This window comes from Cohnella sp. GCM10020058 (assembly GCF_042683485.1).
Taxonomy (GTDB): Bacteria; Bacillota; Bacilli; order Paenibacillales; family Paenibacillaceae; genus Cohnella.
Map to the genome: position 1 here is coordinate 461,372 of NZ_JBHUJV010000001.1, position 115,343 is coordinate 576,714.

69 protein-coding genes and 2 pseudogenes (2 of these 71 running past the window's edge) are annotated in these 115,343 nt (G+C 52.8%); 65 read left to right on the plus strand and 6 right to left on the minus strand.

Features of this window, described 5'->3' with window-relative positions; genetic code table 11:
* The 5 genes and pseudogenes from ACFSR7_RS01925 to ACFSR7_RS01945 form a co-directional block, all read left to right on the plus strand.
* Positions 1-249: pseudogene (locus ACFSR7_RS01925) on the plus strand (LLM class flavin-dependent oxidoreductase) (its annotated part extends 795 nt beyond the left edge of the window); the annotation flags it as partial.
* Between the two features lie 75 nt (positions 250-324).
* A complete protein-coding gene (locus ACFSR7_RS01930; protein ID WP_378158685.1) occupies positions 325-1,533 on the plus strand; it encodes a phenylacetate--CoA ligase family protein in 1,209 nt (402 codons plus the stop codon).
* A 48-nt stretch (positions 1,534-1,581) separates the two neighbouring features.
* Positions 1,582-3,030 (plus strand): class I adenylate-forming enzyme family protein, encoded by a 1,449-nt coding sequence (locus tag ACFSR7_RS01935; RefSeq protein WP_378158686.1) that lies wholly within the window; start codon positions 1,582-1,584, stop codon positions 3,028-3,030.
* A 167-nt stretch (positions 3,031-3,197) separates the two neighbouring features.
* On the plus strand, positions 3,198-4,871 hold the full coding sequence (locus ACFSR7_RS01940) for an ABC transporter ATP-binding protein (protein WP_378158687.1): 1,674 nt from the start codon (positions 3,198-3,200) through the stop codon (positions 4,869-4,871).
* Positions 4,871-6,625 carry an ABC transporter ATP-binding protein gene (locus ACFSR7_RS01945; protein ID WP_378158688.1) on the plus strand — a complete coding sequence of 585 codons (1,755 nt, stop codon included), beginning with the start codon at positions 4,871-4,873 and terminating at the stop codon, positions 6,623-6,625. The genes ACFSR7_RS01940 and ACFSR7_RS01945 overlap by 1 nt, the downstream gene beginning before the upstream one ends.
* Before the next feature lie 196 nt (positions 6,626-6,821).
* Here the strand turns inward: ACFSR7_RS01945 and ACFSR7_RS01950 are convergent, their stop codons facing one another.
* A complete protein-coding gene (locus ACFSR7_RS01950; protein ID WP_378158689.1) occupies positions 6,822-7,094 on the minus strand; it encodes a hypothetical protein in 273 nt (90 codons plus the stop codon).
* A gap of 2,855 nt (positions 7,095-9,949) precedes the next feature.
* On the opposite strand from ACFSR7_RS01950, the gene ACFSR7_RS01955 reads away from it, so the two are divergent.
* The gene (locus ACFSR7_RS01955; RefSeq protein WP_378158690.1) at positions 9,950-10,834 is read left to right on the plus strand and encodes a transposase; all 885 of its coding nucleotides are present in this window, start codon (positions 9,950-9,952) and stop codon (positions 10,832-10,834) included.
* A gap of 131 nt (positions 10,835-10,965) precedes the next feature.
* Positions 10,966-11,412, plus strand: a complete 447-nt coding sequence (locus tag ACFSR7_RS01960; protein WP_378158691.1) for a hypothetical protein — start codon at positions 10,966-10,968, stop codon at positions 11,410-11,412.
* A 308-nt stretch (positions 11,413-11,720) separates the two neighbouring features.
* Here the strand turns inward: ACFSR7_RS01960 and ACFSR7_RS01965 are convergent, their stop codons facing one another.
* Positions 11,721-12,818, minus strand: coding sequence for a hypothetical protein (locus ACFSR7_RS01965; RefSeq protein ID WP_378158692.1), 1,098 nt, complete (start codon positions 12,816-12,818; stop codon positions 11,721-11,723).
* A gap of 768 nt (positions 12,819-13,586) precedes the next feature.
* Between ACFSR7_RS01965 and ACFSR7_RS01970 the strand changes: the two genes are divergently transcribed.
* The 17 genes and pseudogenes from ACFSR7_RS01970 (at position 13,587) to ACFSR7_RS02050 (ending at position 32,822) form a co-directional block, all read left to right on the plus strand.
* Positions 13,587-14,366 (plus strand): transposase, encoded by a 780-nt coding sequence (locus ACFSR7_RS01970; protein ID WP_378158693.1) that lies wholly within the window; start codon positions 13,587-13,589, stop codon positions 14,364-14,366.
* Positions 14,363-14,944, plus strand: coding sequence for a hypothetical protein (locus tag ACFSR7_RS01975; protein ID WP_378158695.1), 582 nt, complete (start codon positions 14,363-14,365; stop codon positions 14,942-14,944). Before ACFSR7_RS01970 ends, ACFSR7_RS01975 begins: the two co-directional genes overlap by 4 nt.
* 3 nt (positions 14,945-14,947) lie before the next feature.
* Positions 14,948-15,487: pseudogene (locus ACFSR7_RS01980) on the plus strand (IS630 family transposase); the annotation flags it as partial.
* A gap of 74 nt (positions 15,488-15,561) precedes the next feature.
* Positions 15,562-16,344, plus strand: a complete 783-nt coding sequence (locus ACFSR7_RS01985; RefSeq protein WP_378158697.1) for a hypothetical protein — start codon at positions 15,562-15,564, stop codon at positions 16,342-16,344.
* 37 nt (positions 16,345-16,381) lie between these two features.
* Positions 16,382-17,707 (plus strand): hypothetical protein, encoded by a 1,326-nt coding sequence (locus ACFSR7_RS01990; protein ID WP_378158699.1) that lies wholly within the window; start codon positions 16,382-16,384, stop codon positions 17,705-17,707.
* Positions 17,708-18,270: 563 nt separating this feature from the next.
* Entirely contained in the window at positions 18,271-18,414 is a 144-nt protein-coding gene (locus ACFSR7_RS01995) for a hypothetical protein (protein ID WP_378158701.1), read from the plus strand.
* Between the two features lie 668 nt (positions 18,415-19,082).
* Positions 19,083-19,307, plus strand: a complete 225-nt coding sequence (gene tatA / locus ACFSR7_RS02000; RefSeq protein ID WP_378158703.1) for a twin-arginine translocase TatA/TatE family subunit — start codon at positions 19,083-19,085, stop codon at positions 19,305-19,307.
* Between the two features lie 102 nt (positions 19,308-19,409).
* Positions 19,410-20,186 carry a twin-arginine translocase subunit TatC gene (gene tatC / locus ACFSR7_RS02005; protein ID WP_378158705.1) on the plus strand — a complete coding sequence of 259 codons (777 nt, stop codon included), beginning with the start codon at positions 19,410-19,412 and terminating at the stop codon, positions 20,184-20,186.
* Positions 20,187-20,281: 95 nt separating this feature from the next.
* Positions 20,282-21,439, plus strand: coding sequence for an alpha/beta hydrolase family protein (locus ACFSR7_RS02010; RefSeq protein WP_378158707.1), 1,158 nt, complete (start codon positions 20,282-20,284; stop codon positions 21,437-21,439).
* A gap of 425 nt (positions 21,440-21,864) precedes the next feature.
* Positions 21,865-22,872, plus strand: a complete 1,008-nt coding sequence (locus tag ACFSR7_RS02015; protein WP_378158708.1) for a zinc-dependent alcohol dehydrogenase — start codon at positions 21,865-21,867, stop codon at positions 22,870-22,872.
* Entirely contained in the window at positions 22,869-23,861 is a 993-nt protein-coding gene (locus tag ACFSR7_RS02020; protein ID WP_378158710.1) for an alcohol dehydrogenase catalytic domain-containing protein, read from the plus strand. Before ACFSR7_RS02015 ends, ACFSR7_RS02020 begins: the two co-directional genes overlap by 4 nt.
* A complete protein-coding gene (locus tag ACFSR7_RS02025; RefSeq protein ID WP_378158711.1) occupies positions 23,849-26,296 on the plus strand; it encodes an alpha-L-rhamnosidase-related protein in 2,448 nt (815 codons plus the stop codon). The genes ACFSR7_RS02020 and ACFSR7_RS02025 overlap by 13 nt, the downstream gene beginning before the upstream one ends.
* A 28-nt stretch (positions 26,297-26,324) precedes the next feature.
* Complete coding sequence (locus ACFSR7_RS02030) at positions 26,325-28,310, plus strand: hypothetical protein (protein ID WP_378158712.1); 1,986 nt, start codon at positions 26,325-26,327, stop codon at positions 28,308-28,310.
* A gap of 32 nt (positions 28,311-28,342) precedes the next feature.
* Complete coding sequence (locus tag ACFSR7_RS02035; RefSeq protein WP_378158713.1) at positions 28,343-29,809, plus strand: extracellular solute-binding protein; 1,467 nt, start codon at positions 28,343-28,345, stop codon at positions 29,807-29,809.
* Positions 29,810-29,882: 73 nt separating this feature from the next.
* Entirely contained in the window at positions 29,883-30,791 is a 909-nt protein-coding gene (locus tag ACFSR7_RS02040) for a carbohydrate ABC transporter permease (RefSeq protein ID WP_378158714.1), read from the plus strand.
* A 13-nt stretch (positions 30,792-30,804) separates the two neighbouring features.
* Positions 30,805-31,635 (plus strand): carbohydrate ABC transporter permease, encoded by an 831-nt coding sequence (locus ACFSR7_RS02045; protein WP_378158715.1) that lies wholly within the window; start codon positions 30,805-30,807, stop codon positions 31,633-31,635.
* 23 nt (positions 31,636-31,658) lie between these two features.
* Positions 31,659-32,822 (plus strand): Gfo/Idh/MocA family protein, encoded by a 1,164-nt coding sequence (locus ACFSR7_RS02050; RefSeq protein WP_378158716.1) that lies wholly within the window; start codon positions 31,659-31,661, stop codon positions 32,820-32,822.
* 22 nt (positions 32,823-32,844) lie between these two features.
* Here the strand turns inward: ACFSR7_RS02050 and ACFSR7_RS02055 are convergent, their stop codons facing one another.
* Positions 32,845-33,744 (minus strand): AraC family transcriptional regulator, encoded by a 900-nt coding sequence (locus ACFSR7_RS02055; protein ID WP_378158717.1) that lies wholly within the window; start codon positions 33,742-33,744, stop codon positions 32,845-32,847.
* A 120-nt stretch (positions 33,745-33,864) separates the two neighbouring features.
* On the opposite strand from ACFSR7_RS02055, the gene ACFSR7_RS02060 reads away from it, so the two are divergent.
* From ACFSR7_RS02060 to ACFSR7_RS02130, 15 genes are all read left to right on the plus strand, one after another.
* Positions 33,865-34,593, plus strand: coding sequence for an SGNH/GDSL hydrolase family protein (locus tag ACFSR7_RS02060; RefSeq protein ID WP_378158718.1), 729 nt, complete (start codon positions 33,865-33,867; stop codon positions 34,591-34,593).
* Between the two features lie 698 nt (positions 34,594-35,291).
* Entirely contained in the window at positions 35,292-37,124 is a 1,833-nt protein-coding gene (locus ACFSR7_RS02065) for a cache domain-containing sensor histidine kinase (protein ID WP_378158719.1), read from the plus strand.
* Positions 37,125-37,126: 2 nt separating this feature from the next.
* The gene (locus tag ACFSR7_RS02070; RefSeq protein WP_378158720.1) at positions 37,127-38,767 is read left to right on the plus strand and encodes a response regulator; all 1,641 of its coding nucleotides are present in this window, start codon (positions 37,127-37,129) and stop codon (positions 38,765-38,767) included.
* Between the two features lie 93 nt (positions 38,768-38,860).
* Positions 38,861-40,213 carry an ABC transporter substrate-binding protein gene (locus ACFSR7_RS02075; RefSeq protein ID WP_378158721.1) on the plus strand — a complete coding sequence of 451 codons (1,353 nt, stop codon included), beginning with the start codon at positions 38,861-38,863 and terminating at the stop codon, positions 40,211-40,213.
* Between the two features lie 94 nt (positions 40,214-40,307).
* Positions 40,308-41,177, plus strand: a complete 870-nt coding sequence (locus tag ACFSR7_RS02080; RefSeq protein ID WP_378158722.1) for a carbohydrate ABC transporter permease — start codon at positions 40,308-40,310, stop codon at positions 41,175-41,177.
* 1 nt (position 41,178) lies between these two features.
* Entirely contained in the window at positions 41,179-42,021 is an 843-nt protein-coding gene (locus tag ACFSR7_RS02085; protein WP_378158724.1) for a carbohydrate ABC transporter permease, read from the plus strand.
* A 20-nt stretch (positions 42,022-42,041) separates the two neighbouring features.
* Positions 42,042-42,923, plus strand: a complete 882-nt coding sequence (locus ACFSR7_RS02090) for a family 43 glycosylhydrolase (protein WP_378158725.1) — start codon at positions 42,042-42,044, stop codon at positions 42,921-42,923.
* A 19-nt stretch (positions 42,924-42,942) separates the two neighbouring features.
* A complete protein-coding gene (locus ACFSR7_RS02095) occupies positions 42,943-45,024 on the plus strand; it encodes an MGH1-like glycoside hydrolase domain-containing protein (protein ID WP_378158726.1) in 2,082 nt (693 codons plus the stop codon).
* Positions 45,014-45,967, plus strand: coding sequence for a zinc-dependent alcohol dehydrogenase (locus tag ACFSR7_RS02100; RefSeq protein WP_378158727.1), 954 nt, complete (start codon positions 45,014-45,016; stop codon positions 45,965-45,967). Before ACFSR7_RS02095 ends, ACFSR7_RS02100 begins: the two co-directional genes overlap by 11 nt.
* Before the next feature lie 62 nt (positions 45,968-46,029).
* A complete protein-coding gene (locus ACFSR7_RS02105; protein WP_378158728.1) occupies positions 46,030-48,918 on the plus strand; it encodes a carbohydrate-binding protein in 2,889 nt (962 codons plus the stop codon).
* A 371-nt stretch (positions 48,919-49,289) separates the two neighbouring features.
* Complete coding sequence (locus tag ACFSR7_RS02110; protein ID WP_378158729.1) at positions 49,290-50,669, plus strand: ABC transporter substrate-binding protein; 1,380 nt, start codon at positions 49,290-49,292, stop codon at positions 50,667-50,669.
* A 131-nt stretch (positions 50,670-50,800) separates the two neighbouring features.
* Positions 50,801-51,739 (plus strand): carbohydrate ABC transporter permease, encoded by a 939-nt coding sequence (locus tag ACFSR7_RS02115; protein WP_378158730.1) that lies wholly within the window; start codon positions 50,801-50,803, stop codon positions 51,737-51,739.
* Positions 51,740-52,570, plus strand: coding sequence for a carbohydrate ABC transporter permease (locus ACFSR7_RS02120; protein ID WP_378158731.1), 831 nt, complete (start codon positions 51,740-51,742; stop codon positions 52,568-52,570).
* Between the two features lie 136 nt (positions 52,571-52,706).
* Positions 52,707-54,488, plus strand: a complete 1,782-nt coding sequence (locus ACFSR7_RS02125; RefSeq protein ID WP_378158732.1) for a cache domain-containing sensor histidine kinase — start codon at positions 52,707-52,709, stop codon at positions 54,486-54,488.
* Complete coding sequence (locus tag ACFSR7_RS02130; RefSeq protein WP_378158733.1) at positions 54,460-56,055, plus strand: response regulator transcription factor; 1,596 nt, start codon at positions 54,460-54,462, stop codon at positions 56,053-56,055. The genes ACFSR7_RS02125 and ACFSR7_RS02130 overlap by 29 nt, the downstream gene beginning before the upstream one ends.
* 16 nt (positions 56,056-56,071) lie before the next feature.
* Here ACFSR7_RS02130 and ACFSR7_RS02135 read toward each other — a convergent pair whose 3' ends face one another.
* Positions 56,072-56,929, minus strand: coding sequence for a helix-turn-helix domain-containing protein (locus ACFSR7_RS02135; protein ID WP_378158734.1), 858 nt, complete (start codon positions 56,927-56,929; stop codon positions 56,072-56,074).
* Positions 56,930-57,079: 150 nt separating this feature from the next.
* Here ACFSR7_RS02135 and ACFSR7_RS02140 point away from each other — a divergent pair, with 150 nt between their 5' ends.
* The 10 genes from ACFSR7_RS02140 (at position 57,080) to ACFSR7_RS02185 (ending at position 81,020) form a co-directional block, all read left to right on the plus strand.
* Positions 57,080-58,966, plus strand: coding sequence for a beta-L-arabinofuranosidase domain-containing protein (locus ACFSR7_RS02140; protein WP_378158735.1), 1,887 nt, complete (start codon positions 57,080-57,082; stop codon positions 58,964-58,966).
* Between the two features lie 177 nt (positions 58,967-59,143).
* A complete protein-coding gene (locus tag ACFSR7_RS02145; RefSeq protein ID WP_378158737.1) occupies positions 59,144-60,301 on the plus strand; it encodes a glycoside hydrolase family 88 protein in 1,158 nt (385 codons plus the stop codon).
* A 270-nt stretch (positions 60,302-60,571) separates the two neighbouring features.
* A complete protein-coding gene (locus ACFSR7_RS02150) occupies positions 60,572-67,402 on the plus strand; it encodes a CBM96 family carbohydrate-binding protein (RefSeq protein WP_378158738.1) in 6,831 nt (2,276 codons plus the stop codon).
* A gap of 214 nt (positions 67,403-67,616) precedes the next feature.
* Positions 67,617-68,315 (plus strand): hypothetical protein, encoded by a 699-nt coding sequence (locus ACFSR7_RS02155; protein ID WP_378158740.1) that lies wholly within the window; start codon positions 67,617-67,619, stop codon positions 68,313-68,315.
* 289 nt (positions 68,316-68,604) lie between these two features.
* Positions 68,605-71,721 carry a heparinase II/III domain-containing protein gene (locus tag ACFSR7_RS02160; protein ID WP_378158741.1) on the plus strand — a complete coding sequence of 1,039 codons (3,117 nt, stop codon included), beginning with the start codon at positions 68,605-68,607 and terminating at the stop codon, positions 71,719-71,721.
* Positions 71,722-71,912: 191 nt separating this feature from the next.
* Positions 71,913-73,682 (plus strand): cache domain-containing sensor histidine kinase, encoded by a 1,770-nt coding sequence (locus ACFSR7_RS02165; protein ID WP_378158743.1) that lies wholly within the window; start codon positions 71,913-71,915, stop codon positions 73,680-73,682.
* A complete protein-coding gene (locus tag ACFSR7_RS02170; RefSeq protein ID WP_378158744.1) occupies positions 73,679-75,274 on the plus strand; it encodes a response regulator in 1,596 nt (531 codons plus the stop codon). The genes ACFSR7_RS02165 and ACFSR7_RS02170 overlap by 4 nt, the downstream gene beginning before the upstream one ends.
* A gap of 48 nt (positions 75,275-75,322) precedes the next feature.
* The gene (locus ACFSR7_RS02175) at positions 75,323-76,618 is read left to right on the plus strand and encodes an ABC transporter substrate-binding protein (protein ID WP_378158745.1); all 1,296 of its coding nucleotides are present in this window, start codon (positions 75,323-75,325) and stop codon (positions 76,616-76,618) included.
* A 137-nt stretch (positions 76,619-76,755) separates the two neighbouring features.
* Positions 76,756-78,351 carry an extracellular solute-binding protein gene (locus ACFSR7_RS02180; protein WP_378158746.1) on the plus strand — a complete coding sequence of 532 codons (1,596 nt, stop codon included), beginning with the start codon at positions 76,756-76,758 and terminating at the stop codon, positions 78,349-78,351.
* Positions 78,352-78,767: 416 nt separating this feature from the next.
* Positions 78,768-81,020, plus strand: a complete 2,253-nt coding sequence (locus ACFSR7_RS02185) for a carbohydrate-binding protein (RefSeq protein ID WP_378158748.1) — start codon at positions 78,768-78,770, stop codon at positions 81,018-81,020.
* Between the two features lie 147 nt (positions 81,021-81,167).
* Here the strand turns inward: ACFSR7_RS02185 and ACFSR7_RS02190 are convergent, their stop codons facing one another.
* Positions 81,168-81,548, minus strand: coding sequence for a hypothetical protein (locus tag ACFSR7_RS02190; protein WP_378158749.1), 381 nt, complete (start codon positions 81,546-81,548; stop codon positions 81,168-81,170).
* Positions 81,545-82,525: a glycoside hydrolase family 28 protein gene (locus tag ACFSR7_RS02195; RefSeq protein ID WP_378158750.1), complete on the minus strand. Its 981-nt coding sequence runs from the start codon at positions 82,523-82,525 to the stop codon at positions 81,545-81,547. Before ACFSR7_RS02195 ends, ACFSR7_RS02190 begins: the two co-directional genes overlap by 4 nt.
* A 423-nt stretch (positions 82,526-82,948) precedes the next feature.
* On the opposite strand from ACFSR7_RS02195, the gene ACFSR7_RS02200 reads away from it, so the two are divergent.
* The 16 genes from ACFSR7_RS02200 to ACFSR7_RS02275 form a co-directional block, all read left to right on the plus strand.
* Entirely contained in the window at positions 82,949-83,959 is a 1,011-nt protein-coding gene (locus tag ACFSR7_RS02200; RefSeq protein ID WP_378158751.1) for an ABC transporter permease, read from the plus strand.
* 24 nt (positions 83,960-83,983) lie between these two features.
* Positions 83,984-84,865: a carbohydrate ABC transporter permease gene (locus ACFSR7_RS02205; RefSeq protein WP_378158752.1), complete on the plus strand. Its 882-nt coding sequence runs from the start codon at positions 83,984-83,986 to the stop codon at positions 84,863-84,865.
* Between the two features lie 71 nt (positions 84,866-84,936).
* Positions 84,937-86,595 carry an ABC transporter substrate-binding protein gene (locus tag ACFSR7_RS02210; protein WP_378158754.1) on the plus strand — a complete coding sequence of 553 codons (1,659 nt, stop codon included), beginning with the start codon at positions 84,937-84,939 and terminating at the stop codon, positions 86,593-86,595.
* A gap of 129 nt (positions 86,596-86,724) precedes the next feature.
* Complete coding sequence (locus tag ACFSR7_RS02215; RefSeq protein ID WP_378158755.1) at positions 86,725-87,783, plus strand: dienelactone hydrolase family protein; 1,059 nt, start codon at positions 86,725-86,727, stop codon at positions 87,781-87,783.
* Between the two features lie 19 nt (positions 87,784-87,802).
* Positions 87,803-91,309, plus strand: a complete 3,507-nt coding sequence (locus ACFSR7_RS02220) for a hypothetical protein (protein WP_378158756.1) — start codon at positions 87,803-87,805, stop codon at positions 91,307-91,309.
* A 293-nt stretch (positions 91,310-91,602) separates the two neighbouring features.
* Positions 91,603-95,397 carry a putative Ig domain-containing protein gene (locus ACFSR7_RS02225; protein ID WP_378158757.1) on the plus strand — a complete coding sequence of 1,265 codons (3,795 nt, stop codon included), beginning with the start codon at positions 91,603-91,605 and terminating at the stop codon, positions 95,395-95,397.
* A gap of 115 nt (positions 95,398-95,512) precedes the next feature.
* Complete coding sequence (locus tag ACFSR7_RS02230) at positions 95,513-96,466, plus strand: hypothetical protein (RefSeq protein ID WP_378158759.1); 954 nt, start codon at positions 95,513-95,515, stop codon at positions 96,464-96,466.
* 218 nt (positions 96,467-96,684) lie between these two features.
* A complete protein-coding gene (locus ACFSR7_RS02235) occupies positions 96,685-97,677 on the plus strand; it encodes an ABC transporter permease (RefSeq protein ID WP_378158760.1) in 993 nt (330 codons plus the stop codon).
* 29 nt (positions 97,678-97,706) lie between these two features.
* Positions 97,707-98,588 carry a carbohydrate ABC transporter permease gene (locus ACFSR7_RS02240; protein ID WP_378158761.1) on the plus strand — a complete coding sequence of 294 codons (882 nt, stop codon included), beginning with the start codon at positions 97,707-97,709 and terminating at the stop codon, positions 98,586-98,588.
* A 93-nt stretch (positions 98,589-98,681) separates the two neighbouring features.
* Positions 98,682-100,280 (plus strand): type 2 periplasmic-binding domain-containing protein, encoded by a 1,599-nt coding sequence (locus ACFSR7_RS02245; protein ID WP_378158762.1) that lies wholly within the window; start codon positions 98,682-98,684, stop codon positions 100,278-100,280.
* 142 nt (positions 100,281-100,422) lie between these two features.
* Positions 100,423-102,204, plus strand: a complete 1,782-nt coding sequence (locus tag ACFSR7_RS02250) for a sensor histidine kinase (RefSeq protein ID WP_378158763.1) — start codon at positions 100,423-100,425, stop codon at positions 102,202-102,204.
* Positions 102,197-102,961 (plus strand): response regulator transcription factor, encoded by a 765-nt coding sequence (locus ACFSR7_RS02255; RefSeq protein WP_378158765.1) that lies wholly within the window; start codon positions 102,197-102,199, stop codon positions 102,959-102,961. The genes ACFSR7_RS02250 and ACFSR7_RS02255 overlap by 8 nt, the downstream gene beginning before the upstream one ends.
* A 30-nt stretch (positions 102,962-102,991) precedes the next feature.
* The gene (locus tag ACFSR7_RS02260) at positions 102,992-105,259 is read left to right on the plus strand and encodes a glycosyl hydrolase family 95 catalytic domain-containing protein (protein ID WP_378158766.1); all 2,268 of its coding nucleotides are present in this window, start codon (positions 102,992-102,994) and stop codon (positions 105,257-105,259) included.
* A gap of 442 nt (positions 105,260-105,701) precedes the next feature.
* Positions 105,702-111,497 (plus strand): endo-1,4-beta-xylanase, encoded by a 5,796-nt coding sequence (locus ACFSR7_RS02265; protein WP_378158768.1) that lies wholly within the window; start codon positions 105,702-105,704, stop codon positions 111,495-111,497.
* 303 nt (positions 111,498-111,800) lie between these two features.
* Complete coding sequence (locus ACFSR7_RS02270; protein WP_378158769.1) at positions 111,801-112,970, plus strand: MFS transporter; 1,170 nt, start codon at positions 111,801-111,803, stop codon at positions 112,968-112,970.
* A 380-nt stretch (positions 112,971-113,350) separates the two neighbouring features.
* Positions 113,351-115,343, plus strand: the start of a protein-coding gene (locus ACFSR7_RS02275) for a glycosyl hydrolase 53 family protein (protein WP_378158773.1). The gene runs 2,240 nt beyond the window's last position; the window shows 1,993 of its 4,233 coding nt (coding positions 1-1,993); it begins with the start codon at positions 113,351-113,353; its stop codon lies off the right edge, out of view.

Sequence of the window (115,343 nt, forward strand, 5' to 3'; positions counted from 1 at the left end):
TCAATAAGTCAAAAACGAATGCGTTCTTTACATCAGGGTCGTTTTGATAAGTTGGAGGTTTCTCCTAACTTATGGGCTGGTATGGGGTTAGTTAGAGGAGGCTCAGGAACAGCATTAGTAGGAAGTCATATTGAAGTGGCTAATCGAATAATTGAATATAGTCAATTAGGGATTAATGAATTTATTTTTTCGGGTTATCCACATTTGGAGGAAGCGTTACATTTTGGAGAAGGAGTAATGCCTATTTTGCGTAAGATGGAGTTGGTACTTTAATTCCCGTACCAGAACAGTTTAAATACTGAGTAATTGGAGGGTCTGTCTTTTATGCGTGATCCTATAATAAATCTAGAAAAAGTTAGTATTTTTCAAAAAAAAAAGTTAAGAGATTTAATTCATTTTTTGGATAGTAATAACAAATACTTTCATGATTTATTTGTTAGAGAGGCGTTAGATTTGAACTCTGGAATTGAGTGTTTTTTTTCCAGAATCCCTCTAACGGACAAAAATGACATTAAAAAAAATTATGATAATTACATATCAAAAATTTCTGAAGAAACAACCTCGGAACTGACCTCAGGCACTACAGGGACACCATTAAAATGTATTAAAACGTTATCTGAAAGAGTTTTGTCTGGAACTTACATCTGGAAGGAAAGATTAAAATGGGATCCTTATGTTAACAAGGATAACTTTTTAGAACTTCTAAAAGAGGGTTTTAGAAAAATTGGTGATTTTGCGAACTTTGAGAAATCAAATCTTGTATTTTGTGTTAATAAATTACTAGACTATTCTCCAAGATGGATTAATGGAACCATAACTGTGATTGAAAGGATGGCTAAAATAATTGAAGCAGGTTTAGTAGATTATAAACCTGGATCAATTAAATTTATAGAACTAATGGGTGAGGCAGTTGATGAGGATAAGAGAATTTATATTGAACGAGTTTTCGGCTGCAAAACCATAAATCATTATGGTACAAGAGAATCTTGGGCCATTGCGTATGAATGTTCAGAAAAAAATATGCATGTATTTAATAATTTGTTTCTAATCGAAATAGTAAATCAGGGAATAATATCTGATTATCCGGATATAGGGGAAATAGTTGTAACCAGTTTATATAATAAATCTATGCCTTTAATCAGATATAAAGTTGGCGATTTCGGCAAGATAACAGAGAAATATTGTAAGTGTGGAAATAAATCATCAATAATTAATTTGGCTGGTGGACGTGTTAATAGTTTTTTAAAAGGAAATAACGATATACTAGGTGATCTGTTCTTTAAAAGAATAGTTTTTAAAGCCACAAAGAAAGACCAACAAGTAATTGATCGATATCTAGTAGAACAAACAGATATAAATAACTTTAATTTATATATTAAAAAGGGACCTAAATACAAAAACGAAACATATGATGAAATTGTCAAGTTAACATGCGAAATCTTGGGTGATAAAACAAAGCTGACTTTGTTTATAGTTGAGGATTTTCCCTCTATGACTTCAGGTAAAACAACATCCTTTGTTCGATTATGCTAATCTCATTTATTATCTTTTGAAATTAATATTATAAATGTGGTGACTTAAATGCCAGAATTTATTGAAGAAATATTAATTGATTGTGTACGAAGTATCCCGGATGAAATCGCTTTTAGTACCACAAGTGCAAAATGGAGTTACAGCAATGTGCTAGTTAATAGTTTAAAGATTGCTAATTTGCTTAAGAAATTAAAGGTCTCTAAAGAAGAAAAAATTGGTATATATTTTGATAATAATGAAGAGTTTATATTTTCAATGTTTGGTATTCTTCTTATAGGAGGCATAGTAGTACCAATACCTTTCCATTCAAAAGCACAAGAAATTAGTGCCTTAATAAAAAACTGTGACATTAAAGTTTGTCTTTGTAAAAACAAACCTGCTGAAGTTAATGGGTATTGGATTAATACTTCTACAATTGATTTCTATAATACGGATATAAATCTAGTTTTAAAAGACAAAGATTATACAGCCAAAAGTTCTGATGCTGCATTTTTTTTATCCACTTCTGGAAGTACTGGCACTCCCAAGGTAATCATGTTATCACATCAGAATATTATATCTAATACTATAGCACATTCAATTCAAGTTGCTTTTAAGAGAAACGACTTATTCCTAATTACCATGCCATTACACTTTAGTTCTACAATTACTACACAAATACTTTCATGTATATATTTAAAAGTACCTTTCTTATTAGTGAGTGTGCCAATGTTACCTAAAGTATTTTTTAATATTGCTGAGAGTTTTAATGTCAGTTGTTTGGCTGCCGTACCAACTTTTTTATCGGTTCTTGTTCGAGATAATCTCAATTCGGTTTTTTTTAACAAAGTCCATACTTTAATCATAAGTGGCTCCGCTATTCAGAACAATATGATGGAGAAAATCAAATTGCTATTCCCGAATGTTGATGTTCTTCATACATATGGTCTTACCGAAGCTTCTCCTCGTGTAACCATAATGAAACGAGGAGAAGAAAAGATATCATGTGGATTTCCAGTCCCAGGAGTTGATGTTGAAATAGTAGATAAGAGTGGCTCAACATTAATTAACAATTCAATCGGAGAAATAAAAGTAAAGGGAAAAAATATAATGCTAGGGTATTACAAAAACGAATATCTTACAAATACTAATATTGTAAACGGTTGGCTATTGACTGGTGATCTAGGGTATTTTGATTCGGATGGAAGATTGTTTGTTGTGGGTAGAATTAAAAACTTAATTTTGACAGGCGGTATAAACGTTTATCCCGAGGAGGTTGAAGAGTTCTTTTATGGAATTAATGGAATTGAAGAAGCCTTAGTGCTAGGAGAACCCGATGAAATAATGGGTGAAATAATTACTGCTCACTTAGTAATCAACGACCAAATAACTTTAAATGAAATTAAAAATATTACATTTAGAGCTTTATCAAATTATAAAAACCCGCGAAAATGGTATCTTCATGATAGCTTGCCAAAAACTCTAACGGGAAAAATAAAACGAAATCAATTTAATTAATGGATCCAAGAGAATGTATTTAATCAAATTTACGCTTTTAAGCCGTCAAATTGAAATAGAGGGGGCAAACAATTATTAAAGGAAAAAGCTTTATAAAGCACCCTAGATGGAGAGGAAACTATAAAGCATATTTGTGGGTCCTATTTTATTTAAAGCCCTATTCTAAGTTGGTAGCGGGTTTTATTATTCTAAGCTTATTCGTAATCGGAGTTGAATTATCGATTACAAAGTTTATACAACACTTAATTGATGTATTACTACCAAAAGGAACAGTTAATTCATTTAGTATATTACTAAGTATTATGTCTAGTTTAATCGCGTTGATGGTTGCCGCTACACTCTTAAGAAATAAATTGCAACGAATTGTTCAAGAAAAGGCTGCCCGAGATATGCAACTCTCTTTATTTACTCATATGAGAAAATTGGGATTTTCTTATTATGATCAACACCCAGTGGGAGAAACCTTATCTTTGTTTAATTCAGAATTAACAGCTGTGCAGCAAATTTACCAAAAGTATTTTCCAGGAATGATTGTTACAGGAGTGGCGTTTATAATTTCAGTAGCATTAATGATTTCTATTCATGTTACTTTGAGTTTGGCAGTAATTCCTTGTCTATTATCCTATTACATAATAGGTCCTTTTTTTGAAAAAAGAGCAGCTCAGTTGAGAAAAACAGTTCAGGGGTTTCGTACTTCATTTCAGAAAAAAATATATGATTCAATTTCTGCATTGTTAGAAATAAGAGTATACGGAAGTAGTGACTGGGATTCGTCACAAACTCTCGCGAGGCAAAGGCAAATGCATAATAGCGTCAATAAACTGCATTTAATGAGTTATAGTAGGGGAATGATTCGAAGAGTTATCGTTCAATTAGGAGCCGTAATAGTTTTTGCCTATGGCTCATTTTTATTACGTCATGATGAAATAAGTACAGGTGCAATGGTCGCCTTTATGTTTTTCTACTTTCGAATGATTCAAGACATGACAAGTTTTGTTACTTTAACTTCTGAACAACAAGTTCTTATGAATCAAGCTGAAAGACTGTTTGAATTTATGAGTGAGCGACCAACTATAAAGGATAATAAGTCGCCAATCAATGTTAATATTAAAGGAGAATTATTGTTTCAAAAAGTTTCGTTTCATTATCCAAGTCAATCAAGTTTGATTTCTAATTTTAATTTAGAAATATGTGCCGGTGAGAAAATCGCATTTGTCGGAGCAAGTGGGTGCGGGAAATCTACTTTGTTAAAACTTGTTGGGCGCTTTTATGATCCATTAGAGGGAGAAATTAAATTAGATGGGATTCCCCTCAATGAATTATCGCTCAATACCATTCGAGAAGCGATGGGATTTGTATTTCAGGAGACATATTTGTTTGGTGGAACCATTCGTGACAATATTCGTTTTGGTTCTCCGAATGCCACTGATGAAGAGATTGAAGCTGCAGCGATTGCTGCCTTTGCTCATCAATTTATTTTAGATTTGCCACAACAATATGATACCATTGTGGGCGAACGTGGAATGCGGCTATCAGGTGGACAGCGGCAACGCTTGTCAATTGCTAGAATGTTTATTAAAAATCCTCGAATAGTATTACTAGATGAAGCAACTTCTGCTTTAGACAACAAGAGTGAGTTTGAAGTTCATCTTGCGTTAAATCGACTTTTTGAAGGACGAACTACTTTAGCCGTTGCACATAGGTTAACATCGATTGAAAAATTTGATAGAATCGTGGTTTTAGATCGACAAGGTATTTTAGAACAGGGTACCTTTGATCAACTTCTAAAAAATCAGGGCCCCTTCTACCAACTCGTTCATGGCAGGAGGGAAATCTTTTAATGAGTAATTTCCGTTGGATTATAGCTAATGCTAAAAAAGTTAAAATACACTTGATCTTTTTTTTCTTTTTATTAATTGTGGAAATGGCAACTAAAATAGGAGTAGTAGGGATTCAAAAGTTCATAGTAGATGATTTATTTGTAAAAGGAAAATATCATTTGTTACTTCCATTGTTATCAGGACTTATGCTAATAGCTATTATTTCCAATTTGTATCAACTTTTTGCTGCCTTGATGCGCAATCAAGCAGCATTTACACTTCAACAAATAATGCTGAAGGATATTCTTAAGTTATTGCATCGTATGTCTGTTAAACAATTTCGTAAACATAGAACGGGCAAATATGTAACTAATTTAACTTCGGATCTGGATCAAACTACGATGTTGATTGCTAATACGCTGCCTCTTGGAATAATGCAAATATGTGAAGCTATAATCTTATCGATAATCATAGGTTCTGCGAGTCCAGTTTTATTAGTATCGGTTATGGGGGTGAGTTTAGTTTATTTAGCAATTGGAAAGTTTCTTGCTCCTAAACTAAAAAGTTTAAACAACCAAGTGGCTAATAGCAATACTGCGTTGCTAATCACAGTCGAAGAAGGTATTTCGTCCTCTAGAGAGGTAATAGCTTTCAACCGTCAGGATTGGGAGAATAAACGAATACGTAAATATATGAGTGAGCATTTTAATAACATTATGGAACAATTAAAAATAACCAATAAACAAGCATTCTATTCACTGATAATGCTTTGGAGTATTCAATTGTTTGTTTTAGGTTATGGTGGATATCTAGTATTTCAAAAAGATCTATCGATTGGTTGGTTGGTTATTATATTTCAGTTCTCTTCCCAACTTATGAACTCTTACGAGAAAGTATATAGTTTTTTTGTTGGGTTTGTTGGTAATATGGCATTTGTTGAGCGCGTGCGGGAAGTAACGGAAGAGGAAAAAACTAATTGTGTTGAATTAATAAGTAAGCCAATTAGAAGCCTTTCTTTTCATAAAGTTACATTTCGATACGATTCTAATGAAGATCCAGTAATAAGAGATATGGATCTAAACATTCCCGTAGGAAAAAAGGTTGCTTTAGTAGGAATGAGCGGAAGTGGCAAATCTACAATAGCGCAATTATTAATAAGATTTTACGAACCGGATTCTGGATTTATTGCAGTAAATAATAAACCCCTTTCACAAGTTTCCATAGACCAATGGTCTAAACAAGTCACTTTTGTCTCTCAAGACTCTTTTTTATTTCCAGATTCCATTCGGAATAATTTATTATTGGGACGTGAGATAAGTGAAACTCATATGATTGAAATTTGCAAAAGGTTAGAAATTCACGAGTTTATTGAATCTTTATCCCTCGGATACGATACTGATGTAGGTGAACGGGGAGTTCAATTATCCGGTGGACAAAGACAACTTATAGCATTAGCTCGTGCATTGTTAGTTGAAACTGAAATTATGATTCTAGATGAGTCTACCTCTTCTCTTGATCTTGAGACTGAAAGGCATATTTTTAATGAGTTAGATAAACTGAGAAAAGGAAAGACAACAATCGTAATTGCGCATAGACTATCTACAATAAAAAATGCAGATATTGTGTATGTAATCAGTGATGGTCGCATAATTGAATGTGGAGATCATAATGAGTTGATTACGAAAGATGGAGTTTATTCTCAGCTCGTTAAAAGGTTTGGCAATTCTATTCCTACTGCAGATTTTCATAAGATAGAAATGCTTGAGCCGTTATGACTGACTCAAATCCGATAAAATGAGCTTAAGAAAATGCATTTAGAATGCAATGAAAGTGCTTTACTGGTAGAAGTCGAAAAGGATATGTATAGGAGGAAGGTTGAATTTAGAATGATAGTAGAATACCAAATATCGTCTGTGGAAAATTCACCACTTACTGCCGACATACTCTCCGGAAGGATAAAGTCGAAATGGGTTAAGAACGGGGAATAGTTCCTGATGCAGGTCGGTCATAGGGTATAAAGGGGCGAGCAATGCCCAGGTCACAATCGAGCTGGGACAGGACCGCAAAACGAAACGAAGCGATACAGATCCCGACGCCGATTTGAAAACGAAGATGTTGGCCATTTTCAATTAGCGCTACAAGACCGTTGGCTGCCTCCGCCTGCAAGATGAGCTGCTGCGCTAACATGGTCTTGTCATCAAACACAAGAAGGTGCTGCGTCTCATGCAGGTGATGGGCATTCATGCCTTAATCGTACATCGTACGAGCAAGCAGGCAGCCGTGGAGGACGGGCGTATCGTCGAACGCACTAGAATTTTAGCGCCGAAAAGCCCAACCAGAAGTGGGTTACGGACGTGACTCAGTAATGCGTGGGTGAGGAACGCATTTATTTGTCGGCCAATATGGATCTGTGCAACAAGGGGATTGCGACAATCCACTCGTTTTAGAGACCTTCCCGCAAGGCATTCGACATACATAAGGACGTGACCAGCTTGATCGTTTACAGCGATCAAGGAAGCCAGTACACGTCCCATGCCTACCATGACAAGCGCAAAGAAAACTGACCTCGATACAGTTAGAGCGCTTCGGTTTTCAAATGAGAAAAGAAGCTCTCCATGGCGGCATTGTCATAACAATTGCCCTGGCGCGACATGCTGATTTGGGAGCCAAACCTTTGGTAGCATGTCCATTCTAAAGGGTGCCCATCTTGTTATTAAATTAAGCCTTATTACTCTCAATGCAAGCATTTAGATTGTGGCCGCCAGCAAATTGACGGCCTCTTATAACCTTTATCTTCTGCTAGAGGATTACGTTTCGTCTTATAAGACCTCTAAACGATATAGGCTTCTCGAAGAACCTGGTTTGGACACGGACGCTTGGGGAATTAGCATTCACGAATTGATTAAACGAAATAGCCCACAATTATCGCCAGGCCTTATTCGATCCCTCCATATCCTATGGGATCACAAAAAAGTGTTGAAATATGTATTTCATTTTTTGACAAACACCGATGACCCTCCATTGGGATTTGTTGAAATGGACAACGAATACAGCAAAATAGAAAATGAGGCACTCTTACTCAGAAATATGGGAATCAAGTTTAAACTTACAAAGAAGGATGAAATTTCATACAGAATGATTGATAAGATAGATCAGATTAAGCGAATCGAAATAGACTTAATAAAAATGCTTCTGGGAAAGCTTAGTTCGAAATAGTGATTGGCCTTTTTTAATGGTTCTTGCATCAACCTACATGGAGCGTCTATGAACAGTTAGAATGCAAAAGTGTTTTATACGAGTCCGCGCGGTGCGGCAATTCCTATTGTTGCTCCGGGTACAAGTGTAAGTCATGGGGCATCATACGACAGCGACACGATGTTATATAAAGGTCGTAAACACAAAGTCGAGCTGCCAGGAACAGCTATCCCCATCCTTTTGGCGGTTATGACCCAATAACCATAATTTTTTTTAATGAGAATGCTGCAAAAATCACAGAAAAAGGTACACAACGGGCTCGTAATTAACTTTGATTATACTGGTTTATAGAACCTGACGGAAATTGGCCTCGAGGCAAGTGCTTACCGATTCGGTCCGGTAAGAAGACGCATATGTCCCCACTTTGGGTCGCTGCCTGTCCTTTAGCGTGTGACCCCCATCATGACAAAATAAAGCATCTTAAGCAGCGCTTCGTTGCTCGGAAAGATGCTTTCCCTTTGGTGATCATGCGAGCTGGCGATGGAAGCTCTCGATTATGTTGGTCGTGTAGATGAGTTAAGCAACTCTTGCAGATATTTGATACGGTGGCGCGAGTTGATTTCAGTTGCTACGCTACGGGCGGATAATGAGTGGATAATTAGCATCACCAGCTTCCTCAAAGCAGTCGAGCTCCAGCAGTGCCATTTCCTCCGTCGAACTTATTCAAAGGCCAGAAATGCTAAATAATTTAATGTTTTTGTTTTTATTCGATATTAATGCATCCTTCAATATGGTATCTACACAAAAAGGAATTGCACCTCGCATTAGACAACCACATTCAAATCAACTTTCTACACAAAACAGGCGACAACTTTTAATGGGTTTTTGGCAGCACATCGAGCATATTCATGATTTGCATCTGGACTATCGAAAGCTAGAACGATTTCGTTAAAAGAAGCTCTCGCATACTCATATTTCCCTTTAAAAAAATCAGCCACCATAAACTCGCGCTTACTAGCATCGAAACCATAAATGAAAATGTCATGCGAGAAATGATATTGCTTATAGTTGCCGTAAGCCTTTATGTAGTAAGTATCGATACTTATATAAATATAATTTCCATCGTTCAAAAAATCCATGAAAGTTCTACAGATGTCATGGTGAATCAATTTTACATATTTTTTCTCAATCTGCTGTGTTTCAAAAAAAGGATAGTGCTTCCGAAACAGAGGATAATAAAATTGAATATAAAGCTCAGGGTTGTCCTATCCGACGAGTTGAATATGACTTTGAAGGAACCATGGCCAGTATTTTTCGTGATACTGTCCCAGAACAGAATTAATATTGGCGATTGCAGGAAGAGAAGTGATAATGGGATACTTTACTGGAAGGTACTTCAAATAATGACGCCTCCTTAATAAATATATACTAGTATGAACCACCGGTAATTTCCATGACGTAATTTTACAAATTATACTTCTAACTAACAGAACTATTACTACCGCATAAAAAGAAGGAGCCGCATTTTCAGCGGTCAGGAGACGCTGGAGCCGAACGATTATTTCAAAGTGCAAGATCGGTACCTTGACTACGTTAAACCGTTCTACGAGCAAATAAGCATACAGGAGCAGGCACTCTTGTACAAACAGGTGACGGACTGATCATCGGCACGCAGAGCGAGAATGAGCATAACCACTAGCTTCATTAAGCCCGCGCTCGTCGGACTGGCTGGTCCATGGATCACCGGCTGTTTTTAAGTTCTACGACTGCCCGTTCCCCTAACGTGAGCAATAAGTGTCTTCCAGGCGGGTAAAAGAAGGTATGGAGGGGGGTATTTCCATGCCTTCAACTAAAAACCGAATTGTGCCCGAGAAGAAAGTTTACTTCCGTGGTGAACAGCAGGAATGTCCTTATTGTGGGACCCGGCTAAAGCGACATCATACTGCGTCCCAATCCACAATGTCTCTCCGGACAATTATTATCGCTCTGCCGAAGCAGATGCGCTCGCCATGAAGCATACCTCATACGGCTTCGACGTTCTGGCGTTGGTAGGCGAGCTGCGTTTCAAGCAGCATCTGACCTTAGCCGAGCTGCATACGGAGCTAAACCGCCGAGGCGTTGTTACCAGCGAGCGGAATTGCATGCGCCTGTACGAACGGTACTTGACTTTGCTTCGCGCATCAGTCGACGAGCACCTGCGAGAGAAGCTAGCCCAGGTTACGCAAGAGCACGGCGGACTTTTGCTTTCATTAGACGGCGTACAACCCGAGAAGGGCAATGAAACCCTGTATGTCGTCCGCGAGGGATTCAGCGGCACAATCGTCGCGGCAAAGAATTTAAAAAGCGGTAGCGCCCAAGAGCTCAAGAAATGGCTAGAACCCGTCCGAGCCTTGGGGTTACCAGTCATTGGTCTCCTCAGCGACGGACAGCATTCGATTCGCATGGCGCTGTCGGATCTGTGGCCGGATGTGCCCTACCAGCTCTGCCAATATCATTTCTTAAAGGATATTGCCAAGCCGGTCGTGGACCGGGATCGCAAGCTCAAAACCGATTTGAAAAAGAATTTGCGTGGTATCCGCAAGTTGGAAAAACATTATCAAGCCAAGCGAAGCGAGGAAGCCGAGATCGCTCGCGGTTACTTGGCGGCGGTTCGTTCCGTCCTGTTAGAGGATGGAAATCCCCCGCTGGATTTGCCCGGCGTTCGCATTTACGAAGAAGCGCAAGCCATTGAGGCGTCGCTTAATCGCTGCGCCAAAAAAGGGGGGCCCAAATCTCCGAGCGGCTCTTGACCCTCTTCGGAAAACTCCATTCGTTTCGTCCACTTTATGAGTCGGTCAAGCGCTGGCAAAAACCGCTGCAGGATGCGGCGCAAATTCTCGAGCCGGCAGAAGGCTAGACAACGGAGACGGTACAACTGCGTATGAAAGCTTTGGTTCATGAAATGGATCGCGCCTTCACGCATCCGGATGACAGTCCGCTGACGACAGCCTTTCGCAGTTATACGAAGGGTTTTTGGGAAGGCCTTTTCGCTTGTTACGATACGCCCTACTTGCCGCGCACGAACAACGACCAGGAACGTTACTTCCGCCAAACCAAGGCTCGTTACCGCCGAATAACCGGATTGCGTAACTGGAACGCCTACATCTGGCGCAGCGGCGAGTTTGTCGTGTTGGTCGACGATGCCTTGCAACAAAGCAATCTTCTCCAGCGGCTTCAACGGGTGGATTATGCTTCTTACCGACAAGTAAGAGAGCAGTTGGAGTCACGTTTGCTTGAAGGTACTCACCAACGCCGTTTTCGCCGAAACCCTAATCAATACTTGAAACAACTAGAAGAACGCGTTTGTTTGTTGAACGGGCAGTCGTAGTTTTTTTTTGCTCGAAAATTATTTAAACAAAGACGATCCTCAATCTTCCTTCACCAAGGGACAAGCTCTTTTTGAATTCATCTCTCTGTTTTTAAATTGAATTGCTGAGAGCTACATAAGGTATTTTACAGACTCGCATGCAACGGCTACAAAAAGTGCTGCGGCTGAATCCCCATTAAGCAATGTACCAAGCGTAATGGGGATTCGGGCCGGACTTTTTTGAACTGATCGGCACTGGAAGTTTAAAAAGATTGTCGCCAATTGCGCAAATAGCCCCTTTTTTAGTTTGATTAGGTAACATATGGGGATCATTTAATACTTTTTAATGTAGAGAGAAAATATTCATTGAAGTTAACCTCATTATAATATATATTCCTGAGCAACTCATTTACATTTAATCTAACAAATTTATTTAGTTTTCTGTATTCAATATATCTAAATATGTTATTTTTATATATTTCCCAAAGTTTTTTTAAATTGAAGAGTTGGGAATGTAACGATGAGAATGCACTAGAATTTAATGCGGAAGTTTCATATATGTGTTGTAGTAGTGAAATGTTTCTTAACTGAAAATCCATAGGAAACATTGCCCATCCATAATGGTTATTTAATTCAATATTATCAATTCTACTAAACATGTGTTCAGCATCATTGCTAAAATCTAAAATACATTGAATTCCACATTGTTTATGCATTCCCATTTTAGTAAAGCCGCTATCCTGAATTTTGTATGTAGTTGTTAATAAGCTTTCAATATTATTAATAATCTGATCTATCTTTATAGTAATTTCTAATTTTTTTTCAATTGCCTCTTGAATAACTTGAATACCAAAGCAACGCCTTGGAGTCTGGTGAGAGAAAGATTCAAGAAAAGCTTTTTCTATTTGATCAAAATTAATTGAATAATACTCATATACTCTATGGTTTTTACAATCCTCTATTAAGTAATACTCTCTTCTTTTAATGTCAAACCCATAAATAAAAGTAGGATGCACAAAATTTTTTCTTTCATATTCAACCCCAGGAAAGTGAATCCTATCAAGATCGATAAAAATATAGTAACCATCGTTAATTAACTTTTGAATTTCATGATGGAAATTAATATTTTTATCAAAAGAAAAATTAGTCGTCTTTATTAAGTTAGAAAGATCCAGTTTATCAGTTTTTGTTTCAAGCCTAAACCAACCTTCATCAAATAACCAATCTTCTTTATCAGATGGCATTTCTGGATAGATTACTTTTTCATTAATCTTTAATAACTCATACGTTGTTCCGATGGAATAGATCATTTTTTCATAAGAGGGATTAAATGCAGTTAGAATACCCATAATATTTGAGTAAATACAGTTGATCCATGCCTTATTAAAGGGTTGAGCTATTAATATACAACTATTCATCTGATTCACCTTTAATTTATGACTTTTTTAAAGCAACTCTTTTAATCATCAATCTTATTCTTAAGATTCTCAATTTAATCCTGCTATGAAAACCAAAGGTCGCAATAATAAGCACAAAGGACAAAAATGAGCTATGATCTAAAAAAGTGATCAGCGACGAGCTCAGTTTTTAACGCGTTTGGTCCATCAAGTGTTACAGCCGTCAAGCACGCATGCCGAAAGCACTCGACTGGATGGGGATATTATAGAGGAAGCATTCATAGCGACAATTCACGAATCGGCTATCGATGATCAGTGAGAAGTAGTTCAACCGACGATGAAAATTGGAAACTGTTTGATGAACCGAGGTCCTGAATTGATCGTTTTGGAAGCATAAGTTTGCCGAGTGTATATGGAAACCATATAGTGCAGAATAATGAGTATAGTGATACTTTTTGCTGTGTCAGTAAATTGAAGATAATAAAGAACTACGGCTGCCCATTCCCTTAACGAAAGCAAGGTGGCCGCAATAAAGGGTAAAAGAAGGTATGGAAGGAGGAATTTCCATGCCATCGACTAAAAACCGAATTGTGCCTGAGAAGAAAGTTTATTTCAAAAGCGAACTTGAGGAATGCCCCTACTGCGGAACCCGGTTAAAACGGCATCATACAGCCTGGAACAAAAATATCAATACGCTTCAAGGCATTATCGAAGTATGGAATATGGCATACCTGTCCCAATCCAGAATGCCTGTACCCGGACAATTATTATCGCTCAACCGACGCAGATTCACTTGCTATGAAGTACACGTCCTACGGCTTCGACGTTCTGGCTTTGATAGGCGAACTGCGTTTCAAGCAACATCTGACCTTGGCCGAGCTTCACACGGAGTTGAAACGCCGAGGCGTTGTCACCAGCGAGCGGAATTGCATGCGCCTGTACGAACGGTACTTGACTTTGCTTCGCGCATCAGTCGACGAGCACCTGCGAGAGAAGCTAGCCCAGGTTACGCAAGAGCACGGCGGACTTTTGCTTTCATTAGACGGCGTACAACCCGAGAAGGGCAATGAAACCCTGTATGTCGTCCGCGAGGGATTCAGCGGCACAATCGTCGCGGCAAAGAATTTAAAAAGCGGCAGCGCCGAAGAACTCAAGCAATGGTTAGAACCTATTCGAGCCTTAGGATTACCCGTTATTGGCCTCCTCAGCGACGGACAGCGTTCGATTCGTCTGGCGCTGTCGGATCTGTGGCCGGATGCGCCCTACCAGCTCTGCCAGTATCATTTCTTAAAGGATATTGCCAAGCCGGTCGTGGACCGGGACCGCAAGCTCAAAACCGGTTTGAAGAAGAATTTACGCGGCATCCGCAAGTTGGAAAAGCATTATCAAGCCAAGCGAAGCGAGGAAGCCGAGATCGCTCGCGGCTACTCGGCAGCAGTGCGTTCCGTCTTGTTAGAAGATGGAAATCCCCCGCTGGATTTGCCCGGCGTTCGCATTTACGAAGAAGCGCAAGCTATCGAGGCGTCGCTTAATCGCTGCGCCAAAAAAGGGGGGCCGGAATCTCCGAGCAGCTCTTGACTCTCTTCGGAAAACTCCATTCGTTTCGTCCACTTTATGAGTCGGTCAAGCGCTGGCAAAAACCGCTGCAGGATGCGGCGCAAATTCTCGAGCCGGCAAAAGGCCTGACAGCGGAGACGGTGCAACTGCGCATCAAAGCTTTGCTTCAAGAAATGGATCGCGCCTTCACGCGTCCGGATGACAGCCCGTTAACGACAACCTTTCACAGTTATACAAAGGGTTTTTGGAAAGGTCTTTTCGCTTGTTACGATACGCCTTACTTGCCGCGCACGAACAACGACCAGGAACGTTATTTCCGCCAAACCAAGGCTCGTCACCGCCGGATAACCGGATTGCGTAATTGGAACGCCTACATCTGGCGCAGCGGCGATTTTGTCGTGTTGGTCGACGATGCCCTGCAACAAAGCAATCTTCTCCAGCGGCTTCAACGGGTGGATTATGCTTCTTACCGACAAGTAAGAGAGCAGTGGGAGTCGCGTTTGCTTGAAGGTACTCACCAACGCCGTTTTCGTCGAAACCCTAATCATTACCTGAAACAACTAGAAGAACGTGTTTGTTTGTTGAATGGGCAGTCGTAGAAAAAAAAGCTTGTAGACGGACAAATCGACCATTTGCTGTTTGAAGACGAGTCGATGATCCGAGCATATCAATCCTTGCAGTAGTATAACTGGTTTCCCAAAGGCCATCAACGCAAAGTTCCGACCTATGGCCGGCACGAAGGCGCCAAGTTGTTTGGCTCACTCAACTATGAGACGGGAGAGATCGTGTACCAGGACGGCGAGCGTTACGATGCACCGGCATTTATCCAGTTCCTCAAAACCATTCTTAAACGATATCCAACCGGCAAGATTATCATGGTGCTGGATAACGGAAAGATCCATCATGCGGCTCAAGTACAGCTTTTTTTGGAGAAACATAAACGTCTTGCATTCGTCTTTCTGCCCAAGTATTCACCAGAACTAAATCTGGTCGAAGGGCTTTGGAAGTGGCTCAAGAGTGATGTCGTGCACAACGTATTCTACAAAAAGTTCTACCACATCCGGATCAACGTTGCCGCCTTCATGAAACGTGCAAATGCCAATCTCGAGGAAGTCATTGATCGTCTCTGTGTTCGCCTGTAGATCATTAGTTCAGTCTATATAGTAGACGAGATGAAGGAGATTTTTACGAATTCCAGCTCTGGGCATCGCTTTCCTTGGAACTTTTAGGAAAGGCTGTGCTAGCGTATAAGCATCCATCATTGATAGTGGATCCCAATGAACCGACGGGATTTTTGGTTGCTATTAATGAGTCCCAAAGCACGGATTTTAAGATAATTACTGCAAAAACAGTATTTGAAAGTCTTCAGAACTTAGTAAATGTTCCGCGTTTTGATGCCGATACAAAGAAATTTTGCATGACACTCGCAAATCTTCGAAATGAGGAATTGCATTCAGGTGCGCTTCCTTTCGTTGGAACAATAATGGATCACTGGTTACCGAAGTTTTGGGATGTATGCAAAATAGTTCTGGTTTTCCAAAATAAAACATTAAGAGAGTTGCTTGGACCAAGAGAGGCGGAAGCTGCAGAGAAGATTATTCAGGCTCGGTCAGTTAGTTTGAAAGAGTTAATTGAAGCTCGGATTCTAAGACATCGCACTGAAGTGAGACGTAAATACGAAGGCCAAATTCCTAGTGAAGTATTGAAAGTGAAACCTTTACTTACAGATGATGATCAGGAAACCATTAATTTCCCTTCATGCGGAGGAGAAGCTATTATTTACGGAGAAGTATTAGATGAAGGATCCGAATATCGTGATGAAGAAGAGCCCTGGATAGTATTTCAAGATCATTTGTACGAAATTACATCTTTAAAATGTAGGATTTGCGATTTGAAACTAAATAATTTGGACGAAGTAATTGCCGCCGGCTTACATCAAACGTTTGAAAAAACGGTAACAATTGAGCCAGATTATGAACCTGATTATGGAAATGACTAGGGATCCATTTCATTTACATCGAGTGAGGTTATTATATATGATTACTGATTTTGTTGTTGAGGATTATTTAGAGAGAATATACCATGAAAAAACCAAAATTTACTTCCAAGAAGTTTATAGCTCTTATAGGCATGGGAATTTTCGTTCAGCTATTGTGATGCTTTATTCAGTTGTAATATGTGATTTGGTTTATAAGTTGCAGGAACTTCATGACATTTATCAGGATGCAGTTGCAGAAAAAATTATTACTGAAATAGAGGCCAAGCAAGAAGATAAGGAAAGCAGAATAAAATCGACTTGGGAAGAGTATTTAATCGACCAAATAGAGGCTAAAACGTTGATGTTTAGTACTTCTGAAATGACGAATATTAGACAACTTAGAAGTCACAGGCATTTGTCTGCTCACCCGGTCATGAATAATTATTATGAACTATTATCTCCTAGTCCTGAAACAACCCTTTCTCACATACGAAATATGCTAGAGGGAGTATTAACTAAAAATCCTGTTATCTCAAAAAAATTATTCCCTACGATATTATCAGACCTTCAGGCTAAAAAAAGTTATCTAACTTTGGATAGCGATCTTTCGAACTACCTAAATAGCCGATATTATAAGAACTTTAATAATTCTCTTTTTGATCATATTGCAAAAAATCTTTGGGATATCACATTTAGATGTACATCCCATGAGTGCGAAGTCAATCGAGATATTAATTTTCGAGCATTAAAGGTTTTGATTCAAGGGAATCCCATTCAGTTTTCCGAATTACTAAAAAAGGAAACAGTATTTCTCAGTCGCTTTAATACTGACCGCGCTGTACTATTAAAGTTGATTGATCTTATCTGTGAATTTGATTTTATTTATAATGATTTAGAGTCGCATGCTCAAACTGTAATTAACCTCTCAGTCCAGAAAGATGTATCGCTAACCATTAAAGCTTACTTTTTATGTCCGTCATTAGACGAACACTTTAATATGCTATCTAGAAAATTCCATGGATACCCTGGACAATACTTTAATCAGCCTTATACATTGAGTCATGTTTTTCAACATGCAGAGATGGCCTACCTTTATCATTTGGCTAAACGCAAAGGGAAAATAGATCAGTTCCTTTATTTCTCAATTGATCATTTTGCTCATAGCATGGATTTCCACTCATCCATTTATCTGTTTGACAATGTAATAAGGGTATATCTGCATGAGTTCTCTATTGGACATATTGAAAAGTTGATTAGTGCCATTGATTACAATCCTCAGATTTATAGCTCCTATGAATGTGGGCATCAATGCAAAATAATAAAGGAATACGCGGACAAGAATGGACTCAAAATTAATTATTCAAAATATCCTAACTTTAAGTAAGAAGGTTGAACGAAGAGGTATTCCTCTTATTCAAAATAACGCAAATAGCCTACTTTTGGATTTTTGGGGACGAATTGGGGACGAACTTCGTCCCCAAGGATCAAATTCAAACCCAGAGAACCAACAGCAATATCCAAAAGCCAAGCTGCATAAGGCTTTATCGGACCCAATCCCATTCAATCAGACACACTTACTATCGCTGGCAGCGATGAGGTCAGGGGTTCGATCCCCCTTGGCTCCACCAAATGCAACTTACAGACACGCCGAATAAGGCGTGTTTTTTTGCATTTGGTGGAGCCCCGGAGGGGGCGAACCCCGGGGGGCGTTCCACGCGCAGGAAGCCGAAGGCGGACGAGCATGGCATCGATATCTACCGCTGCGCTCTACATCGGCGAATCTGCTTCGTCAGCAAAGGTTAATGAGGATATCGTTATCCCCCTTGGCTCCACCAAATGCAAACTTCAGACACGCCGAATAAGGCGTGTTTTTTGCATTTGGTGGAGCCCCTGAGGGGGCGAACCCCGGGGGGCGTTCCACGCGCAGGGAGCCGAAGGCGGACGAGCATGGCATCGATATCTACCGCTGCGCTCTACATCGGCGAATCTGCTTCGTCAGCAAAGGTTAATGAGGATATCGTTATCCCCTTGGCTCCACCAAATGCAAACTTCAGACACGCCAAAAAAGGCGTGTTTTTTGCATTTAGTTGAGCCCCGTAGGGGGGCGAACCCCGGGGCGTTCCGCGCGCAGGAGCCGGAGGCGGAAAATAGTTGGGGGTCCCCGCAAAGTAATCGGAATAAGCTACGGAGCATTGCTTCACTTTGCGGGGAAGGAAAGCGGCATCGTCCCTTAGTTGTGAACTCCTCATCGATTATTTACATTTGCGGATGGAGTGGGTTCGTTATAATTCGCGTCTTATCCCGAGATTTGAGACAAGATTTTCTACACTGTATTTACTTGGCATTGTCAAGATCGTGCAAATGAAGAAGACGAATCGATGGCACGGCAAGAAAAATAAGCCTTCGAAATTGGTGATAAAAGTCCAAGACCTGCAAAGACGCCAATTCGTTAATGCAGTACGATACAACTAAGCAAAAAAGCAATAAAGCATAAAGGGAAAGGATGATGTTTACGATAGGATCGCCTCTTCGAGTGCACCGTGTCGAAAGGCGCCTATGCGCAGTGGGCTTCCGTGAAAGGGCTGTTGAAGGTGACTGACAATTTTCTCTACGTTGGATTCCAAATTGTTACAATGTTGCTTTTCGAGTGGTTTTTTCGGAACAGATGAGTTGAATTGTAAGCGCTTAAACTCGTTTTCGATCCCGAATTAATCTGTAAGACAATAAATAAATCACTTAATGAGAACGGAGGGCATTCGATGGGCGGTATTGGTGCATCCGGTATAATATTGCTTGTGTTGATCGCGTTGCTGTTATTCGGACCGAACAAGCTTCCTGAACTTGGCAAAGCATTCGGTCGCACGTTGCGAGAATTCAAGAAGGGCGCTAACGATTTGATGAACGATCCGAAACCTGCAAGCCGTGTCGACATTTACCCGGAACAGCCGGAGCTGCTGAAAACGGAAGGGCGAATGCCGGAATAAAGCGAATCTGTAACGAACAAATTTCATGGGGCCGGCTTCTCGATGCGAAACAACTTTTCGCTTTAGGGGCGGCCTCATTGTCGCGGGGGCGAAAAGTGATATATGGCCGAAAACCAAAGCGCACAACGCAGTGACGAATGGATGCCACTCACGGATCATCTCGGCGAATTGCGCAAACGGATTATTTTTTGCTTGATCGTATTCGTTACCGGCCTTATCGGGGGCTTGTTTGTTTCTCAGCCTGTATTCGACTATTTGGTGGAAGCGGCACCAGTGAAGAACTTGAATCTGCACGCGTTTTCACCATGGGATGCCATCGGGCTTTATATGAAATTTGCTTTTTTAATCTCATTGGTCGTCGCGATTCCATTCGCAATGTTCCAGCTGTGGTTATTCGTGAAACCAGCGTTAGGGGAAGAAGAGCAGAAGGCAACGCTCGTATTCGTTCCATGGGCGCTGGTGATGTGCCTCGTCGGCTTGGCTTTCTCTTATTTTGTCGTTTTTCCGATGGCATTTTTGTTCACGGAGAAGGTCACTATTAATTTAGGACTTGAGCAGACATACGGGGTGTCGCAATATTTTTCGTTCTTGATCAACATATTGCTACCGATCTCTCTGCTGTTCGAACTTCCGCTCGTCATTTTGTTCCTAAGCCGTATCGGTATTCTGAGTCCTTCGCTGCTTGTAAGAATAAGGAAAATTGCCTGGCTTATTTTGATCGCGATCGGCGTAATGGTTACTCCACCGGACGTTGTATCGGATTTACTTGTCGCAGTACCGCTCGTGCTTTTATACGAAATCAGCGTATTCTTATCCAAGCTTGCCTTTGGAAGAAGACAACGGACATTGGAGCGCGAAGAGGCGTTGTGTGAAGCGTAATCCGCATGGCTAAAGGGAATAGTACTCAATGAAAGGCAACTTCTGGGGACCATCTTACTTGAGTGATCATATCGAACACGTAAGGAGCGTCATGGATGAAGAAAATCCGATATACCGGACCATGGGATGTTGAACGTTTAATGCTCCCGCTGGCAGTCACATGGGGTGAGACGGTGGAGCACTCCGAGGTTATAGTGAGTCAGCTTTGTTATAACAACGAGCTTTACGAAGGGAAATCGACAAAAGTTTTCGCTTATTATGCTGTTCCTAAACGTGTAATAGATAGCCTCGTTCCGGGAGTCGTTCTTGTACACGGAGGAGGAGGAAGAGCATACTCTGAGTGGGCGGTGCAATGGGCTGAGCGCGGTTATGCGGCGATAGCAATGGATCTAACCGGCAGAGGCGCCGACAGATCAAGAATGTCCGAAGGCGGCCCTGATATGACCGACGACGCAATGTTCCACGATATTTCCAAAGCCGAAGGAAAATTACAAGACATGTGGAACTACCATGCCGTAGCGGCAGCCATTAGAGCCGTCAGTTTTTTGGCGACTCAGTCGTATATCGATCCTGCCAGCATCGGTATAATGGGGATTTCATGGGGAGGTTACGTAACGGAAATCGTCACGGGAATCGAGTCGAGGTTAGCTTTTGCCATCGTTGTCTACGCTGCAGGATATTACGAGGAAGGCTCTTGCTGGCAGGAAATCTTGTGGGGAATGGATGCGGAACATCGGCAAAGGTGGAATACCGCTTTCGACGTAAATCAATACATAGGGCAATCGGATCTCCCGATGCTTTGGGCAACTGGCACGAATGACAGGGCTTTTTATTTGAATTCTTGGGAGAAGACGTATGGGCAAGCAAAAGGAGCGCGAACGCTTAGGCTTCTCCCTAATTGGGAGCATGATTATAACACGCCGTGGTCAACACAAGAGTTTTTCATCTATGCGGATTCGTTTACGAAGGATGAAATCCCGCTTTTACGGGTGACTTCGTCCGGCCAATCAGGCACTGTGGCTTGGGCGTATTACGAAGAGAAGCGCACGGTTCAGAACGTGAATCTTCTTTATACGACCGATTCAGGATCGTATGACTCAAGAAATTGGCAGCTTAAGCTCGCAGCGCGTGACGATCGCGAAAAGAAATTGCTTTGTACGATACCTGTTAATGCGACTGCGTACTGTTTTTTGATTGAAGACTCGAACGGACTAAAGATCAGTTCTGATCTCGTTATTATTAAACCGATTTAGGGGCCGTTTTTAAAGCAAGTGGAGAAAGGTTTTGAACTTCAATGTAATGTTGAAGTTCAAGGCTTTTTTGTCAATTAGCGTAAAAGAACTATAAGGATGATAGGCAGGGGGAATGAACAGATTGAAGCTGATGGAAGTGTTTACTATCAGGTGTGGAATCTTTTTTAAGAAGTTGTTGGACCGTCAGCGAGCAAAGCATCCTGACGGTTTTTCATATGGGACAATTAGTCGTTCAGTCGATGGCGTCCGGTCGAAAGTCAGTTTTGTGCAAACGATGTGTCGCAAACGCCGTCCGGATGCCCGAAGAAAGCCCCTGCCATACGCGGCATAAACAATAAACTCTGCAAAGACGTGGCCGTGTTTTCACAGTAGGATAAGACTAATCGAAAGGCTATTCATCGAAATGGAAGTAGGGAGGAAGAGCAATGAAAGCGTTGCAAATCGTCGGTGCCGGGCAATTCCGAATTGTGGATGAAGAAATGCCCGATCTTCAGGATCATCAGGTGCTGGTAGAAATCCAAATGGTGTCGACTTGCCCGCGCTGGGACATGAACATGATGGCTGGGCGAGATATGTTCAATTATGACGAGGCTCCGAAATATCCGCTGCCGATCGGTTTTCCGGGGCATGAGATGGCGGGCGTTGTCAAAGCCGTGGGGCCTGGCGTATATCGCTTCGCCGTTGGAGATCGCGTCGCGGCTCTAGAGCATATCGTCCCCAAAGGAGCCTATGCACAGTTCGCCGCTTACCGCGAAGAAGAGCTTATCAAGCTTCCCGATAGCATAACGCTTAAGCAGGCGGTGTCGTTCGAGCTGTTGAAATGCGTGGTCATCGGGTTAATGCAGCTCGGCGATCTCAGAGGAAAGTCGCTGCTGGTGTCGGGTCTCGGACCTGCCGGCATTCTGGCCGTACAGGTGGCTCGCCTGTGGGGAGCTTCCCGGGTCGTCGGTATCGATCTAAGCGAGAGCAGGATTCAATACGTTCGAAATCTGGGCATTGGTACGGTCATGCACGCGAACGAATTGCAGGATCTGCGATTTGAGCTCGGGTATGACTGCGTAGGCGCGGCCTCTTCGATTCAAAATGTACTCTCTCATGTGAACGAGCATGTCGTCATCTTCGGGGTGCTGCGCGGAGACATTACTTATCATGAAAACTTGTGGGCGCGAGGTACCAAGCTGGAATCGTATAAATACAGGCCCGTAGGTCCGCGGGATCATCAACTTCTAATCGATCTTGTCGTGAACAAGGGGCTAAACACCGAATGCCTCCAAACCCATCATGCGTCATTCGCGGATTATGGCCAAGCCGTTGAGCTGTTGAACCGGCAGGAAGCGATAAAAGTGTTCTTCTGTCCGCAGACCGACTTTCTATCGGCTGGCGATCATCCAGGACAATCCGCCGCGGCTGCCGCCAAGGAAGATTTAGCATGAAGGGCAAGGGCGTAGTCTTTACCGGCAGATTAAAGGTCTCTTATCAGGATGTGGACATTCCCGAACCGCTAGCCGATGAAGTCGTTATCGATGTCGAACATTCCTGGATCAGTATCGGCACGGAATCGTCCTTTCTCCGGTGCGACCGAATCGCGGGTGAGACTCCCTACAGGGAAGGCGACCCTGAGCCTTTTCCCCAGATTAACGGCTATCAAAAGGTTGGTATCATCGTCGCTGCAGGCGCTCAGGTGCAGGAATTCAAAGCGGGCGATCGGGTATTCGCGACCATGGGCCGCGTGAACGGCATGGCATTTCCGAGCGGCGGCCATGTCTCTCCGGCGGTTACCCACGTCAGCCAGGTATGGAAGCTTCCCCAAAACGTCAATGCGGAAGCGTACTCCGGGATGGTATTGGCTCAAGTCGGATATAACTGCGGATCGAGACCGGACATTGGTGCCGGAGATTGCGCAGTCGTGATCGGGGACGGACTTGTCGGGCAATGGGCAGCCCATACGCTGCTTCATAGAGGCGCGCGGGTGACGGTGCTTGGCAGGCACGATGAACGGTTGAACCTGCTGCCGGATCAGGTTGCCAAGGTCAATACGCGCAGAACGCGAGCCGCCGACGCGCTTCATGAGGACAGCGGAGCAATTGCCGTCGTTGTAGATACGGTTGGCTCACTGGATTCGGTTAAGGAACTTCAACCGCTGATGAAGCATAACAGTCACCTTGTATCTGCCGGCTTCCTGGGCAATGAAGGGATGATTGATATCCAATTGCTGCGTGCCCAAGAGATTACGCTGCATAGTCCTTCCGGCTGGGACCGGGAACGAATGGATGCCACGCTGCAGGGCATTACGGAAGGCTGGCTTCCGACAGAGCCGCTTATTACGCACCGGTACCCGGTGGAACGTGCCGAAGAAGCCTGGGCGCTTATTCTCGATCAGAGACAATTCTATCTTGGCGTAGTGCTGAATTGGAAGTCGTAACTACGCCGCCGCACAGGAAAAGGGCTGGAACCATCCGAGTTGCGAGGAGGAAGCATAGGTTGAGCAAGAAGGCGAATCATGAGCATTTTCGTTCAGCCAGACCCATTTGGCCGAAGGATAGAGAGCTGGACAGAAATCTGACCGCCGGGTTCAGGGGCGTGGCAGCCAAACGCAAGAACGACAGATTAACGCTCCACATTGCCGCATCGACCCTGTATCGCTGCTATTTGAACGGCCGGTTCGTGGGGCATGGTCCCGCCCGCGGACCACATGGACATTACCGGGTCGATGTATGGGACCTGAGCGAACATGCGAACGAGGGCGACAACATCGTGGCGATAGAAGTCGCGGGCTACAATATCAACAGCTATTATGTACTCGATCAGCCTTCTTTTGTGCAAGCGGAAGTTCGGGCGGGCACGGAGGTCCTTCTCGCTACGACGGCCGAGAGCGGATTTGAGGCGGCTCTGTTAAAGGAACGCATACAAAAGGTGCAGCGATTCAGCTTCCAGAGAACTTTTGTCGAGGCATACGCGCTCCGATCTGGTTTCGATCGCTGGCGCTCGGACATGAGCGCGCCATTCGATAGCGTCGTCTGCGCGGAGACAAACGAAAAGCTGCTTCTTCCAAGGGATGTGCCCTTGGCTGCGTTCACCGTGCGCCATCCGATTGCGCTATACGCAAGAGGTGAAGTTGCCCGCCGCAAATCGCAAGGCGTATATTGGCGCGACCGATCTCTCACAGATATAGGACCTCTCCTCGGAGGTTATGAAATGGAACAACTGGCCTTCATTCTATCGGATGAGTTGACCGACCTGCCGGCTCATAGCCTTCGTGTCATTCGGCAGCCGCTTTCGCAAGGCAGCTCGCTGAAGCTCAATCCCAACGAGTTCGGGATTGTGGATATGGGGATTAACAGGACCGGGTTCATCGGCGGTACTGTTCGATGCCGCACTCGTACATTGCTGTACATTACGTTCGACGAGGTGCTGCGAGAGGACGACGTTGATTTTTTGCGGTTCGGTTGCGTTAATGCCCTGCGGTATGAGCTTGAGCCGGGAACCTACAGGCTGGAATCGTTCGAGCCGTATACGCTGCGTTATATGAAGTGGATCGCAGCCGAAGGGGCGTGCGAGGTATCCGAGGTTTACATGAGGGAGTACGCCAACGCTGCTGCCGGCAAAGCGCAGTTTGAATCCGACGACGAACGGCTCAATAGGATCTTCGAAGCAGGAAGGGAAACTTTCCGCCAGAACGTTGTCGATCTGTTCATGGATTGCCCTTCAAGGGAACGTGCCGGATGGCTCTGCGACAGCTACTTCATGGGACGGGCGGCGTTCAGCCTGACAGGTCAGACGAAGGTGGAGCGAGCCTTCTTCGAGAATTACCTCTTGCCCGATCGCTTTCCGCATTTACCTGAAGGCATGCTCCCGATGTGCTACCCCGCGGACCATTATGATGGCAATTTTATTCCGAACTGGTCGCTATGGTTCGTTATCCAACTGGAGGCGTATCTGGAACGGAGCGGAGACCGGCAGTTGATCGAAGCGATGCGGGCGAGAATCCTTGAATTATTCGATTACTTCGAACGGTTCAAGAACGAAGTCGGACTGCTGGAGCGTCTTGAAGGCTGGGTATTCCTGGAGTGGTCCAAGGCGAACGAATTCGTACAGGACGTCAATTATCCTAGCAATATGCTTTATGCCGCTTCGCTTGCCGCCGCTGGACGACTCTATCATTTGCCGCATCTCCTGCAAGAGGCCGAGCGGGTGAATCAGGCTATTCGTGAGCAGTCCTTCAACGGAAGCTTTTTCATAGACCATGCAGTAAGAGAGGATGGCCGTTTAGTCCAAACTCAAAATAAGAGCGAGATTTGTCAGTATTATGCGTTCTATTTCGGCACAGCCGATCCCGAGAGAGATCCCGAGCTGTGGCATACGCTGCTCACCCGGTTTGGGCCATCCAGGAAGCAGAAGAATGCCTATCCGGATGTTCACGAAGCGAATGCCTTTATCGGGAATTACTTACGCCTCGAATTGCTGGCCCGCTACGGATACGTACAGCAGTCGCTGGATGAATCTGCGGATTACCTGCTGTATATGGCGGAACGAACCGGGACGCTCTGGGAGAATGACGGGGATTACGCCAGCTGCAATCACGGATTCGCTTCGCATGTCGTACACAGCCTGATACGCGATGTGCTAGGCGTCTATCAAATTGATCCGATCGCCAGAAGCATTACGCTGAGATTGAGCGATCTGGAGATTTCATGCTGTAAGGGGGTGCTGCCGTTAGGTGGCGGAGCGATCCGCGTAGCGTGGACCAAGGCAAGCGGGCGTGTGGAATTTCGTATTGACGCTCCTCCGGGCTACAAGGTAAAAGTCGAGAATCGGACCGGTTTATCGCTGCATAGCAGGATGGATGAGACAAGCTGAATCTATACATCCAAGGAGGAATGATTAAATGTCGAATAACGACCGGCCTTCTGTTGATGAATTGAATAAAACTGCGGAGCCGCTCAGCAGGTTAGACAAAGCGCTCATGTCACCCATCAGCCGCAGGAAAATGATGACGGTGCTGGGATTGACCGGGCTCTCTTTGATGACAGGCGCCAAGCTTTCTTACGCTAACTCGACAACGCTTACAACGAACATGAAGCTCAAGAAGACAGACCCGCTGGACGTCACCGATGTCAACGCTAACTTCGACCTCATCGATCAGGAATTTAGCCGCCGTGCCGTTACGCCGGATTTCTACAAGGTCGATACCGACCCCGACGACACATTGGCTGTTCAAGCCGCATTCGACTCCGGTCTTACGGTCCTCTTTACCCGGAACTACTATGTCAAGTCGGTAGAGATGAAAGGCGATACACAGACGATTAACTTTAACGGGCATTGGCTGATCGGAGTCGCGGGAAGCGGAGACTCCGCGGCAGACAAGGATGCGATACTGAAAATTACAGGCATCTACCTGGAGCTGTACGATATCAAAATCAATGGACAATTCAACCGCAATTACCGTGCAGCGATTCATTGGTATTCGCGTCCCAATTTCCCCCAAGCCGGCTTTATTAATATTTACGGCATGTACATCAGAGATATCCTCGTAGGCATTCAGTACGGGGCATGGCTGGATGATCCGAGTCCCCACGATGCGCCGCAGAGCGAGAATTACTTGTACGGCTTTCGCTGCCGGAGCCTGCAGAACTGCATCATCAGCAATCAGCCGAACGGATTCCTCAAAATATCCGGAAGCACGATCGATTGTCATCAGAGGGAATGGGTATTTCAAGCGGGCAACCCGTTCAGCATTCCGGATTCAACCCTCATTACTTGCAAGATCGGCCAGATCTCCGTTGAAGACAGCGAACTGTTGAAAGTTGAATACTTGGAGGGATGCGGGCTTCTGGGCCGCAACCTCGTCGTATCGAACTGCGTCATGGAAATGCCCTGCACATGGGTAAAAGCCGAGGGAGACGTGACGCTGGATGTCGTTCATGGCGGATTTATGGGCGGCAACTCCGGATTGCCCATGTTCCAGGTTGTGCCGGGATCGACGGGCTCTCTAAGAATTCAGAATGTTCGGATGTCTCGCAGCGTCGGAGTAGGAGACTACTTGACGAATTACATCATATCCGGATTGGGGAACGCTCCGAACTACCATGTCAGCATAGCGCGCTGCGATTTAGGCGAATGGGCGCCTTACTACATTGCGTTATCAAAGGAAAGAAGCCGCGTATTCGTTCAGGATACCCACTTCACCTATACGGCGGGAGGCTCCATGCAGAGCCAAACGATCCACGACAAAAAAGATTATGTCAATTTGATTGCCTCTGTCGATACGACCGGCGAGAATATGGCGACAAGCGCCAACACGGCGAATAAATCCGGCTGGGTATGGACGAATGTGTATGGCGCGGGTGCCGTCTATTTCCGTAAAACCACCTCTAATATTCCGTCGGGCTATGCGAGCGCCATTGAGGTCGTTGCGACAGGCGAATCGTTTATTACTTCTCAGCCGTTCACGGTAACCCCGAATGCGCTGGCCGTATTCCGGATGAAGGCCAAAAGGATAGGCGGCGGCGGTCATGCCGGGATTAAGCTTCTCTGGTTCAAGGCTAACGGCACGGCTTCGGCTACGACGGAAACCTATTTATTCGGGACTGTGGACATCGACGTCAACTGGACGGATTTAATGGGGACGGCGGCCATCCCGGGCGATGCCGCTTACGCCAAAATCAAGTTGACCGCCGAGGTCGGCTCCCTCTTCGCAACCGGTATGGAGTTCAGCACGGCGGTCGACAGCAATTATCATAACTCTTTCATTAATGAGTTGAATCGGTCGCTGGACGTGGCTGGCGAGGGCTTTATTCTGAAGGCGCCGAACGGCACGCGCTATAAAGTCACGGTAAATAATAGCGGAACGCTTGCGGCAGCCCCTTATTAACCATTTCAACAGAAAAACGGGAGGGTCTAACGATGAACAAAAGAACGGCTGGTATTTCGTTGTTACTGTGTACGGCACTCATGGCTGCAGGATGCTCCAATACCGCCAATACGAAGGAAACGCAGCATGCGAGCAACGTTTCCGGCTCACAGGCTCCGGCAGCGAGCGGGCAGGCATCCGAGGAAGCGGCCAACTATGAGAACGGACTCCCAAAAAACGAAAAAGTGACGTTAAAGGTCGGCTTGCTCGAATCCGGCTATGGAAGAGAGTGGTTCGACCTTGCCGTCAAGCGCTTCACGGAAAAATATCCGAACGTGCAATTCGATATTACGGCTTCGCCGAAAATCGGCGACCTCATCTCGACCAAGGCTTCGGCCGGCAACGATAACGATATGTTCGATTTTTTCTACGGAGCCACCTGGACGGAATATGTAAACGCCAACAAGCTGGAGCCCGTAACGGATATTTTCGAGATGTCGCCTGACGACGCGCCGGGCCGGAAGCTGAACGATTTAATTGTCCCGGGCTTCAACGATCCCGAGAAGTATTATAAAGACAATGCATGGGTGTTCCCGATCGCAAACTACGTCGGCGGCATGTTCTTCGATCAGAAGCTGTTCGACGAGAACGGCTGGAACAAGAACCCCAAGACCTATGACGAGTTTATCCAGCTTTGCGAAGCGATCAAGAGCAAGGGCATCGACCCGATCGTATATGCGGGCTTATACAATTACGCGCAGTTCGCCTTTGATACGAAGATATTCGAGATTGCCGATGAGCAAGGCAATAAACAATTTCGCAACGATTTCGAGTATTATAACGGTCCGCAGTATACGTCGCCTGAGAGCATCGAAGTGTACAAGCGGCTGCACGATATGGGGAAGAAGGGGTATATCAGCAAGAAAAGCGTAGGCATGAATCATACGCAGTCGCAAATGCTCGTCCTTCAGCATAAAGCGGCGATGGTGCCTTCAGGCGACTGGATCGAGAACGAGATGAAGGAAACCGCTCCCGATGGCTTCCAATGGGGCTATATGGCGGTTCCTTTCACTAACAATCCGAACGGCCCCATCTATGTGACGAACGGATTGAGCTATTCCTTTGAGATATGGGCAGCCAAGCCTGACTTGAACAAGAAATGGGCAAAACAGTTCCTCCTCTCGCTCATGTCGAATGAGATCCAGCAGGTACTGGTCGAGAAGGGCGGCGCGCTTCCTCTCCGCAAGGATTACCTGGATGTCCAGACGCGGGCGGATCATATGAAGCCGCTGCAGAAATCGATCGCCACGTACCTGAAGGATAACCCGGTCGTACTCGAACTTAAGAATCGCAAGATCGAGCTCACGGATCCCGACAATATGGCGTCGCTCAAGGTCATCGTGGACAACATGGCGCTCGTGTTGACGGGACAGGAAGATCCGGAACCGATCCTGGAGGATGCGGAGAAGCTGCTGCAGAACGCCATTGCCAAAGACAAAAAGGCCCAGAACAAAGAGTAAGCGGATTATTAGCGGTCGAGAGGCAGTCATCCGGACTGCCTTTCAATCGTGAAATTCGGGGGAGATAACGACTATGCATATTTTAAAAAACGCACGGATTCAAAAAGCGATTTTTCTCTTCATTGTCGTAGCTCCGGCGTTTGCGGCCTATGTTCTATTCACGCTTTATCCGAATGCCCTCTCCATCTACTATTCCTTCTTGGAATGGGACGGCATAGGCGCCAAGATATTCGTGGGATGGGACAATTATATCCGGCTGTTTCATGATCCTTTCATCTTGCGGGCCTTAGGGCACAATCTGATTTTGCTCGTTACGGTCATTCCTATTACGCTTGTCATCTCGTTGGTATTGGCCGATCTGCTCATCAACCGGGCATTTGCGGAAAATTCGTTCTACAAGGTACTCTATTTTTTTCCGAACGTTTTGTCTCTGGTCGTCATCGCACTCGTCTGGTCATTTATTTATGACGGCACCTTCGGCTTGCTGAACGGAATTCTTCGCGTGCTCGGCCTGGGGGGAGAGCATAATTGGCTTGGCAGCAAAGGAACGGCGTTGCTCTCCATGATTCCGCTATACGTGTGGTGTTATGCAGGGTTCTACGTCGTCATATTTATGAACGCCATGCGAGGCATCCCGAAGTCTCTGTATGAATCCGCCACTTTGGACGGTATCACGCATATGCAGCGTTTTTCGAAGATTACACTTCCTCTGTTATCCGGCGTCATTCGCGTCGGGGTCATTTTCCTGATGCTGTCCGTGATCAAAGGCTTTGAATATATGTTTATTATGACGCAAGGCGGTCCGGGCGGCGCGACGGATGTCATCTCCCTGTATATGTTCAACTTTGCCTTCGGCAGCCTGAATCTCGGCCAGCATATATACGGTTATGCATCCACGATCGGTATGATGATCTTTGTGTTGCTCGTCGGTTTAAAGCTGATATTAGACAAATTCTTCGCCAAAGACAGCATCGAATACTGAAAGGAGTTGTTCCATGAGAACCGGGATTTCTTCATGGTTATGGCGCATGGTGCTGTTCCTCTGGGCGCTTACCATCCTGCTGCCGCTGTTCTGGATATTCTACCAGTCTCTCAAAACGAATCAAGCGTTTTTCGCCGATATATGGGCCTTCCCCGAGCATCTGGAATGGAGCAATTACGAGAAGGCTTGGACAAGTCTGGGCATCGGTCAATCGGTGGTCAACACGCTATACTATGTCGGCCTGAGCCTGCTGATCAGTTTGTTTGTTTCCACGGTGAATGCCTACGCCTTTACGCGGATTGAGTGGAGGCTGCGATCTTTGCTGTGGAGCATCATCATGCTTTCTTTGTTCCTGCCGGGCATCAACATCCTCGTATCCCAGTACACGTTGATGCGCGCACTGAATCTGACTGACAGCCTGAACGGACTCGTCCTGCTTGCGAGTCTGCCGGTCGGCGCCTTCGAACTGCTCTTGCTCGGGAGCTTCATGCGCAGCTTGCCGAAGGAACTGGACGAAAGCGCATTTATTGACGGAGCCACGTTATTTCAGGTTTTTCGCAAAATCATCCTGCCTCTATCTATGCCAGGCATCGTCACGATCGGCATCTTCAAGTTCGTGGGCCTGTACAACGATTTCCTGGGTCCCTTTATTCTTATCAGCGATCCGGCCAAGTACCCGATTAGCGTGAACATGTATAATGCCAATGCCATGATGGAATACAGGGCGGATTGGGTGACGCTGCTCGCAGGTCTTGTCATCACGATCATACCTACCGTTATCGTTTACGTGTTGTTTCAGAGAAGGATCATAGAAGGCGCCACCATGGGTGGGGTCAAAGGTTAAATGGAGAATCGGGAGGGAAACGCATGATCAAAGTAGGGGTTATCGGGTACGGTCATCAAGTGAAAAGACTGCTGGGCATGATGCAGGAGATGGATCGCAGTTGCCGAATTACAGCGATCGCCGACGTTCGCCATCATGAAATCCGGGAGCGGATGAAGGCGGACGGTGGCGACCCTTCGGCGATTTCATTTTACGGGGACGCGGATGACATGCTGAACAACGAGGAGCTGGACGGCGTATTCGTCGGAACGCGCTGCTCCCTTCATACCCCCATGGCCTTAAAAGTGTTGCCCAGACAGATTCCGCTTTATTTGGAGAAACCGGTTGCGACAACGATGGAAGACCTGGTAAAGCTGCGGGATGCGGATGCCTTATACGGCAGCAAGACGGTCGTGTCGTTCCCGCTGCGGGTTACGCATCATGTGCAGCTGGTCAAGGAAATTATCGATTCAGGAAAAATCGGAACAGTGGAGCATGTACAGGCCGTTAATAACGTGAATTACGGCAATATATATTATCATGGTTGGTTCCGCGACGAGACAGAGACGCAAGGTCTGTTCGTACAAAAAGCGACGCATGATTTCGATTATATTAATCATATTCTGGGGCTGAAGCCCGTGACTGTATGCGCGATGACGTCGAAACAAATCTTCAAGGGGAACAAGCGGGCAGGGTTGCAATGCAAGGACTGCGAAGAGACGAGCACGTGTCCGGAAAGCCCGGAAAATCTTCGGAAACTTGCATTCGAGGAACCGTTGGGCCCTTATTGTTGCTTCGCGGAGGATACCGGCAACGAGGATTCGGGCAGTGCATTAGTCGCTTATGAATCGGGCATGCACGTATCCTATTCGCAAAACTTTTTTGTCAGAAAAAAAGCGGCCGCAAGAGGCGCACGGTTTCTCGGGTACAAAGGGACGGTCGAATTCGATTGGGCGACGAACCGCATCCAAGTATTTATGCACCGCACGCCTCGAGTCGAATCGTACGAGATCGATGACGCAGCCACGGCAGTCGGCCATGCAGGGGGCGACTCTACGCTGCTCGACAATTTTATCTCGCTCATGCAGGGGAAGACGCAAACATCCGTGTCTACGCTGAAGGATGGCTTGAACAGCACGTTATTGTGCCTGAAAGCCAAGGAGTCCGCGGAGACCGGCACCTTCCGCGATGTCAGGTGGCCAGACTGAAATTCGGCCGATGGGGGAGTGGTTAGTCCGAGACCGAAGTCGTCTTCTTATGCTCGCTCCTCCAATGAGCGGGGCTTTTGCCGTATTTCTGCTTGAACAGGCGGCTGAAATAATGGATGGACTGGAAACCCGTGGCGTGCGCGATATCCTGAACGCTCATCATGCTTTCCAGCAAGTACTTCTCGGCAGCGCTCATTCGAAGGTTATTGAGAAATTGCAAGGGGGAAACGCCTTTGGAGGCTTTGAAGGTGCGGATCATGTAGGAGGGATTCAAATGGGCATATTCGCACAGCTTCTCCAAGGTGAAATTCTCCCAGTAGCTCGATTCCATCCAACGGACAAGAACCTCGATGGTTTCCATCGTTGAAGCAATCCGATTGTCCGGCAGTTGACTCGACTTTCCGTAACGCTTCATATCCGGCTTGGACACAGAACGAATAATAGCCAGGATGGCTTGAATGTCGGAATAGCTGATTTGCCGTGCCAGATCGGGTTGCTTGCGCATCCACTCCGCCGTCAGGACCTGGTGAAGCGCGTGAATACGTTCATAGACCAATCGAACGGCAGGCAAGCTTCCGTCCGGCTCAGCCTGAAGGCGGTTCCATGCCTCGCAGTTAGCAGGGAGAGGGAAGGCTTCGTTAGCGTCGTCTTGCAGTTCCCAGTAGGCATAACGATACTTCAGGGAAAGGAATTGCAAATGGTGGGAGGTATTCAAAGGGATCAGCAGGACGGAGGGACCCGTCATCCGATAGGTTACGTTGTTAATCGCAATTTTTAGGGTTCCTTCGATAATATAGAGTAATTCATGATGCTGAGGGTGAAGACCGCCGATTCTAGACTCCAATGGGAAGAGAGAAAGGTTCTCATGTAGAGGCTGAGACGTGTCAAGAGAATTATCGTAACCGAAGGCGCGAATCTGCATGCGATCCTCTCCCTTGCGTCAAGATGATGGGCTGATCTGGCAGGCTCATTTTAACATGTGAAAAGGATTATCGTAAACGGATACATGCGAACAAAATCAGGAGAGGCAAGGAGCAATGACGTGGACGATAACAAATTCGAACGCTTGCGGAACCGATTGAAGGAGAAGGCGGACCAGCCTAAGGCACGTGCCGTAACTTTCGTTGCCTTGGGTGATAGCGTCACCCAAGGGTGTATGGGTTATGGTGTCGTCGAATACGAATCCGTCTTCCATCAAGCGCTGAAAAGAAGAATGGAGCGAAGATTTCCGGGCACGGTGGTAAACGCGATCAATTCGGGGGTTGAGGGAGACAGCGCTGACGAATCGCGTCGAAGATGGGATCGAGATGTGTTCCTGTATCAACCCGATCTGGTCACGATCGGGTTTGGTCTAAATGACGCGCATGCCGGCCCTGCCGGCTTGGAACGGTTCATACGCGCGATTCGCGACCTCGTTGTGCGCTTGCAAACGGAGACGGATGCCGATCTCTTGCTATTCATCCCCGGCATGATGATGAAGCGGGATAACGAGCGCATTCATCAAGCGCATCGGGCTGCCGTTCCAGGATTCCTCCAGGTAGAGGAAGCCGGTTATCTCACCTTGTACATTGATGCGCTAAGAAAACTTGTTCTGGAAATGGATCTGCCTTGTGTGGATTCTTATCGTATCTGGGAGCAGATGGAGAATGACGGGGTCGATATCCACACGCGCCTGGCTAATGGTATCAATCATCCAGATCCGGCTTTCCACGAAGAGCTGGCCTTACATTTTGAGACTATTATTTTTAGAGCAGCAGATCACATGCAATGAAGCGGAGTTTTGTGGCTACCAGTCCAACCAATTGATCAAAAGTTCCGATCGATTTCAACCTACTCATTTGGCTCTGGGGACGAATTGGGGACGACCTCCGTCCCCAAGCATCAAATTCAAACCCAAACGAGCCTAAAGCAAAATCTAAAAACCAAGCTGCATAAGGCTTTATTGTGTCTCAGCCCTACTCAATCAGACACACATTCTATCGCTGGCAGCGATGAGGTCAGGGGTTCGATCCCCCTTGGCTCCACCAAATGCAACTTACAGACACGCCGATGAGGCGTGTTTTTTGCATTTGGCGGAGCCTCGGAGGGGGCGAACCCCGGGGGCGTTCCACGCGCAGGGAGCCGGAGGCGGACGAGCATGGCATCGTTATCTACCGCAGCGCTCTGCTTCGGCGAATGGGCTTCGTCAGCAAGTTAATCAGGATATCGTTATCCCCCTTGGCTCCACCAAATGCAACTTACAGACACGCCGATGAGGCGTGTTTTTTGCATTGGGCGGAAGCTCCGCAGGAGCGAACCCTTAGATTGTGGTTGCTGACGTAAATTTAAAGTGCTATTTTGAAATGAAAGCGAAGCCGACTCTTCCAAGAGCGTTTGGGCTCGTACAGGAGCTGCTGACGCTTGGCTGATACCGGTTTATGTTCACTTTTGAAAGCGGTTTCCAATCTCGTCTCCTGGAGGAGTTCAGCCGTGCATAAGAAAAAAGGGGTTATCCGATGGTTTAGCTCCAGTCTGAGGCGCAAAATGATCGTTTACTTTCTAGCGGTAACGTTGGTTCCATTACTCATCTCAACGTGGATTACCTATGGCAAATTCAGTTCCGAAATCAAAAAAACCTATATAAAAAATAACCAGGCATTAATTAACCAGCTGTCCGAACAATCTGAAGAATATTTGCTGGGATGGGAGAAATCCGCGTTATCCTTCATCAATTCGTACGAAATATTCGCGGAATTCGAGACGGGCGAAGAACGTTATGCGAAAAACGACGAACGTATGCACCAGCTGTCGTTGTTTCTTTATCAGGATAACGACATAGACTCGATTATGTTTTACCGGCCGATCTCCTCGGAGGCTTATTATGTCGACGAGTCTATGCTTTTGACCGTGTATGATGGCAAAGAAATCGAGAAGATGCCATCGTACGGGAGAAAAACGGGAACTTTTCGGATGGGATGGATCCAGCCGACGCACCTGTCAGATGAATATCCGGAATCGATGCATATTAACAACAATCACGCGGTCATCACCGTTCACTGGAATTTCTCGCGCAATTTGTTATCCCGAATTTATGGGGTGTTGGACGTCAACTATAAGACGGACAAGCTGGATCGGCTGCTAGGCAAGGCGATGACGAATGACCAAGAAGGTGTTATGCTGCTCGATCAGAAGGGTGAACGCTTCTATGCTACGCCTGATTATGAATTGTTCGATGACACTGAAATCTGGCAAAAGCAGCTGGAAGGGAGAGGCGGGTCCGGTTCTTTTCTTTATCGAGCGGAGGACGGCAGGTCATGGCTTGTTGTATTCGCTATATCCGGAAAGATGGGCAATCGGCTGATCAAAGCCATCCCGGCCGATGTGTTAACCGCTCAAGCGAAGGAAACGAGGAACTTTAACGTACTCTGGTTGTCGGCTGTTGCTCTGGCTGTTACGCTCGTCTCGTTCATGATGTCGATGCGAATTACGGGACCGCTCTCCAGATTGGAGAAATCGATGAAGCTCGCCGGTGAAGGAGACTTCACTTCCTATTCGCAAATCGTTACGGACGACGAGGTCGGACGGATGTCGCTGAGCTTCAATAAAATGATCAAACGGATCGACTCGCTCGTCAACGAGAAGTACAGAATCGAGCTCGAGCATCGGATGTCGCAGCTCAAAGCACTGCAAGCTCAGATCAATCCGCATTTTCTGTATAATACACTGCAATCCTTTGGCAGCGTGGCGTTAGAAGCGGGTTTAAAAGACCTATACCGGATGACGGTTGCATTGTCCAATATGATGCGGTACAGCATCCGGGCGGAAACGGAGCCGATCATGCTTGAAGATGAACTGCGCCACGCGGAGAAGTACCTCGACATTCAGAAATTCCGGTACGAGGATCGCCTGGAGTTCGAGATTCAAATCGACGCCGGCGTCGAACAGCTGCCGATTCCCAAGTTGACGCTGCAGCCGCTGGTAGAAAACGCGATATTGCATGGCATCGAAAGTAAAAAAGGGGTCGGTCGCATCGTCGTGAGAGCGATAAAGGAGCCGTCTCACATTCGGATTTCCATAGCCGATAACGGTACAGGAATTTCGGAAGAACGGTTGCGGCAAATTCTTGACGGGCTTCACTCGGGTGAAATGCAGCATGCCGAACGAGGAGTCGGACTCAACAACGTCTATCAGCGAATCTCAATGATGTACGGCGACAGTTTCGATATCGAGATCCATAGCATTTCCGGACAAGGAACCGAGGTTGTTTTATTGTTTTCGCTGCCCAAATATCACAATACGGAAGACGGACAACAGGAGGAATAGCGATGTGGAACGCAATTATCGCCGACGATGAGCGCAAAGCAAGGAACGTCGTGCGAAACTTGGGAAATTGGCACGAGCTCGGCATTCGCATCGTCGCAGAGGCGACGGACGGCGACGAGCTGCTGGAGCTGGCGCAGGAATGGAACCCCGATTTAGTTATATCCGATATGAGAATGCCGGGGATCCAAGGCGCGGAGCTCATTCGTGCCCTGAGAAGAACGCTGCCCGAAGCTCAGATTGCCATCGTCAGCGGTTTCGAAGATTTCGAATACCTACGGGAAGCTCTTCAATCGCACGCCGTCGATTATATGCTTAAGCCGCTGGAGGAAGAATCGTTTCACCTCGCTCTTGCAAAAGCCGTGAGGGAGCTCGCTTCGCTCAGGGATCAACGGTTACGCGAAATATCGATTCAGGTGATGGCCAATGAAAGCAGAACGCGGGCTCGTGAGCAAACGTTCTACAAATGGTTATCCGCGAGTCCCTTAAAAACGGATGAAACAAAATTGCTGCATGATTGGCTGGCAGCCACGGATGGGAACGTACCGCTTTATCGTATCATGGTGATATCTTTCCTCCGATACTCCCGGCTGCTTGCCAGATACAACGGCGACGCCAGCCTGATGAAATATGCAATCGCCAACATGCTGGAGGAGATCGGAAGTCCGGGCAGGACCCGGGCATTCGGAAGCCCGTTCGGCGAAAACGAATTCATCCTCGTGTTTCCCGACGCGCCCAGCTTGGATAAGATTGACTCTTTTTGGGCGGAGTCGAACGAGCAATTGCAACGATTGTTGGGAGCCGAAGCTTGGGCAGGCGTTAGCGGCATCTGCCGGTCAATCGACGAAGCGGCCTCTTCCTTGGCCGAAGGGCGCGCTGCAATGATGCAGCAAACTCTATCGGAAGCGAAAAGCAGAGCGCAGGAGTGGCAGCAAGCAAGCCAACTCCAGGTTGTCCATGCGTTCGCATTCAATCCTCACTTGCCCAACAGGCTGAGAGCTGCGATCGAGATCGGAAACGGTGCCGATTTGGCACGCATTATCGATGGCGCTTGGCTCGAAGCAAAAATGAAAGACGACCTGACGCTTTTAGCTGTGCGCCAATTTGCAAGAATGCTGATCAGGGAATTGCAGACTGTGGCGGATAAAACGGCGGACTTGCCGGCGATGCAAACGGAATGGCTATCCCTCGTTCAGACCTGCGAAAGAGAGTACGATCCGGCTGATATGATGCCAGCCTTCAAATTGTTCTGCGAACATATCCAGGAATTGCAGCTCATGCGTCCGGCGTTTCGCGACAAAAACGCGCTCTTCGGAATTAAGAAGTTCGTGGAAGAAAACTACATGATTAAACTCTCTTTGGCCGATTTGGCCAACCGGTTTTTCATGAGCGAAGAGCACATATCGAGAATGTTCAAGGAAGAATTTGAAGTCAATTTGTTCGATTATATCGCAGGCTTGAAAATTGATAAGGCCAAGGCGCTGCTCGTAAAAGAACGAGTCAAGGTTCAGGAAATCGTAGAGATGCTGAACTTTACCGACGCGAGTCATTTTACGAAAGTATTCAAGAAATATACGGGCACAACGCCGAAAGCATTTCGGAATGGACGATATGGCGCATTGGACGACGAACGATCGAATCAATAAAATACCAGTTTCCCTCAAGCGTCTACCTATTTCCTCTTATCGATTCTTGGTAAATTTGACTTGCAAGCGAACTGACATATGGGGGTAGATGTTTTGAAAAACAAATGGTCGATCACGGCGTCAAGCGTATTATTGATCGGGCTGCTGGCGGGCTGCGGAACTTCGAACGATTCGAATAACGCAGCCACCGCTTCGGCAAACGCAACAGCTTCTGCAAATTCCTCTTCCAATTCAGCTTCGTCAGCGCCCGTGACATTAAATTTCATGGCATGGGGCAGTCCGGACGGAATTAACCAATATGCAGAAAGTGTGTTTAACGCTTTTCCGGAATTGAAAGACAAGGTGACGATTAATCCGCAAATCGCAGGAAAAGGCGACACCGACGTCGCGCAAAAAATCCGCTTGTCGCTTGCATCGGGAGAGGCGCTTCCGGACATCGTCGAGTTGAATCGCACCTTGCTGTCCGAGTTCGCCGGAGCCGGCGTTCTCGAAGATCTGACTCCTGTGTTCGAGCCAGTCGAGAATAATCTAACGGATGGCGCAAAAGCGCTCGTCACCTACGATGGCAAGTACTACGCGTTCCCGTACGAAGTCAAATCGAAATTATGGTTCTATCGTAAAGATTTGTTTGAGCAAGCGGGCATCGATCCTACGCAAATTACAACAGAGGATCAGTACTTGGATGCCGCGATCAAATTCCATCAAAAGTTTCCGGATAGCTACATGACGAACTTGTCGAATCAGCCTCCGGGCTATTGGCTCGGCATGCTGCTAAGCGGCAATGGAGCCAGGATCACGGACGATCAAGGCAATTATGTAGTGGCAACCGATCCGGGAATCCGCAAAGCGTTCGAATCGACGGACAGGCTGCTGAAGTCAGGTGCGATGGCGAATATCAACGACTGGACGCCCGACTGGGAGAAAGGCTTCGCGGACGGTAAAATCGCATCGAGTTTAATCGGGAATTGGTTTAAATTCTTCCTTCCCGACTACGCCAAAGATCAGGACGGCAAATGGGGCGTTACGCAATTCCCTGTTATTGCGGATGCACAGGGAGGAAGCGAATCGGGCGGTTCGGTCTACGTCATTCCGGCCAATGCCCCTCACAAGGCGGAAGCGATCGAGTTTCTCACGAAAGCCATCCTGACGAAGGAAGGAAACCTGGAATTATACAAAACCAAATTGACGCCGGTCCTGAAGGATGCCCTGGAAGATCCCGCTGCCAAAGAAGCGGTGCCTTTCTTCGGCACCGATCTGATGCAAGCCGAGTCGAAAGCGCTGGAAACCTTGAAGGTATTCCCGTTCGATCCTTCGGCTGATATGGAATTCAAAATATTGAATCAATACTTGAACAAATATTTGATGGGCTCGGCGAGTCTGGACGATGCGCTAAAGCAAGCCGAGGCCGATATGAAGACGCAAATCGGCAATCCGCTTAACATGTAATCTTCATCGGGCAACGAATCTCCCCAGCATCGCGCGTTCGGTGCGGGGGAGATTCGATTCGCCGCTTGCGACCTAACGGGAGGTGAACGACCGATTGTCTGAACGCACGCTCAAGCTGCGAGATGCAGCAGTCCCTTATATATATATTTTGCCGTTTCTCGTCTCCTTCGCCGCCTTCTTCGTCTATCCGTCCTTCTATTCTTTGAAGCTGAGCTTTTATCGGTACAAAGGCTACGGGACGGCGCAATGGGTCGGCTGGGATAACTACAGCAATGCGCTGCATTACTCGACCTTCTGGCAGAGTATCGGGAACACGCTGTTCTATCTGGTCGGCCATATCTTTCCGGTTATGATCCTCTCTTTTATACTGGCAGTCTTCCTGCACGGCAAAGCGGTTCGCAGAAAATCCGTCTACAAGCCGTTGATTTTCTTGCCTCAAGTAGTCACGGCCGTAGCCGGCGCGCTTGTGTTTCAAATCTTCTTCTCCACGCAATCCGGCGTCATTAACAATTGGCTCGGTACCGAGATTCCTTTTCTGCAGAACCCCGCGCTCATCAAATGGCCGGTCATTGCATTTCTCGTCTGGAGAGGGATCGGCTGGTATTTGGTCATTTACTTGGCGGGACTGACGACGATTAATGAAGAGGTGAACGAAGCGGCTCTTATCGACGGCGCTTCGGCCATGCAGCGGCTTCTGCGAATCACGATTCCGTTAATGAAGCCCATCTTCCTGTTCGCGTTCATGATCGACGCCATCGCTTCGCTCAAGATATACACGGAACCTAATCTCATGCTTAATACCGCCGGGAATATGCCCACGGCTGCGATGCCTGTGGTTAACTTGCTCGTCAATAACATCAATAGCGGCAGCTTTGGTATGGCGTCTGCGATCGGATGGCTCCTGTTCCTGCTCACTTTAATCGTCAGCGCCGTCCAGTATGCAGCGCTCAGGGGGAGGGATTAGCGTGAGTGCCGGCAGAGGAAAGCTGTCCGCCATGCTCGTGCATTTCGTTTTATTGCTTGTCGTTCTGGCCTCCTTGCTCCCCTTCTTCGTCATGGTTTTCGGATCGCTGAAGCATACCTCGGAGCTGGCGAGCAATCCGGGAGGCTTTCCGGCGCACCCCACCTTGCGCAATTACAGCGATCTGTTCTCCTATAACGGCGGAGCGATGATCCGGGCATTTTTTAACGCGGTTTTCGTTTCCGGAGCGCATACGGTGCTCACTTTGTGCGTATCGGTCATTGCCGCATTCGCATTCGCGAAGTATTCGTTTATCGGCCGCAATACGATTTTTGTGCTTTTGATGGCGACCATGATGGTTCCCCTCGAAATTACAATTCCTCCCCAATACATTATTTTCAGCAAAATCCATTGGTTGGACACCTATTGGGTGCAAATCGTTCCGGGGATCGCGAACGTGTTCGCCATGTTTATGCTCGTGCAATTTCTGCAGAGCATTTCCAATACGTTAATTGAAGCGGGACGGATCGACGGAGCGGGTCATAATGCTGTGTTCGCACGGATTATTTTGCCGATGCTGACCCCTGCGATCAGTTCTCTGGGCATTCTGGTGTTCATCGGCAAGTGGAACGATTACTTGTGGCCAAGCATTATGCTCAAGAGCGCCCACATGTTTCCGATTCTCATTCTGCTGCCCACGCTCAGCATCGGGGGCAATCAGTTCATTATACCTTGGGGACTCGTGCTGGCGGGCTGTGTAGTCGTTACTTTGCCGATTATCATTCTCTTCTTGTTGTTTCAAGAAAAGTTTATGTCCTCCATGACGGTCGGAGCGATCAAAGAGTAAAAAGAGGAGCGTTAAACACGATGACATGGACGAAATATGCAAACAACCCGGTGCTGGGAGGCGATTATGGAACATGCTTTGATCTGAGCATGATCCACGAGGACGGCAAGTTTAAGATGTGGTTTTCTTGGCGGCCCAAGAAAAGCATCGGTTATACAGAGAGCTTGGATGGCTTCAACTGGAGCGAGCCCGTCGTCGTGCTTGCCGACAATCCCGAGAGCGGCTGGGAAGACGATCTGAACCGGGTATCGGTCGTGCGGAAGGGCGATCTGTACCATATGTGGTACACGGGCCAAACGAACGAGCCCGAAGCTTCGCGAATCGGCTACGTCCAAAGCCAAGACGGCATCCATTGGACGCGAGTGCGGGAGCAGCCGGTGCTGGTGTCCGAAGAACCGTGGGAAAAGGTAGCCGTCATGGTGCCGCAGGTGATTTGGGACGAACAACTGAATCTTTACCGGATGTGGTATTCCGCAGGAGAGCAATACGAGCCGAATGCGATCGGCTATGCGACGAGCGAGGACGGAATCGCGTGGGTGAAGGAATCGTCCAACCCGATATTCACGAAGGATCTCTCGAACGAATGGGAGCGGCATAAGGTAGCCGGCGCACAGGTGTTCAAGCATGGACGATGGCACTATATGTTCTACATCGGCTTCGAGGACGAGCATACGGCAAGAATCGGGATCGCGCGTTCGACGGATGGCATCTCGAATTGGGAGAAGTATCCGGCGAATCCGATTGTGGAGCCGACGCCTGGCGAATGGGACGGGGAGGCTGTCTACAAGCCGTTCGTGCTGAAGCGCGGCGATAAGTGGTTCCTGTGGTACAACGGCCGAAACGGGGCGCTTGAACAGATCGGCGTCGCGATCTTCGAGGGGGAACATTTTTGGAATGATTAGTCGCCCGGAGACGAAAAAATTGTCGAGTTTAGAGATACTGGATATCGTCGACGATTTGTTAAAGACCGGCCATAAGCCGATGTCTCTCGAACAAGAGCTGGTCACGAGCGGCTCGGTCGGCGACCGCGTATTCGCGAACTTCGCCAGAAAACCGGGCATTTGCGGCAAGTTTCATTTTGTTCATATGACGAACATTCCGGACCTGCTGGAGCTGCGCTTCGAAGAAGTCAGCTTTATGCCTCGGCTGAGATCGGAGTATACATGGTATCCCTCCCATTTATATGTCAAACATTACTACGCGGGATTCGTGCTGGAAGAGCGGAAATTCATTACGCAGGACGATCGGATCGTCAATGAATGTACCGTCACACCGAACTCGGAACGTCTCCAAATAACGGTCAAGGCGTTTTCATCCGTCCTGCAGGATCGGTTCGGTATGCAGTGGGATTACCACGGCACGCCGGTTGCGATTCAAACGTCATCGGATAAACCCGAGGTGTTCGAGGCAGGCATTCGGCGCGTCATCGAACGCGAGGTTCCTTTGAATTTCTGCGTAGCTGTGCAATTTCGCGTCGAAGGCGAAGCTTGCGAGGAGAAGATGGTGACCTTGCAAGAGCATCGGGAGCAGTTCAGCCAATTCTTTGAACATATTCCGATACTAAGCTGCTCGGATCCGGAATTGGAAAAGGTGTATTACTACCGCTGGTTTCTGCTAAGGCATAACTTGACTTATCCTCGGCTAGGCAATCTTCCGTATCATGTCCTGTTCGAAGGCCGGTACGGCATCATCGATGACCGAAGCGATTGGTCGGACGGGACGAATGGCGCCTATACGTGGGAATTTTCGCGCGCGATCGGTGCCTCTGTTCCGCTTCACCTCATGGACCTGAAGTGGGGCGGCCGTCTTGACCTGCTGAAAGAAGACATTCAGACGTTCCTGGATCAGATTGGGCTGGAAGGGAAACGGGACTGGACGCAAGCCGGCATGATGCCAGGTTGGATCCGTACATTCGATATGGGCTTGAATCATTATTACTTCCACATCCTTCCTCATGTCGTCTGGCAAATCTACGAAATCTACAAAGATCCGGAATGGCTGGCATCCGTTGCGCCTCCCTTATGGAACGACCTTGCGGCTTGGGAGACCTATGATATTCACGGCGTCGGACTGCCTGTCCTTTTTGAAGAAGGCTCTACCGCGATGGAGCTCGGACCTGCCTCGCACTTCGGCTGCGGCAGCATCGGCTATGAGAAGTCGATTCGAAATGTCCGCACGGAGCTCGCCGCTTTCTATGCGCTGAACTATCGGGCGTTTCAGAAAATCTATACCATACTCGGGGACGCGGAAAAGGCGAAGCTGTGCAAGGAGAAGAGCGCGCAAATCGTCGATTCGATTCAATCCTATATGTGGCATGCAGAGGAAGGCTACTATCTGGAGAACACGGAAGAGCTGACGCCCATTCGCGGAATTAAGCAAGCGGGAGGCATCTTTCCGCTCTTGGTGGCCGATCCGCCCGATGCAGATGCATTCCTCGGACATATCAACGATCCGAATGCATTTAATCTCCCCTACGGGATTCCCAGCGTATCCAAGAACTCGTGGGGCTATTACCCGAACAATACCTACGAGGAAAAGCGGCCGCACATGTGCATGTGGAACGGTCCGACATGGCCGTTCTCGACGACCTTCGCCCTGCATGCCATCGGAAGATATGCGCAGCGCAGCGGAGACGCCGCTTATGCCGAAGCATTTACTCGCGAGCTCGGCAAATATCAAAAGCAGCATTTTCTTTACGGCGACCCCCGGAATCTGTGCTTGGTGGAGCATTACAATCCGGAGACGGGCATGCCGCTTAGCGGCGAGGATCATTATAACCACTCGGGATTTATTCATTTTGTCATTGAGATGCTCGGCGGCTTCTCGATCGGCGAGGATGGGCGAATTCGCTTTGCTCCGATCCCTTCGGAATTGGCATGGCTGCATATATCGGGGATCCCCTTCGAAGGAAAGACGTACACCGTCGAGATCGATTCGAGCGCGGAGCTATGCCGCTACTTCGCGGAGCCTATAGAAAAGGAGGAAACAGCCAGTGAAATCTAGAGCCGTGTATTTCCGGGGCAACAGGCAGCTCGAATTAAGAGAGATCGAGGTGCCCGATCCGAACGAGGATGAAATTCAGGTAAAAACGCTCGTGAACGGCATTTGCATGATGGAGGTTTGGCAATACAATCTCAAAGAACCTTACTGGAAAGAGGGCATACTGGCAGGTCATGAAGGGGTCGGTCTGGTAACGAAGGCGGGGCGCAAGGTAAACGGATTGAAGGAAGGGGACTATGTTTGGACCGGAAATAGCTCTTGGAGCGAGCGCCTCAATTTAAAAGAAGGGCACGCCGTTAAGTTGAACTGCACACCCGAGAATGCGGAGAATTACGTCATTGAGCCTCTGTCTTGTGCGGTAACTGCCGCTGCCTATCTGAATGTGTATCCAGGAGACCGCGTCATTTTGTTTGGAGCTGGTTATATGGGACTCTTGCTGACTCAGCTGTTGGCGCGCTCCCCGCTGTCGGAGCTGATTGTTGTCGACTTGAAGAAGGAGAACCTAGAGCTCGCTGCGTCGTTCGGAGCGACAGAAACGATACAAATGGGGGAACCGGGAGCCGAGGAGAGGCTGGCACAATTAGAAGCGCATCCATTCGATATTACAATCGAGGGCTCCGGCGCGGAGCAGGCATTGGCATCTTGCACGAAGTTAGCCCGTGCCGGCGGGAAAGTGGGGATCTACGCATGGCATCATCAGCACCGAACGGTCGATACGAGCGCTTGGCATACGAAAGGGCTTCAAATTCTCAATGTAGCTCCAGGTATAACGAGCAACGATATGCCATACCGACAATTTTATGCCGCTGAGAAATTAATCAGGGCAGGCGTTGTCCGCCAGGATGTTTTATTTACGCATCGCTATTCTTTGGATGACGTTGAACGAGCGATGAACGAGTCTACGTTGCGCGGGCAGGGATTCATCAAGTCGATGCTTGTTTTTTAGGTGAATGAATGCCTGATTATGAAAGGGTTCTCAAAATCGAATGATAATGGAGGAATCCGGAAATGATCGCGAACGGAAAGCGCAGCAAAGCCATGATTCTAATGTTGACATTGGTATTGTCGCTTATTGGATTTTTTCAACCGAAAGGAAACGAGGCCTCCGCCGCCGTTATTACTTATGAAGCCGAATGGAGCGGAAACACGCTCGGCGGCTCGGCGGCAGTCGCATCGTGCGGAGGCTGTTCAGGAGCACAGAAGGTCGGAAATCTGGGCAACAATAGCGGAACGCTGCAGTTCAACTCCGTCAATGGAGGTACCGGCGGCAGTCAAACCTTGACGATTCACTATACGGCAGGCGATAACACGCGGTCGGCCACCGTGAATGTCAACGGCACGGACGTATCGACGATCAGCTTGGCTCCGACAGGCGGCTGGAACACGGTCGGCACCTATGCGATGACGATTAACCTGAATGCGGGTTCGTCGAATACGATCAAGTTTTATCGGAACGGCGCTTACGCCCCGGACATCGATAAAATTTCCTTGGGGGTCCCGGATACGGGGACGCTGGAAGCAGAAGCAAGCGGAAACACATTGGGCGGAAGCGCAGTTATAAGTGCCTGCCCGACTTGCTCCGGGTCCCAGAAGGTTGGATATCTGGGCAACGGAAGCGGTACGCTTCGTTTTAATGGCGTGGGCGGCGGCGCCGGCGGCGAAGCTAACTTAAAAATATTTTACATCGCGGGCGACACAACCAGAGCGGCAACGATCAGCGTGAACGGAACGGATGTGACTACGCTGAGCTTCCCGTCGACGGGCGGCTGGAGTACGGTAGGCACGTATACGCTTACCATTCCAATCAACGCGGGCAATACCAATACGATTCTATTTTATCGCAATGGCGCATACGCGCCGGATATCGATAAAATCGAGGTTACTCCGATCCCGCCTCCAGGAACGGATACGACTTATACGTATAACCAGACTACGATTGTTAATAACAACAACACAACAACCATTACGAACGGCGCGAACAAGATTGTCTATTCGAAGCTAAGCGGCATGTTCGATTATTATTCCAATTCCGTTAAAATCGCTTCTAACCTGTACAGCGAGTTCAAAAACGCGTCTACGACCTACGTCAGTTCGTCTTATACGAGCCATACTTTTTCGCCGGCCGACGTGACGACCGTGACGAACGGCTTCGGCAACGGGACAAAAATCGTTTTCTCCAATACTCAAAGCGGCAACCCGACGTTGAAACAAACATTCACCATTTACGACGGCAAGCCCTATTTCTTCGTCGATTTGAACGCATCGAGCGGAAGCGGATTGAGCTCCAATTACATGGCTCCTATCAAGAGCGATGCTGCTGCGATCACCATTAACGCGAGTGCGAACAAAAGGGCCTTAATTGTACCGTACGATAACGACAAATGGGTTCGTTACAACGCGCAACCCGTCAACTCGACGGGTACCGGCTATGAGGTCATGGCGATCTACGACAACGACAGCCGCAACGGACTCATTGTCGGCTCGTCGGCTCACGACACATGGAAAACCGGCATTTCTTATACGGGTTCCGGCAATAGCGTCACGCAGCTAAATATGTTCGGCGGCGTGGCCAACTCGAGTACGCGGGACATCGAAGCACACGGTGCCGTCAGCGGCACTTCCATCAATGCGCCGCAAGCCTTCGTCGGGTATTATGCCGATTGGCGTGACGGGATGGAGGACTACGGCCGCGCCAATGCAACGATCAGCGGTACGATGTCCTGGAGCGGCGGCGTTCCATTCGGCTGGAATAGTTGGGGGTCGGTGCAGGCCAATCTCTCTTATACGAATGCGGTCGCCCATTCCAACTGGATCAAGAACAACCTCCAAAACCATAACTTCAATGACAATAATACGGTCTACATCAACTTAGACTCGTTCTGGACGAATATGACGGATCAGCAGCTGACCGACTTCGTGAATACCGTGCATGCAAACGGACAAAAGGCCGGTATCTACTGGGGACCGTTTGTTTACTGGCAAAACGATATGTCCCAGGTGGTTGAAGGCTCGAGCTATACGTACGGCGATATCGTGCTGAAGAAGTCCGACGGCACGACTTGGGGCAATTCGCTGGACGGTGCTTATCCGGTCGATCCGACACATCCGGGTACGAAACAAAGGATCGACTATTATATCGACAAGTTCAAAGCGAAAGGCTTCGATTTTGTTAAATTGGACTTCCTCACGCATGGGGCATTGGAAGGCAAGCATTACGATACGAACGTCAAAACGGGTACCCAGGCGTATAACCAAGGGATGGCTTATGTGCGCGACCGGGTGAACGGGACCATGTTCATCTCACTGTCAATCGCACCGTTATTCCCGAGCCAATACGGTCATTCGCGCCGTATTTCAACAGACGCTTTCTCATCGTTAAGCGACTCTGAGTATGTATTGCAAAGTGAAACCTATGGCTGGTGGCAAAATGGAACGATCTATAAGTTCACCGATCCGGATCACATGAAGCTATCGGGCAATCTGGAAGAGGCGCGTACCCGTGTGAATTCCGGCGTTATTGGAGGAACCGTATTTCTGAATGGCAACGACCTGACCGATCCGGCCCAACAGGCGATGGCATCAGCGTTGCTCACGAACAACGCAGTCAACGGCGTCGCTCGTCTGGGCAAAGCGTTCCGAGCGACGGAAGGCAATACAGGCACTTCTGCCGCGGATACATTCGTACTGAATAATAACGGGACGTACTATCTGGCGGTGTTTAATTACAGCGGCACAAGCAGCAAATCGATGACCGTCAACCTTTCGCGCGCCGGACTAAGCGGTACTGCGGCCTATACAGTAACGAACCTATGGGACGGAACAACTTCATCGGCAACAGGAAATCTAAGTGTGACCTTAGCGGCGAATCAATCGAAGTTGTTTAAGCTGCAGAGTTAGCGTCTATGTACGAATGAGCAGCTTCTTAAGGAGAATAACGGGGTCGCCGCACAGGACGCCGGCTTCTAAATTGTACTGACCTTATTTCGTTGATATCTAACCTGGGCCCGCATATATTGCGGGTCCTTTTTAATTTCAGGGACGCTTCGTATCCCTCTTCGCCCTTCGTTATTGCATGGTTGCGGCGCCTCCCGTTGAAAAAAACGCGCCTCGACCTTAAAAAGGGCGCATATCCGTCTTTAAAAACTTCATTGGTCGAGCGTCCGGGGAATGTTACGATATTTTCAAGGAAACGCTTTATCCGACGATGATGCGCACATCCCGGGCCGTTCCGAATCGGATTGCAATAGAAAAGGGAGGCTTCATTCCAAATGGCCAACTCGGCAAAAAAACGTATCGTTCAAGCGGCGGCGCCGGCCCTGGCGCTCACGCTCGCGCTCTCGGCTTGCGGCGGCAACGGCAATAATGGCAATAACGGCGGCTCGTCCGCATCCGCCTCGGCGCCGACGTCCTCAGCCGCTTCGGCAGGCTCGTCCGCATCCGCGCCTGCAAAGGACGTCAGCTTCACGATCGGCTATGCGACCGGCGATCCGGCGACCAAGAAGGCCGTCGCCGATACGATCGAAGCGTTCATGAAGGCGAACCCGAACATCAAGATTAAAGATATCAGCGAAGGTACGACCTCCTCGTACCTGGACTGGCTGAAGACGAAGGACGCGGTCGACGAATTCCCGGATCTCGTGGAAATGCGGGATACGGAGATCTTCGCGAAGTCCGGCAAGATCGTCGAACTGCCAGCGGACCTGTTGGATCTGTTCTCCAGCGTGCCGGAGGTGAACGGCAAGAAGTATAACGCGCCGATCACGCTGAATGCGCCAATGGGCATCATTTACAGCAAAAAAGCGTATGCCGACGCCGGCATCACTGAGCTGCCGAAGACATACGACGAGTTCCTCGCCGCACAGGAGAAGCTGAAGGCGACCGGCATCACCCCGATCGTCGTTGGCGGCAAGGATATTTTCCACATGGGCTTCTGGCTCAATAAATTTTTGATCGACGATGTGTACGTGAACGATCCGGACTGGAACAGCAAGCGCACGGCGAAGCAGGCCAGCTTCACGGACGCCGGCCCCGTACAGGCCATGACCGACTACAAGGAGCTTTTCACCAAGTACGTAGACAAGGGCTGGCTCTCCACCGCCGACAATCAGACCGCGTCGATTCTCGTCTCCGGCAAGGCGGCCCAGCTGTATTCCGGACCCTGGATGTTCACGCAGATTCACGACGCGGATCCGAACTTCGACTTCGGCTTCTACGCGCTGCCGGACCGTAAAGGCAACGTCAATGTCATCGGTCTTCCTTCGCCGGCCGGTTGGAGCTTGTCTGCAGAAGCGGCCAAGGACGCTGACAAGACCGAAGCGATGAAGACCTTCATCAAATTCTTCTTCTCCAAGGAGCAGTACGCCAAGTATCTGCAATCGGCCAACGGCATACCGTCGACCAAGGAGGAAGTCCAATACGAGTCGCTGCCGCAGATGCAGGACGTGCTCAAGCTGGTGGCGGATCCGAACGTCAAGAAGTCGCTCGCGATCAACAACTGGTGGGGCGAGAACCAGATTCCGCCGCAATTCCGCAACTGGTATTACAAGCTGATGCAAGACCTGGTGCTCAAGAATGGCGACGTCAAGGAATACATGAAAAAGGCCGACGAAGAATACGACACCGAAGTCAAAGCAAACGCCCAGCAGTAAAATAACGCGGCAGAACGGCGGCAGGCAGCGGCGATCGCGCCGCCGGACGGCCGTCTTCCGCAGGAACCGGAGCAGCCTTCGCGTGACGCGCAGGCTCTCCTTTTACCGGCACGACTTGGAGGTATCCGAGCATGGACCATACAACCAGCTATCCGTCGGGCAGCAAGGCCCGCGCTGCGAACGCAGTCAAAAAGAAAAGAAAATGGGCGAGCCACACGCTGATCTTCCTGATCCCGTCGCTCGTGCTGTACACCGTGTTCGTCATCGCGCCAACGCTCAGCAGCGCCTATCTCAGCTTCACGTCCTGGGACGGCGTCAGCGATCATATCCGCTTTATCGGCTTCGACAATTTCACGGAGATTTGGAACAGTGAGCGTGTGCGCAACGCGCTGAAGAACACGCTCATCCTGACGCTTGTCCTGGTCGTACTGGAGAATGCGGTCGCCATCGCGCTCGCGATCCTCGTCGATCAGGTCCGCTGGGCCCGCAACCTGTTCCGAAGCGTGTTCTATTTTCCCGTTCTGCTCAGCGGCATCGTCATGGGGTTCGTCTGGACGATTATCCTGAACTACAACTTCGGCGTTCTGAACCAGCTGCTCGACGCGATCGGACTGGGGGCGATGAAGGCGGACTGGCTCGGCAGCCCCAAGTTTGCGCTGGTGTCGATCATCCTGTCCACCGTGTGGAAGCAGGCGGGGTATTACATGATTATTTACCTGGCAGGGTTGCAGGGCATTCCGCAAGAGATGAACGAGGCGGCGGCCATCGACGGAGCGAACCGCTGGCAGCAGTTCCGCAGCATCACCTTTCCTATGCTGGCGGGATCGCTCACGGTCTGCTCCGTGCTCTCGATGATCTCCTCGCTCAAGATTTTCGACCAGATTGCGGTTATGACGGATGGCGGACCGGGCTTTGCGACCGAGACGCTCACCTATATCGTCTACAAGGTCGGCTTCGGCGAGCTGCGCCAGGGCTTCGGCACGGCAATGGCGATGGTGCTCTTCCTGATCATCCTTGTCATCACGGTCGTCCAGGTCCGGCTCCTTCGCAAAAGGGAGGTGCAGCTCTAAATGGAAAAGCGCAGAAAGACAGCGGACGTCGTGCTGTTCGTCGTGGCGCTGTTGCTCGCCATCGTGTTCTTCTTCCCGATTTTTTTCAACCTGATGTCGGCATTCAAGAGCAACTCGGAGATTTTGCGCGATGCGATCGCCTTCCCGAAGGGTCTGTACCTGGACAGCTTCAGGTATCTGCTGACGGAGACGGAATTCCCGCGGGCAATCGTGAACAGCCTGATCCTGACGGCCGTCTCGATTCTGTTCATGGTGCTCGTCATCCCGATGGCCGGCTATGCGATCGAGCGCTCGAACGCCAAGTGGACGAACTATGTGTTCGTTTACTACCTGGCGGGCATGATGATTCCGTTCCAGGCCTATATGATCCCGCTTTTCAAGGAGCTCAAGATGTTCGGCATGTACGGCAGTCTCGTCGGACCGATCGTCATCTATATCTCAGGCTCGGTCGGCTTCGGTGCATTGCTCTATACGAGCTTCCTGAAGGGAATCCCGCGCGAGATCGAAGAGTCCGCGGCGATCGACGGCAGCTCCAAGTACGGCATCTTCTTCCGGATCGTGTTCCCGCTGCTGGGTCCCTGTACGGCCAGCATGGTCGTACTGAACGGACTGAGCGTATGGAACGACTTCCTCATGCCGATGCTCGTGCTGCCTTCCGGCAAGCCGAAGACGATGATCGTCGAGATCTTCTACTACGTCGGCGAATTCTCGTCGCGATGGGACATGATCTTCGCCGGCACGGCGATGTCGATCGTACCGATCCTGATCGTGTTCCTGCTGCTGCAAAAGTACTTCGTCAAAGGGATCGCGACAGGCGCGGTCAAAGGATAAGCCGCCCCATCGCGCGGCGAATCGGCTCGATCGGGGGACACGCGGAGATTGCCGCGTGTCCGCCCGATTTTTCGTTTTGTGTTCCGCGCCTTTGCTTGTATGATAGAAATGGCCTGAAGAGAAGGGAGAGGTTCTCATGCGGAGATGGTCGCACAGCCTGTTCGTCAGGTTCTCGGCTGCGTTCCTGTTCGTAGGGCTGCTGCCGATGATCGCGCTCAGCATCTTCTCGCTGAAGACCTTCACGTCTCACGTCGAGCAAAATACGGTGAACAATCTGGAGCAGATGAGCTACTACATGGGCTCCAACCTGGACAGCATCTATGCCAAATACAACGAAGTATCCAAATTGATGTACGTCGGCATGACGGACGGGTCCAATCTCGGTCTGGATCACAGCGTCAGCGTCAGCGTAAACGAGCAGGAGCGCATCAATCAGATGTCGATCGACGACTTCCTGTCGACCGTGCTCTACAGCGATACTTATATACGCAACGCATTTTTCGTCCGCGCGTCGGACGGCAAGCTGTATCGCCAGACGCGCGACAACAAGGCTTTTTTGCCCGATCGTCTCAACCTCGGGGAATGGCTGGCGCCGCTAGAGGCCAATCCGCGCAAACTCGTATTGTACCCTACGCACGAAGAGATCTATTATGCGGACGCGGGACGGCGGGTCATCACCGTCGGGCGCAATCTGATCGACACGTCCGGGACGGACCTCAGCGTGCCGAAGGTGGTCGGCACCTTGTTTTTCGATGTGGATGCCGCCGTCATGAGCGATCTTTTCCGTGAATTGAACCTCGGGCCGAAGGACGAGCTTGATGTGCTGGACGGCGAGGGCTACGTCTACTACAGCAACCGCCGCGATGCCGGCGAACGGCTTAAGGACGGTTTCGCGCCCAAAGAGGGCATGCTTATGTTCAGCCAGGACATCCCTTTCTTGAACGGAAAAGTCGTCATTCGCCTCTCGAAGCGTGACCTGTACGAACGCCTCACCTCGACGCGTGCTGCGGTGCTGACTGCGATCGGCATCTGCGCAGCCGTCCTGATCGGCATGGGCATCTGGTTCTCGCGCCGGCTGTCGGATCCGATCCGCAGCGTCATCAGGCAGATGATCAAGGTCGAGTCGGGCAATCTTGACATCGCGCCGCTCCAGGGCGGACTCGACGAGGTCGGACGGCTGTCGCACGGCTTAAATCGGATGGTGGACCGTCTCCGAACGTTTATCGACGAGGCCTACGTGGCCGAGATCAAGCAGAAGCAGACCGAGCTGAACGCGCTGAAGAGCCAGATCCGACCGCACTATCTGTACAACACGCTGGAGGTCATTCGCATGAACGCGGTGGCAAGCGACGCAGCGGAGGTGGGCGACATGATCCGCTCGCTGTCCCGGCAACTGCAATACGTCATCGACTACGGCGAGGATTCGGTGTCGATCCGCCGCGAGCTCGACCACCTGCGCAATTACTTCGATATTATCAAGATCCGGTACGAGAGCCGGATCGAGCTTAGCTGCGACATTGCGCCGGATGTCGATCTGGAATGGCCGATCCCGAAGCTGTCGCTGCAGCCGATCGTCGAGAATGCGGTCCAGCACGGCCTGCTGCCCAACGGCGGCAAAGGCACGGTCCGAGTGACGATCGAGGCTGAGGAGGATAGGCTTGTCGTCATCGTCTATGACGACGGCGTCGGGATCGAGCCGTCCGTGCTTGCCGATCTGTTGGCCAGGCTGAACGAGCCGGAGCCGGCCTCGCGCAGCATCGGCTTGAAAAACGTACAGGACCGGATTAGGGCGATGTACGGCGCGAACTACGGTATCTCGATCAGCAGCCGGCCCGGCATCGGGACGTCGGTTCAGATGATTTTCCCCATGGGCGAAGGAGGCGAAGGACGTGCCGATACGGATACTGATCGCGGATGACGAGCCGATCATACTGAAGGGGCTTCGCAAGCTGCTCCCGTGGGAGGCGCTCGGCATGGAGATCGTCGGACAGGCGGGAGACGGCGCCGAGCTGGAGGCGCTGATCGCTTCGCTAGCTCCGGACATCGTCGTCAGCGACATCAGCATGCCGCACCGAACGGGCATCGATATCCTGCGTTGGATCGCGGAGCGGGGCTTGCCCGTAAAAACGATTTTCATCAGCGCTTACCAGGAGTTCGCCTATGCGAAGGAGGCGCTCTCGCTCGGAGCCGTGGATTATCTGATCAAGCCCATCGAGAAAGAGAAGCTCGAAGCGGCGCTGGCAAAGGCGACGGCGCTGATCCGGGAGGCGGGCGAGGATACCCGGCGCAAGGACAAGCTGAAGCAGCTGGAGGAAAAGCGCAGAGCCGAGGAGCTGCAGGAGGGCTTGAGCCGGCTGGCGGAGGGCGGCTTGTCGCCGCGCTCCGACACTTACCGCGGGCTGGTCGAAGCGTTCCGCGCACCGTTCTTCACCGCGCTGGCCGTATCGATCGAGCGCCTTGGCGGGAGCGCCGGACGTTGGACCGAGCAGGAGCGCAAGCTGGTCGAGTTCGCCGTGGACAATATGCTTGCGGAGCTCATCGTCGATCCGGGCGTCGGGCAGTTTTTCGGCAAGGACGGCTGCCGTACGGTCGTCATCGCGCATAGCGAGGCTGCGAAGCCCTTCGAGATCGCGCAGGATATCAAGACCAAGATCAATGCGTACTTGAAGCTGGACGTATCGGTCGGGATCGGGCCGCCCGTGCGGGAGCTGTCGCGCGTCGCGGACAGCTGCGCCAAGGCCGGCCAGGCGCTGCGGATGAAGTACTTCGAAGGACTGAATAAAGTGCTGCCCTTCGCGGAGGGCGCGTCCGCGGCAGCGGACGAGAGCGAGCTGTACCGGCTGCGGACGGAGATCGTCCAGGCGCTCATCGGCCGCAGCCGCAAGGAGGCGCTGGACGCGCTCGAGAGACTGTTGTCCCTGATCCGCGCGGCTGCCGCGGGCAGCAAGACGCTCGCGGTATCCACGGCTTTTTCCTCGATGCTCGCCGTCGTGCAGGAGATCCGCAAGTCCGGCGTGGCGGCGGGAGACGGAGGGTTCGACATCCAGGGGCTCCAGGCACGACTCGGAGACTGCGAGACGTTCGCCGCGATGGCGCAGGTCGTGCGGGACATGGTCGAAGAGCTGTCCGAACGAATCGATAACCGGACGGGCAACCGGGACAAGATGCTGCTTGCCCGGATCAAGCAATATATCGAGGAGCATTATGCCGACGAGCTCTCGCTCGAATCGGTGGCTGCGATCGCCTATATGAATCCGTACTATTTCAGCACCTTTTTCAAGAAGCAGATGCACGAGAACTTCAAGCCGTATGTGACCGATGTCCGGATGCGGCACGCGGCGCGCCTGCTCGAGCATACGGACTTGATGATGTACGAGGTCGCGGAGAAGGTCGGCTACAACAACGCCCGCCACTTCAGCGACGTATTCAAAAAGACGTACGGCAAGATCCCCAACGAATATCGGCAGGAGCGGAGAAACGTCTGAGAGGCGCTTCGAAGCGTCAATAGAACCGCTTCCGGTATGCCGACGGAGACGAACCGAGCGTTTTTTTGAACACTCTGCTAAAGTAGTAAGGATTCGGGAAGCCGAGCCGCTCGCTGATCTCCGATACGTTCAGTCGGCCCTCGCGCATGAGCTCGACCGCCTTGTTCATGCGCAGCTTGGTATGGGCTTCGATGATGCTTTGTCCTGTTTCCTTGCGGAATGCGGCCGACATATAGCTGTAATTCAGATTGACCCGTTTGCCGAGCGCATCGGCATCGAACGGCCGGTCGGCATGCTCGATCAAGCAGGGGATGATCCGTTGCGAGACGGAGGCAGCGCGCGGCAGAACCGCGTTGTCCGATGCCGGTTCGGCAAGCTCGAGGAACAACGCGTATACATCGAGGCTAAGACGCGTCATGGCGTAGGCGCGCGGCTCGGCGAAGCGCCGAATCAGATCGTCCAGCCTGCTGCCCAGCGTAATGCGCGGGGCCGGAATGCCGAGCTTGGGCAGCGCCATGCGGTACGCGTAATGATCCGGAAAATAGGCGTCGAGGCCGGACATCGGCGCATGCTCTCGATAACGCGGCGCCTCCGAATCGGGCGCGCTGAAATGAATCCAATACCATCCCGTCCCGGGCGTACTGAACGGAACGCCCCAATGATGAAGCCCGCCCCGCAAGAAAAGGTATTCGCCTTCCCTCACGATATATTCGATTCCTTCTTCTATCACCTTCATACTGCCCTCGACGACGAAGAAAAAGACGTCAAAGTCCAGGGTTCGGTCGTGATGCTCGTAAATCCCTTCAACCCTGTTGAAGCCGACGTCCCGCACGAGCGGGAAGCGGTCCGCCGTCATATATACTGACCCGTTCATGTGCGTGGCCTCCTTTCCTGACCGTTGGCTCGCTTCTTTCATTATATACCTAAAAAAAAGATAGGTATTGATAAAAAGTCGACATTTCAGTGCATTGATACTGCGATTTACAATAGATTCGAGAATCCAAAAAATCGGAGAGTGATGGGAATGAATCCAAGTCGTTTGCCTCTATCCGCCGTCCGTGCGCGGCTGCTGCCGGGTCCGCTGGCCAAGCGCAGTTCGCTCAACACCGACTATGTGATGAGCTTGAGCAACGACAACCTGCTGCGCAGCTTCTATCTGGAAGCGGGCCTATGGAGCTACAGCGGCAACGGCGGCACGACGACGGCGTCCGCGACGAGCATGGACGGTCCCGAGCAGTGGCACTGGGGCTGGGAAGCGCCGACCTGCGAGCTGCGCGGCCATATCATGGGCCACTGGCTATCCGCGGCAGCGCGGATCTACGCGCAGACCGGCGATCGGCTCGTCAAGGCCAAAGCCGATACGATCGTGGACGAGCTGGCGCGTTGCCAGGACCAGAACGGCGGCGGCTGGCTCGCGGCTTTCCCCGAAAAATTCATGCATCGGGCTTCGCAGGGCAAATGGGTGTGGGCGCCCCATTATACGATCCACAAGCTGCTGATGGGCTTGTACGAGATGCACGTCCTGGCCGGCAATGAGCGCGCCCTTGCGGTCATGATTGGGATCGCCGCCTGGTTCCACCGGTGGTCGGCCGCCTTCAGCCGGGAGGAGATGGACGATCTGCTGGATCTGGAGACCGGCGGCATGCTCGAGGTTTGGAGCGATCTCTACGGCATCACCGGCGATCCGGCGCATCTGGCGCTCATCCGGCGTTACGACCGGCGCCGATTGTTCGATGCGCTGATCGAGGGCCGGGACGTCCTGACGAACAGGCATGCGAATACGCAAATTCCCGAGATTCTAGGGGCGGCGCGGGCATGGGAGGTAACCGGGGACGAACGGTATCGCATGGCGGTTCATGCGTTCTGGGAGCTCGCCGTGGTCCGACGCGGCTACGTATGCACCGGCGCCGGCGACAATGCGGAGCTGTGGATGCCGCCGGAAGGGATGGCTGCCCGGCTCGGCGTCGGTCAAGAGCATTGCAGCGCGTACAATATGATGCGTCTTGCTCACTGCCTGCTGCGCTGGACCGGCGATCCGAAGTACGCCGATTACTGGGAGCGGCGGTTTTATAACGGGGTGTTGGCCCAGCAGCACGGCAGAACCGGCATGATCGCTTACTTTCTCGGCGTCGCGGCGGGCAGCCGCAAGACGTGGGGCACGCCGACGCAGCATTTCTGGTGCTGTCACGGCACGCTCATGCAAGCCAACGCGTCGTACGAGCAGCAGATCTATATGACGCACAGCGACGGGATCGCGGTTTGTCAATGGCTGCCGTCCGAGACCAGCTTCAAGCTGGAGGATACGACTATCGGGCTTGAGCTGACCCAGGACGGCCAGTTCGGCGCCTATCCGCTGAACGAATGGTCGGTCGAAGGCATGAAGGCGATTACGGACGTGCATGTGCCTCCGATTCCGGCGTCTCGTCCGCAGCGCTTCGTCTACGAGCTGAAGATCGGCATCGAGACGCCCGGGACTTTCGCCATCAAGCTGAGGCTTCCGTGGTGGCTCGCCGCCGCGCCGCGCATCGCGGTGAACGGCGCAGCGGAGTCCGCGCCGTTCGCGCCCTCGACTTTTGTGGAGATCCGAAGGCAGTGGTCGGACGGCGATACGATCCGCATCGAGCTGCCGACCGCCTTGAAGGCGGAGCCGCTGCCGGGAGATACGGGCATGTATGCCTTCATGGACGGACCTGTCGCCCTTGCGGGGCTGGTCGGCGAGGAGAGCAGGCTGTCCGGCGATCCGCTTGACCTTGCTTCGCTGCTGAAGCCGGATGACGAGCGGCATCATGGATGGTGGAACGTCGGGCGTTACCGGACAGTCGGACAAGACAGACGCATTCGCTTCATCCCTTTATACGAGGTGACCGACGAGCTTTATACCGTCTACTTTCCCGTCGCAGCTCCGACATGACCCGAGAATTTCGCAGGGGCCGATGCGCGAAGAACGGCCAAACATGTGAAAAAAGTGACCTTAGATCTAAAGAAAACAGCATAAGTGACGTCTATCGGCCATGTTAGACTTAGAGTCATTAAGGTCGATCCGGACGGGCGACGATTAATATACCGTAGATAAGGCAGGCGAGAGGCGATGCTGCTGCAGGACAACGATCAACAATGGCTCGAAGAGGTCGTCGGAAAAATCCGTACGAAGCTGGCATGGGTGAGCGAAAAGTCAAAGCGCAAGATTCCGTACACGACCGTGAACGGTACGCACGACAACCGGATCGCGGACAATCCGACAGGAACGGAGACCGATGGCATCTATTGGTGGACGAACGGCTTCTGGGGCGGCATGATGTGGCTGATGTACCATGAGACCGGCGAGGAAAAATACAAGGAAATCGCTAACTTCTCCGAGGATCAGCTGGACGAATGCTTCAGCGGCTACTACGGGCTGCATCACGACGTCGGCTTCATGTGGCTGCCGACGAGCGTCGCCAACTACAAGGTGACGGGCAATTCCGCGTCCCGGAAGCGCGCTTTGCACGCAGCCAACTTGCTGGCCGGGCGCTTCAATCTGGCCGGCGGCTTCATCCGCGCCTGGAACGACCTGGCGGACGCGGACACGCGGGGATGGGCGATCGTCGATTGCATGTTCAACATCCCGCTCCTGTACTGGGCTTCGGAGGAGACCGGCGACCCGCGCTTCAAGCAGATCGCGATGAAGCACGCGGATACGGCCATGACGGCGTTCGTTCGTCCGGACGGCTCCGTCAACCATATCGTCGAGTTCGATCCGGAGAACGGAGGCGTCGTGAGAACCTACGGCGGACAAGGTTATGAGGAAGGTTCCTCCTGGACGCGCGGGCAAACGTGGGCGCTTTACGGCTTTATGATGAGCTACATCCACACCGGCAAAATAGAGTATCTGCAAACGGCGCAACGGATCGCGCACTATTTTATCGCAAATATCCCCGAGAGCGGAATTATCCCGATCGACTTCCGCCAGCCCAAAGAGCCCGCTTACGAAGACTCGACCGCGGCCGCCATCGCCGCCTGCGGCCTGATCGAGATTGCGAAGGCGGTCGGCAAGCACGAGAAGGACATGTATCTGCGCGCGGCGGTCAAGCTGCTCCGCACGCTCGACGAAGCCCGCAGCGACTGGAGCGAGGAGAGCGACTGCATTCTGATCAACGGATCGCCCGCCTACCACAACGACAATCGCCATACCGCGATTATCTATGGCGACTATTACTTCATGGAGGCCGCGTTCAAGCTCAAGGGCAACGATTTGTATTTGTGGTAAACGCTCCGAATGCGGGCCGAAATCAATATCAGTTACGTATGGAGTGGGCAATGGCATCATTGCTTCACTCCATTTTTTTGTCGGCATGGGATCTCATCGCGCATGGATCGCCTTCGAGGGTCGTGCTTCCGCTAACGAATCTTAAAAGAGCTACAGTAATCTATTAAAAAAGGTACATACCCAAGGGGGGACGACTTCCTTACAATAAATTAGAAAGCGTTACCAATTTTCAAGATTCATCGTTTCAAGAGCCAAAGGAGGAGAATGATTTTGATAAAAAGATTGCCGATCTTATTGATCCTGGTGATGACGGTCTCACTGTTGGCGAACGCAGGAGCTTCTTTTGCGGCATCCGCTTCCACGACGACGTCCACGGTTCTGGCCGCAGCCGACGTTTATGTTCACTACGGGAGCCCGAGTGCTGAGGCGGAGAACCACGCAGCGGATAAGAATTTGCTCGTTGGCAACGGACGCAGCACGTATCTGCAATTCGATGTAAGCGGTATTTCGCAGCCGATCGTGCAGGCGCAGTTAAAGCTCTACGAGAACGATCATAACGCCAATACGATCTCTGTAGTTGAAGTGACCTACGACAACTGGGACGATTCGATCACCTACAAGACGGCTCCCTCCGCGGACGGCGGCGAAATCACTCGGTTCAAATCGTCGGCAACCGCAAACGTCTTTGTTAAGGCCGACCTGACGCCGGCGGTCCAGAATGCCGCTTCGGGAGACGGGATTTTATCCTTGAACCTGGGCAAGGTGGATGCGGTGAGTTCCACTTATCCGAGCGACTTCGCCTCTTCCCGGTATTCAGACTCGGCGAGGTGGCCGGTGCTGGAAATCGTCACCCAGAATCCGCTCTCGGACGCGGATCGGGTTCAGTTGGATCTGGCCGGCCTGGATGCGCTGGACAACACAACGGTATCCGAGGACTTGAGCTTGCCGTCAGCGGGAGCGGAAGGTTCCGCGATCGCCTGGGAAACGGACAATCCGGATGTCATCGCCAGCGACGGGAAGGTCACCAGACCGCCGGCGGACGGAGAGGATGCCACGGTTCATCTGACCGCCACGGCTAGATACGGCTCCGCATCGGATACGAAAACGGTCAACGTCACGGTCCTGAAGGAGCCCGTGGTGTCCGAGACGATGCACGAATCGTTAGGCGCTATCATTGCGCTGGCGCAGCAAACGGCTGACGGAGCGGCCGTCGGCAGCGAGCCCGGCCAGTATTCGCAGGCGAATCTGGATGCTTTTCAGCAGCAGATTGCCGCCGCTCAAGCTGCGGACCAGCAAAGCAGCGGGAATTTTACGGCGGCGGTAAACAATCTGATCGATGCCGGCAGCGTCTTTCTGAGGAGCGCCGCGATCTCGAACCTGGTGGTCAATGAGAAGAAAAATCTGCTCGAATATTCCGCGTATCGCCGCGATTTGACAGTGCTCGTATGGCAAGCGCGGGCGCAGCTGCTCGTAGAGCCTGCGTTCTATACGAAAGCCGACAAAGCGGCGCTGCAGGATCAGATCGATCATGCGCAGGCGGTATTGAACGGAACCTACGACGTGCCGTTCGTTCGCAACCGGTCGTTCTACACCCCGCGTCCGGATGAAAACATACAAACCGCGATCAGCTATACGACGCAAATCACGGGCTACGATTCCATGACGAACGGGCTGCAGCCGACGCTGGATTGGTACAGGAAGCAGCATATCCTGTTCGACGCATACAAGGAAGTAGATCTAGCCCCGACGGACGACACCTATATCAACAGCGGCAGCGCCGGAAGCTCGTTCGGCAGCGCGGGATCGATCATTTTGAGCGGCAACGAGAGCGCGGGCCGGATCGGTTATTTCAAGTTCGATCTAAGCGGCGTCTTGGGCGATATCCTGTCCGCGGATCTGGTCGTTTCGAACAAAAAGACGGACAACAACAAGGTATATACTTATTTGCAGGACAACGATTCATGGAATGAGGGCACGCTGACCTGGAACGGCGCGCCGCACGACGGCGGCGCTCTCGCGCACGGTCCGCTGCTCGGCACCTTTTACTTGGGCAGCAAGAACGGTTCGGCTTCGGTATCGCTGACTCCGGCGGTTCTATCCGAGCAAGCGAAGGACAAGAAGATTAGTCTGACGCTCGTTCAGGATGCCGGCTCCAATTTCCCGGGCGAGTTCTTTTCGAAGGAAGCGGCGGATTCGGCCAGACAGCCTTATCTGAAGCTGGTAACGAACGTGCCTGTGGCAAGCAAGCTTGAGGCCAAGTATAGCGATATTCTGAATTTGGCGCAGACCTTCCTGAACGGGACGACGGTCGGCGATGGCGTCGGCCAATACCCGCAAGCGGCCAAGGAGAAGCTGCAGTCGGCACTGGACCAGGCATCGTCCGTTCATGAGAGCGGGAATCCGACGGACATCGGCCGCGTACTGGTCGAGGTGTTCGATGCGATGAGCGAGATGAAGGCGTCGCAAATTTTGCGCAGCCAGGTCGAGCCGGATTCGAACCTTTACTTCACAGCAGCCGAACTTCAGGAATTTGCGAACAAAGTAAAGAATAGCCCACAGTTGACAGAGCAGTACGATCAGGTGAAGGCGATGGCCGACCAGACCACGCTCGATCAGATCAAGACGATGTCCGAGACGCTGCTGACCGACCAACTGGACTACGACAAGATCAATTCCTTGTACAAAGCATGGTCCACGATCAAGAACGTCAACTTTACGGCGCCTGCCAATACCGCTTCGGCTACGCTCAAGTTCGTGCTGCCTTCGGCGAACAACGAAGCCGATGGTCCGCTCGGCCATGTCTGGATCGACGGTGTCGGGATGGTGCCATCGTCGGTTGCCGGCACGGTAGACGTGCAAAATCCGGGCTTTGAATCCGGCACAGACGCGCCGGTTCACTGGAATTTGACCGCCGAGCAAGGTTCCCCGACGATGAGGATGGAGACGCGGCCGAACTTCGTGCAGGAGGGCGGACAGTCGGTCTATCTGGAAAATCCGACAGCGGGCGACCAGGCCGCGCTTGTGTACGACGGAACGTTCCCCCTTACGGCCGGAAGCAGCTACAACATGACGTATTCGGTCAAGCAGGACGGCATGCTGAAGGCAGGCGTGCAGGTGATCGTCACGTACAAGGATGCCAGCGGCAATGACTTCGGCCAATTCGTGTCGAGCGCCAATCAGCAGTCGTTCCCCGGCTTCAATTACGAACTGGGCATGCAGACGGACTCCATCGTTTATGCAGTGACCGGCGACAAGACGTATGCGGAAAAATCGAAATACGAAATGTTGTTCCAATTGAACGACTTCCTGCAAGGGGTCGAAAATTGGCTCGTACTGAATGCACGGCCGTATGGCAGCGATGCATACGGCGCCGTTCAAGGCGGGCGAGTGGCGAGTTCGTTGGCTGCGGCCTACACGATGATCAAGGACGCGGGCGTATTCAGCCCGGAGGAATATGCCGATCTGCTCGCCAAAGTAGAGTACCTGCTCACCGACCTGTGGAACCTGCGCGATGAAGGAGAACGGTCGTTAGAGGAAGTCAACGCCGGCTCCGGCAACTGGCAGACGGACATGGCGGCGGGTTCCGCGGCGCTCGCCATGGTATTCTCGGACCTGCCGCATGCGCGCATGTGGATGAACAACGGCATCCGGGTACTGGAAGCGCAACTGCAGTTCGGCGTGAATCCCGACGGTTCCTATCCCGAGTCGCTGCGTTATATGACGGCGTTCCAGGCCCGGTTGTCCGAATTCGCCAAGGCGCTCCGGAACTTGACGGGCGAGGACTGGTTCCAGTCCTCGAACCTGGCGAAGATCTATCAGTACAACCTGGACGTGCAGACGCCGCCCTACGCTTATTTCGACAATCGGATCAGCACGCCGAGCTTCGGAGACCACAATATGACCGATACCGGCAACTTCGCCTATTTCGGCCTCTACTACAACGAAGTGGCGCAGACGAATCCGCAGCTGGCCGCGCAGATGTACGAAGCCTGGGTGAAATCGGGGTACGAGACGTCGCAGTATTGGGGAGAAGGCGTGGCGCTGGAGCACTTCTTCGCCCCCGGCAAATTCGACAATCCGAATAACGTGCGGACGAATTTGCAATCCAATAAAACTTATTTGGGAGCGGGTCTCGTTCAATTCCGGAACAACTTCGGACGCCCGAACGAAAGCTATCTCTCGTATCTGGCGAATTCGACCGCGCTCGGTCACGGGCATTACGACCAGGGCTCGTTCATCCTTTACGCGAACCGCGTCCCGCTCGTCATGGACCCGGGCATCGACAGCTATTTTGCCAACAGCAAAAATTGGTACGTCGGTTCTTCGGCGCACAGCACGGTGCAATTCAAGAATGGCAGCACCTACGCAAATACGCCGACCACAAGCGCGTTGACGGATTTTTATGCGTCGAGGCCGCTGGATTTCGTTCAATCCCGCATTGCGAATGCCGGCGGCTCGGGCACCCAAACCCGCAGCCTTGCTTATGTCAAGAACGGCATCGACGCTTATGTCATCTGGGACCGCATTCAAGGCGCGAGCGGCGGTACGGTCTTTAATCTGCCGGTCGCGGCCATGGGAACAACGATAGACGGGAATAAGGCGGAATCGACCGGATTTTATGATATGGATTTGGAGACGACCTTTCTCCAGCCGCAAAATCCGGACATTCAAACCGAGTGGGGCGTCAGCACCGACCTGTCCCCGACGGTCGACGGTGCCCATCAATTGAACTATATCCGCGCAAAAGCGGGTGCGAACGAGAACTACTTAACCGTTCTGTACCCGAAGGGGAAAGATCAGGACGGCTTGACGACGGAAGCGCTGGAGTCGGATAACGGCTCGGTGGGGCTGTACAAGGCGCATACGTCCGACGGCAAATGGTTCGTGATCGCGGCGAACAACAGCGATCAGAACCAGTTGGTGACGATACCGGTCGGCGAGTCGCTGGTGGATCTGCGCTCCGGCGCCGAGCTGGAAGCGAACGGAGGCGTCGTGCAGGCCAATCTGAACGGCGGCACGCTGTACGTGTGGAAGCCGGCGTCGCTGGCGGACGGCTCGCCGACATCCATCGAAGTGACCGGTCCGCAGCAGGTGGTCAAACCGAATAGCGGCAGCGTTAGATACAATTTCTCGGCCGAAGCGATCGATCAGTACGATGACGCGGTTGCCGGTCAAACGATTCAATGGTCGTTGGATAACGACGTACAGGGAGCGTCCATCGATCAAGACAAAGGGATTCTGACGCTCGATTCGTCCTACCTAGGCTCAAATTCGCTTGCCATTACTGCCAAGAGCGGGGACCTGACGCAGACGTATACGGTTGCCGTGCAGGGTTCCGACGCCGGTGCAACCCAGATTTTGCGCAGCATTGTCGCGCCTTCGCCGATCGCGGGCGTCGCCAGCGGGACGGAGAAGACGGCAAGCGCCCTCGGATTGCCGTCCAGGGTGACGCTTGAGACGGATAAAGGCAACGTGGAAGCGGAGGTTGTCTGGGACGTAGAAGCCGCGGATTACGACGCCGGCGTGCACACCAGGCAGACGTTTACGGTAAGCGGTACCTTAAAGCTGCCGGAGGGCGTAACGAACCCGGACAACGTTTCGCTTGCGGCGACCGTTCAAGTCACGGTCGACGAGGCCGTAATTCCGGTCGAATCGGTTAGCCTTAGCCCGATCGCCCTGAACCTCGTCGCCGGTGCGACCGGACAGTTGACGGCTACTGTCGCTCCGACGGATGCAGCGGATCGGTCGATAAGCTGGACTTCCAGCGACAATGTCGTTGCCACAGTAGACAATGACGGAAAGGTCACGGCCGTATCGGCAGGAACGGCAACGATTACGGCGACAGCCGCGGACGGCAAGCATTCCGCAGAAGCGACGGTTTATGTGTCGGGCTACGTGCCTCCGACCGTCCCTTCGGTACCGTCCATCCCGCAGGAGCCAAGTCACAGCGTTGCCAACAACGCGATAACGGTTAAAGCCAAACCTGACGCCGACGGAAAGGCATCCGTACAGGTGCTCGCTTCCGATGTGTTGCAGGCGCTTGAAAATGCCGCCGCAGGCCAGCCTGTCGTGATCGCAGCGCAAGTCGGCGAAGGCGCGAGATCGGTTCAGTTGGACATTCCGGTAGCAGCCATCGTCGAAGCCGGCAAGAAAGCCGTTCAAATCTTAAAGGTGGATACCGGCTTCGCGACCGTCAATCTAACCTCGAAGCTGTTGGAAAAAGAGGGTGCCACCCAAATAAAGCTGAGCATAGCCCGGATCGATCGCGACGAGTTGCCGGCGGATGCCCTTGCGCAGCTGGGAAGCGGAGCGAGCGTGTACGATTTTCAACTGAATGTGAACGGCAGCGAGATTCATACGTTCACCGGCAACGAAGTGACGGTGGAGATGCCTTATTCGCTTCGGCCGGGAGAGAATCCGAATCAAGTCGTACTATTCTATCTCTCGGATGACGGCAAGCTTGAAGTCGTCAAGAACGGCAAGTACGATTCCGCGACAGGCAAAGTAACGTTCGCTCCCAAGCACTTCAGCAAGTATGCGGCAGCTTACGCCGACATCTCGTTCAACGATCTGGGCGGTCTGCTGTGGGCGCAGAACGCCATCTATGGACTCGCGGCCAAGGGTGTCGTTCAAGGCATGGGCAACGGCCGATTCGATCCGAACCGCAGCGTAACCCGAGCCGAGTTCATTGCGATGCTGATGAATGCGCTGGATCTGAACGACACTGAGGTCGCAGCTTCCGGAAGTTCGTTCAACGACGTCGCGGAAGGCGCCTGGTACGCGGACGCAGTGACGGCGGCCCGGAAGCTCGGCATCGTCAACGGCAGGTCGGACACGGAATTTGGCGTATCGGACCCGATCACCCGTCAAGATATGGCGGTTATGGTTGACCGTACATTGGCCGCTATTGGCCAAGCGGAGACTGCAGCCTCAGTCTCGACCGCATTCGTCGATCAGGATGCGATCAGCGGCTATGCACGCGAAGCCGTTGAAGCGATCCGAAGCGCGGGCATCATCCAAGGAATGGACGGCAATCGGTTCGAGCCGTTCTCGCACACGACCCGTGCCCAAGCCGCCACAGTCATTAACAGACTGCTCTGACCTGACGAACAATCGACAAGGGGCCGTCCCGCAAGTCGTATCAGACGACTTGCGGGACGGCAAACCGGAAAATATTGCACTTTGTACGGGCCAAGATCGGACTCTCGAATGGAAGGGAGGTGAGATCAAGCAACCGTCGAAGACAACACGGTCAGTCGAAGGTTCCAGCTATGTTTCTGAATGCGATTACAAAAAAGAAATGGAGGCTAGAGAAATGATTCGACTCCTGAGAAGCAGGCTTGCGCGCAAAGCGACGGTCTGCGCGGTACTGATCGCCGCGCTGACGGCCGGCCTTGTCGCGTACGCGGACAGCGCGTGGGTATCCGTGGGCGGCGTACCGACCTATGTCACGTATAACAGCTACGGACTGAAGGCTAGAGCGCAGACGTCGACGACGAACGCGGATGCCAACATTACATTGACGGATTCCGGTTCCCTCACCACGTATCAGCCCGGGTACATCTCGGGCAAGTGGCTGTTGTTCGTCCGGGACTCCTATGTGATCCTGCAGGGAAAGGGCTATTACAAAATCCGGTGGGAGCCCGAATATTGGGTCGCGCCCAATCAGCAACTGATGCTCCCCACGTTCACCGTGACCTCGGGCACCAATCTGTTCGTCGCGCAGGGCGGGAGGATCGGCGTGAACAACAGCTGGTTCAGATACGCCGAGACGAACCCGGTCGTTCAGTACAATTATGTCGACGGACTGCACTATCTGGACAGCTCGGGCAACAAGCGGGACATGGAATGGCAGGATAAATACTATTACCTAGATGGGACTGTCAAGATTGTATGCAATGAGCGGCGGAACGGCACCGGCGCGTATAACATCGCGATTACGCCGGTATTGTATTCGGATATCACCGCGATACGCAGCCAGTCGAGCGGTTATCTGGACGTGAAGGACTTCTGAGCGTCGCTACGTCTTCGACGCGGGCCGAATCCGCCACGATGATCCTGCGTATGCTCAAGAAGATCGATTTTATTTCCGAATAGGGGGTAGGCGGACAGCCCGCGTGATTGCAATCCTTCCAATCTCATCTGCTCGATGCGCTGTCCCGGCTTTGTCCGGGGCGTTTTTTTACTTTTCTACGCCCGGCGTGTTCTTAAAAAAGCGCGGTTCCGGCTATAAAAACCTCATTCAAGCCATGTCCGACCGGTGATAAGGTTAGGGCAGATTCCCGAATGAAGGGTGAGAGGAAATGGAAAAATCGCACAGCCGGGAAAAGTTGGAGAAGCTCGTCGAACGCGCGCAGGAAATGCTGCGAACGCGATCCGCTTATTTTACGGAGGGGTCCAAGCTGGCCATCGGCGACCTGGTCGGTGAAGCGGAGCGCGCGCTGGAGGGAAATGTCGATCGGGCCTTTTCGCGCAGCCGCTCCTTTTACCGGCCAAGGGAAAAAGAAGAAATGATGTTCGCCGCACATCGCTATACGATGGCGCCGACCTACCGGAAGGAAGGCGTATTCGATTATTACGGGCTTGAGCCCGGACTGGCTTGGTTTGAGCAGCAGGATATGGGACGGCTCGCCGAGGAAGAGCTCCGCGCCAGAGCGGGCCTTGCGATCCAAAAGGCGAACGAGCTCTTGGACGGCGCGACCTTCGGGCAAGACGTCGGCTGCTACGACGCTTCGGCCGGCAGCACGCTGATAAGTGCCCTGGAAGATCTTGAGACGGCGCTGCGCGAAAAAGAAGCCGCCGATTGGAAGGACACGGCGTCGCGAGCCGTCGTTGTTTGCTTCGACCGGATTCGCGATTTTCGTTTTTCCCGGGTTTTCCGTACCGATCTCGATCCGAAGTCGAGCTTGTACTTCGCGCGCGAACAGCTTGAGGGGATCAAGCAAGCGGTACAAACCCGGCCGCTCGTTCGGGCGCAGTACGAGCGGATCGTCGGGCTCTCCGAGCGATTCAGTCCGGCATATATCGACAAGGCTATGGCGCAACTGACCAAGGAAACGTTCGATTACGACGAATTGAACGCCGATTTTTATTTGTGGAGTACGACGGACAAGATCGTGAACTTCACGGCGTCCGCGCGCGCCGTCACGGCGTCCATCGCGTTTATTCTGCCGGCGGAAGAAAACGAGCGGGACGGATTAGGCCACGTATGGATCGACGACCTGCACGTATTGTCGGCGACCGGAGGCAGCCTGGACATCGTGAACGGGGGATTCGACGAGGGCGGGCAAGCGCCCGACCGCTGGAACGCCGTTTCGATCCAAGGCAATCCCGTCCTGCGATGGGAGGACCGCTACCCGTTTTGCGGGGGAGGAGACCGGGCGCATGGCGGCACGGCGAATCCATCTTCTCAGGTCGCGTTCCATTACGCCGAAGACGCCGGCCGACGTTCGCTGTATATTTGCAATCCGACGTCTCAAGACGAAGGCTCGTGGCAGTATGAGGGAAGGTTCGCGGTACGGCCGGAGGAAGGCTATACGCTGACGTTCGCCGCCAAGATCGACGGGAAACTGAAGCGCGGCTTGCGAACCGTCATCACCTATTACGATTCGGACGAGCAGATTGCCGGCATCTACGAATATGACTTTAACCGCAAATCTTCGCTGCCGGCGGGATGGTTTCAACTGTCCATGCAGTGCAACGCCATCCGGCACGCGATGACGGGGGAGCGGATATACGCGCTGAAGGCCAAGCAGGAAATGCTGTTTACGCTTCACGATTTTTGCCAGGGAGCCGAGCATTGGCTCGCGACCAACCTGCGTCCGGAGGGAAGCGACAGCTACGGCGCCGTCCAGGGCGGCAGACTGCTGTGCAGCGCGGCGGTCAGCTATTCCTTGATCAAGGAAGCCGGCGTATTCGATCAAGCAGAAAAAGAGAAATTGTATGCTATGGTCGATTATTTGCTTCGTTATATGATCGACCTGCGCGACCGGACCGAGCTGACGCCGCAGGAGGCGCAGCATGCGAGCAGCAACTGGCAGACCGATATGTGCGCCGGCACGGTCTTTATGATGCTCGCGCTGGACGATTTTCCGAATCGCAAGCCTTGGCTCTACAACGCGCTCGCCGTATTGAAGGCGCAGCTTGAGCTGAACGTCAATCCGGACCGCTCGTGGCCCGAATCCATCCGATATCACCACGCGGCGCTGGAGCGCTTCGCTGGCATCGCCAAGGTGCTCCGCAACGTGACCGGCGACGACTGGTTCCGCACGACGCCGCTCGCCCGCATGTTCGGCTTCAGCATCGAGATGCAGACCCCGGGGTACGCGTACTTCGGCGACCGCATCGGCACGCCGCCGTTCGGCGACCATGCGCTGGGCGGCGGCGGCGAGTTCGGCAGCTTCGCCGCCTATTTCTCGGATGTCGCGAACGTGGATCGGCAGCTGGCCGACAGGATGTTCCGCACCTGGGAGAAAGCGGGGAAGCCCTTCAAGAAGCTGTGGGGAGAGGGCGTCGTGCTGGAAAATATCATGAGCGCTTGCGACGATTATGAACCGGCGGCGCCCCTGAACCTGACATCCACCCGCGCTTTTCCGAATGCCGGCATTTATGTCTTTCGCAACCGCTACGGCACGCCGGAGGAGAGCTATTTCGCCATCATGTCGAGCCCGGAGCCGATTGCGCACGGGCACCTGGACCAGGGCTCGTTCGTTCTGTATAAAAATAAAGTGCCGCTCGTCATGGACAGCGGAATCGAAGGATACTTCGACAGCAGCACGCGTTGGCATATCAGCGCCTACGCTCATGCCTGCGTGCAGTTCGCGACGGGACGGACCGATATCGTGAAGGACGGCGAAGGGGCCATCAACTTGTCGGCGGGCACCTACAGTCTGGAGCGGGGATGGGTGGACGTCCCCCGGACGAGCAAGGTCGTCGAATGCGAGCTTGGCCCCGATACGGACTCGATCGCGATCGAGATCCGCAATCCGGAGGGGAAGGGGCGGCATCTCCGGCATGTCGTTTACTGGAAGGAACCGGACCTGTACCTCATCGAGGATACGGTTAAGGACTTCGAAGGAGACATGCTGTTCAGTCTGCCCGTCGCCTCTACGGGTTCAGTCGTGCGCGGCCAGCGCGTCTATTCGCCGGGCGCTTACGGCATGGATCTGGAGACGGTATTCGTCAGCCGGGTGAAGCGGATCGGGCTGGAAAAAGGGCGGTCGACCCCGTTCTTCGATAGCGGCAATTCGGATTATTCCACGATGGAGTATATACGGGCCGTCGCGAATGCGAACGATGGATTCCTTACCTTGCTCTATCCGAAGGAACGCGGGCAAGCAGCTGTGGAAGTAGAAGAGACAGTCGACGGAGCGCTTCGAATCGCCGCCGGGAACTGGCAGACGGTATGGAAGCGCCGATGAAGCCGCCTATCTGCTTGTATCGCCGCCTCGGCCTTGAAGCGATCCTCTTAAAAAACATGATTTTCTGCTAAAAAAAGTGCGTGTCAATCCGTTCGGACTTATGTTAAATTGAAACCGTATCCGATTCCCTCATTCCTATCCGAATGGGGGAATTGTTATTTGAACTGACGGCGGGCAGGCGGAGGAAACCTATGAACAGGTGGTCGAACATCAGGCACAGCATCTTCTTCAAGTTCGCGCTCGCCTTTCTCGCGGTCGGCATCGTTCCGCTCCTCGTATTAAGCGGGTTCGCGCTCAATCAGTTCACGTCGCAAGTCGAGCGTCATACGGAGAACAATTATAACGAGATGATCTTGTACCTGAGCAAAAACGCGGACGATATTTTTCGTAGCTACAATGAATTATCGAAAACGATGTATTACAACGCGCAATATTCGTCCGATCAAGCCCCCGGTTATATCCGGGAGGAGATCGACCAAAACGCGCGCATGAATCAAATGACGATCAACGACTTTCTTAAAACGGTACTGTTCAGCGATTCGCATATCGTCAATGCATTATTCGTACGCGAATCGGACCAGAGAGTCTTCCAGCAGTCACGGATCAGCCGCTCGCTGGACCCGAACATCCCGTATCCGCCCGTGAACTGGTCGTACGCGCTGGCGTCGCAGCCAAAGGAGTTGGCGGTCTTTCCGCCGCATCTGGAAACCTATTACGCCAGTACGGACATGGTCATGACGTTCGCGCGGAGCTTCATCGATACGTCGGGCAAGCCGGGCGGACCTGTCATCGGGACGCTGTACTTCGACGTCGACCTCGACATATTCGGCCAACTGTTCAAGCAGGTCAACTTAAGCAAAAACGATCAGATGTATATCGTGGACGCGAAGGGTTACATCCTGTACAGCAATCAGTCGGACAAGCTGGGCAAACGCTTCGACGAACCCGGCATCCGCAAAGACGTAAGACGCATGCTGTTCGCCCAGCCGATGCCTTTTACGAAAGGGCAAGTCATCGGTCTGACCTCCAAGACAGACTTGTTCGCCTCCATGGAGCGGATCCGTTCGACCGTCATCCTTGTGTCGGCGATCTGTCTGCTCGCTTTGGTGCTGCTGGGCATGCTGTTTTCCAGGCGGTTTACGCTTCCGATCCTGGACATCATGAGGCATATGATCCAAGTCGAATCCGGTAATCTCGATGCCGCGGTCGAGACCCGGCGCAAAGACGAGATCGGGCGGCTCGCCCACGGCTTCAACCGGATGATCGAGCGCCTGCGCCAGTTCATCCACGACGCTTACGTCCTCGAACTGAAGCGCAAGCAGACCGAGCTGAATGCTTTAAAAAGCCAGATTCGTCCGCACTATCTATACAACACGCTGGAGGTTATCCGGATGAGCGCGGTGGCCAACGACGACGGACAGGTCGCGGATATGATCCACGCCCTGTCCGATCAACTGAAGTACGTCATCGACTATGGAGAGGAATGGGTCAGCGTAGAGCGGGAGCTCGACCATCTCCGGAATTATTTCCACTTGATCAACGTCCGGTTCGACGGCCGGATCGAGCTGAGGCTCGACGTGACCGATGATCGTCTGCTCTATGCCTCTATCCTCAAGCTCACGATCCAGCCGTTGGTAGAGAACGCAGTACAGCACGGCTTTCGCCCGAGAGTCACCAAAGGCATGGTTATGGTCACGATCGAAAGGGCCGGGGACAACGATATTGCCGTAACGGTATACGACAACGGAAGCGGCATGAGCCCGGAGGAGGTCGACCGGCTCAATCGCCGGATGGAGGACGATCTGGGGACGGCGGGCAAGAGCATCGGACTTAAAAACGTGCATGAGCGCGTCCGCCAGGCATGCGGCGCGCCGTACGGCATCCTGGTGGAGAGCAAGCCGGATATCGGCACGTCCGTCCGCATCCTGTTTCCGCTTCGAATGGAGGAGAGAGTCGGATGAGAACGATACGTATGCTGCTTGCCGACGACGAGCCGGTCATCCTGCGCGGACTGCGCAAGCTGCTGCCGTGGCACGAGCTCGGAATCGAGATCGTCGGGGAAGCCTATGACGGCCAAGAACTGCTGGACTTGATGGAAGCCTGCCATCCCGACCTCGTCATCAGCGACATCAGCATGCCGGGCTGCACCGGCATCGACGTCATCCGGCACGTGCACGAAGCCGGCTTGGACATAAAGGTCGTATTCATCAGCGCCTATCAAGAATTCGCCTACGCGCAGGACGCCGTCAAGTTTGGCGCGCTGGATTACCTGGTCAAGCCGGTCAACAAGGGCCAGCTGGAAGCGGTCGTCCGCAAAGCCATTCGCATGGCGGGCGAGCGATCCGCGCGCGCGAGGGATAAGGAGATCGCGGGCCTGTTCGAAAAGCAGAAACGGCTCGACGCGATCGAAGAGGCCCTGCAGCGGCTGATTGACGGAGACCGTTCGGCTGCGGGCAGCCTTCGATCCATGCTGTCGTTCGAAGCGCGCGCGCGGGTATCCGTCGCGTTCGGCGAGATGGACGGCATTGGCTTGGAAGGGGAAAACCGCTGGCAGGACCAGGAACGCAAGCTGATCGACTTCGCGATCGTCAACGTGCTGTCCGAGGCGGTAGCCGAGACCGGGTCGGCTATCTACTTCCGACACCGCGACCGGCACGGGATCTGTATCCTTCACGACGACGACGCTTTGCCGCAAGCGATCGCAACGGATCTTCACCAAAAAATCAACCGCTATCTGAAGATCGGATTTACGATCGGCATCGGAACCGCCGTTGACAGCCTGGAAGAGGCCTCCGTGTCTGCGCGGTACGCGGAAGAGGCTGTCAAGCTCAAGTACTTCGAAGGACTCAATCGCGTCATCTCATACGAGCCAACGGTTGCGGATGAGAGAGCGAAGTTGCGTGCGGAAGAAGCGCGCCGGCAGTTGGGCCGCTCGTTAACGCAGCCCGGCACGAGCGATGCGCCTACGTTCGGTCAACTGACGGATGCCGTCCGGAGCGCGACGCACAGGAACGCGGCAGCCGCCGTCTCGGCGGTTTACGACGCGCTTGCAGGCCTGAAGCAGGAGCTTGCGGACCTCGGCGTACCGATGGCGGAGCTCGATGCCGAATTTTCGAACCTGCTGGCCGATTTGAACGGCTTTCCGACCTTCGAGACCATGGCCCGCTACGCGTGCGCCCGCTTCGAGCAGTTAACCGATCGGGCCGCAGGATGCCTGGCCAACAAGGATTCCTTTCAAATGGCCGAGATCAAAGCTTATATCGATTCAAATTATACCGAGAATTTGACGCTTGAATCGATCGCCGCGAGAATTTACATGAACCCCTATTATTTCAGCAGTTTTTTCAAGAAGCATACCGGACGGAATTTCAAAGAGTACGTCACGGAAATACGGATGAAAAACGCGCACCGGCTGCTGCTGCAAACGGATCTGATGGTCTACGAGATCGCCGATCGGGTCGGCTACAACAACGCGAGGCACTTTAGCGACATGTTCAAGAAAAGGTACGGAAAGCTGCCGCTGGAATATAGACAGTCTCTGAAAAACTCGTAACGGTACCGCTCGCGGTTGCGATTGCAATGGCAAAAGGGAGGCGCGGGCATGCGCGGATCGAAGTTTGGGTTTCTGATTTTGGTTTTGCCGCTGCTCCTTGCATCATGCGGATCGGGAAGCGAGGAACAGCCTGCCGGAGACGTTCAAGCGGAGCCCCTCACATTGACGATCGTATTCGCAGGCGGCGATCTTGCCCATAAACAAGGCATTTCGACCGTTATTTCCGATTTCGAACGCGCTCATCCCTCCGTCGTGATTCAAGAGGAAAACGAGTCGTGGTCCGGGAGCTACGCTGATTTTCTGAAAATGAAGGACGCCGTCGGCGAGTTTCCCGACCTGGTGGAGATGCGGGACACCCAACTGTTCGCCGATGCGGGTCTGATCGCGCCGCTGCCCGCGGAGGTCGAGACGCTGCTGCAGCCCGTTCCGGCCGTGAACGGCGCCGTGTATGCGGCGCCGCTCGAAAAACCGGCGCCGCTCGGCATCATTTACAGCAAGGCGCTGTTCCGCAGGGCCGGGATCTCAGGCCCGCCCGCCGCCTTCGGCGAATTCCTGGAACTCTGCGAAAAAATCAAAGCGTCGGGCGTGAATCCGTTAGTCGTAGGCGGCAAGGATTCCTGGCATATGGGATTTTGGATCAACAAATTTTTGATCGATGAAGTCTACGCGGAGCAGCCGAACTGGAATTCGCTTCGAAGCGAACGCAGCGCGAGCTGGGGCGATTCTGGCCCGAAGCGCGCGCTGGAGCAACTTGCGCTGCTGTGGAAACAGGGCGATGTCGCGCCCGGTTATATGGATACGGCGGACAATCAGACCGTTGCCTCGCTGCTGTCGGGTCAGGCGGCGATGCTCTACACGGGTCCGTGGATGTTCAACCAGATCAAGGCGGCGGACCCGACGTTCGAATTCGGCTTTTTCGCGCTGCCCGACGCGAACGGCAAGGTTAATCTAACCAGCATGGCTGCGCCGATCGGCTGGTCGATCTCGGCCGCCGCCGCCCAAGACCCGGGCAAGCTGGAGGTTCTGAAGCAGTTTCTTCAGTTCTTTTACAGCAGCGAGGAGTATTCCAAATACCTGCAAACCGTTAACGGCATTCCGGCGACGCAGCAATCCGCTGGGGTCGTATCCACCCCGCTGATGCAGGGGATCCTGGACCTGATGGACGATCCGCGTACGGGCCAATCCGCCTTTATGAACCATTTTTGGGGAGACAATGCGCTGCCTCCGGGCTTTCGCGATTGGTTTTATCGTCGGGTGCAGGATTGGCTCAACGGTAAAACGACGCTGAACGAGCTTACGGCCGCCGCCGACAGGGAATGGGACAGGGCCAAGTCCGGCGGATGAACGGTGGAGGCGAGGCTCGCGGATTTCCTTAAGGAATTGCGGTATACGCTTAAATTTGTGACATACACGGCGTCAGTCAGGCGTGCTACTGTAGGTTAAACGCTTTCTAATTTCGTGGCGGGAGAGGTGGCCGGTGGATGAAGCGTACTAAAGCGTTACTGCTGCTTTTCTTGCTGCCGCTTTTGATTTGCGGCTGCGACCGGTTCTCTGCCGCGGGTGGTCAACAAATCACGGACTCTTCCGATGCTCCCCCTCCCGTTACGCTTCTTTTTCAGTTTTTCGGCGACAAGCCGACCGATCTGGATCTCGTGATCCGGGAGTTCGAGAAGCGCACCTCGGATTCGCTTCGCGTGAAGCTTGAGACCGAGTGGGATGCGCCCGAAGAGTACAAGCAAAAGATCAAGCTTAAGCTGGCCGCGGGCGAATCCGTCGATGCCGTGTTCGATGCCTCCTGGATGAATCTCAATCAGAACGTGGCGCAGGGCTATTATCAAGTGCTGGACAAGTATTTTAACAATGACGACTACCCCGGGCTAAAAAAAGCGTTTCCCGCCGATTATTTGGACGCGAACCGAATAAACGGCCATATTTACGCCTTGCCGTTGACGCAATTGTTTCACGATATCGAACTCGTCTTTATCCGCAAGGATCTGCGGGAGAAGTTCGGCATGCAGCCGATTCGCTCCATGACGGACCTGGAACGTTATCTGGAGCGAGTCCGCCGGGAAGAGCCGAGCATGATACCGCTCGCGCTCAAAGGAGAACGCGGATTTTATCGGATGTTCGAGAGCCAGGCCAAGCAGACGAACTACCGTGCGTCGCCAACGGCGCTGTCAGGCACAGGCGTCGCCTTTCAAGTCGTGCTGTCGGACGACGGAAAACATGTGCTGGGAGCCGCCACCTACGGGGACCCGGCCTCGGAATATGCCGATTTCCCGGCGCCGCTGAACCAGCCCGATTATTTTACGCAAGTTTTCGATCAGAACGCAGCCTGGAACCGGTTCGTGCAAACCGACGTGCTGAACGAAAGGAACGCCTTGCTTCTGCTCGAATCCGGGAAGGCCGCCGCGTCAGAGGGGACAGTCAACGATTGGGCGTCGACGAGACAGAAGCTGAAGACTGCCGTGCCCGACGCCGAATTGGAGGGCTTCGTCTACATCGATTGTCAGCGCAAACGGGAGGCCGGATGCATCGGTACCGATTACCGGGCCTGGAACGATCTGGCCATTCCCGTCACCTCCAAGCATGCGGACGAAACGATGCGGTTCCTGGATTGGTTGTTCCAAAGCCAGGAGAACCACGATCTGTTCGAGCTGGGCATCAAGGGCAAGCACTGGACCGAGGGAGCAGGAGGCGCTTATTATACCACTTCCGAGTCGTCCGATTATGCTTTTCCGGCCTTCGAGCTGACCTGGAACCCCTATCTGTCGCGTATCGGTGCCGACGTGCAGCCGGAAGTTCAGGATTTGCTTGCATACGAAGCCGATCCCGCGAGTTATTACCGGCTCCCCCTTTTGGGGTTCCAGTTCGATCCGGCCCCCGTCAAGACTGAAATCGCTAAGATTCAGCCCCTGGCCAATCAGACCATGCAGGTGCTGGGCAGCGGGCTGGACCTGAACTGGCAGGAAAGTCTGGCGGCCATGAACAAAAAGTTGAGGGGCTTGGGGTTGGAACGGATCCGGGAGGAATTGATTCGCCAGATTCAGGCCTATCTGGATAGCGGAGGCACGTAAGTAAGAAAGGCGTTACGGCTCCCGATCCATGGTCTGCCGCCACTCTAAGCTCAGTGCTCCCGACCCGGATGACGGTGGCAAGTAAACGTCTAATAGGGTATATGGAGGCCGCCGGACACCGTTCCGGCGGCCTCTTTGCGATCGTCGCCTTTTTTAGTCCGCTTGGTCCGGCGGTCATTCTCTTAAAATAGTGCGGTCAACGCTTAAACTTGGTGCATACGCCCGGCGCAATGTCCGTGATAGCATGAAGGAGCCTAAGGAAAGGAGGGAATGACGATTGAACTGGAAGCGCTACCAATAGGAAGGGATAAGTAAGTGTGAATGCAATTCCCATTCAGAGTTAACGAGGAGGAATCGTTATGAAATTAAGGCGGAATGTATCGATGATCATAATCTGGATGTTAATCCTCGGAGGTATGGGCCTGCCAAAGAGTCAGATGGATACGGCATCGGCGGCTCCCGTCAAGCTGAACACCTCCGAAATGCGGGTCGGCTATTACGGCTGGGCCGTCGAAGGCCACTCCGCAGTGGAGTTCGCGACGAGCGCTGCCAATATTTCAGCGATTACGTACGCCACGTCCGCACTGTTTGACGGCCATACAAGCACGAATACCGGCCTCGCCAAAGACACCTATATTTACTTGGACCTTGGCACGAGCGCCGTATCGCTGTCGAAGATCGCACTCACGATGAAAGCGGGAGGAGCCATATCAGGGAATTGGAAGATCTACGGTGCGAATTCGTTGTCTGCTTCCGCATCCGCATGGACGGCCATCGCGACGCCGACCGGGCTCAGCGCAGGGACAACGACCGAAATCGCCGTCTCATCTGCTTACCGGTATCTGCTGATGGGCGGATCCGACACCCCGCTCAATTCATGGATCCACACCTGGGACCAGCTCTCGGAGATCGAGCTGTACGGCACCGGCACGATCACGGCGGCCGTCACCGCATTCTCGCATCCGGGCGTTCTCCAGACGGCCTCCGGCATTCAGACGATGAAAAGCATGGTCGCCTCCCAGACAGAGCCTTGGTACTCCACGTATTCGACGCTCGTCAGCACAGTCGCCTCCTACGGAACGATCACGGCGGCCGATTATACGCTGGCTTCCATCACTCGCAGCAATAGCGGCAGCTATAACGAGATGAGGCTGGCCGCCACGAAGGCCTACAATCTGGCTTTGCTCTATACGATCTCCGGGAATAGCGCTTATGCCGCAGGTTCTCGCACGATCATGATGAAGTACGCTTCCATATTCAACGGCGTGGGCACAAGCGGCGACACAGCTTCCGTCTACGACACGAATCTGGATGTCGGCGTCGTCGCGCTAAAGTTCAGCGCGGCAGCTGAACTGCTTCGCTACAGCTATGGCGGCTGGTCAGTCGCGGACACGAACGCGCTCATCGCGATGTACGGCAAAAACGCGGGAGGCACCGCGATCAGCATGTACCAATTGCTGTCCAACGATCCCGTGCTGTCGACCTACGATATGGACAATATTACGCACGGGCACGCGGCCATTCTTCGGGAGGGCTCGATGGCGTATGCGATATTCGCCGAGGACACGACCTTGTACAATCTCGTGCGGAACGACTTCAAGGCGAACAGTACCGCGTATTACACGAATCAGGGAGGCGAGTCCTGGCAGAAAAAGCCGGACAAGAGTCAGGGCGCGAACGGTTACAGTCTGCTCTACAACTACAACGCGACGACCGGCCAGAGCAAGGAGAGCGACCGGGATCAGGCCCACGCGCTGGTCAACCTGTCTTCGTTCATTAGCATCGCCCAAATGGCTTGGATGCAGGGAGACAGCAGCTTGTACGAGTTTAACGGCCGGCTGCTCCTGAAGGCGACCGACTTCAGCGCCAGGTATAACTTGGGCTATGAGGTCGCTTCCTATGCGACAGCCTATCCATGGAACCATCACAGCGACAGCGGTATAACAACCTACGACCGGGGAAAGGTTACGGAGAATTCGTATTCGGCGGCTTATAGCTATTACAAGTTCTCCTCCTCGGCGGCGGCAAGCGAATACGCATACCTGTCCAAGCTCGTCAACAGCCCGGTATACGCGACGGATCGCAACAGTTATGACGTTGCCGGTTTTGGCGCGCTGACCGCATCCGCGCCGGGACGCGCCTCGGATTACGCGAGCATGGTGACGCCGGCGAACAACGCGGTTCATTGGAAGGATGCCGGCGTAGCCAGCATGCTGGACGGCGCATACCCCGTCTACGGCGAATACGCGACCGGTTTTGTCAGCGGCAGCTCGAGAGATTACAGCAATTTGAGGTTGGCCGGTACGAACGCGATCGCGGCACTGCCGTATACCTCCTTCAGCGGAGTCAACAAAGCGAACGTCCGTTACTCGAGTACGGGGACGGGAACACTGGAGATTCGAACCGCCAGTCGATCCGGCACGCTCACAGGCCAGCCGGAGGCTTATGGGGACGGAGCAAGCCACGGAGACAGAGGCACCCTGATCGCCTCGATCCCAATCGGCAATACGGGCAGTCTGAATACGTATACGACGACATCGCTTGCGGGCAACATTCTCTCGACCGCCGGCCTGACTGGCGGCAGCGTGACCGGCAACTACATGATCTTCGTCGTTTTTAAAGGGGCCAGCGCGAACGCCAGCATGAATTTGCTTTATCTGACCTTCTAAAAAGGACGCATGTTAGGGAGGGCTGTCCCAAACGTCATGAAAATGACCCAGGGGCAAAACGGGATGAAGCAGAGTCACTTTCTGCCTCATCCCGTTTGTATTTTTGGCCGACTGCTGCATGCCCATTTGTGTCTGTGGTCCCATCCGCTACGAATACACGATAATATCTTCCTTATGGATAACGCAGTTCTCAATGATATACGGAGCTCTTGTATCTTCTTGCAGGGCATGAAACTTCAGCCCTTGCAGCGAGAGACGTTCAACGTTTCTGACATCCATAAAGGTGGTCCGGCTCCAGGTCGGATCATAATTTTCGGATACCTTCAGAGGATGATCGAATCGCATATCCCAAACCTTCGGATATTCTGCGGGAATATCTTCTTTCCTTACGCCTCCCACAAACGTATAGGTCATATTTTTGATCGTTAAATCGCGAATCGGGTAGCTGTCGCAAGCATCGACCCGGATTCCGTTAAAGGAAGGACAGCCCATCACATCATCGGTGAAGCGATAATGCGTGTTCATCATTTCATCGTCATCCGTCGCGAAATGTCGGACAACATGATCCGCGCCATGGTGCCGATTTCCGGCATATCGTTCAGGCCGATCGAAGATCCGATCTCGTCAAGCCGATTGTTCAAGAGGATAAAGATCGGCCGCGTTACATTTCGCATAACGAGGCCTTGGGCGACGATGTCGGTAATGCTGCCGCCCTCCGTACATTCGATCTTGATTCCTTCACGCCACACATTTTCAAACGTACAGTTTTGAATCGTTACGTTCGAGATATCGCCTACGGACTTGAGTCCGATCCGTATGCCCGCGCAGATGGACGTAAAATGACAATTCGTAATATGCACGTTTTTCATCGGATAGTCTTTGCTGCTTGCTTGCAAGCATAGATTGTCGTCTGTCCCGAGGATTTTGCAATTGGAAACAAAGACGTTTCGGCAGCCGTCGTAATCCAGCCCGTCCCCGTTATATCTTCTGTCGTTGCGGATGTCCAAGTCCTCGCACCATATATTTTCGCTATCCAGGAAGGCGGTTGTCCATGCCGTCGAATTGTAGAGCCGCAGCCCTTTGACGTGAATGTTTTTGCATCGCAGAAACCGCATCATCATCGGACGGTAGATGCTGCCTTCATTCGGAAAGCATTCAGCGTTCCCGTTAATCTCGCCCTGGCCGACAATGCCGATGTTCGAAGCGTCCTCTGCATAAATGAAGCATTTATCCATGTCTTTTTCATGGGTATAACGATTATAGTGCGTCCCGTCGGGAAAGTCGCCGATGTCCGGATTGGCCAGCAAGGTTGCCGACGGATTGACCTGCAGGTAAACATTGGACTTCAAAAATATCGTCCCGGAGACAAAGGTTCCGCCTGAGAGCACGACATAGCCGCCTCCAGCGTTAAAACATTCGTCAATCGCTTTTTGAATGGCTTGCGTGTCTATTGTAAAACCATCGCCTATAGCGCCGTACTTTTTCACGTCAAATAAATCCGGCATGACTCGTTTCCTCCCATTTGATTGTTTTATTCTGCCACTTTCGCTTCAGAGGCGGCGCTGCGCAGGAATCGAGCAGCGCAAGCCGTTTCACCTCGCCTCGCGTTTTCATTTCTCTAAGCCTAACAGATCGTCCTGAACACCGGAACGCACAATTTTAAGCGGAAATCGCATGTTTTTGAGCATAACGGAATCACGCTAAATGTGAGCTCGACGCGGGACAGCTGGCAAACGATTACGAGGGCAGGCTAGGCTTCGCGGGCATTTTTTCATACAGAGAGATTTAAGCCTCGCTCTCCGGCAAGCGGCCTGGTGCCTATCTCGCTGCAGCTGCGACATGCTCCATGCGTCTTAAGAAACCGCGATCTATGCTTAAAAAGCTTCATTCAAGGCCGTTCGGCTACATGGTAGAGTTAACGCAGGCAAATGAAAAGCGCTACGATTACAGGCAAAGGAGGAAGCGCCTTGAAACAATCCGCAGTTATCCAGACCAAGGCTGCCCCCGTCGCAACCGAGAAAAAAAGAGGCACATTCCGGACCGAGATTCGCAGAAACGGGCTGCTTTACCTGCTGACGCTGCCCGGGATCTTGCTCATATTCGTGTTCTCTTATCTTCCGATGGGCGGCATCGTGGTCGCATTCCAGAACTTCAACGCGATCAAGGGCATCACGGGCAGCGAATTCGTCGGCTTCAAAAACTTTTCGTTTTTCGTCGAGTCGCGAGAGGTGCTGCACGTCATTTTCAACACGCTGTTTTTGAACGCACTGTTTATTTTGTGCGGCACACTGGCATCCGTCGGGATCGCCGTCATGTTCTCCGAGCTCGGGGGGAAATGGTTCAAACGGATCGTGCAGTCGCTGGTCACGCTGCCGAATTTTCTGTCGTGGACGGTCATCGCGATGTTCGTGACCGCGCTGCTCTCGAGCGACAACGGCATGTTGAACAAATGGCTGGAAGCTTTCGGCATCGGCCCCATCGCTTATTTTAACGTGCCGCATATGTGGCCGTGGATCCTCGTCTTGATCAAGGTTTGGCAGGGGGCCGGCTTCGGTTCGATCGTATACCTCGCGACGATCACGGGCATCAACCCGGACATTTACGAATCCGCCTCGATCGACGGCGCGAGCCGCTGGGAGAAAATTCGCTTCATCACGCTGCCGCTGCTGAAGCCGACGATCATCCTCATGATCCTGCTTGCCATGGGCGGCATCTTCTACGGCGACTTCGGCATGATCTATGCACTGGTCGGCAGGAACGTCATGCTGTATCCGACGACCGATGTCATCGACACATACGTCTACCGGGCGCTGATGGACCTCGGCGACATGGGCATGGCGGCAGCGGTAGGTGTGTTCCAATCCGTTATAGGTTTCATCCTGGTCGTCACGGTCAATCAACTCGCGCGCAAATTCAGTCCCGATTCCGCGCTCTTCTAATCTTTTGCGAAAGCTGGTGCAGCCGTGATCAAAGAAAGTCAAGGCGACAGACTTCTTAAAGCCGTTATGTACATCGTTCTTACTTTGTTCGCCATCTACTGCGTAACGCCTTTTATATCCGTCATCAGCAGCTCGCTGACGTCAGAAGCGTCCATTTTGCGCGACGGATACTCCATTATACCGCGGGATTTCACGTTGGACGCCTACAAGCTAATTTTCAAAGACGCAACAATCTATCGGGCTTACGGCGTGACGGTATTCGTGACGGTGGTCGGTACCGGGCTCGCAATGCTCGTGACTTGTGCGCTGGCATACGCGCTGTCGATCCGCACCTTGAAGTACCGCAACGGCATTAACTTTTACGTGTACTTCACGATGCTGTTCCACGGCGGTCTCGTCGCCAATTACCTGCTCATCTCCAAATACCTCGGCATGCGGGATTCAATCTGGGTGCTGATTATCCCGGCGCTGCTCAGTCCATGGAACATGTTCCTCATGCGGAATTTCTTCAAGTCCGTCGACGAATCGCTCGCCGAATCCGCGAAGATCGACGGAGCGAACGATCTGTATATCTTTTTCAAGATCGTGCTGCCGATCTCGCTGCCGGCGCTGGCCACGGTCGGACTTTTCTACGCCATGGGCTTCTGGAACAAGTGGTTCGAGGCCATGCTGTTCATCTCGGACGAGCATAAGTTCCCGCTGCAATATCTGATTATGCGCATCATGAACAACGCGGAATTCGCCAATCAGCTATCCTCGCAGATCTCGCTGCCCAACTACGTCGTTCCGACGCTGACGACGCGGCTGGCGACGACGGTCGTGACGATCGGACCGATTATTTTCCTCTATCCGTTCCTGCAGAAGTACTTTGTCAAGGGTCTCATGGTCGGCGCCGTGAAAGGTTAATTCAGGCTAAATTCGCCGCCTCACGGCGACGGTTTGGTATAGATGCACGACAATAAAAGGGAGGTAACAAGATGAAAGGCAATCGGACAGGCAAGTTGAAAGGGCTTTCGATGTTGGCGCTCTCCACGGCGCTGACGGCTTCGCTCGCCGCCTGCGGCAACAACGGCAACAACAATGGAAATAATGCCGGCCCGAGCGAGTCCGGTGCGAGCGCGTCCAGCGGCTCAGCCACACAATCGGCAGGTGGCGCGGATACGGCCAAACCCGTCACGCTGAAGGTCATGCTGTTCGGCGACAAGCCGATCGACATGGATAAGGTATTGCAGAAGTTCGAATCCGATACGAAGGATACGCTCAATACGAAGATGGATATCGAATGGAACCCGAACGCGGACCACAAGCAGAAGCTTACGCTCAAAATGACCTCGGGCGAGGCGGTAGACGCCGCGTTCGATGCGCCTTGGATGTCGCTCAACCAGAACGTGACGCTCGGCTACTACCAGCAGCTCGACAAGTACTTCAACAACGACGAGTATCCGGGATTAAAAAAGGCTTTCTCCGAGGACTTTCTGAACGCGAACAAAATCAACGGTCACATCTATTCCATTCCGCTGACCAACGCCTTCTACGATATCGACGTCGTATACATTCGCAAGGATCTGCGGGAGAAATACGGCATGGAGCCGATCCAGAGCTACGAGGACCTGCAAAAATATCTCGACAACGTCCAGCAGAACGAGAAGGGCATGATCCCGTTCGCGCTTAAGGGAGACCGCGGCTTCTATAAGCTGTTCAACAACGAGGACAAGATCACGAACGCCAAAATGATCTCCGGCACGAGTCCCGGGTTCTACGTCTATCTGTCCGAGGACGGCAAGAAGGTGATCGGAGCCACGACGCTCGGCGACGACGCGTCCAAGTACGCGAATCTGCCGGCTCCTTACTCGGATCCGTACTACTTTTTTCCGCAATACGACAAGGCGGTGGCGTGGAACAAATACGTGCAGAAGGACGTGCTGTCCGAGAAGGATCCTTCCATCCTGTTCGTCGGCGGCAAGTCGGCCGCAAACGAAGGTACAATCAACGGCGCTGCGCAGATTCGTCAGCGCTTGAAATCTGCCCTGCCGAACGCCGATATCGAAACCTTTGTATACAATTCGCATATGCGCAACATGGAACCGGGAGCGATCGGAACGGACTATAAAGCGTGGAACGACATCGTGATTCCGGTCACCTCGAAAAACGCGGACCGGACGATGAAGTTCTTCGACTGGGTGTTCAGTAGCCAAGAAAACCACGACCTGCTTGAACTGGGCATCCAAGGAGAGCATTGGACACCGGACGGCGACCGCTATTACAAAATGACCGACAAAACGTCGAACTATATCTTCCCGACCTACGAGTTCACCTGGAATCCGACGATGTCTCGCATTAACGGCGATAACGACGAAGCGACGCTGAAGCTGCTGGATTATCAATCGAAGGATGATACGTATTATTTGCAGCCGTTGTCGGGCTTCACGTTTAACGTCGAGCCGGTCAAGTCGGAGCTCGCGAAGCTGTCGCCGATCGCCGCCCAGTTCGATCCGGTATTCAAGAGCGGTCTTTCCAAGGACTGGAAGGATACGGCGACGAAAATGAACAAGCAAATGGCGTCCTCGGGACTTGAGAAGGTCCGCCAGGAATTGATCAATCAGGTTCAAGCGTTCCTGGATGCCGGAGGCAAGTAACAGGTCAAGTACGGAATACAATGGCCGCCGGATATCTTTCCGGCGGCTTTCCGTTCGCCGGGCAGGCAGCCTGTTTTTGGCAGCTTATTGTAAGATATAACGAATTTCTGGAGGAAAGAGGAGACGATCATGACGCAAGCGGATGCGTTTTTGGAGCGGATATACGATCAAGCCTTGGCGCAGCATCGGCGGCGAGCCGGCGAGGAGGATGCCGAAGCCCGCAGAATGAGGCTCCGCGGCTTTTTGCGCGACGCGATCGGTTCGTTCCCGCGAAGCGCCGGCGCCGAGCCGGTGCTGCTCGAGCGCGTCGACTGCGGCAGCTACGTACGGGAGCGGGTGCTGCTGTCCGGCGTGGATGGCATGGACTTCGCCGCCTATGTGCTAATCCCGAAGATGCTTAATGGCCGGGCGCCGGCGGTGCTCGCCATCCACGGCCACGGGTACGGAAGCCGGGAGATCGTCGGGCTGAAGCCGGACGGCTCGCCGGATGACGGCGAGCCGACATGCCACTGCCGCTTCGCCCTGCCGCTCGTGGAACGGGGGCTGATCGTAATCGCGCCGGACGTGCTCGGATTCGGCGAACGGCGTCTCGCCGAAGACATGGACAAGGATCCCCGCGCGAGCAGCTCCTGCTACAAGCTGTCTACCTCGCTGCTAATGTACGGGAAGACGTTGACCGGCCTGCGCGCGGCGGAGCTGGCGGCCTCGCTCGATTATCTGGCGTCGCGCGCGGACGTCGACCCGCACAGCATTGGCGCGATGGGCTTCTCCGGCGGGGCGCTGCTCGCCTGGACTTGCGCGGCGCTTGACGAACGGCTGCGCGCCGTTCTGCTCACCGGGTTCCCCGGCACCTACAAAGGAACGATTCTGTCGGTCTTTCACTGCGTGGACAACTTTACGCCCGGCATGCTCGCGGAGGCCGAGCTGCCAGAGTGGATCGGGCTGCTCGCCCCGAGGCCGATCTTCGTCGAGTCCGGTTCGAACGATCCGATCTTCCCTTCCACGTCGGCGCGCGAAGCGGTCGCCGAGTTGGAGCTTCTGTACCGAAGGGCGGGTGCCGAAGAGCGGCTGGCCTGGGACGTATTCCCCGGCGTCCATGAAGTGAGCGGCCGGCTCGCATACGATTGGCTGCGCACGACGCTGTTCGCCCTGTCGGACCCTGTCGCTTCCGATTCATCGCAGTCCTAACAAGGAGGATATTCGTTTCATGAACACGTATGCTCACGAAAAAGAGAGTGCAATCGATCTGCTGAATTGGGTGCAGCGCTCCTTCGGAACGGGGGCTCCATCCGAAGGGGCGGCGTTGGGGCTGGCTGACGGGATCGAGCTGCATTTTCCCGGCGCCGCCGGTCCGAACCACTGGTATTTGAACGGCTTTGTGCCGTGCAACGACTTTTCGGCCGACCTAAGGGACTGGGCGTTCGTCACGATGGATATACATTCGTCGTCCGAGATTCAACTCGTCTTGAACGTAGAGATCGGCTATCTGGTCGACCGCAGCCCGCAGCCGGAGGAGGTCCGATGGCTGTCCGCGCAGGTTTTTGCCGTTTTCCGAGGCGACAAGCGCATATCCGTCCCGCTTCGCGCGTTCGACGATCTGGCTGCGCAGTCGGGCCATTGGAAATTCATACGGGCCGTTCGCGTCCGCGGCGAGGCAAGGGACGGAGATGCATCCGCCGTCCAATTGCATGGCTTCCGGTTCGAACGCAGGCAGGGTCTGCTCCTCACGGCGCCGGTCCGTTCGCGTTCGGCCGACGCCGGCAGCGCAGCCGAATACGAATTAACGGTCGTCAACTGCGCGGACGAAGCGCAGGGAGTCGTCTTGTCGCAGAAAAAAGAGGGATGGGAAAAGATGACGGCGAGCCTGGCGCCCGAGCGCTCCATCCTGGGGCCTGGCGAGAGCCGCAGCGTACGTCTCGCGGTAACAGTGCCCGAACGGATCGCGCCGGGCGGTTACGAGATGCAGACCATTATCGCGCTGGGCAACGGCGGCGCGGACGCTGCCGAAGAGGTCGCGTTTACGACGGCGCGCAGGCTGCCGCATCCTTATATTCTCATGACGGAGCCGGAATGGGAGGACGCGCGGAGGAGAATTCAGGCGGACAGCCGCGCGCAGGCACTGCTCGGTCGCTATATCGAGCGGGCGGAGCAATGGACCGTACCGCCCGTCCATCCCGGGCGCTATATGTTCGAGACGCACCATTCCCATGAAGCGCAAAACGCGGCAATTGTATGGAAGCTGACGGGCGAGCGCCGGTATGCGGAGAAAGCCGTCTTATTCCTGCGCAGGCTGACCGATCCGCTCGACGGTTACGAACGGCGGATGAAGGCTTGCAGCCAGGAACTCGTGCACGAGGGCGAGTTTTTCAAGCATACGGCAGCCGTCTACGACCTGCTCTGCGAGTCGGGCCTGCTGGACGCGGACGACCATGCGCGGATCGAGACGGCATTTCGCCTGTATATGGATCTCATCGACTGGGTGCTGCGCGACGGCCGGATCTCGAACTGGTCGCTGGCCGAGCTGGCCGGAGCCGCCTACTGCGCGCTGGCCCTGCAGGATCTCGAACGAATGAACCGGTTCGTCTTCGGCAGCTGCGGCGCGCTGGAGCATCTGGCCAAGGGAACGCTCGACGACGGCTGGTGGTACGAATGCTCGGTCGGTTACAACCTGATGGCCGCCGGCTTGCTGACCGAATTGGCCCAAAGCCTGCGTCCCTGGGGCATCAATCTTGCGGACGCATGGGTTCCCGCTAGCTATTACGATCGGGTATCCGCGGGCGACAAGCCGGAGATCGACGGGCTCGCGCTGGACATCTGGGGACCCAACAAGCGGAATTACCGCTCGATCGCCCAGCTGTGGGACAGCCTGCTGCCCTTCGCCGATTATCGGGGCATCGTGTTCGGCATCAACGATTCGGCGGAAACGAATATGCCGGGCATATCGCCGAGGGGCTACCTCGACGCGCGCTTCGATCTGGCTTACTATTTGTACCGCAAGCCGGAATACGCCGAACTGCTCGGCAAGTGCGCGCTCGAGGATCGGGACTTGCTGTTTATGCTCCCCGATGAGCTGGCAGAAGGGACCGGCAAGCCTTATCTCGCTTCCGCGTACGCGGACAATGCCGGCGTCGCGGTCTTGCGCTCGCAGACCGAAGGCCGGCCGCCGCGCGAACGAATCCAGGCCGCCGTCAAATACGGTTCGCACGGCGGGGCGCACGGCCAGTACGACCGGACCGGACTGGTATCGCTCATGCGGTACGGGCGCAGCTTGTTCAACCCGGAAAATATTTGGTACAACTATCATACGTTCATGTACAAGTTTTACGTGCAAAATTCGGTCACGCACAACATGGTGACCGTCGACCTGAAGCTTCAGGACCCTTCTGAAGGCAGAAGGCTGCTGTTCCATGCCGGCAATCTGTTCCAGGCCTTCGCCGCAGAAAATGAGGCGCGATGGTCGAACCCGCCGTACGGCGGCTGGCGGGTGAACGGCGACCGGACGTTCGCGGAGCGTACGTGGAACGAAGGGCGGTACGTGCCGATCCCGCAGGACGCGCCCGCTTATTCCAGTCGCTCTGACTTCACGGAGCCCGTCCTGCAGCGGCGCCTGACCGTCGTGACGGACGATTATATCGTGCTCTTCGACTACGCCAAGGGCGACAGGGAGCATGTATACGATTGCCTGTTCCATATCAAGGGTCTCGCGACGCTTGAGACGCCGGTCCGGCGCGACCTCGGACATACCGCGCAGCTGACGGACGATCCGCTGAGCAGCGCCCAGTTCGTGACGGACTGCCAGTGGTACGCGGTCGAAGGGACGACGCGCGCCCGCTTCGAGACCGGCTTCGGAGAGGGTTACGACAACCGGGCGAACCGGACGGCGTTCAACGAGGACGGTCCGCTTAATCTCGATTTGTACGCCGCGTGGCCGCCTGCGCGTACGCTGATCGTCGGGACGGAGCCTGAATATTTTCAGGTGGAAAAGCAGCTTGGGTACGAGGTGAGGGGCGATGGCGGCGAAGCGCTCGCAAGCGGGCAGTTCGGCGCATGGGTGCTCGGACGGGACGATCTCGATCTGTCCGTAAAAGGCGTGCGCCGACTGGAGCTACGCGTACGCGTCGACGCGGTGCAGGGCGAGCACGGCTTCCCGAAGACGACGGAGAAGTCGGTGTTCTGGGGCGATCCGTATCTGGTCACGGTAAGCGGGGAAAAGCGATATCTGGCCGACCTGCCGCTCGAATGCGACAATGTTGATCCTGGGCACGGCGCCGGCGTCGATTATTTCGGCGGTCCGGTGAAGATCGCAGGAGAACGGTTCGACCGAGCGATCCCCGCCAATCCCGCCGATCTCGGTCGGGAGGCCGTCATCGCCGTGGACCTGTCCGACCTGGATGCCGTCCGGCTGGTCGCCTCTATCGGCGGGGACTTCCCGCTCGGCGACGAGACGGCCCGCCGCAAGCTGATCAGCGCGAGGACGGAAGGCAAGCAGGCGCGATTCGTGCATGTCTTGGAGCCCTTCGAGAAGGACGCCGCGATCGAATCCGTCGAAGCCAAAGATGCGGACGCGCTCGAGGTCCGGTTAAAGGACGGTCGAATTCAGGTAATCCATGTCGCCGGGATCGAGGATAACGGTAATGATCTGCGGGTGGACATGGAAGAGTACGACGCAGCCGGCGTGCCGATTCGTCGGGAGACGGCCCGATCGAACGGCTGAACCGAAGGCTAAGAATGAATCGAAGGCTAAGGATGCGAGTCTGGCAGGCTGGGGAAGATGCAGCCTGCTTTTCTTTGCGCGGGCACGGCCGGCCAGGCGGCGATCGTCTTAAAATAGTGCGATCATCGCTTAAACTTGCCGCATACGGCTGACGCGGAGGACGTGATAGCATGAAGAAGCCCAAGGAAGGAGGGAACGCAGCCAGAATAGAAAGCGCTATCAACGCCGGAAAGCATGAAGCTGTCTGTGGATCGGCAAGCCCATTTGAAACCGACGAGGAGGAAAGTATCGTTATGCATTCGATTCGAAGGAAAATCCCGTATCGCTATTTGATGGCATGGCTCTTGATCGTCATGATGACTTCGGCTCCGGTCCAGGCGACCGCGTTCGCGGAGAAGTCCGAAGGCTCCAAAGGCGGTCCGCCTGCGGCAGCGGAAGCAGTGTTGGATACCGTCTCGTTCGGTCTTGCGACTTCGGAGCGGGCGCACAAGCTGAAGGAGAGCAATTCGGCAGCGGGAATCGATAACCGGAGGGAGCCGGAGACGACCGGCGCCGACGGCTTGCTGACCGGCGGCGGGCTCGGCGAACGTCTGCCTTATCGCTACATCCGTCCGTCGGAGACGGAGACGACCGGGGGTTGGCTGGAATTCACGCTTAAGGCTGACCCATATGCGCAGAACTACCTCACGGTACAGCTCAACGGCACGCAGCAGGGCAGAGGCGATTTGTATCTGAAGGGTCCGGGCGGCGATACGTCCATCCTGCGGCCCGCGAACGGCACGGTCTATCCCGAGCTCGATAACGGCTATGAGCCGGGCGCGCCGTTCCTGGGACGGTACTATTATGCTACCTACCTCATCCCGAACGGACTCGTCGATCTGAAGACGAAGACGGTCACGCTGCAGCTGTCCAGCATCGGCGTGTACGATGCGTACGGGACGGGCAAAAACGTCAAGCAGACGCAGAACAGCAAGTTCATCTATGGCGCTTCGACGCATACCGATCCTTTTTACCCCGTGGCGAAAAACGCGCCGGACGGCACCGTCCCAAGCGGTAAGCCGACGGTATCGGACAAGGACGGCTACGAGACGGTCGTCAATCAGGCCATGACCGTACTGAAGGAGGTCATGGCCTGGCAGCTGTACGGCGATACGTTCGACCGGATCAGCGGCGGCGACCATACGAACAACGGGTTTCTTGAAGGCGCCATCGTGACCCGGCTGAACAAAAACGAGCCTGCTCATCCGGAATATACGAAGGAGCAGTGGGCGAGCAAGTACTTGGCCCAGGCCGTCAACTTTCAGAACTGGAGCCCCATGATGGGCGTGGAGATTTTTGCGAACGCTTACCTGAACGAATGGTCCGGGGAGTACTATCATAACCCGAAAATGCTGGACCGCATCTTTAAGCTCCTCGACTTTTACGCGAGAGCCCAGGACAGCACCGGCGGCTGGTGCGTGCCTGCTTCAGGCTCCGTCGCCTATACGTGGATCGGGGCGGACCTGAACGGCTCGGGCAAGCGGGGCAAAGGCGAGCGCTGGCCGCTCCTCAGCAACGGGACCGACTCGATGCTTGCCGGCTTCGTCAAGCTGTATAACGGCATCGCAAGCGGCAGCGACGAGCAAGCGAAGCAGCTGCTCGGCGATTATTTGGAAGAGAAGGTCGACAACGACATGACCGGGGACAAGTCGGTCACGCGCCGGATGTCGTATATCGAGATGTTCGGCATGCTTCAGAAATATTTCGACGCGTCGTCCGCGGGCGAAGATTTTTACGATCCCGCCTCGCGGGCCGGCACGGCCAATCAGGACGTCGGCTTTCCCTATGCGACGAATCGGGCGCTGCAGCTGCTTGTGAAGTCCATGGATGCAAGCGCGGTCGACGTCCCGGGCATCATGGAGACGCCGAGATACAAGCCTTTCGCGCCGGAATACGACGACCGTATTTACGACATGATCAAATACAAGCTCGGCGGCGAGATGGTCGATGGCGAAAAGTGGATGTCCGAGAACGCCCAGATACTTGAAGCGGGTGCAAGCCACGGCGGTTATGCCGGCGATTACGGCCCGCGCATGCTGCTCTGGTTCGAGAGCTACGCCGAATTGACCGAAGGCGATGCCAAGGTTCACGGACTGATCGTCGATCTGGCCAAGCGGAGCCTGAAGGCGTTCGCCCCTTATATGAACGAGTCGGTGGCCGCGGACGGGACGAATGTCCTCGTGACGGAGAATACGGCTTCGGCGCGCAAAAACACGTACGGGCTCCATGCCGCTTACCTGATGCTGCCGTATCTCGCGCTGGAGGCGGAGAGCGAAGAAGCGCTCACCTGGGGCATGAAGTACGTCAAGGACGGCCGCGCATTCGCGCTGGACGCGATTCACGAGAATCTCGAGACGACGACCCCTCATGTATACACAAATCTGATCGATCTCGAGCAAGCGGCCCGAAGCTATAAAACGTTCGCCGCCGAGCTGGCCAAGCTGGTGAAAAGCTGTAAAAGCTGCGTAGCCGTTCCTATGGAGGATGCGCATAAGGACTTCGCCTTTGCCGATCTCGATTCCCAATCGGTCGTATTCAAGCATAACGGAGAGAAGGTGTATGTCACCTTCAACTGGAGGCGCGACAACTGGGCCTATACCGATCAGGCGCGGATTCACTACACGACCGCTACGATCGATCGCATCGCCAACGTCGCTGCTTCCCATCAAGGAGGCATATTTACTTTTACGGACAGCACCGCGAACTATCGTCACGACGGCGCGGCCGGGGCTACGTTCACGCATACCCGGTACGACGGTTTGAATCAGACCCGGTACGGCAAGTACGTCATCGGCATGAATCTGTCCCGGCATGACGCAGCCGTCGGACAGCAAGGAACCGTATACCGGCTGGAGGTGCCTGGCGTCAGCAAAGCCAAGGATCTGATCAGCGGCAAGACGTACAGCTCGAAGGATGGAGAGCTGCTCACGGTGCCGGTTCAGCCGCGGCAGACGGTCATCCTCGAGGCGTTGAAAGAAAGCGATAATCCGGCCGCGGTAAAAATCGTGCGCGCGACGGACGACAAAGTCATCTCGTTCGAAACCGTCTATGCAAAGATCGGCCAAAACTACACGGCCAAAGCCGATTCGATTGAGGGCTACAAGCTGGAGGATAAAGCCGACAAGAAAATCAAGGTCAACCGGGACGCTTCGCGTAATGTGATCCTGTTCCGCTATTCGGAAAACGCCGCGCCCGTTTTCCATGCCTCCGTTCTGGACACGTACAGGAATTGGGAAGTCTCGAATCTGGCCGGCGCTGCTGGGGAAGTGCGGTTTGATGAACAGGGCAATCCCGCCGAGATCGCGACGACAGGCGTCGCCGGCCGGGACGACGCCCTGACGTTCGTCTACCGGAAGCTGATCGGCGACGGCGCCGTCACGATGAAGGTAGACGGATTCGACCGGACCGCCGATCCGAAGACGTACGCCTCGGTCATGATGATGCAGCAGCTCGATTATAACGCGCCGAACGTTCAATTCCGGCTGTTCTCCAACGGGGACGGCGTCCTGCTGACACACCGCATTGAAGGTGATAAAACCCAGCAGGCGTCATGGACGCTGGATCAGAACAAAAACGCGGCTCCGATCTATATCCGACTGGAGCGGAAGGGGAACATCTTTTTCACCTCTTTTTCGAAGGACGGGAAAAATTGGACGTATGCGACCAAGTCCTCTTACGAGCTGGATGCCGGGAGCGTTATGTACGTCGGGCTGTCGCTGACCGACAATGACGATTATAACGGCTCGAATACCGTGCATGTCTCGCAGGTCGACTTCCAGGGAAAAACCGTCATCTCGGGCAAAGTCGGCGAGACAATCAAGCTGGACCTGCTGGCGGAAGATCGCGAGCACGATCCGATCACGTACCAGACATCCGGTTTGCCTGAAGGAGCGACGCTGGACGACACGTCCCGTCTGCTTACCTGGACGCCGCAGCAAGCAGGTTTATATACAATCAAGGCACTGGCCTTTGATCCGTACCATCGGATTCCGGTCGAAAATACGATCGTTATGGAAATCGGGGATACCGAACTTCAGTCGGCTTCTTGATACCGGAGTCCGCGCTATGCGGAATGCGCTAAGACGAACTATCGCTTGATCGTAGCAAGCATGAACGCGATTGCGGCGCTTGTGCACCGCCCCGGCAGATTCGATCTGCCGGGGCATGGCGTCGTTCGATCCGCGCGACGCGCTCGTGATCAATGAGCACAACGGCGACGGCGTGCCGGACGATACGGAGAGCGGGAGGATCAGTAACCGATTCATGGTGCTCGTCGAAGCTTGCCATGCCGTGGGGATTAAATACGAGCTGTCCGAGGAGCGATCCGTCGAGGAGGACGGGGTCATCGAAGACGGCAGGCTTGTTCTGGGACAGCGATCTTACGGCCGCGTACTGCCGGACGGTTGCGTCTTTCATTCGGGTTCGGAGGGGCGTACGGCGCCAGAAAGACTGCGCGCGGCGGGCGTCACGGTATGGGCGGCAGGGGAGGCGGAAGCCGATGCTTGGCTCGGTTCGTCCGAATGCAGGCCACTTGCCCATAGCGCCACGGCAGTCCGCGGGGAGGCATTCGTGCCAAGGCAGAACGCTGGCGAGAGCGGTTATAGCCCGAAGAGCGACCGTCAGGTCAAGACAAGGGGGCCGTTCCAGCTGAGCGTTGTGCACGAGCAGGATGCCTCCGATCTGATCGCCTCAGGCTGGCCATATTACGGCGGCATGATAAAGCTTCAGAAGCGACTCGAGTTGGACGAAGACACAGGTCCCGTCATCCTCAAGCTTTCCGGAATCGCGGGAGACGCCGCAAGACTCGATATTGACAATGCGACGCTCGGCTGGATCCGGGGGCCGGAATGGGAGGCGGAGTTGCCAGACGGATTTGCGGTTGGGATACGGGAGCTCGCCGTTCGAATCGTGCCCAGTACGTACAATGTATTCGGTCCACATCGACACATCGACGGGGATCGCCATCTGACGAGCCCGAATCAATATTCCGGCGTTCGCAACTTTGCGGATAATCCCGGAGCGCCGGCGTCAACGAAGTCGGAGGACTACCATTTTGTGCGCTGGGGCTTCGCCGGCGAAGTATTGTTGCTAAAGCAGCTTGAAGCGCCGCAAGATTGAAGGAACCCCTTATGAATTAGCCGGCTGGAGCGCTCTTCCAGCTGGTTTTTTCTATTTTTTTCATTTCGAGCAGCTCAGGCGACAGCCGGGCGTCGGCACGGACGATGAAAACAAAAATGAAAGCGATCTTAAAAACGGACACCTGAATTCCGATGTATGATCAATTTTCAGGTTATGAAAACGGTTTTATAATTTAAAGCAACAGGAGGTGCCACACCATGAAAGATTCGAATGCCGTGAGGCAAGCAACCGTCGGCGCCGGCGTCGTGCCCAAACGGGAAACGCTGGTCCGCAGGTTTCGCAAGCAGATTTCCCTGCAAACCTTTGTTTTGCTGGGGATCGCTTTCCTGCTTGTGTTCTCGTTCGCGCCGCTTTTCGGCGTCCTGATGGCGTTCAAGGATTACCGCATCAGTACCGGCATCGCGGGCATTTTCACGAGCGAATGGGTCGGGTTGCGTTATTTTCACGAATTGACCAACGACTACATGTTCCCGACGCTCGTTCGGAATACGATCGCCATCAGCTTGCTGAAGCTGGTCTTCTCGTTCCCCGTTCCGATTCTGCTAGCGATCATGATCAACGAGATACGTCATTCGTTCCTGAAGCGGTTCGTGCAGACGGTCAGCTATTTGCCCCACTTTATCTCGTGGGTCGTCGTCGTCGGCATCTCGTATGCCCTCTTCTCGACCGAGTACGGACTGGTGAACGACGCCCTGATGTCGCTTGGCCTCATCCGCAAACCGCTCGACATTCTCACTGATCCGAATTCGTTCTGGGGCCTTGTCGTCGGCTCGGCCATCTGGAAGGAAGCCGGCTGGTGGACGATTATTTTCCTGGCCGCCATCGCAGGCGTCGACCCGGTGTTGTACGAAGCGGCCGAGATGGACGGCGCTGGCCGACTCAAGCGAATCTGGCACGTGACGCTGCCGGGGATGAAGAGCGCCATCATCGTCGTCCTGATTCTATCGATCGGCAGCATGCTTGGCGGCGGCATGGTCGGCTCTAACTTCGAGCAGTCGATGCTGCTGGGCAACTCGATCAACAGCAGCAAGTCGCAGATTATTCAGACGTATGCGTTCAATGCAGGACTCGCGGAAGGACGGTTCGCCTTTGCGACGGCGATCGATCTCGTCCAATCCGTTATTTCCGTCCTCCTGATCCTGTCGAGCAACTTCATTGCCCGTCGAACGTCGGGGACAGGTCTTTACTAACGGAGTCATCGCAAAAGGAGGTCGGCATGATGAGGAAGCGAAGGAGCAAGGAAGATGTTGTCGTCGATTCCGTAAATTATGCGTTACTGGCGATCGTGTCGCTGGCTATGCTGTACCCGTTTTATTACGTACTGATCGCTTCTTTCAACTTAGGCAGCGATACGGCGACGGGCGGACTGTATCTGTTTCCCAGAGCTTTTACATTGAACAATTACACCTTTTTCTTCAAGGATTCCCATTGGACGCACGCTTTCTGGATCACCGTGCTTCGGACGGTATCGGGTACGCTGCTCAGCATCGTGTTCACCTGCCTGGTCGCGTACGGATTGTCCAAGCCTTATCTGTTGTTCCGCAAGTTTTATTTCCTGCTGATCGTTATCGCCATGAACGTCTCCGGCGGGCTCGTCGCCTATTATGTCGTGCTGCGCAGCGTCGGATTGCTGAATTCGTTCGCGGTCTATATCATTCCGACGATGCTGAATCTGTTTTTTCTGCTGATCGCCGTTTCGTTCTTCCGGGAGATTCCGGAAGAAATGGCGGAATCGGCGAGAATCGACGGCGCGTCCGAGCTAACGGTCTTTGCCCGCATCATCATGCCGGTGTCGATGCCGCTGCTCGCCACGATGACCTTGTTCCTGGGCTCGGGCCAGTGGAACGCATGGCTGGACTCCGCCTATTTCGTCCAGGGCCAGGGGCTTCGGACCTTATCGTACCGGATGATCGAAGTCATGAATCAAACGCTGGTCAGCTCCGATTCCCAGGCGGCGCAGTTCATGACATCGCTGCAGCTGACCCAGTTTTCCGTCCAGGCCACGGCGATGATCATCTCCGTACTTCCGATCATGTGCGTGTATCCATTTATTCAGAAGTACTTCGTGCAGGGTATGATGCTCGGTTCGGTGAAGGGCTGAGCTGACCGCTATGATCGGTCCGGCGGTGTCGGCTCGAACGGAACCGCCGGCTGTCATATATGCTAAACTCACATTAAAGGGGATGGATTCAGCATGAAGAAGAAAGCGCTTCAAAGGCCGTCGGTGCTCGCGCTGACGCTCCTGGCGACGACACTGCTGGCGTCGGCATGCGGCAACAACAACGGTTCTAGCAACAGCAACGCCTCTGCTTCAACGGCCAGTCAAACGGCGTCTTCGGCGAGCACTGCAGGAAGCGGAAGCGGCGAGAGCGCGAAGGAACCGGTCACGCTGAACCTGTTCGTCGATCAGACCTGGTGGCCGCTGAAGGACTGGTCCGGGGACGTGCCAGAGGAAATCACGAAGCGTACCGGCGTCAAGCTCAATATCACGGTGGCGACCGACGACAAGCAGCTGCCGCTGATGATTGCTTCCGGTGATCTGCCCGATCTGGTCGCGACTTCCACTCAGAATGTCCGCATGGCGGATTCGAAGCTCTCGCTCGACTGGAACAGTCTGATCGAGCAATATGCGCCCGACTTTAAGATCGATTCGGAAAACATGGCGGTGAATACCGCGCCGGACGGCAAGATCTATACGATTAAAAACAATTTCTCCACCAAGGAAGAGTGGGCGGCCAACAAGGAAACGGCACTGCTGATGGGCGCGGGCATCTCCGTCCGCGAGGACATCATGCAGGCGCTCGGCAATCCGCAGATCAAGACGATGGACGACCTGACGAATCTGTTCCAGACGGTGAAGGACAAATATCCGGACATGATCCCGCTCGTGCTGGATCCGCCGAACTGGCACCGCGGCTACTTCGAGCAGAACTTCGGCGTCATGCCGGGCCTGAACGATGTCGACGGCAAGATGCAGTACGGCCTTCATCTTCCGGGCAACAAAGCGATGTATTTATACATGAACGAGCTGTACCGCAAAGGCTTCATCAAGGCCGAAAACTACGCCTATAAGAGCGAAGATCAAGGCAAGCAGCTGATGTACAGCGGCAAGGGCTTCGCCTTCGCCTGGACAACGCAAGGCTCGGATCTGCTGACGTCGGCCGCTACGGATACAGGCTACAAATTCGTCAACCTGCCGCTTAAACTGAGCGACGACTTCAAATATACCAGCACATCGGCAGGCTGGCAGGGCGTGTACATTACCAAAAACAACAAAAATCCTGAAGCTTCGATCAAGCTGATGGCATTCCTCCGCTCGGAGGAGGGCCAACGGCTCGCGATGTGGGGCGTAGAAGGCAAGGATTGGAGCATGTCCGCGGATAACAAGTATCCTGTGTTTACGTACGATCATCTCGACGACAATCTGCGCAAGAAGAAGGGTGTTTATTATTGGGGCCTGCTGACGGGGAGCGCCACGACCGAATTGTCCGGTAACTTCGTGCCGGGTACCGATTCGACGAAGGCCGGTCAGGAGCTAACGGCGCTGGCAAACTTCAACTCGGCGATCGGACTCGTCGTTCCCGACGCCGACTCTCAGGAGCAGGTCATCAAGAACAACATCGAGAACCTGGTCAAGAACGAAGAAGCGAAAGTGCTGCTCGCCACGTCCGCGGAGGCGGCTGCCAAGGCGTACGATAACATGGTCGCGCAGGCAGACAAGATGGGGCTAGGCAAGTATGAGGCCTGGGCGAATACGAAATACGAAGAAGTAAAGAAAAACTTCCAGCAATAACAGCCTAAAGGCTGCAAACATTCGGACGGGACGACGGGAACGGAACTCCGGCGGCCCGTCCGTTTTGTTCGCCTTCACCCATGGCGGCAGCGGACGGGGAGGATGCTATACTTAAAGAAAACGCTTCAAGCGGGAGGCACGCATGAGAAAGCTTCGCAAAGCTGCCGACGGCATCCGCCACATGCGGATCGTGCCCAAGCTGATCGTCGGATATATTCTCCTGATCTTTATTCCGTTTACGCTGTTCGGCTTTTTCTTCTACAGGCAAATGTACAGCAATCTGCTCGTTCAATACCAGGCCGACCGCGCGAAGCTGATGGATCAATCACTCGCCGATCTCGAGATCGAGTTGTCCAAAGTCGAGTCGACGTTTCCGCTGTTTCAGAACAACGATCAGCTGCTCGAGTATCTCGGCGGCCAATACGAAGCCGACTGGGAGATGGTGTACAACTACCGCAAAGGGATCAGCCCGACCTTTCAATTCATAACGATGGGAAACCCTTATATCGCTTCCGCCTCCATCTACAAGTTGAATCCGGACGTACTCAGCCTGGAGCCGGACATCGCGGACGCCGTCGGATATATGGGGCCGATCGATCGGGAGCGAATCGATGGTCTTGCTCCGAACGAAGGGTTATGGTCTTACGTCCCTTCGAAGGCGGGGAGCCCGCCGTTCCTTTCCTATACGCGCAAGCTCTACAACGATACCTATACCCGCGAGCTTGGTTTTTTGCAGATCGAAGTCAAGACCGGCATATTCGATACCGTCTTCCAGCAACTTCCTGCAGAATCGGGCGCATGGAACTATCTGGCCGACGGCTCCGGCCGCATGTTCCCCGGCGAGGCCTCCTCCGAATGGACGGAGACTCGGCTCGAATCCATGGCCGGCCGGGCGCCGGCATCCGGCGTCAACAGCTTCTACGTTGGCAATCACCGCTATTTGGTGCATGCGATCGGATTTCCCAAGCTCGACGTTACGATCCTGAAGATCGGGAAAGTCGGTCCGCTGCTGACGCTTCGCGCAAACGAAGGCTGGTCGATCGCAGGCGGCGTGCTGCTGCTGGCGCTGCTGTCCGTCTTCTACTTCATGATCGCTTCCTCGCTGGGGAAGCGGCTGCTGCGCTTCATGCGCCATCTCAAGCGCGTCGACAATCCCAAGCTCGCCGTATACGGCGGCCCGAGCGGCACGGATGAGATCGGCTTCGTGATCAATTCGTACAATGCCATGGTCAGGCGGATGGACGAGCTGGCGGAGGACATGCATCAGACAGAGATGCTCAAGAAGGAAGCGGAGATCAAGATGCTGCACGCGCAGATCAAGCCCCATTTTCTGTACAACACGCTGGAGACGATGCGGATGATGGCGCTGGTCAAGCAGGAGACCGAACTGGCGGAGGTCGCTTCGTCGCTAGGCAATCTGCTGCGCTACAGTCTGGTCAAGAACAAGGACGAGGCGACGCTGTCGCAAGAGCTGGAAAATGTCCGCCATTATATCGAGATCCACAAAGTGCGCATGGGCGAGCGGTTGTCGTTCCAAATGGATATCCAAGGGGAGGTTGGCGGTTATGTCACGCCGCGTTTTATTCTCCAACCGATCGTCGAAAACAGCATCCTGCATGGTCTCGGGAAAATCAGAGGCCGAGGCGTCATCGGAATGTCCGTTCGGGACGAGCGGGATGCCGTGCTGATCCAGGTGAGCGACAATGGCGCGGGCATGACGCCTGATCGGCTGCAAGCGGTGCGGACAGTTCTGACGACAGGCTTGCCGGCTGACGATACGATGGGTATCGGTTTGCGCAACGTCAATGAGCGGATCAAGTCGTTCTGCGGAGGCGTATCCGGCATCTCCGTCGACAGCGAGCCGGGCAAAGGCACCACATTCGTGATCCGACTCGAAAAGGAAAGGGGCCGACTGCATGCTTAAGCTGCTGATCGTCGACGACGAGCCAATCATACTCGCAGGACTTGAACATCTCATACGCGGCGAGCGTACGGCGTTCACGGATATCGAGCGGGCATCCGATGCATTCGACGCGCTCGATATGCTGGATATTTTCCGGCCGGATCTGATTATTACCGATATTCAGATGCCGGCCATGGACGGCCTTACCTTTATCCGCGAGGCGCAGCTAAGGGGAGCGAAGCGCTTTGTCATCCTGTCGGGGTACGATCACTTCGACTATGCGAGACAAGCCATTCGCTTGCAGGTGAACGATTACTTGCTGAAGCCGATTCAACAGGCGGAGCTGTCCGGGCTTTTGAACCGTCTCACGCTCGAGATTATAGAGGAACGTAAAGAAGAAACGAAACCGGCCGGAGAGCCATTCGTTGCCTTGCAGGAGCTTAGCGTCCCGATTCGAAAATTTCAGGCTTACGTTAGAAACCATTTTATGCGGGACATCTCGCTTGACGAAATAGCGGAACACCTCGATCTGCACCCCAACTATTTCTGCACGGTTCTGAAGAAAGAGACAGGCATGACGTTCCTTCAATATCTGCACACCGTACGCATCGAAAAGGCGAAAGAACTGCTCGCTCGCCCGGATCCGCTGACCATGGAGCAGGTCGCCAAAAGCGTGGGCTTCGAGAGTCCAAGACATTTCTATAAAGTGTTCAAGCAGTTCACCGGTCAGACGCCGGGCGCCTACAAGCAGCAAATCGGAATCTATTTGAACGGATAAACCGTGATGAGAAGCGAAGGAGCGAAAGCGATGAATCGAGACGGATACACGCATGCCAGACCGGCGTCTTTCTGGGAAGAAGGCATGCTGTGCGGCAACGGCGTTATCGGGGCCATCGTCATGGGCGAGGCCGAGCAAGAAAGGATTGTTCTTGCCCACGAGAGGCTGTATTTGCCTTTCAACCGGGAAGAAAAGCCGATCGAAATGGCATCTAGACTGCCGGAAATTCGCCGGCTCATCGCAGAAGAAAACGAGGAGAAGGCATGCGGCGAGATTGTCGACCAGTATCGGCAAGAGCATGGCGGGGAGTGCAGGCTGGTATGGACCGATCCTTTCTTTCCGGCTGCCGAGATTCACATCAGAACCGATTCGACGAATCGGATCGATCGTTATGAGCGCTCTCTCGATTTTACGAACGGAGAAGCGAGCGTCCGATTCGACGCCGACAATCGATCGTATAATAGGCGTTTCTTTGTATCGAGATCGGCGCAGGCTTGCGTGATTCTTTTGGATTCCGGCGCTCATCCGACGAATTACGTGCTATCGCTGGGAAGTCCGCCCTATATGGAGAATGATGCCGAATTTCACAGGTCTGAATTTGGTGCCCTGCCCGAGATTGTTGCGCATCCATGCAATCCGAGACAAGCCGTTGTCTGTATGCGGGAGTTTCGGGGAACGAATTCCGGATATGCCGCCGTGGCGGTCGTGATCGCCTGCGACGGCGAGGTTGCGTTCGGCGGCGATTCCGTCTCTATTCAATCGGCCAGGACGGCCGTTGTTTTGGTGTCGATCGTGGTCATCGATGATAGGAAGGCTTTTTCCGCCTTCGATGAGATTGGACGACTAGAGGCGCTGCCTGTCTCCTATGAACAGCTTCTGCGCGAGCATGAAGTCGTCCACAAGGAGCGATATTCGCGCGTCGCGTTGCGGCTGCAGGACCGTGCGCCGACCCCCGCGGACGATGAAGCTTTGTGGAAGGACGCCAGGGAATCGGAGTGCGCTTCGCCTTCGTTCATCGAGAAAATATTCAATGCCGGGCGCTACGAGATCCTATCAAGCTGCGGCGAGCGCCCGCCGAATCTGCAAGGCGTATGGGCCGGCAGCTACCGCGTGCCCTGGTCGAGCGACTATACGCAAAACGGCAACTTACAAACGGCGATCGCCGGTCTGTTGCCTTCGGGGGATTTTGAAAGCCTGCTGAGCTATTTCGATTACCAGGAAGCCCATCTGCCGCACTACCGCGAGAACAGCAGGAGACTGTACGGCTGCCGCGGTATTCATATTCCTTCCCGTACGAGCGGCAGCGGCTACGATATTCATTTTAGTACGGCCTACCCGATGCTCTTCTGGACAGCGGGCGCGGCATGGGCCGCTCATTTTTATTACGACTACTGGCTCTATACGGGAGACGACGGCTTTTTCAAGACGCGGGCATTGCCCTTCATGAAGGAAGCGGCCTTATTTTACGAAGACTTCCTGATCGAGGAGGCGGACGGCCGCTGGCTGTTCAGTCCGTCCTATTCGCCCGAAAATACGCCTCTTCATCGGAATAGTCCGGCGACCGTCAATGCGACGATGGACATCGCCGTCGCCAAGGAGCTGTTCACGAACCTGATCGTCGGCTGCCGGACGCTTAGCCTCGACGATGAACCGGTCGGAAAGTGGGAGGCTATGCTGGCGAAGATGCCGGCGTACCGGATCAATGAAGACGGGGCGCTGAAGGAATGGGCGTCGCCGTACTACGAGGATCGCTACGACCATCGCCACGCCTCGCAGCTGTATATGCTGTATTACGATATTCCCGAGGAAATCAGAAGCGATCGCGCGTTGTATGAGGCTTGCGAGAAGGCGTACCGGTTGAAGCGGGAATTAAAAAAGAACGAGCAGGGGACGATGGCATTCGGGCTGGTTCAGATGGGAATGGCAGCCGCGCATTTGCAGGACCCCGAGATGGTGGAGACGATGCTGCAATCGATGGCTAAAAATAATTATTACGCCACCTTCGCTTCCTCGCACGACTACGGACCTTCGCTCTTCAATGCCGATATCAGCGGAGGCGTGCCGGCACTGATCCTCGAGTCCATCGCCCAGTGCAGTCTTGCGACAGATGCAGAAGGCAGAATTACGCAGTACGACATCCGTCTTCTTCCGGCGTTGCCCCAGAGCATGGCAAGCGGCGAGCTTAAGGGCATGAGGCTGCGCGGCGGATTCATCCTGGACTTGAGCTGGCGACAAGGCGAAGTACTGGCGTACAACGTACACAATCTCCTTGACAAGCCGTATCGAATTGTTTCTTAATTTTACCTGTCTGGCCCTGAATCTCTTCCGGGCTCTTTTCTCGATTTATAGTTCTTTTACTTAAGGAATTAATAGTATTAAGTGAGTTTATCAATTGTTGGGGACAACATTGCATTTAAAGTTTTCGCCGCAATTTGATCTGCATCCAACAAAGTTCGATCCCCCTTGGCTCCACCAAATGCAAACTTCAGACACGCCGAATAAGGCGTGTTTTTTTGCATTAATTTAAATCGGGATATCGTTATCCCCCTTGGCTCCAGCTATAACTACTGAACTTTGTTCACTCAAGAGATCTTTATTTTTTATAGTAAAATCTCTACTTCTCTAGGTGTCGCCCTATTAAAACGCTCGTTATGATGGAAGATACAGGAGGAGGCATTCAACATTAAGATTGAGAGCGCTTTAGGTAAATTCAAAATCCAAGTAGGGGGAATGACATCCGATGAGTAGACGCTTCAAACGGCTATTGCTGTCACTGCTAGCGGCTGCATTGTTAGTGCCGCAATTCTGGTATGCGCCGAAGGCGAATGCAGCGACCGCAACGATACCGGTCATCCTGTACCATGTCATCACCGATAATCCGTCCGGAGATTATCAATACAGCACAGCCAACTTTAAAAAACATATGAAGTATTTGAACGATAACGGCTATACCACGCTTTCCGCGGAACAATACGTCGACATTATCGTGAACGGGGCAACCGCTCCTACTAAACCGATCCTGCTGACATTCGACGACGCGACACCGGACTTTATGACGAACGCGCTGCCAGTATTGACGCAATACAATATGAAAGCGGTATCTTTTGTCATCCAGGACAACATTGGTTCTTGGGGAATGACGCTGAGTCAATTGAACACGCTGAAAAATAACTCGAACATCAGTCTGCAAAACCATACGAAGACGCATGATCAAGGGGTGTGGACGACCAGCATCACCAAAGAGACCGCTGCCGCGGAAATTCAATCCGCTAATGCGTTCTTGAAAGGAATTACCGGCAAAGATCCGATCCTTCTTGCCTATCCTTACGGCAATTACAATGCGGACGTAAAAGCAGCCGCGGCGGAGAACGGAATTAAAGCCGGCTTCAAAGCCTGGAGCGGCGATGACGGCGCCTTGGCTATGGGACGTATTCTCATTAAAAAAGACGATACTTTGAACACCTTCGCAGCCGCGATTGGCGGACCTACGCCTCCGACACCGGAATCGATCGGGAATGTCGTCCTTTCGCACGACTTCGAGAGCGGCACGCAAGGCTGGTTCAAACGCGGTACCGAAACGGTAACGGCTTCGACCGATTCTGCCCACAGCGGAACCCGCAGTCTCTTGGTGCAAGGAAGAACAGATAATTGGAACGGACCGGGCTTTAACCTCGCCGCTACCGGCAAACTGAACAAGGAATCCGTTTACGAGTTTTCCGCATGGGTTAAACTCAAGGAGGGAACGGCCGGCTCAGAGACCATTCAATTGGGCGCTCAACAGACCGGGGCTGCCAACGAATACGTGAATCCAGGCTCCGCTGCTACAGCAACGGCAGACGCATGGATACAAATCAAAGGCGAATACACGTACGATACGAACGCCAATGCCCTGCAAATCTACTTGCAGAGCAACAGCAGTAAAACCGTTAGCTTCTACGTCGATGACTTCCAAGTGAAAGTCGTCAAACCAGCCGTTCTTGTCGAGAATTTCGAAAACGGCAGCAATGGATGGACCGGAAACGGCGCTACGGCGACTGTCACGAATGCCGTCCACCGCGCCGGCTCCAACGCGCTTCTCGTGACGGGACGCGCCCAAAATTACCACGGCCCGAGCCTGGTATTGACGAATACGCTTGAAAAAGGCGCGGAATACGAAATTTCCGCCTACGCCAAGCTGGATATCGGAGCAGCTTCGACGCAGCTAAAAGCATCGGTCGAACAATCCGGATTAACCGGCAACGACCAGTTCAAGCAAGTGATCGGGCTGACGGCGGTCACGGATGGCGATTGGGTGAAATTAAGCGGTACTTATACGTATAACGCCGCCGCTACCGGGATTAAACTCTACTTTGAGTCCGAAGACGCAGGCAAAAATACAAGCTTCGCAATCGATGACGTCGTCATCCGCCAGACAAGCGCAGCGCCTCCTCCAGGATTCGTCGTCCTGTCCCAAAGCTTTGAGGATGGTCAACTCGGAGGTTGGGCGGATCTGGGATGGAACGGCACCGGTACTGCGGCAGTATCGTCCGACTACGCATCCGAAGGCACGAAATCCCTTCTGTATAAGGATCGTTCGGACAGAAAGAGCGCCGTATCGCTCAATCTGACCAGCAAGATGATAGCCGGTCACAAATACGATATTTCGTTCAAAATCCGGTCCGCTCAAGGAACCGATAACTACCACCTGGGGGCGAAAGTCAAATCCGACGGTACGGACAGCTACCCATGGATTATCGGCAACCAAGCCGTTACGGACACTGCCTGGAAGACGCTGGAAGTGAAAGGCTACGAAGTACCTGCCAAGACGACTGAATTCCTGGTATGGATCGAGGCGAACGTGTACGATCCGGATACAGCCGCAACGGCAAAAGCTGACTTCTATATGGACGAATTCATCATCAAAGACGTTACGCCTGGCGCCGAGCCTGCGAGAACGCCGGCTGTGCCATTCCATACCGTTACGTTCGAGGATCAATCCCAGGGCGACTTTGCCGGCCGCGCGGGAACGGAAACTTTGACCGTTACGAATGAAGCCAACCATACCGAAAACGGTTCTTATGCGTTAAAAGTAGAAGGCCGTACGGAGGCTTGGCACGGTCCGACGATTCGCGTCGAGAAGAACGTAGACAAAGGCAGCGAGTACAAAGTAACGGCATGGGTCAAGCTGATCTCGCCTGCCAGCTCGCAGCTTCAATTGTCCACGCAAGTCGGCAACGGCGGCACCGCGAGCTACAATACCATTCAAGCAAAAACCGTCACAGCTGCCGACGGATGGGTGAAGCTTGAAGGCACCTACCGTTACTCCAGCGTAGGCGACGAATTTTTGACCATCTACGTCGAGAGCTCCAGCAACAAGACTGCTTCTTTCTACATCGACGATATCAGCTTTGTAAACACGGGCTCGGTCGCTGTATCCGTACAAAAAGATCTGACGCCAATCAAGACGAAGTACCAGAACGACTTCTTGATCGGCAACGCGGTATCCGCGGCGGACTTGGACGGCTCTCGCCTGGAGCTTCTCAAATTGCATCATAACGTCGTAACGGCGGAAAACGCCATGAAGCCGGATGCGACGCAGGCGGTGAAAGGTACTTTCACTTATGCGGATTCGCTTGTCGATAAAGCGATCGCCGCAGGCATGAAAGTACACGGTCATGTGCTCGTATGGCATCAGCAGACGCCTGCGTGGATGACGACCTCGAACGGTTCGCCTCTAAGCCGCGACGAGGCACTCGCCAATATGAGAACGCACATTCAAACGGTGATGACGCACTACGGCGACAAGTACGGCAACCATTTGATTTCTTGGGATGTCGTCAACGAAGCGATGAACGACAACCCGCCCAATCCGACGGATTGGAGCGCTTCCCTGCGCACCTCGCCGTGGAAGACGGCGATCGGCAACGATTACGTGGAGCAAGCATTCCTGGCGGCAAGAGAAGTGCTTGACGCGAACCCGTCTTGGGACATCAAGCTGTATTACAACGATTACAACGACGATAACCAGAGCAAAGCGACGGCCATTTACAACATGGTCAAAGCGATCAACGACAAGTATGCGCTTGCGCATCCGGGCAAAAAGCTGATCGACGGCGTCGGCATGCAGGCGCATTACAACATCAACACGAAGCCGGAAAACGTCAGAGCGTCGTTGGAGCGGTTTATCTCCTTGGGCATTGAAGTCAGCATTACCGAGCTGGACGTAACGGCCGGCAGCGGCAGTACGATCACAGAGAAGGAAGCGATCGCGCAAGGCTACTTGTATGCGCAGCTATTCCAAATTTACAAAGAGCATGCCGCGAACATCGCCAGAGTCACCTTCTGGGGTCTGAACGACGCGACGAGTTGGAGAAAAGAACAGCCGCCGTTGCTCTTCGACAACAACCTGCAAGCGAAGCAAGCCTATTACGGCGTTATCGATCCAAGCAAGTTTATAGCGGAGCATCCGCCTGCTTCGACGACCGCTAACCAAACTTCCGCTAAGTACGGTACGCCAGTCGTAGACGGAACCATTGATTCGATCTGGAGCGATGCACCTGAGATCTCGATCCAAAAATTCCAGATGGCTTGGCAAGGCGCGCGCGGTGCAGCCAAAGCGCTCTGGGATGAGCATAACCTGTATGTGCTCGTCCAAGTTACCGATAATGCGGAGCTGGATAGATCCAGCCCGAACGCGTACGAACAAGATTCCGTCGAGGTGTTCGTAGACGAGAATAATGGGAAGACAACTTCCTATGAATCGGATGACGGGCAATACAGAGTCAACTATATGAACCAGACAACTTTTAATCCGTCAAGCAAAGAAGCCGGTTTCGAATCGGCCACCTCTATCTCCGGAACGAACTACACGGTAGAAATGAAAATACCGTTAACTTCGATAACACCGGAGAGCAACATGAAGCTGGGCTTTGACGTACAAGTCAACGACGGTAAAAACGGCGCTCGTCAGAGCGTTGCCGCATGGAATGATTTGACCGGCCAAGGTTACCAAGACACGTCCGTTTTTGGAGTGCTCGCGCTTGCCGGTAACAATCCGCCTGCAACGCCGCCTGCGGCACCTGCTGACGTAACGGCATCCGCCGTGAGCGCTAGCTCGATCAAGCTGAATTGGAACACCGCTTCGGACACGAGCGTGACGTTCTCCGTCTATCGCGGAACGTCCGAGTCCGGTCCGTTCACGGAAGTCGCTTCGGGCGTAACGGTGTCCGAATACACGGATACGGATCTGACCGCTTCGACGCAGTACTATTACAACGTGAAGGCAGTCAAAGGGGAATTGGTGTCGGAGGCATCCACAGTTGTGACTGCAACAACGAGCGCCGCTCCGCCTCAGACCGGCACAGTCACGTCTCCTCCGGTGACTGAACAACCGATTGAAAATGGCCGAATCACACCAACAGTTACCTTGAATAACGGTAAGGCATCGTCCAGCATCTCTGCCGGCAATCTGCAGAAGGCAATCAATCAAGCTGCAGCTAACGCTGTAGGCAAGAAACAAGTGACGATCGACATTCCTGCAACAGCAGGCGCAAATTCATACGAGGTGCAACTGCCGGTTCCAAGCCTGAAAAATTCCGGATCGACAGTACTTTTGGTCAAGACGGAGAACGGCACGGTTGAGCTTCCTGGCAACATGCTGGCAGGCACGAACGTCGGCGGCTCCGAGTTCGTATCGGTTCGCTTGGGCAAGGTCTCGACAGAAGGACTCAGCAATGACGTTCGCCAGCAAATTGGCAACCATCCGGTTATCAGCCTCGAAGTTTTGTCAGGCGACGCCGTGGTCGCTTGGAACAACCCGAACGCGTCTGTAACGGTATACGTACCTTACACGCCGACGGCTGAAGAGCTAAGCAACCCGGATCACATCATCATCTGGTACATCGACGACAGCAGCAAAGCGACACCTGTGCCGAATGCCCGTTACGATGCAGCTAGCGGTACGGTCAAATTCTCGACGACTCACTTCAGTAACTATGCAGTTGCGTTTGTCGTGAAATCGTTCGGAGATCTTCAGTCCGTACCATGGGCGAAAAAAGCGATCGAAGCGATGGCATCTCGCGGCATCATAAACGGCACGAGCGAGAACACGTACGATCCGAACGCCTCCATCAAGAGAGCGGACTTCCTGTCGCTGCTCGTTCGCGCATTGGAGCTTAAAGGCAACGATGCTTCCGTAACGATGTTCTCCGACGTGAGCGCCTCCGCATACTATTACGATGCGGTCAAGATCGCTGTGCAGCTCGGCATCATTCAAGGCACGGGCAACAACTTGCTTGATCCGAACAGCAAGATCTCGCGTCAAGACATGATGGTCCTCGCGGCGCGCGCGGCTAAAGCCGCGGGCAAAGCGTTGCCGACAGGCGGCACGCCGGATGCGTTCAGCGATGAGGCTTCGGTAGCTTCCTATGCGAGAGACAGCGTTGAAGCACTGGTCAATGCCGGTATCGTGCAAGGATCGAACGGCAAATTGGCGCCGAAGAGCTCTCTCACTCGCGCCGAAGCGGCAATTATCCTGCAGCGGCTTTGGAGTAAGTAAGAGTTGGAGGTAGCCTGAAGAGTCTGCTTTGTATCTTGAATTTTAATATGCTCCCCATACGGCAGACAGGTGAAATCATCTCTAACCTGTTTGCTGTGAGGGGAGCATTTTTATGACGCAAGATGGCCATATGTACTTGCTGTGTTCCGCGCGCAGGGAGCGGAGCGAACAAGCATGGCATCGATATCAACCGCTGCGCTCTACTTCAATAAGCGCCAGGATGCGAGATTCAGAATTGATCTTGCAGTTGGCAGAGATTATGCTAGTAGCAGCTTGCGTAATCTGCTGCAAAGGATGCTGCTTATGACAACGCCGGTTCGGCTCTCCTATTTCTATTTGTTCTACTTCTTCATTTATATGGGCAACGCGGTATACGGCACATTTATCCCGCTTTACTTCCGCGATGCGGGATTCGAATCCTCGCAGATCGGCATCCTGCTTGGCATCGGCCCGCTCGTCGCCATCTTCGCGCAGCCGGTATGGGGTACGTTAAGCGACCGGGCTAAAACAAAAAATAACATCTTGTTGCTTCTGATTGCCGGGAGCGGAGGCGCCATGCTGCTGTATCCGTTATCCGACGGATTCGGCTACTTGCTCGGCATGATCAGCATCTTTACCTTCTTCCAGGCCTCGATGTTCGCCCTCAGCGACGCGATCACGCTTGAAGAACTGGATCGGCATCGATGGGCGGGAGGATTCAGCCGGATTCGGCTGGCGGGCACGCTCGGATTCGCGCTCATGTCGATCGCGTTCGGCTTGATTGCCGAGAAGCGGGTAGATCTGTTGTTTGCGGTCTACGCAATGGTCATGGCTGTATCTTTCATGTTCGTCCTCCGCTTTCCGTCTGTCGCAGGCCATCAGAAACAGGGACGGCGAATCCGGATCTGGATCTTGTTTCGCAATCGCAAGCTCGTATTTTATTTGGCGGTCAATTTCGTTCTTCATATCACGCTGGGGTACTATTATACGTTTTTTCCCTTATATTTTCAGGAATTGGGCGGCAGCAACGCTTGGCTCGGCTGGTCGATGGTCATATCGTCGCTGAGCGAGATTCCTTTTCTGCTGCTGGCGGGGAAGATATTTCAGCGCGTGCGCATCCACTACATCTTGTTCGGGGCGGGCATCGCGGCAGCGCTGCGATGGTATTTATTTTCGGTCATTCATGATCCTTACTGGACGATTCCGGTTCAGGTGCTGCACGGCTTGATCTTTATCGTATTGTCCGTCACGATGGCCACCGTCATTAACCGGGAAGTGCCGGATGAACTCAAAGCGAGCGGACAGACGCTAAACGCCCTGATGTGTCTGGGCGTCGCCCGCTTGATCGGGAGTTACGCTGGCGGAGAGGCGAGCGAGATTTGGGGAATGCGCGACGTATTCATGTACAATGCGGTGCTCGCCATCGGATGCATTGTCGTGTTCGCGGTCTTGTTCCGGCGAATGGACCGTCGCTCGATTACGCAATCGCAATAGGTGCTGCGCAGTCCCAATGGATGTAACGCCAGCGGCGTTGACGACACTTTATAGCTGGACGTGGTCGACGACCTTTACGGTAAAAGCAAAAGCCACGGTCACTGTGGCTCCATCAAATGCACACTTCAACACAGCCAAAGGCAGGTTCGGTTAAAAGTTTAAACAGCCAGGTTCACTCATAAAAGAAGTAATATTTGAAGCGACTTTATGTCGCCTTTTTTGTTGTTTGGAGTTGATCGGCGGTTCCTTTCAATCATCGTTGATTTTGTATTAGTTTTAGTTGCTTGCCTGAATGTGTCGATTTACCATAACGAACTATAATCGATTTATGAAAGGGTTTCCAATGTTTGTAGCGCTTACGATGAATGAGGAGGGTATCCATGAGTGACAGGAGAGCGTACATGAAGCGAAGTTGGAGTAGGCCGCTCACGATCATGCTCGCGGTGGTTTTTACGTTATGCAGCGTCACGATCGCCCCCGGCCGGTCGGCTGCCGCAACGAACGAACTGCTCGCGACGAACAATTTGACCGTCAACGGCGAGACGGCGGCATGGACGATGAACGGCACTTGGCCGACGACGCTTGGAGACGGCAGTTCATCCGGCGGGCTCGACTATTGGGACAACAAGCCAATCGACTTCACGATTACGCAGGAAATAACGGGCCTAGCGCCGGGAACGTACTTGATGACGGCGAAGACGTACGGGGACAAAGGCGAACCGGCTACCGGTTCGGTCATGTTCGCGACGAGCGGCGGCCAGACCAAAACGACGCCGATCACGTATGTGGGCAGTGCTTGGGGAAGCCCGAGCACGTTAACGCTCGGAGACGTGGTCGTCGGGAATGACGGCGTCGCCACGCTGGGCTTTACCGTGAAGTCGACGGGCGAGCATTACGGATATCTGGACGAGGTCACATTCACGCGGACGGTGTCGTCGGCTCGTCTGACCGTGAACGGAGATCCCGCGGCATGGATGCTCTCGGGCGCCAAACCGGACAGCTTGTCCGATACGGCTTACAGCTTGAATTATTGGGACGATGGCGCGATCGATTTCGGTCTGGAACATCGCGTAACGGGACTGGAGTCGGGCATCTATACGATGACAGCGAAGGTCTACGGCGAAAAGGCGCCGGATACAGGCTCGACGATGTACGCGAATGCGGGCGGCCAGACGTTCTCGACGCCGATCATCTACGACGGCAGCGGATGGCCAAACGGGGCCACGGTGCCGACATTCCGGACGCTGACCATGGACGGCGTCGAGGTCGGCGACGACGGGGCCGTGACGATCGGATTTGCCGTCAAGTCGGCCTCGTCGAACTGGGGCCACTTCGCCGACGTGACGTTCGAGCCGTCAACGAACGTCGGGAAGTTGAAGACGAAGCCGGCGAGCGCGAACCTTCGCCCGGAGAAGACGCAGCAGATTGCTTTTGAGCTGCCGCAAGGCACGGTTACGAACGTGACGTACGCCAGCGACAATCCGGCGGTCGCGACGGTGGATGCGAGCGGTCTCGTCACTGCTGCCGGAAACGGTCAGACGACGATCCATGTCACGCTTGACACGGAAGACGGCCGCCAGTTGAAGGGCAAGACGGACATCTTCGTGTCCGGAACGATGCAGCAGCTAGCCGGCGCGCCGATCTACGCGAAGCCCGTGCCGGAGCTTCAGAACGGGAAGCGGGAGGATTTCATCATGGGCGTCGACATTTCCACGGTGCTGGAAATGCAAAAGTCCGGTCGAAAATATTACGATTTGAACGGCGTCCAGAAGCCGCTGATGCAGATCCTGAAAGAAAACGGCGTTAACTGGATCCGCCTTCGTCTATGGAACGACCCGAAGGACCCGCAAGGCAACTGGTACGGCGGGGGCAACACGGATAAGGCAAGCGTCATAGAGATGGCGAAGCAGGCGAAGGCGGCCGGGCTGAAGGTGCTGGTCGACTTCCACTACAGCGACTTCTGGGCGGATCCCGGAACGCAGACCATGCCGAAGGCGTGGGTCGGTCTCGACGAAGCGGCGCTGAAGCAAGCCGTCTACGACTATACCTACGACATGGTAAACGCGCTCGCTGACAATGGAGCCTATCCGGATATGGTGCAGATCGGCAATGAAATCAACGACGGCATGCTGTGGCCTCTCGGCCGGACGCCGGCTGGCGCCAAAACGTACATCGAGCGGGGCATCGCCGCAGTGCGTGCCGTCGAAACGGCGAAGAGCGGCACGCGCATCAAAATCATGATCCACCGCGCGAATCCGAACAACGGCGCCGAGGCGCTGACGAGCTTCTACGGCAACTACGCCGATCTGGATTACGACGTGATCGGGCTGTCGTTCTATCCGTATTGGCATGGGACGTTCGACAACATCAAGG

What these genes read in the sequence shown, in the direction of transcription:
- ACFSR7_RS01930 (WP_378158685.1), top strand. Translation starts at nt 325, where the DNA reads ATGCGTGATCCTATAATAAATCTAGAAAAAGTTAGTATTTTTCAAAAA.
- ACFSR7_RS01935 (WP_378158686.1), top strand. Translation starts at nt 1,582, where the DNA reads ATGCCAGAATTTATTGAAGAAATATTAATTGATTGTGTACGAAGTATC.
- ACFSR7_RS01945 (WP_378158688.1), top strand. Translation starts at nt 4,871, where the DNA reads ATGAGTAATTTCCGTTGGATTATAGCTAATGCTAAAAAAGTTAAAATA.
- ACFSR7_RS01950 (WP_378158689.1), bottom strand. Translation starts at nt 7,094, where the DNA reads ATGAATGCCCATCACCTGCATGAGACGCAGCACCTTCTTGTGTTTGAT.
- ACFSR7_RS01955 (WP_378158690.1), top strand. Translation starts at nt 9,950, where the DNA reads ATGTCCTTATTGTGGGACCCGGCTAAAGCGACATCATACTGCGTCCCA.
- ACFSR7_RS01960 (WP_378158691.1), top strand. Translation starts at nt 10,966, where the DNA reads ATGAAAGCTTTGGTTCATGAAATGGATCGCGCCTTCACGCATCCGGAT.
- ACFSR7_RS01970 (WP_378158693.1), top strand. Translation starts at nt 13,587, where the DNA reads ATGAAGTACACGTCCTACGGCTTCGACGTTCTGGCTTTGATAGGCGAA.
- ACFSR7_RS01990 (WP_378158699.1), top strand. Translation starts at nt 16,382, where the DNA reads ATGATTACTGATTTTGTTGTTGAGGATTATTTAGAGAGAATATACCAT.
- ACFSR7_RS01995 (WP_378158701.1), top strand. Translation starts at nt 18,271, where the DNA reads ATGGCATCGATATCTACCGCTGCGCTCTACATCGGCGAATCTGCTTCG.
- tatA (WP_378158703.1), top strand. Translation starts at nt 19,083, where the DNA reads ATGGGCGGTATTGGTGCATCCGGTATAATATTGCTTGTGTTGATCGCG.
- tatC (WP_378158705.1), top strand. Translation starts at nt 19,410, where the DNA reads ATGGCCGAAAACCAAAGCGCACAACGCAGTGACGAATGGATGCCACTC.
- ACFSR7_RS02010 (WP_378158707.1), top strand. Translation starts at nt 20,282, where the DNA reads ATGAAGAAAATCCGATATACCGGACCATGGGATGTTGAACGTTTAATG.
- ACFSR7_RS02015 (WP_378158708.1), top strand. Translation starts at nt 21,865, where the DNA reads ATGAAAGCGTTGCAAATCGTCGGTGCCGGGCAATTCCGAATTGTGGAT.
- ACFSR7_RS02020 (WP_378158710.1), top strand. Translation starts at nt 22,869, where the DNA reads ATGAAGGGCAAGGGCGTAGTCTTTACCGGCAGATTAAAGGTCTCTTAT.
- ACFSR7_RS02030 (WP_378158712.1), top strand. Translation starts at nt 26,325, where the DNA reads ATGTCGAATAACGACCGGCCTTCTGTTGATGAATTGAATAAAACTGCG.
- ACFSR7_RS02035 (WP_378158713.1), top strand. Translation starts at nt 28,343, where the DNA reads ATGAACAAAAGAACGGCTGGTATTTCGTTGTTACTGTGTACGGCACTC.
- ACFSR7_RS02040 (WP_378158714.1), top strand. Translation starts at nt 29,883, where the DNA reads ATGCATATTTTAAAAAACGCACGGATTCAAAAAGCGATTTTTCTCTTC.
- ACFSR7_RS02045 (WP_378158715.1), top strand. Translation starts at nt 30,805, where the DNA reads ATGAGAACCGGGATTTCTTCATGGTTATGGCGCATGGTGCTGTTCCTC.
- ACFSR7_RS02050 (WP_378158716.1), top strand. Translation starts at nt 31,659, where the DNA reads ATGATCAAAGTAGGGGTTATCGGGTACGGTCATCAAGTGAAAAGACTG.
- ACFSR7_RS02055 (WP_378158717.1), bottom strand. Translation starts at nt 33,744, where the DNA reads ATGCAGATTCGCGCCTTCGGTTACGATAATTCTCTTGACACGTCTCAG.
- ACFSR7_RS02070 (WP_378158720.1), top strand. Translation starts at nt 37,127, where the DNA reads ATGTGGAACGCAATTATCGCCGACGATGAGCGCAAAGCAAGGAACGTC.
- ACFSR7_RS02090 (WP_378158725.1), top strand. Translation starts at nt 42,042, where the DNA reads ATGACATGGACGAAATATGCAAACAACCCGGTGCTGGGAGGCGATTAT.
- ACFSR7_RS02105 (WP_378158728.1), top strand. Translation starts at nt 46,030, where the DNA reads ATGATCGCGAACGGAAAGCGCAGCAAAGCCATGATTCTAATGTTGACA.
- ACFSR7_RS02110 (WP_378158729.1), top strand. Translation starts at nt 49,290, where the DNA reads ATGGCCAACTCGGCAAAAAAACGTATCGTTCAAGCGGCGGCGCCGGCC.
- ACFSR7_RS02115 (WP_378158730.1), top strand. Translation starts at nt 50,801, where the DNA reads ATGGACCATACAACCAGCTATCCGTCGGGCAGCAAGGCCCGCGCTGCG.
- ACFSR7_RS02120 (WP_378158731.1), top strand. Translation starts at nt 51,740, where the DNA reads ATGGAAAAGCGCAGAAAGACAGCGGACGTCGTGCTGTTCGTCGTGGCG.
- ACFSR7_RS02125 (WP_378158732.1), top strand. Translation starts at nt 52,707, where the DNA reads ATGCGGAGATGGTCGCACAGCCTGTTCGTCAGGTTCTCGGCTGCGTTC.
- ACFSR7_RS02135 (WP_378158734.1), bottom strand. Translation starts at nt 56,929, where the DNA reads ATGAACGGGTCAGTATATATGACGGCGGACCGCTTCCCGCTCGTGCGG.
- ACFSR7_RS02140 (WP_378158735.1), top strand. Translation starts at nt 57,080, where the DNA reads ATGAATCCAAGTCGTTTGCCTCTATCCGCCGTCCGTGCGCGGCTGCTG.
- ACFSR7_RS02145 (WP_378158737.1), top strand. Translation starts at nt 59,144, where the DNA reads ATGCTGCTGCAGGACAACGATCAACAATGGCTCGAAGAGGTCGTCGGA.
- ACFSR7_RS02155 (WP_378158740.1), top strand. Translation starts at nt 67,617, where the DNA reads ATGATTCGACTCCTGAGAAGCAGGCTTGCGCGCAAAGCGACGGTCTGC.
- ACFSR7_RS02160 (WP_378158741.1), top strand. Translation starts at nt 68,605, where the DNA reads ATGGAAAAATCGCACAGCCGGGAAAAGTTGGAGAAGCTCGTCGAACGC.
- ACFSR7_RS02165 (WP_378158743.1), top strand. Translation starts at nt 71,913, where the DNA reads ATGAACAGGTGGTCGAACATCAGGCACAGCATCTTCTTCAAGTTCGCG.
- ACFSR7_RS02170 (WP_378158744.1), top strand. Translation starts at nt 73,679, where the DNA reads ATGAGAACGATACGTATGCTGCTTGCCGACGACGAGCCGGTCATCCTG.
- ACFSR7_RS02175 (WP_378158745.1), top strand. Translation starts at nt 75,323, where the DNA reads ATGCGCGGATCGAAGTTTGGGTTTCTGATTTTGGTTTTGCCGCTGCTC.
- ACFSR7_RS02180 (WP_378158746.1), top strand. Translation starts at nt 76,756, where the DNA reads ATGAAGCGTACTAAAGCGTTACTGCTGCTTTTCTTGCTGCCGCTTTTG.
- ACFSR7_RS02185 (WP_378158748.1), top strand. Translation starts at nt 78,768, where the DNA reads ATGGGCCTGCCAAAGAGTCAGATGGATACGGCATCGGCGGCTCCCGTC.
- ACFSR7_RS02190 (WP_378158749.1), bottom strand. Translation starts at nt 81,548, where the DNA reads ATGATGAACACGCATTATCGCTTCACCGATGATGTGATGGGCTGTCCT.
- ACFSR7_RS02195 (WP_378158750.1), bottom strand. Translation starts at nt 82,525, where the DNA reads ATGCCGGATTTATTTGACGTGAAAAAGTACGGCGCTATAGGCGATGGT.
- ACFSR7_RS02200 (WP_378158751.1), top strand. Translation starts at nt 82,949, where the DNA reads ATGAAAAGCGCTACGATTACAGGCAAAGGAGGAAGCGCCTTGAAACAA.
- ACFSR7_RS02210 (WP_378158754.1), top strand. Translation starts at nt 84,937, where the DNA reads ATGAAAGGCAATCGGACAGGCAAGTTGAAAGGGCTTTCGATGTTGGCG.
- ACFSR7_RS02215 (WP_378158755.1), top strand. Translation starts at nt 86,725, where the DNA reads ATGACGCAAGCGGATGCGTTTTTGGAGCGGATATACGATCAAGCCTTG.
- ACFSR7_RS02220 (WP_378158756.1), top strand. Translation starts at nt 87,803, where the DNA reads ATGAACACGTATGCTCACGAAAAAGAGAGTGCAATCGATCTGCTGAAT.
- ACFSR7_RS02225 (WP_378158757.1), top strand. Translation starts at nt 91,603, where the DNA reads ATGCATTCGATTCGAAGGAAAATCCCGTATCGCTATTTGATGGCATGG.
- ACFSR7_RS02230 (WP_378158759.1), top strand. Translation starts at nt 95,513, where the DNA reads ATGGCGTCGTTCGATCCGCGCGACGCGCTCGTGATCAATGAGCACAAC.
- ACFSR7_RS02235 (WP_378158760.1), top strand. Translation starts at nt 96,685, where the DNA reads ATGAAAGATTCGAATGCCGTGAGGCAAGCAACCGTCGGCGCCGGCGTC.
- ACFSR7_RS02240 (WP_378158761.1), top strand. Translation starts at nt 97,707, where the DNA reads ATGAGGAAGCGAAGGAGCAAGGAAGATGTTGTCGTCGATTCCGTAAAT.
- ACFSR7_RS02245 (WP_378158762.1), top strand. Translation starts at nt 98,682, where the DNA reads ATGAAGAAGAAAGCGCTTCAAAGGCCGTCGGTGCTCGCGCTGACGCTC.
- ACFSR7_RS02250 (WP_378158763.1), top strand. Translation starts at nt 100,423, where the DNA reads ATGAGAAAGCTTCGCAAAGCTGCCGACGGCATCCGCCACATGCGGATC.
- ACFSR7_RS02255 (WP_378158765.1), top strand. Translation starts at nt 102,197, where the DNA reads ATGCTTAAGCTGCTGATCGTCGACGACGAGCCAATCATACTCGCAGGA.
- ACFSR7_RS02260 (WP_378158766.1), top strand. Translation starts at nt 102,992, where the DNA reads ATGAATCGAGACGGATACACGCATGCCAGACCGGCGTCTTTCTGGGAA.
- ACFSR7_RS02265 (WP_378158768.1), top strand. Translation starts at nt 105,702, where the DNA reads ATGAGTAGACGCTTCAAACGGCTATTGCTGTCACTGCTAGCGGCTGCA.
- ACFSR7_RS02270 (WP_378158769.1), top strand. Translation starts at nt 111,801, where the DNA reads ATGACAACGCCGGTTCGGCTCTCCTATTTCTATTTGTTCTACTTCTTC.